This window comes from Actinomadura sp. NPDC000600 (assembly GCF_040492135.1).
In the GTDB taxonomy this organism is placed as follows: domain Bacteria; phylum Actinomycetota; class Actinomycetes; order Streptosporangiales; family Streptosporangiaceae; genus Spirillospora.
On the sequence record NZ_JBEUPD010000023.1, the window covers coordinates 57,672 to 139,413 of the forward strand.

The 81,742-nt window shown below is 71.2% G+C and carries 79 protein-coding genes, 1 tRNA gene and 3 pseudogenes (1 of these 83 running past the window's edge); 38 read left to right on the top strand and 45 right to left on the bottom strand.

Annotated features, from left to right (window positions below; all coding sequences use genetic code 11):
* Window positions 1–1,133: the 5' portion of a non-reducing end alpha-L-arabinofuranosidase family hydrolase gene (locus tag ABWI07_RS28860; protein WP_353820389.1), read on the bottom strand. Its footprint begins 292 nt before the window's first position; the window shows 1,133 of its 1,425 coding nt (coding positions 1–1,133); its start codon is at window positions 1,131–1,133; the stop codon falls past the left edge of the window.
* Between the two features lie 381 nt (window positions 1,134–1,514).
* Between ABWI07_RS28860 and ABWI07_RS28865 the strand changes: the two genes are divergently transcribed.
* From ABWI07_RS28865 to ABWI07_RS28875, 3 genes are read left to right on the top strand one after another with little or no spacing between them, the layout of a single operon-like run.
* On the top strand, window positions 1,515–2,936 hold the full coding sequence (locus ABWI07_RS28865; RefSeq protein WP_353820390.1) for an endo-1,4-beta-xylanase: 1,422 nt from the start codon (window positions 1,515–1,517) through the stop codon (window positions 2,934–2,936).
* A gap of 26 nt (window positions 2,937–2,962) precedes the next feature.
* Entirely contained in the window at window positions 2,963–4,321 is a 1,359-nt protein-coding gene (locus ABWI07_RS28870; protein WP_353820391.1) for an RICIN domain-containing protein, read from the top strand.
* Complete coding sequence (locus ABWI07_RS28875) at window positions 4,318–4,671, top strand: hypothetical protein (RefSeq protein WP_353820392.1); 354 nt, start codon at window positions 4,318–4,320, stop codon at window positions 4,669–4,671. Before ABWI07_RS28870 ends, ABWI07_RS28875 begins: the two co-directional genes overlap by 4 nt.
* Before the next feature lie 84 nt (window positions 4,672–4,755).
* Here ABWI07_RS28875 and ABWI07_RS28880 read toward each other — a convergent pair whose 3' ends face one another.
* From ABWI07_RS28880 to ABWI07_RS28890, 3 genes are all read right to left on the bottom strand, one after another.
* On the bottom strand, window positions 4,756–5,520 hold the full coding sequence (locus ABWI07_RS28880; RefSeq protein WP_149260577.1) for an alpha/beta fold hydrolase: 765 nt from the start codon (window positions 5,518–5,520) through the stop codon (window positions 4,756–4,758).
* Window positions 5,521–5,523: 3 nt separating this feature from the next.
* On the bottom strand, window positions 5,524–6,462 hold the full coding sequence (locus ABWI07_RS28885) for a sigma-70 family RNA polymerase sigma factor (RefSeq protein ID WP_149260578.1): 939 nt from the start codon (window positions 6,460–6,462) through the stop codon (window positions 5,524–5,526).
* A gap of 132 nt (window positions 6,463–6,594) precedes the next feature.
* Window positions 6,595–8,112, bottom strand: a complete 1,518-nt coding sequence (locus tag ABWI07_RS28890; RefSeq protein ID WP_149260579.1) for a DUF4419 domain-containing protein — start codon at window positions 8,110–8,112, stop codon at window positions 6,595–6,597.
* Between the two features lie 303 nt (window positions 8,113–8,415).
* Between ABWI07_RS28890 and ABWI07_RS28895 the strand changes: the two genes are divergently transcribed.
* Entirely contained in the window at window positions 8,416–8,658 is a 243-nt protein-coding gene (locus tag ABWI07_RS28895; RefSeq protein ID WP_149260580.1) for a hypothetical protein, read from the top strand.
* Between the two features lie 88 nt (window positions 8,659–8,746).
* Entirely contained in the window at window positions 8,747–9,025 is a 279-nt protein-coding gene (locus ABWI07_RS28900) for a hypothetical protein (RefSeq protein ID WP_353820393.1), read from the top strand.
* A 300-nt stretch (window positions 9,026–9,325) separates the two neighbouring features.
* On the opposite strand, the gene ABWI07_RS28905 is transcribed toward ABWI07_RS28900, so the two are convergent.
* A complete protein-coding gene (locus ABWI07_RS28905) occupies window positions 9,326–10,201 on the bottom strand; it encodes an NAD-dependent epimerase/dehydratase family protein (RefSeq protein WP_149260582.1) in 876 nt (291 codons plus the stop codon).
* A 121-nt stretch (window positions 10,202–10,322) separates the two neighbouring features.
* Between ABWI07_RS28905 and ABWI07_RS28910 the strand changes: the two genes are divergently transcribed.
* Window positions 10,323–10,850: a MarR family winged helix-turn-helix transcriptional regulator gene (locus ABWI07_RS28910; RefSeq protein WP_235036940.1), complete on the top strand. Its 528-nt coding sequence runs from the start codon at window positions 10,323–10,325 to the stop codon at window positions 10,848–10,850.
* Between the two features lie 61 nt (window positions 10,851–10,911).
* On the opposite strand, the gene ABWI07_RS28915 is transcribed toward ABWI07_RS28910, so the two are convergent.
* The 3 genes from ABWI07_RS28915 to ABWI07_RS28925 form a co-directional block, all read right to left on the bottom strand.
* The gene (locus ABWI07_RS28915; RefSeq protein ID WP_235036941.1) at window positions 10,912–12,642 is read right to left on the bottom strand and encodes an ABC transporter ATP-binding protein; all 1,731 of its coding nucleotides are present in this window, start codon (window positions 12,640–12,642) and stop codon (window positions 10,912–10,914) included.
* A gap of 260 nt (window positions 12,643–12,902) precedes the next feature.
* The gene (locus ABWI07_RS28920; RefSeq protein ID WP_353820394.1) at window positions 12,903–13,403 is read right to left on the bottom strand and encodes a GNAT family N-acetyltransferase; all 501 of its coding nucleotides are present in this window, start codon (window positions 13,401–13,403) and stop codon (window positions 12,903–12,905) included.
* A complete protein-coding gene (locus ABWI07_RS28925; protein ID WP_353820395.1) occupies window positions 13,391–14,383 on the bottom strand; it encodes an LLM class flavin-dependent oxidoreductase in 993 nt (330 codons plus the stop codon). The genes ABWI07_RS28920 and ABWI07_RS28925 overlap by 13 nt, the downstream gene beginning before the upstream one ends.
* A 371-nt stretch (window positions 14,384–14,754) precedes the next feature.
* Between ABWI07_RS28925 and ABWI07_RS28930 the strand changes: the two genes are divergently transcribed.
* A complete protein-coding gene (locus ABWI07_RS28930) occupies window positions 14,755–15,396 on the top strand; it encodes an SIMPL domain-containing protein (RefSeq protein WP_149260586.1) in 642 nt (213 codons plus the stop codon).
* A gap of 336 nt (window positions 15,397–15,732) precedes the next feature.
* On the opposite strand, the gene ABWI07_RS28935 is transcribed toward ABWI07_RS28930, so the two are convergent.
* From ABWI07_RS28935 to ABWI07_RS28950, 3 genes and pseudogenes are all read right to left on the bottom strand, one after another.
* Window positions 15,733–17,160, bottom strand: a complete 1,428-nt coding sequence (locus tag ABWI07_RS28935) for a serine hydrolase domain-containing protein (protein ID WP_353820396.1) — start codon at window positions 17,158–17,160, stop codon at window positions 15,733–15,735.
* Window positions 17,161–17,202: 42 nt separating this feature from the next.
* Window positions 17,203–17,801, bottom strand: a pseudogene (locus ABWI07_RS44520) (transposase family protein); the annotation flags it as partial.
* A gap of 2,232 nt (window positions 17,802–20,033) precedes the next feature.
* Window positions 20,034–20,435 carry a hypothetical protein gene (locus ABWI07_RS28950; RefSeq protein WP_353820450.1) on the bottom strand — a complete coding sequence of 134 codons (402 nt, stop codon included), beginning with the start codon at window positions 20,433–20,435 and terminating at the stop codon, window positions 20,034–20,036.
* Here ABWI07_RS28950 and ABWI07_RS28955 point away from each other — a divergent pair.
* The 4 genes and pseudogenes from ABWI07_RS28955 to ABWI07_RS28970 all read left to right on the top strand — a co-directional run bounded on the left by ABWI07_RS28955 (window position 20,347) and on the right by ABWI07_RS28970 (window position 24,386).
* Window positions 20,347–20,918: pseudogene (locus ABWI07_RS28955) on the top strand (DUF5753 domain-containing protein). The gene ABWI07_RS28950 and the pseudogene ABWI07_RS28955 overlap by 89 nt on opposite strands.
* On the top strand, window positions 20,909–21,223 hold the full coding sequence (locus tag ABWI07_RS28960) for a DUF397 domain-containing protein (protein WP_353820399.1): 315 nt from the start codon (window positions 20,909–20,911) through the stop codon (window positions 21,221–21,223). Before ABWI07_RS28955 ends, ABWI07_RS28960 begins: the two are co-directional and overlap by 10 nt.
* Window positions 21,224–21,532: 309 nt before the next feature.
* Window positions 21,533–22,090: a dihydrofolate reductase family protein gene (locus ABWI07_RS28965; RefSeq protein WP_353820401.1), complete on the top strand. Its 558-nt coding sequence runs from the start codon at window positions 21,533–21,535 to the stop codon at window positions 22,088–22,090.
* Window positions 22,091–22,226: 136 nt separating this feature from the next.
* Entirely contained in the window at window positions 22,227–24,386 is a 2,160-nt protein-coding gene (locus ABWI07_RS28970) for a hypothetical protein (RefSeq protein WP_353820402.1), read from the top strand.
* 47 nt (window positions 24,387–24,433) lie between these two features.
* On the opposite strand, the gene ABWI07_RS28975 is transcribed toward ABWI07_RS28970, so the two are convergent.
* Genes ABWI07_RS28975 through ABWI07_RS28990 form a run of 4 tightly spaced genes read right to left on the bottom strand, consistent with a single transcriptional unit; the run spans window position 24,434 to window position 29,310 of the window.
* Window positions 24,434–26,050, bottom strand: coding sequence for an AMP-binding protein (locus ABWI07_RS28975; RefSeq protein WP_353820403.1), 1,617 nt, complete (start codon window positions 26,048–26,050; stop codon window positions 24,434–24,436).
* On the bottom strand, window positions 26,047–27,018 hold the full coding sequence (locus ABWI07_RS28980; protein WP_353820404.1) for a phosphotriesterase family protein: 972 nt from the start codon (window positions 27,016–27,018) through the stop codon (window positions 26,047–26,049). Before ABWI07_RS28980 ends, ABWI07_RS28975 begins: the two co-directional genes overlap by 4 nt.
* Before the next feature lie 19 nt (window positions 27,019–27,037).
* Window positions 27,038–28,522: an aldehyde dehydrogenase family protein gene (locus tag ABWI07_RS28985; RefSeq protein ID WP_353820405.1), complete on the bottom strand. Its 1,485-nt coding sequence runs from the start codon at window positions 28,520–28,522 to the stop codon at window positions 27,038–27,040.
* Window positions 28,523–28,542: 20 nt separating this feature from the next.
* Window positions 28,543–29,310, bottom strand: a complete 768-nt coding sequence (locus ABWI07_RS28990; RefSeq protein ID WP_353820406.1) for an alpha/beta fold hydrolase — start codon at window positions 29,308–29,310, stop codon at window positions 28,543–28,545.
* 156 nt (window positions 29,311–29,466) lie between these two features.
* Here ABWI07_RS28990 and ABWI07_RS28995 point away from each other — a divergent pair, with 156 nt between their 5' ends.
* Window positions 29,467–31,203, top strand: coding sequence for an acetolactate synthase catalytic subunit (locus ABWI07_RS28995; protein WP_353820407.1), 1,737 nt, complete (start codon window positions 29,467–29,469; stop codon window positions 31,201–31,203).
* Between the two features lie 12 nt (window positions 31,204–31,215).
* Complete coding sequence (locus ABWI07_RS29000) at window positions 31,216–31,992, top strand: IclR family transcriptional regulator (protein ID WP_353820409.1); 777 nt, start codon at window positions 31,216–31,218, stop codon at window positions 31,990–31,992.
* A 55-nt stretch (window positions 31,993–32,047) separates the two neighbouring features.
* On the opposite strand, the gene ABWI07_RS29005 is transcribed toward ABWI07_RS29000, so the two are convergent.
* On the bottom strand, window positions 32,048–32,878 hold the full coding sequence (locus ABWI07_RS29005; RefSeq protein WP_353820410.1) for a maleylpyruvate isomerase family mycothiol-dependent enzyme: 831 nt from the start codon (window positions 32,876–32,878) through the stop codon (window positions 32,048–32,050).
* Between the two features lie 144 nt (window positions 32,879–33,022).
* Between ABWI07_RS29005 and ABWI07_RS29010 the strand changes: the two genes are divergently transcribed.
* From ABWI07_RS29010 to ABWI07_RS29025, 4 genes are all read left to right on the top strand, one after another.
* Window positions 33,023–33,190, top strand: a complete 168-nt coding sequence (locus ABWI07_RS29010) for a DUF8730 family Cys-rich protein (RefSeq protein ID WP_200841989.1) — start codon at window positions 33,023–33,025, stop codon at window positions 33,188–33,190.
* Between the two features lie 142 nt (window positions 33,191–33,332).
* A complete protein-coding gene (locus ABWI07_RS29015) occupies window positions 33,333–34,166 on the top strand; it encodes a CPBP family intramembrane glutamic endopeptidase (RefSeq protein WP_353820411.1) in 834 nt (277 codons plus the stop codon).
* On the top strand, window positions 34,163–35,317 hold the full coding sequence (locus tag ABWI07_RS29020; RefSeq protein ID WP_353820412.1) for a sensor histidine kinase: 1,155 nt from the start codon (window positions 34,163–34,165) through the stop codon (window positions 35,315–35,317). Before ABWI07_RS29015 ends, ABWI07_RS29020 begins: the two co-directional genes overlap by 4 nt.
* The gene (locus ABWI07_RS29025) at window positions 35,314–35,973 is read left to right on the top strand and encodes a response regulator (protein WP_353820413.1); all 660 of its coding nucleotides are present in this window, start codon (window positions 35,314–35,316) and stop codon (window positions 35,971–35,973) included. The genes ABWI07_RS29020 and ABWI07_RS29025 overlap by 4 nt, the downstream gene beginning before the upstream one ends.
* A 33-nt stretch (window positions 35,974–36,006) precedes the next feature.
* Here the strand turns inward: ABWI07_RS29025 and vanR-Sc are convergent, their stop codons facing one another.
* The gene (vanR-Sc, locus tag ABWI07_RS29030; protein ID WP_353820414.1) at window positions 36,007–36,693 is read right to left on the bottom strand and encodes a VanSc-type vancomycin resistance response regulator transcription factor VanR; all 687 of its coding nucleotides are present in this window, start codon (window positions 36,691–36,693) and stop codon (window positions 36,007–36,009) included.
* A gap of 259 nt (window positions 36,694–36,952) precedes the next feature.
* Here vanR-Sc and ABWI07_RS29035 point away from each other — a divergent pair, with 259 nt between their 5' ends.
* Together ABWI07_RS29035 and ABWI07_RS29040 are read left to right on the top strand one after the other, a co-directional pair.
* Entirely contained in the window at window positions 36,953–37,465 is a 513-nt protein-coding gene (locus ABWI07_RS29035; RefSeq protein ID WP_353820415.1) for a M15 family metallopeptidase, read from the top strand.
* Between the two features lie 23 nt (window positions 37,466–37,488).
* Entirely contained in the window at window positions 37,489–38,568 is a 1,080-nt protein-coding gene (locus ABWI07_RS29040; protein WP_353820416.1) for an endonuclease/exonuclease/phosphatase family protein, read from the top strand.
* Between the two features lie 6 nt (window positions 38,569–38,574).
* On the opposite strand, the gene sigJ is transcribed toward ABWI07_RS29040, so the two are convergent.
* Window positions 38,575–39,513 carry an RNA polymerase sigma factor SigJ gene (gene sigJ / locus ABWI07_RS29045; RefSeq protein WP_353820417.1) on the bottom strand — a complete coding sequence of 313 codons (939 nt, stop codon included), beginning with the start codon at window positions 39,511–39,513 and terminating at the stop codon, window positions 38,575–38,577.
* A 158-nt stretch (window positions 39,514–39,671) separates the two neighbouring features.
* Here sigJ and ABWI07_RS29050 point away from each other — a divergent pair, with 158 nt between their 5' ends.
* A complete protein-coding gene (locus tag ABWI07_RS29050) occupies window positions 39,672–40,301 on the top strand; it encodes an LUD domain-containing protein (protein WP_149260609.1) in 630 nt (209 codons plus the stop codon).
* Window positions 40,302–40,341: 40 nt separating this feature from the next.
* Here ABWI07_RS29050 and ABWI07_RS29055 read toward each other — a convergent pair whose 3' ends face one another.
* Both ABWI07_RS29055 and ABWI07_RS29060 read right to left on the bottom strand, forming a co-directional pair.
* The gene (locus ABWI07_RS29055) at window positions 40,342–40,701 is read right to left on the bottom strand and encodes a hypothetical protein (protein ID WP_353820418.1); all 360 of its coding nucleotides are present in this window, start codon (window positions 40,699–40,701) and stop codon (window positions 40,342–40,344) included.
* Window positions 40,702–40,704: 3 nt separating this feature from the next.
* On the bottom strand, window positions 40,705–41,532 hold the full coding sequence (locus ABWI07_RS29060; protein WP_353820419.1) for a TNT domain-containing protein: 828 nt from the start codon (window positions 41,530–41,532) through the stop codon (window positions 40,705–40,707).
* A 676-nt stretch (window positions 41,533–42,208) separates the two neighbouring features.
* On the opposite strand from ABWI07_RS29060, the gene ABWI07_RS29065 reads away from it, so the two are divergent.
* The 3 genes from ABWI07_RS29065 (at window position 42,209) to ABWI07_RS29075 (ending at window position 44,667) form a co-directional block, all read left to right on the top strand.
* The gene (locus ABWI07_RS29065) at window positions 42,209–42,913 is read left to right on the top strand and encodes a DUF998 domain-containing protein (protein ID WP_235036945.1); all 705 of its coding nucleotides are present in this window, start codon (window positions 42,209–42,211) and stop codon (window positions 42,911–42,913) included.
* Window positions 42,914–42,970: 57 nt separating this feature from the next.
* On the top strand, window positions 42,971–43,345 hold the full coding sequence (locus ABWI07_RS29070; RefSeq protein WP_149260612.1) for a YciI family protein: 375 nt from the start codon (window positions 42,971–42,973) through the stop codon (window positions 43,343–43,345).
* 71 nt (window positions 43,346–43,416) lie between these two features.
* Entirely contained in the window at window positions 43,417–44,667 is a 1,251-nt protein-coding gene (locus ABWI07_RS29075) for an RNA polymerase sigma factor (protein WP_353820421.1), read from the top strand.
* 48 nt (window positions 44,668–44,715) lie between these two features.
* Here ABWI07_RS29075 and ABWI07_RS29080 read toward each other — a convergent pair whose 3' ends face one another.
* Window positions 44,716–45,759 carry a hypothetical protein gene (locus ABWI07_RS29080; RefSeq protein WP_353820422.1) on the bottom strand — a complete coding sequence of 348 codons (1,044 nt, stop codon included), beginning with the start codon at window positions 45,757–45,759 and terminating at the stop codon, window positions 44,716–44,718.
* Window positions 45,760–45,833: 74 nt separating this feature from the next.
* Between ABWI07_RS29080 and ABWI07_RS29085 the strand changes: the two genes are divergently transcribed.
* Window positions 45,834–46,424: a TetR/AcrR family transcriptional regulator gene (locus ABWI07_RS29085; protein WP_353820423.1), complete on the top strand. Its 591-nt coding sequence runs from the start codon at window positions 45,834–45,836 to the stop codon at window positions 46,422–46,424.
* 131 nt (window positions 46,425–46,555) lie between these two features.
* On the opposite strand, the gene ABWI07_RS29090 is transcribed toward ABWI07_RS29085, so the two are convergent.
* Window positions 46,556–47,722 carry a DUF4185 domain-containing protein gene (locus tag ABWI07_RS29090; protein WP_149260615.1) on the bottom strand — a complete coding sequence of 389 codons (1,167 nt, stop codon included), beginning with the start codon at window positions 47,720–47,722 and terminating at the stop codon, window positions 46,556–46,558.
* Between the two features lie 230 nt (window positions 47,723–47,952).
* Between ABWI07_RS29090 and ABWI07_RS29095 the strand changes: the two genes are divergently transcribed.
* Window positions 47,953–48,423 carry a YfbM family protein gene (locus tag ABWI07_RS29095; protein ID WP_160160971.1) on the top strand — a complete coding sequence of 157 codons (471 nt, stop codon included), beginning with the start codon at window positions 47,953–47,955 and terminating at the stop codon, window positions 48,421–48,423.
* A gap of 58 nt (window positions 48,424–48,481) precedes the next feature.
* Here the strand turns inward: ABWI07_RS29095 and ABWI07_RS29100 are convergent, their stop codons facing one another.
* Window positions 48,482–49,489, bottom strand: a complete 1,008-nt coding sequence (locus ABWI07_RS29100) for an ATP-dependent DNA ligase (protein WP_235036946.1) — start codon at window positions 49,487–49,489, stop codon at window positions 48,482–48,484.
* A gap of 224 nt (window positions 49,490–49,713) precedes the next feature.
* Here ABWI07_RS29100 and ABWI07_RS29105 point away from each other — a divergent pair, with 224 nt between their 5' ends.
* From ABWI07_RS29105 to ABWI07_RS29125, 5 genes and pseudogenes are all read left to right on the top strand, one after another.
* Window positions 49,714–51,795, top strand: coding sequence for a peptidoglycan recognition protein family protein (locus ABWI07_RS29105; protein ID WP_353820424.1), 2,082 nt, complete (start codon window positions 49,714–49,716; stop codon window positions 51,793–51,795).
* 49 nt (window positions 51,796–51,844) lie between these two features.
* Window positions 51,845–52,210 (top strand): MmcQ/YjbR family DNA-binding protein, encoded by a 366-nt coding sequence (locus tag ABWI07_RS29110; protein WP_353820425.1) that lies wholly within the window; start codon window positions 51,845–51,847, stop codon window positions 52,208–52,210.
* An 89-nt stretch (window positions 52,211–52,299) separates the two neighbouring features.
* Window positions 52,300–52,683, top strand: a complete 384-nt coding sequence (locus tag ABWI07_RS29115) for an SgcJ/EcaC family oxidoreductase (RefSeq protein ID WP_353820426.1) — start codon at window positions 52,300–52,302, stop codon at window positions 52,681–52,683.
* Window positions 52,684–52,693: 10 nt separating this feature from the next.
* A pseudogene (locus tag ABWI07_RS29120) lies at window positions 52,694–53,632 on the top strand (sigma-70 family RNA polymerase sigma factor); the annotation flags it as partial.
* Between the two features lie 58 nt (window positions 53,633–53,690).
* Window positions 53,691–54,122 carry a DUF6069 family protein gene (locus ABWI07_RS29125; RefSeq protein ID WP_149260621.1) on the top strand — a complete coding sequence of 144 codons (432 nt, stop codon included), beginning with the start codon at window positions 53,691–53,693 and terminating at the stop codon, window positions 54,120–54,122.
* 3 nt (window positions 54,123–54,125) lie between these two features.
* Here ABWI07_RS29125 and ABWI07_RS29130 read toward each other — a convergent pair whose 3' ends face one another.
* The 8 genes from ABWI07_RS29130 to ABWI07_RS29165 form a co-directional block, all read right to left on the bottom strand.
* The gene (locus tag ABWI07_RS29130) at window positions 54,126–54,419 is read right to left on the bottom strand and encodes a hypothetical protein (protein WP_353820427.1); all 294 of its coding nucleotides are present in this window, start codon (window positions 54,417–54,419) and stop codon (window positions 54,126–54,128) included.
* The gene (locus tag ABWI07_RS29135) at window positions 54,420–54,803 is read right to left on the bottom strand and encodes a RidA family protein (RefSeq protein WP_353820429.1); all 384 of its coding nucleotides are present in this window, start codon (window positions 54,801–54,803) and stop codon (window positions 54,420–54,422) included.
* A 28-nt stretch (window positions 54,804–54,831) separates the two neighbouring features.
* Entirely contained in the window at window positions 54,832–55,782 is a 951-nt protein-coding gene (locus ABWI07_RS29140) for a sugar kinase (protein WP_353820431.1), read from the bottom strand.
* Window positions 55,779–56,036 (bottom strand): hypothetical protein, encoded by a 258-nt coding sequence (locus ABWI07_RS29145; protein WP_149260624.1) that lies wholly within the window; start codon window positions 56,034–56,036, stop codon window positions 55,779–55,781. The genes ABWI07_RS29140 and ABWI07_RS29145 overlap by 4 nt, the downstream gene beginning before the upstream one ends.
* A gap of 12 nt (window positions 56,037–56,048) precedes the next feature.
* Entirely contained in the window at window positions 56,049–57,263 is a 1,215-nt protein-coding gene (locus tag ABWI07_RS29150; protein WP_353820432.1) for an alanine racemase, read from the bottom strand.
* Window positions 57,260–58,018, bottom strand: a complete 759-nt coding sequence (locus tag ABWI07_RS29155) for an IclR family transcriptional regulator (protein ID WP_353820433.1) — start codon at window positions 58,016–58,018, stop codon at window positions 57,260–57,262. The genes ABWI07_RS29150 and ABWI07_RS29155 overlap by 4 nt, the downstream gene beginning before the upstream one ends.
* A gap of 118 nt (window positions 58,019–58,136) precedes the next feature.
* Window positions 58,137–59,699: an N-acyl-D-amino-acid deacylase family protein gene (locus tag ABWI07_RS29160; RefSeq protein WP_353820435.1), complete on the bottom strand. Its 1,563-nt coding sequence runs from the start codon at window positions 59,697–59,699 to the stop codon at window positions 58,137–58,139.
* A gap of 187 nt (window positions 59,700–59,886) precedes the next feature.
* A complete protein-coding gene (locus tag ABWI07_RS29165) occupies window positions 59,887–60,867 on the bottom strand; it encodes an adenylate/guanylate cyclase domain-containing protein (protein ID WP_353820437.1) in 981 nt (326 codons plus the stop codon).
* An 89-nt stretch (window positions 60,868–60,956) separates the two neighbouring features.
* Here ABWI07_RS29165 and ABWI07_RS29170 point away from each other — a divergent pair, with 89 nt between their 5' ends.
* Window positions 60,957–61,727 carry a MerR family transcriptional regulator gene (locus tag ABWI07_RS29170; RefSeq protein WP_149260629.1) on the top strand — a complete coding sequence of 257 codons (771 nt, stop codon included), beginning with the start codon at window positions 60,957–60,959 and terminating at the stop codon, window positions 61,725–61,727.
* A 4-nt stretch (window positions 61,728–61,731) separates the two neighbouring features.
* Here the strand turns inward: ABWI07_RS29170 and ABWI07_RS29175 are convergent, their stop codons facing one another.
* The 3 genes from ABWI07_RS29175 to ABWI07_RS29185 all read right to left on the bottom strand — a co-directional run bounded on the left by ABWI07_RS29175 (window position 61,732) and on the right by ABWI07_RS29185 (window position 66,231).
* On the bottom strand, window positions 61,732–63,336 hold the full coding sequence (locus ABWI07_RS29175; RefSeq protein ID WP_353820438.1) for an RNA polymerase sigma factor: 1,605 nt from the start codon (window positions 63,334–63,336) through the stop codon (window positions 61,732–61,734).
* Between the two features lie 203 nt (window positions 63,337–63,539).
* Window positions 63,540–65,150, bottom strand: a complete 1,611-nt coding sequence (locus ABWI07_RS29180; protein WP_353820439.1) for a long-chain fatty acid--CoA ligase — start codon at window positions 65,148–65,150, stop codon at window positions 63,540–63,542.
* Window positions 65,151–65,691: 541 nt separating this feature from the next.
* A complete protein-coding gene (locus ABWI07_RS29185) occupies window positions 65,692–66,231 on the bottom strand; it encodes a SigE family RNA polymerase sigma factor (protein WP_353820440.1) in 540 nt (179 codons plus the stop codon).
* Between the two features lie 201 nt (window positions 66,232–66,432).
* Here ABWI07_RS29185 and ABWI07_RS29190 point away from each other — a divergent pair, with 201 nt between their 5' ends.
* The gene (locus tag ABWI07_RS29190) at window positions 66,433–67,380 is read left to right on the top strand and encodes a hypothetical protein (protein WP_353820441.1); all 948 of its coding nucleotides are present in this window, start codon (window positions 66,433–66,435) and stop codon (window positions 67,378–67,380) included.
* Complete coding sequence (locus ABWI07_RS29195; protein WP_353820442.1) at window positions 67,374–68,228, top strand: MauE/DoxX family redox-associated membrane protein; 855 nt, start codon at window positions 67,374–67,376, stop codon at window positions 68,226–68,228. Before ABWI07_RS29190 ends, ABWI07_RS29195 begins: the two co-directional genes overlap by 7 nt.
* A 59-nt stretch (window positions 68,229–68,287) precedes the next feature.
* Here the strand turns inward: ABWI07_RS29195 and ABWI07_RS29200 are convergent, their stop codons facing one another.
* The 4 genes from ABWI07_RS29200 to ABWI07_RS29215 all read right to left on the bottom strand — a co-directional run bounded on the left by ABWI07_RS29200 (window position 68,288) and on the right by ABWI07_RS29215 (window position 71,737).
* Window positions 68,288–68,527 carry a hypothetical protein gene (locus ABWI07_RS29200; protein WP_149260634.1) on the bottom strand — a complete coding sequence of 80 codons (240 nt, stop codon included), beginning with the start codon at window positions 68,525–68,527 and terminating at the stop codon, window positions 68,288–68,290.
* A 126-nt stretch (window positions 68,528–68,653) separates the two neighbouring features.
* Window positions 68,654–68,956, bottom strand: coding sequence for a hypothetical protein (locus tag ABWI07_RS29205; RefSeq protein WP_353820443.1), 303 nt, complete (start codon window positions 68,954–68,956; stop codon window positions 68,654–68,656).
* Between the two features lie 283 nt (window positions 68,957–69,239).
* The gene (locus ABWI07_RS29210) at window positions 69,240–70,424 is read right to left on the bottom strand and encodes a DUF8462 domain-containing protein (protein ID WP_500203741.1); all 1,185 of its coding nucleotides are present in this window, start codon (window positions 70,422–70,424) and stop codon (window positions 69,240–69,242) included.
* A 302-nt stretch (window positions 70,425–70,726) separates the two neighbouring features.
* Complete coding sequence (locus ABWI07_RS29215; protein WP_149260637.1) at window positions 70,727–71,737, bottom strand: pirin family protein; 1,011 nt, start codon at window positions 71,735–71,737, stop codon at window positions 70,727–70,729.
* A 162-nt stretch (window positions 71,738–71,899) separates the two neighbouring features.
* Between ABWI07_RS29215 and ABWI07_RS29220 the strand changes: the two genes are divergently transcribed.
* Window positions 71,900–72,361 carry a MarR family winged helix-turn-helix transcriptional regulator gene (locus tag ABWI07_RS29220; protein ID WP_149260638.1) on the top strand — a complete coding sequence of 154 codons (462 nt, stop codon included), beginning with the start codon at window positions 71,900–71,902 and terminating at the stop codon, window positions 72,359–72,361.
* Here ABWI07_RS29220 and ABWI07_RS29225 read toward each other — a convergent pair.
* Entirely contained in the window at window positions 72,358–72,780 is a 423-nt protein-coding gene (locus ABWI07_RS29225) for an MFS transporter (RefSeq protein ID WP_149260639.1), read from the bottom strand. The genes ABWI07_RS29220 and ABWI07_RS29225 overlap by 4 nt on opposite strands.
* A gap of 165 nt (window positions 72,781–72,945) precedes the next feature.
* Here ABWI07_RS29225 and ABWI07_RS29230 point away from each other — a divergent pair, with 165 nt between their 5' ends.
* Complete coding sequence (locus ABWI07_RS29230) at window positions 72,946–73,686, top strand: M15 family metallopeptidase (protein WP_353820444.1); 741 nt, start codon at window positions 72,946–72,948, stop codon at window positions 73,684–73,686.
* Between the two features lie 51 nt (window positions 73,687–73,737).
* Window positions 73,738–74,313, top strand: coding sequence for a hypothetical protein (locus ABWI07_RS29235; RefSeq protein WP_149260641.1), 576 nt, complete (start codon window positions 73,738–73,740; stop codon window positions 74,311–74,313).
* A 58-nt stretch (window positions 74,314–74,371) separates the two neighbouring features.
* On the opposite strand, the gene ABWI07_RS29240 is transcribed toward ABWI07_RS29235, so the two are convergent.
* From ABWI07_RS29240 to ABWI07_RS29255, 4 genes are all read right to left on the bottom strand, one after another.
* The gene (locus tag ABWI07_RS29240; protein ID WP_200841992.1) at window positions 74,372–74,536 is read right to left on the bottom strand and encodes a hypothetical protein; all 165 of its coding nucleotides are present in this window, start codon (window positions 74,534–74,536) and stop codon (window positions 74,372–74,374) included.
* A gap of 108 nt (window positions 74,537–74,644) precedes the next feature.
* Window positions 74,645–74,736 (bottom strand) — tRNA-Ser (locus tag ABWI07_RS29245).
* 80 nt (window positions 74,737–74,816) lie between these two features.
* Complete coding sequence (locus ABWI07_RS29250) at window positions 74,817–75,185, bottom strand: cupin domain-containing protein (RefSeq protein ID WP_149260642.1); 369 nt, start codon at window positions 75,183–75,185, stop codon at window positions 74,817–74,819.
* A gap of 21 nt (window positions 75,186–75,206) precedes the next feature.
* Window positions 75,207–77,600 carry a MinD/ParA family ATP-binding protein gene (locus tag ABWI07_RS29255; protein ID WP_353820445.1) on the bottom strand — a complete coding sequence of 798 codons (2,394 nt, stop codon included), beginning with the start codon at window positions 77,598–77,600 and terminating at the stop codon, window positions 75,207–75,209.
* Between the two features lie 167 nt (window positions 77,601–77,767).
* Between ABWI07_RS29255 and ABWI07_RS29260 the strand changes: the two genes are divergently transcribed.
* Entirely contained in the window at window positions 77,768–78,724 is a 957-nt protein-coding gene (locus tag ABWI07_RS29260; RefSeq protein WP_353820446.1) for an NAD(P)H-quinone oxidoreductase, read from the top strand.
* A gap of 13 nt (window positions 78,725–78,737) precedes the next feature.
* Entirely contained in the window at window positions 78,738–79,280 is a 543-nt protein-coding gene (locus tag ABWI07_RS29265) for a bacterial proteasome activator family protein (RefSeq protein WP_149260644.1), read from the top strand.
* Between the two features lie 63 nt (window positions 79,281–79,343).
* On the opposite strand, the gene ABWI07_RS29270 is transcribed toward ABWI07_RS29265, so the two are convergent.
* Entirely contained in the window at window positions 79,344–80,147 is an 804-nt protein-coding gene (locus ABWI07_RS29270) for a Cof-type HAD-IIB family hydrolase (RefSeq protein WP_149260645.1), read from the bottom strand.
* A gap of 126 nt (window positions 80,148–80,273) precedes the next feature.
* Complete coding sequence (gene serS, locus ABWI07_RS29275; RefSeq protein ID WP_149260646.1) at window positions 80,274–81,533, bottom strand: serine--tRNA ligase; 1,260 nt, start codon at window positions 81,531–81,533, stop codon at window positions 80,274–80,276.
* Window positions 81,534–81,742: the final 209 nt, after the last annotated feature.

Below are 81,742 nucleotides of genomic sequence, written 5' to 3' on the forward strand. Positions count from 1 at the left end.
TCGACGAGCATGAGGTAGCGGTTCTGGCCCTGGAGTTTGTAGACCTGGACGGCCTCGAACAGGTTGTTGGTCGAATCGCTCATGACCACTGTCGAGGACGCGCCGAAACTGCCGGGGAAGTTCCCGATCGGCATACTGGCTCGATAGATCTTGCCATTGTCACCGGCGAAGAAGAGATACATGTTCGTGCCGTCGCCGATGAGCGTCTGGTCGATGGGGCCCGTTCCGGAGCCGGTGATGCTTCCGGAGAAGAGCACCTGCTGTGATGACCAGCCATTCGGGTTGGTCGGGTCGGTGGACGTGCGGTAGGAGAAGGCGGTCCCGCCCCACTGGTAGGCGAGCACCCAGATGTTCTTCGGGGCGAAGTAGAAGAGTGTGGGCGCGACGGTGGCATTCGACATCGTGTTCTGGCTGGCCGAGGCCATCTCCGACCAGTTGCCGAACAGGCCGAAGTTCATCGAGCCCCACCTGGTCCCCGTGTCGTGCGTCGTCGCATAGACGAGGTGCTTGCCGTTGTAGGGGGCGACGGTGAAGTCCTTGAGCGAGACCCATCCTGACTTGGGCTGTGCGAGCGCTCCCGTTGATGTCCAGTGGTATGTCGACGGGAGATCGCATCCCGGAGTGGTGTCGCCGCCGACGGGGACGAGCTGCCATTGCTGGTTGGCGCCGCCCCAGTCGTCGTACTGGACGATGTTCGCGTTGTCGGCGGTGGAGCCGCCCTGCACTTCGAGGGCCTTGTTGCTGTGGCGCGAGACGAACCGCACGTAGCCGCCGGAGCTGTCAGCCAGCCGCCACTGCTGGTTGGTGCCGTTCAGGTCGGCCCACTGGACGATCGGGCCGCCGTTGGCGGTGGAGAAGTTGTAAACGTCCAGCACCTTCCCGGAGTGGCGGGACTTGATGCGGTAGTAGCCGCCTCCGGAGTCGACGAACTGCCACTGCTGCTGGTTCTGATCGTTCCTGGTCCACTGGGTGATGCGGGCGCCGTCGTCGGTCGCGAGGTTGTAGACGTCCAGGGCCTTGCCGCTGTTGCGGTTGACCAGGACGTACCACTTGTTCACATCCACCGTCGCGGCCTGGGCGGGCTGGATGTACGTCACGGACAGGAGCACCGAGAGCAGGAGCGATGCCAGCACCGCACCGGTCCTTAACATGACCTTCTTCCTTTCGTTCGGCGTGGATGTTAGCGCTAACATTTCCTGCCGGGCGGAACCTTCTCTCCATAGGCGATCGGGGGGAGGTGGCGGTGGCCGGAGTAAATAACAGGCCAATGGCATCGTCAAGAGCCGCGAACCTTCGAAAAATTTCGAGCGCAGAGCTGCTGCTACTGGGCGCGTGCACACCGGCCCCTGGGCATGCGCCATGAAAGATTTTGAAACTATTGACGGGATCTTCGAAGGCTCACACACTGGGTCCGCGACGCCTGGTGGTGTGTGCGTTCCCGCGATGGAGCGCGGCGTCTTTCTCACGGCTGTGTTCCGTGCTCCCACCCTTCGTTCATTCATGGAGGAACAGACGTGCGTACGAAAGCCATGCCAAGGTCCGGGATCCGCAAGCGGGCCATTCTCGCCGGCGCCATCGGGGCGCTCACCACGGCCGCCGCTCTGGTGGCACCGTCCCCGGCCGTCGCCGCGGAGAGCACGCTGGGCGCCGCGGCGGCGCAGAGCGGCCGCTACTTCGGCACCGCCATCGCCTCGGGCAGGCTCAACGACTCGGCCTACACCACGATCGCGTCCCGCGAGTTCAACATGGTGACCGCCGAGAACGAGATGAAGATCGACGCCACCGAACCCCAGCAGGGCCAGTTCAACTTCAGCTCCGGCGACCGCGTCTACAACTGGGCGGTCCAGAACGGCAAGCGGGTGCGCGGCCACACCCTGGCCTGGCACTCCCAGCAGCCCGGCTGGATGCAGAACCTCAGCGGCAGCAGCCTGCGCCAGGCGATGATCAACCACATCAACGGCGTCATGGCCCACTACAAGGGCAAGATCGCCCAGTGGGACGTCGTGAACGAGGCCTTCGCCGACGGCAACTCGGGAGGTCGCCGCGACTCCAACCTCCAGCGCACCGGGAACGACTGGATCGAGGTCGCCTTCCGCACCGCGCGCGCCGCCGACCCCTCCGCCAAGCTCTGCTACAACGACTACAACATCGAGAACTGGACCTGGGCCAAGACCCAGGGCGTGTACTCGATGGTCCGCGACTTCAAGCAGCGCGGCGTGCCCATCGACTGCGTCGGCTTCCAGTCCCACTTCAACAGCGGTAGCCCCTACAACAGCAACTTCCGCACCACCCTGCAGAACTTCGCCGCCCTCGGCGTCGACGTGGCCATCACCGAACTGGACATCCAGGGCGCCTCACCCACGACCTACGCCAACGTGACCAACGACTGCCTGGCCGTCTCGCGCTGCCTCGGCATCACCGTCTGGGGTGTGCGCGACACCGACTCCTGGCGCTCGCAGGACACTCCCCTGCTGTTCGACGGCAACGGCAGCAAGAAGGCCGCCTACACCTCGGTGCTCAACGCCCTCAACGGCGGCACCTCGGAGCCTCCGCCCACCGGCGGTTCGGGGACGATCAAGGGCGTCGGTTCGGGCCGCTGCCTGGACGTGCCCAACGCCAGCACCACCGACGGCACCCAGCTCCAGCTGTGGGACTGCCACGGCGGCACCAACCAGCAGTGGACCTCCACCGACGCGGGAGAGCTCAGGGTCTACGGCAACAAGTGCCTGGACGCCGCCGGGACGGGCAACGGCGCGAAAGTCCAGATCTACAGCTGCTGGGGCGGCGACAACCAGAAGTGGCGCGTCAACTCCGACGGATCCATCGTGGGCGTCCAGTCCGGCCTCTGCCTGGACGCCGCCGGCTCCGGCAACGGCGCCGCGATCCAGCTCTACAGCTGCTGGGGCGGCGACAACCAGCGCTGGACCCGCACCTGACCTGCCGCCACGGGAAGGGTGAATCGATGAAGACCTACGGTGCGGCTTCGCGCAGGCATCGCAGGCGGTCCCTGTTCGCCGCCGCGGTGGCGGTGGCCCTCGCGATCGGCATGCTCGTCGCGGTGGACCCGGCGCCGGCCAAGGCGGCGACGGTGGACACCGATGCCTGGTACGTCCTGGTCAACCGCAACAGCGGCAAGGCGCTGGACGTGTACGGCGCGTCCACCGGCGACGGCGCGCGGGTCACCCAGTGGACGCGCAACGACGGCGCCAACCAGCAGTGGCAGTTCTTGGACTCCGGCGACGGCTTCTACAGGTTGAAGGCCCGGCATTCCGGCAAGGTGCTCGACGTGGCCGGCGCCTCGACGGCCGACGGTGCGGCGATCCAGCAGTGGTCCGACCACGGCGGGACCAACCAGCAGTTCCGCCTGGCCGACTCCGACGCGGGCCACGTCCGGCTGATCAGCCGCAGCAGCGGCAAGGCCGTGGAGGTCCAAGGCGCCTCCACTGCCGACGGCGGCAACGTCGTCCAGTACGCCGACTGGGGCGGCGCCAACCAGCAGTGGCAGTTGGTCAAGCTGTCGTCCGGTGGCGGCAGCGGATGCGGCAGCGCCCCGGCGCTCACGAGCGGTACGTACACGATCCAGAGCGGCGGCAAGAGCCGCAGCTTCATCCTCAGGGTTCCCTCCAACTACGACAGCGCCCACCCCTACCGGCTGATCTTCGCGTTCCACTGGCGGGGCGGGACCGCGGGCGACGTCGCCTCGGGCGGCACGAGCGGGAGCGCCTGGTCCTACTACGGCCAGCAGGAGCAGTCGAACGACAGCGCGATCCTCGTCGCCCCCCAGGGCCTCGGCAACGGCTGGGCCAATTCGGGCGGTGAGGACGTCACCTTCGTCGACGACATGGTCCGGCAGATCGAGAACGGCCTCTGCGTCAACACGGCACAGCTCTTCGCGACGGGCTTCAGCTGGGGCGGCGGCATGAGCTACGCACTGGCATGCGCCCGGGCGAACGTCTTCAGGGCCGTCGCGGTCCTCTCCGGCGCCCAGATCAGCGGGTGCAGCGGCGGCACCCAGCCCATCGCCTACTTCGGTATCCACGGCATCAGCGACTCCGTCCTCAACATCGCGCAAGGACGGGCCCTGCGCGACAAGTTCGTCGCCAACAACGGCTGCACTCCCCAGAGCCCGCGCGAGCCCGCTCCAGGCAGCCGGACGCATATCACCACCGTCTACTCGGGCTGCCGCGCCGGGTACCCGGTCCAATGGGCCGCGTTCGACGGAGACCACATCCCCGGCCCGGTCGACGGCTCTCCCAACGAGAGCGGCGTCGCCACCTGGACCAAGGGAGAGATCTGGAGGTTCTTCGCACAGTTCCAGTGACACGTCCACGCGAAGGAGTGGAGCCGGGAACGCCCTGGCTCCACTCCGCCGTCTGCGGCTCGGGCTATTCGGTCGTCGACCACAAGGCGCTGACCGGCTCGACCGTCTACCTGCTCTGGAACAGCTCGTCCGGCCGCAACTGCGTGGTGACGGTGAAGACCACGTCGGTGGGCACCAAGACGCGCACGGGCGCCTACCTGTACGTCCAGGGCAGCAGCCCGATCGATGACACCGACAGCTACGCCTACTACGCCGGTCCCGTCTCCGCTCCCGCCGTCGGCAAGTGCGTCCAGTGGGGCGGCGGCACCAACAACCAGTGGTGGTACAGCGGCTGGTCGCACTGCAGCTGATCTCCCAACACCACCGAGGCCCGGACCGAGCGATCGGTCCGGGCCTTCATGCCCGAGGCCGGCAGAGCTCGCGGTCTCCTGCGGCTACCCCGCTGCGGGGGTGCCTTCGCGGGCGCGTGCGATGGGCATGTACGTCGGGGCCGCGTCAGTGGTCAGGAACGCCAGGACCATGGCGCGCACCGCTTCGGCGTGCTCCATCAGCAGCAGGTGGCTGGCGTTGGGCAGCACGGCCAGTTCGGCGGTGGGCAGTGCCCGGTAGAGCGCCACCGTGTGGTCGAGCGTGACCAGGTCGTCGTCGCCGGCCAGGACGAGGGTCCGGGGTGTCACCGCGCGCAGTTCGGCCGGGTCCTGGCTCGGCTCGGTCGCGGCCGCGTGCGCGATCTTCCCGATGACGACCGGGAAGTGGTCGCGTCCGTCGGGCGACACCTCGGCGTAGGCGTCGACGAGTTCTGCGGGCATCTCGCCGTCCGCCGACGGCTTGAAGATCAGTCCGTCCAGGTCGTAGGCCGTGCTGATGAGGACGAGGCGCTCGACGAGGTCGGGGCGGCGCATCGCCGCCCGCAGCGCCACCGTCCCGCCGGCGCTGTAGCCCACCAGCCGGGCGGGGCCGCCGACCACCTGCTCCAGGAACGCGATCGTGTCCTGCGCCATGAGCTCGATGGTGATCGGGCCGGGTGCGTCGGGCGTGCGGCCGTGGCCGCGGCGGTCGGGCAGGTAGGTCGTGAACGTGCCGGCGAGTCCGTCGAGGTTGCCGGTGAAGCAGCGGCTGTCGGTGAGCCCGCCGTGCAGGAGCACCACGGGGTCGCCCTCGCCGCGCTGGTCATGCCACATGTGAACGATGTCGGTCATGCACTACATACGGGACGGCGGGTCCGGAGTCATCGGCAGTCCGAACAGCGCGAACAGGGACGGGTCGAGGTAGGTCGTCGTGTTCGCGATCAGTCCGTCGCGGAGGTCGAGGACGACCAGGCCGAACGCCTTCCCGTCCCGGTACTGCGCGAACGCGGGCGATCCGTTGGCCGCTGTGCGGACCAGCCGGTCGTCGGCACAGGCCCCGCCCGCCCCCAGCAGGGCGGCCCGGATCGCCTCCCGGCCGCCGAGCCACCAGGCGAACGGCGGCATCGACATGGCGGCGTCCTGGTGGAGCAGCGACACCAGGCCCTCGACGTCGTAGGACGTGAACGCCTTGACGTACCGCTCGACCAGCTCCTCGTCGACCTCGCCGCTCCCGCCCGGCGTGCGACGTGCGGACATGGTGGCACGTGCTCGTTGCAGGGCGCTGTTGACCGCGGCCGGGCTGCTGTCGAGCAGCCCGGCCACCTCGTCCGCCGACCAGCAGAGCACCTCACGCAGGATGAGGACGGCCCGCTGGCGCGGCGGCAGGGCTTGCAGGGCGGCGACGAACGCCAACCGGATCGTTTCGCGCGCGGCGGCCAGCTCGGCCGGATCGCCGTCAACGGGCAGCACGAGCCGGTCGGGGATGGGTTGCACGAAGGCGGCGGCATCCAACGGCGCGCCGAGGAAGGCCCCGGCGGGCGAGGACGGGCCGAGATCCATCGCGAGCGCGCGCCGCTGGACGCTGCGGGTCATGTCCAGGCAGACGTTGGTGGCGATCCTGTGCAGCCAGGTGCGCAGACCGGCTTTGCGCTCATCGAAGCGGTCGGCGTTCTTCCAGGCGCGAAAGAAGGTCTCCTGGACGGCGTCCTCGGCCTCGGCGGCGCAGGCGAGCATGCGGTAGCAATGGCCGGTCAGGTCGGCCCGATGCTCTTCCAACCGCTCCTCGAACGCCACGCGTCCACACTATTCGCGGTCTGGATCCCGTCTCCGCGGGCGGCGGCACCAGGGCGGGACATCACGCCGCGCCCGCTCCTCCGAGAGCAGCCGGCTCAGCCGTTCCTCGAGACTGAACCGCTCGCGCGCTCTTCAGAAGGCTGATGCGTCGAGCTGGACGAGTCGGCCGGTTTCCAGGTGGGAGATGTCACCGCCGGAGTCCAGGGCGGCATCGAGTATCAGTGCCAGCGAGGTGCCGTAGACCGGGACGTCGGCGGGCTCGTCGACCAGCCGGAACTTGCCGTCCCACGGAGCTTGGGTCGAATCGTCGGCCTCCTCGATGCGGCAGACGATCCAGTGGAAGCTCTCCGTATCGTCGTCGAAGGCCGCGCCGATGCACCGGCCGTCCGCCAGATCGATGACCGTCCTGATCTGGCAGCGGCCTTCTCCGCGCCATACCCAGCGGTGGTCGCCGGCCGGGCGCAGCCGCCAGGCGCCGTCGAACATCGTGGCCGAGCCGATGCGGCGGTAGAGCGCCGCAAGGTCGGCAGAGGCCCAGAACCAGCGGTAAGGCCGCGGCGGATCGGCCGCATGGTCGCGGACGATCCGGTCGATCACATCGTCGATCTCGACCGTCGCCGGTGCCAGGTACCAGCCGCCGAGGGGGCGTAGCGCGCCGTCCGGGTCCTGGGCGACGCCGATCAGACCGGCATGCAGGGCCACGGCCCGGTTGGCGCGCCCGACCCGGTCGTTGACGTCGATCCTCACCCGCGACAACGTGGCCGGCACCCCGGCGCTGCCGATGCCCGGACCGCCATAGAGATCACCAGGGCGGGTCGTCAGGTCGCGGGGCTCGTCGATCGGCAGCTCCAGCAGCGGATTGGGCTCGGTGAGCTCGCCGTCGCCGGTCAGGTACGGGTAGAACCGCGCGGCCCAGCCGGTGATCACCTCGCCGCCGTAAGCGTCGATGGGGCTGTAGATGCGCCGCCAGAAGGCGGTGTCCGCATCGCCTTCCGCGGCCTTGACGAACTGGTCGGCGATGGCTGCGAGTGACCGGCACCAGGTCTCCAGACCGAGCGCGGCGATCGCGTCCACCCGGGTGCGGATCGTCCGCCAGTCCTCGACCGTGCCGGTCAGCGTGATGGACGGGATGCCGCAGACGAAGATCATCCAGAGTGCGAAGTAGGGCGAGTACACGTCCAGCAGAACGACCCGTCCGGCCATACGGTCAACGTCGGTGCTGGTGGAGAAGTCGCAGTCGAACTCGCCGGCACCGATGGCCTCGGCGAGGAGCAGCTCGCTGAACGACTCGACGGCGTGCTGCCACGAGCCGGGATCCTGGGGCATCGGCCCGTCCACCGTCACCGTGAGCCGCTTGCGGCCGACGTGGCCCACCAGCAGGGGGCGCAACTCCTCGGCGTGCATGCGCACATGCTGGGCCAAGCCCTGCATGATGGTCAGCCACACCCCGTCCGGGGAGAGCACGAGCGGGCGATGCTCGGCGAACGCGCGCCCGACTGCGCTGAGCAGCGGGTGGACACCATTGCTTTTGATGACCGGCAGGGTCGGGTCGCCACCGACCACCAGCGCTTCGGCGAACTGGTCGCCAAGCGGCAGCGTGGGCAGGCGCTCGGCGGCGGGCTCGACGTCATCGACCTTGAAGGTCACCACTCACCGGACTTTAGCCCTGGTTTCGCCCGGCCGGCTCGCCGCCCGCTCACGGCCGACTGCCCGTTCGGTGAGGTGGTGGGCGGTGCCGCGGCGCGCCGGTGGCGTCCCTCCCCTGGTGACGGGCTCAGCCGGGCACATATGCGCCGATCGGGGCTAGTGTTGCCGAATGGCGGAAGTGCCTCATCCGGTTCATGTAGCGAGGTGACGCGACGTACGACCGACCGCCGACGCCCAGCCCGATGCGCTTTGCCGGAAACGGCCAACGGCGCACAATGGGCCCGGTATCGCAGAGAGGATCGGACAATGGCTCGACGGTGGCCGGACGACCCGATGGTGCGGGCGCGGCGGGTGCCGCCGACGCTCGGCGCGGTCGCCGCCGCCCCGGCGGTCCCGTTGATCGGGGACGTCACGACCAGGTTCGCCGCCGGAATGGCGGCCGGGTTCGGCGCGCTCATCCGGGGCGCGAGCGAACCCATTATCGTGAGCACCCGATCGCGGCCCGAGATCCGCTTGGCGGCCGCGCGGCAAGGCTCCATCGAGCGCTGAAGGCCGGTGCGGCCCCGGTTGCGCGGTGGGACCCCTGGCCGCGTGAGATGGTAACGAGCACAGGAGCCGGGCAGGGAGCAGAGACGACATGTTGCAAGGTGTGAAGGTGGCCGTGGTGCTGGCCGCGCCGAAGGACGATCCGAACACCCAGCAGTTGGCCGAGTGGCTGCGCAATATCTTCGGGCCGCTGTTCCTGGTGATCGTCGGGATCGTGGCCCTGTTCTTCCTGTTCACCCGGGAGATCACACGGTTCGTTCAGTTCATCGTGCTCAGCATCGTGATCGCGATCGTCTTCTACTACCCCGGGATCATCACGATGATCGCCGGCGGCATCGTGCGAGCGCTCGGCGTTCAGGACTCCGGCTAAGAGGTCATCTCATCAAGGGCTCGGCCCGAAACGGGGCCGAGCCCGGTCGACCGCGGCCGACCGGGCTCTGGGCACCACGGGCTGACCGGCAGGCACGGCACCCTGCTCACCCTGGCGCTGACCGCGGCAACCGCAACGACGTCATCCATCCGAGATCGCGTCGGACGCCCCCCGCCGGCCCGAGCGCCTGCTGGCCGACCACGGCCACGACCCGACGAATACCGCCGACTCGTCTGGGCCAAGGGCATCAAACCCGTCAACGCTCGCCGCGTCAGGAGTCGATGTCCGGTACGGGCCGGACTATCGGTAGGAGCCGTTTCCCAGGTCGGTGACGGGGTCGGGGTGCTGGGGCCGCCAGCCCAGCCGGTTGCGCGCCTGCTCGCCACTGACGGCCTGGTCGAGTGCCAGGGCGTCGGCGAACAGCGTGCCGAACTCCTCTCGCGCCCGGTCCAGCGGCAAGATCTGTGGCTCTCCGGAGTGCCCGGCGGCCTGGCCGGCGGCGATGGCCAGTTCCCGGACCGGAACCGCCGGTTGGGTCACGCCATGCCACAGCGTTCCGGCGGGCGCGTGCTCCACCACTCCGGCGAAAAGGTCGGCCAGGTCGTCGACGTGGACCATCGGCCAGCGCACCGCCGGGTCCGCGACGATCACGGGCGCCCCGTGCTTGCGGGCCAGGTCGACCAGCAGGGCGGGGATGCCGCCGCCGCGGCCGTGCACGATGCCCGGGCGGATCACGGCGGCGCGGACGCCCTCCTCGGCGGTGGCGAGCACTTGGCGTTCGATGCCGGGACGGTAGCCCACGATCGGGATCGGGGCGGTGGGTGTGTCTTCGTCGGCGGTCGACGCCCCGGTGGCGCCCAGGACCCAGACGCCGCTCGTGTAGACGAACGCGCGTCCCGTGCCCTGCAGCGGGCCGGTCAGCGCCGCGACGGCCGCCGCGTCGACGGCGGCGTCCCCCGTGGGGGTGGCCAGATTGATCACCGCGCCGATGTCGGCGGTGACCGCCTCAGTGAGCGAGTCCGGGTCACGCAGGTCGCCGATGCGCCGCTCGTATCCGGCTTCGTTCCGGTCGCTGCCCGGGCGGGCGAGTTCCACCACCTGGTGCCCCGCGCCTGACAGCCTTTCGGCGACGGCCGACCCCAGGTACCCGCGAGCTCCAACGATCAGGATCCGCATGTCATCCCTCCATCGAAAATTTCGATGTCGAAACTTTAAGCTTCCTCTATCCTGGATGTCAAACTTTTCGATGTCGAAGAGTTAGATTGCAGGCGAAGCCACCCCTCCGGAAGGAACGCCCGTGACCGACACGCCCCGGCAGGACGGAGTCGACGTGATCATTCAGGAGTGGCGGGAGGTGCGGCCAGACCTCGACTGCTCCCCCATGGCGGTCATCGGCCGCCTCTCCAGGGCGTCGCGGCTGCTCGAACGTGCCATCAAGGACGAGTTCGGCCGGCACGGATTGGAGCCCTGGGAGTTCGACGTGCTGGCCACGCTGCTGCGCTCCGGCCCGCCCCACGTCCTCAGCGCCGGAGAGTTGAGCAGCGCGGCCATGGTGAGCTCGGCGGCACTGACCAACCGGATCGATCGGCTGGTGGACAAAGGGCTGGTCGAGCGCCAGGTGGATCCGTCGCACCGACGACGGGTCCTGATATCCCTCTCCGAAGAGGGACTGCGCCTGGTCAACCGAGGCGTCGAACACCACGTGGCCAACGAGCACCGGCTCCTTGAAGGCCTGTCCGCCCCCGAACGCGACCGGCTCGCCTCGCTGCTCCGCTGTCTGCTCATCTCCCTCGGAGACAGCACACGGCCACCGGCGGACGCTTGAGACCTGGCCGCCGCCGCCCGCAACTGGACCCTGCAAGATCGAGTTACACCGCGGCAGCCGGTTACTGGCTGGGACTTCCGGTCGGGCTTGGGGTGCGTGCGGTGTCCGGGGTGGCCTCGTCGGTGAGGAAGCCGCCGGACTGGTGGCGCCAGAGACGGGAGTAAGGGCCTTCGGACTGGAGGAGTTCCAGGTGGGAGCCCTCCTCAAGGACGCGGCCGCGGTCGAGGACGACCAGGCGGTCCATGCTGACGACCGTGCTCAGACGGTGCGCGACGACCAGTGCGGTGCGGTCGCGCATCAGGTGCCACAGCGCCTCCTGGACGAGAAGCTCGCTTTCGGAGTCGAGCGCGCTGGTCGCCTCGTCCAGCAGAAGGATCGGGGCGTCTCGCAGGATGGCGCGGGCGAGGGCGACGCGCTGCCGCTGACCGCCGGAGAGCTTGACGCCCCGCTCGCCGACCAGCGTCTCGAACCCGTCCGGAAGGCTCTCGACGAACTCGGTGACGTGCGCCGCCTGCGCGGCTCGGAGGATCTCGGTCTCGGTGGCGCCCGGCCGGGCGAAGGCGATGTTGTCGCGCACCGACCGGTGGAACATCGCGGGCTCCTGCGGGACGTACGCGATGAGGTTGCGCAGGTCGCTCTGGCGGAGCCGCGCGATGTCCTGGCCGCCGATGAGGATCCGGCCGCCGTCGACGTCCATGAGCCGCAGGAGCAGCCGGGAGAGGGTGGTCTTGCCGCCACCTGACCGGCCCACCAAGCCGATCTTGGCGCCGCTGGGGATGTCCAGGTCGAGGCCCTCGAACAGGGGCGGGCCGTCGCCGTGCGCGAAGAGGACCCGCTCGAAGCGGACCGAGGCGTCGACCGGACGGAGCGGCTGCGGGTCGGGCGGGTCCACGACGGTCGGCGGCTGCATGAGCAGCTCGGTGAACTGCGCGCTCTCGGTGAGCGTGCTCTCCATGCGCCGGTAGATCTGGTTGAACTCGAACATGATCCGCGTCGCGTTGGTGTAGTAGGAGAACGTCACGACGATGGCCTCGACGCCGAGGCCGCCGCGGAGTGCCACCGCGACGAGCAGGCCCAGGGCGCTGGTCAGGATCGACATCGGAGCGACGATCGTGTCGACCCGGAGGTTGCCGTAATCCCAGGAGGCCAGCGCCAGGCGGTGCTGCTCGACGACCCCGCCGCGGAACTCGGCGGCCTCCCGCTCCTCGGCGGCGAACGCGCGGACCGTCTCCATGTTGGTCAGCACGTCGGCGATGTGGCCCGACACCCGCACCTTGGCGGCCTCGCGCTTGTCCACCAGCACCTGGCGGCGGCGGATGAACGGGATGACGATGAAGCCGGTGAAGACGATCAGCCCTACGAGGACGACGACCAGGAGCGGGTGGAACCGCCACAGGATCACCGACGCGAAGGACAGCGGGATCACGTTGGCCACGACCGAGAAAGTGAGGGTGTCGGCGAAGCTTTCGAAGCCGCCGCAGAAGCTCAGTATCCGTTTGGTCAGCGAACCGGCGAAGTTGTCGTGAAAAAACGCGGTGTCTTTGGCGAGCAGCTCGTCCATGCCGGTGATGGCGAGCCATTCGATTCCTCGGCCGTCCGTCCGGTTGAGGAAGTGCAAACCCACTCGCCACAGGACCTCGCCCGCCAACATGATGCCGGCGAATCCGAGGACGTAGGGCAGGAGAGCGGCGAGGTCGCTTTCCCCGCCTTCGGCCAGGTGCCCCACCAGGGCGGCGACCACCAGCGGGGTCAGGTAGTACAGGCAGGTGTTCCCGAGCGCCGGCAAGGTCATCGCCGGAAGCGAGATGCGCCACTGACGGCGCAGAAAGCCACAGTAATAGCGCAAAGCCAGCAGAACAGCCCGCTGCCTGACCGACTGCTCGCCCTTGGACCCACCCGGTAATTTCGGCACAGCCACCCGCCCCTCGACGCATCCGCCTCTCATGCTGCCTCAGACCGTCCAGGCGAAGCGACCGCATTTTGCAGGCGCCCAGACGATCAGCGGGCATCTCAGAAAAGCGTCCTCTGCGGGGAAAGCACGCTTAGCGCTCACTACGGCTGGAGCAGCAGGTCGTGCTGATACCAGATGCCTGGCTTACCGCCGAGGTCGGCCGGGTCGGCCGGTCCGACCGGGACGAACCCGGCCTTGATCAGCACTCGCTGGGACGCGGCATTGTTACGGGAGGTGGCGGCCCGCAGCGTGTGCAGCCCGTGCCGCGCCACCGCCAGCCGGCACACGTCCCGGACGGCCGCGGTCGCCACGCCGCGGCCGGCGACGTGCTGCGCGACCCGGTAACCGAGGTCAGCAGTGCCGTCCCCAAGGCGGTACAGGTTGAACCGGCCCAGAACCGAGCCGTCCTCGGCAACGAGCAGGTAGAAGGCACTGATGCCTGCCTCTTGTTCAGCCAACAAGGCGCGGTACCGGTCGGCGAACTCATCGAAGAACTCGTCACCGCGGTCGGAGACCGAGGCAGCGAAGTAGGCGCGGTTCGCCAACTCGAAGGCCAGGACCGCCGGGGCGTGGCCGGCATGAAGCCGCTTCAGCTCGGGCACCGCCCGACTCTAACCGGATGACGCGCTGAGGCCACCTGAGTTTCCGGCGGCGCAGACGGCCTCCAAGACCAAGGCACCTCGCCCCCGGGGCCGTAGGCCGCGCGCGACTGCCCGCCGTGGCCCCGTTCGGGGGCTCGCCGGGTTAGCGTCCCGCCAGCTCGGCTACGACCGGAGCGAGCGTGTCGGCGGAGACGGCGCCGAAGACGAAGTAGGAGAAGCCGAGCTCCTCCCGTCGCCGCTGGATCTCCCTCGGCGGCCGCCGCGGGGTCGTCCGGAAGCACCGCCAGCGAGTCCGCCGCATGAAGCGCGGCAGGGTCGGTGTCGGGGGACGCCATGAACGGCGCGAGAGTGTCGCCGACCACCGCCACGTGCTGCGCAAGCTCGACATCTCGGGTGGCGCGGGAGCGGAAGTCGCGTACCACCCGGGTGATTTCGTCGCGCTCGTCCCCCGGCATCAGTGCGATGGCGACCGTGTCGGCGAGGTCGGCCGCCATTGCCCGGGCCTTCGTCCCGCGCACGGCCATCACCACCGGCGTGTGCAGGTCTGAGCCGTCGAGATCTCGCAGCGCCGTCACGGTCTCACGCACCTGGGCCAGCCGCTCGCCCGGTGGGACGACGGGCAGGCCCAGGTCGCGGAGTTCGTCTTCGATGCCGGGCCTGCCGGTGCCGACGCCCATCTCGAAGCGACCGTCGGTGAGCACCGACAGCGAGTGCGCCTCCCACGCGGTGCTCCAGGCCGGACGCAGCGGGGAGGCGTACACCCAAGTCCCGACCCGCAGGTCGGTACGGGTGGCCGCGACGGCCAGCGTCGGCGCAGGCGCCGGCTGCCATTGCGGGACGTCGGGCATCAGCAGCGTGGAGTAGCCGCTGTCGGCGATGCGGCTCAACTGGTCTCGCCACGTCGGCAGGTCTGTTGTGAGCGGGGCGACGACCCCGAATCGGAAGGGCTTGTCTCCGCCAGTCGCCGTCAGATCGGTCATCGTTCCTCACCTGTCAGTAGAAGGGATGGGCTTCCGGCCCCGGCCATGGATCGGCGCCTCACCCCAGCTACGAACGCCGCCGCCCCGATTCGACACCGCCCCCGGAAATCCCGCCGAGAATCTTCCAGCGGCGGGTTGCTCCCCCGGCTTGCCCCGGCCGGGCCCGCGTCGGTCTTCTCGGTCCGTCTGTGCTGGGAATCACCGATCACGGTCGGAACCTCGACCTGCCCGGCGCCCTGGTCCGGGTGGAGCCGCGAGGAGGATCGCGGGCGATCGCAGTCGGTGTGCGGAGGGCCTGTGAACGTGTCCGTTCGTGGACAACGATCTTCGTCGGGCCGCGGCGCGAATGGTGCGCTGCTTAGATCATCGGCATGCAGATGATCGAACGTCCGTGGGGCGTGACCGCATACGGGGCATCGAGCGTGAAGGCGATGCCGGACCTCGTGCGGGCCAGGTTCAAGGTCATCCGGGTAGAGCCGACGCCGTCCGAGGCGTTCGCCGCGGCCAGCGAGGCCGTGCAAGCAGTGCGGCAGACGCTGCGGCAGCATGGGATATCGGACGCGGCCGTCGAGCGGTCACGGCTCGGCCTGAAGAGTTCGTGGAGCTACGGCGGGTCGGAGCGCAAGTTCGTCGGGTACGAGTGCCAGGCCTCGTTCGCCGTTGAGTCCGGTGCTCTCGACGATGTCCAGCCGTTGCTCGTCGATCTGGTCGCGGCAGGCGCCAATGAGATAGACGCGGTCGACTTTGATGTGTCCGGCAAGGGCGAGTTGCGCGCGGAAGCCCGTCGGCAGGCGGTCGGTGCTGCCCGGCGCAAGGCCGAGTTGTTCGCCGAGGCCGCAGGAGTGCGGCTGGGGGCCGTCCTGCACATCGACGACGTCGATCCGGAGCAGATCGGGTCAGGGCGGTATCACGGGCACGGCTCGGGCGGCGAGGCGTCCCCCGAGGACCTCGCGCCCGGACATGTCGTGGTGTCCGCCGCGGTCATCCTGGGATTCTCCATCAACCACGACTGACCAGCCCGCGCCCGCGCGCCCGGAGGGAAGGTGGCGAGTATCGCGGACCTGGCTGACAGGCCGGGCACTGGCAGACGCGCAGCGGAAGTGTCCGGTCGGAAGCTCCTCGGGCTTCGGAGTGAGGGGCTCCGCGTTAACGGGGCTCCTCTCAGCTCCGGGGCAGGGCTCGGTGCGTGGCGCCGCGGTTGATCGGAAATGTGGGGACATGCTTCGGCGGGTGGGTCGTGGGGATTTGGACCCGGCCCGCGCTCGGACCGCGCTCGAAGCGGGCGGGGCGGGCAGGGCACCCGAGGTGGCGGCCGGTGGAGCGGTGGGCGAGCCGGCCTCCGGGTGCCCTCAGCGGGTAATCGAGTTGTCGGGCCGTTGACTGATGTGGCGACTGAGCGACTCGGTGAGTCCCGCGCCCGGACGGGGTTCCGATGGCCTTCCGTGGTCCGCGCTGGTGGGCGGCAGGACCCTGGGCGGATGCGCCGGGGACTCCGGTGGTCGGCCTGAACCGCCGCCGGGCGGGCAGAACACCGCCTGGTTGGTTTCCCCGATGGGGCTGGACGTGTAATCGTCGTTGTAGTTGTACGCGACCGAACGCCGGCCGCCCAATGTGCCCCCGACCCAGGTCGTCGAGCCGTAGACCTCTCCTGCGTGGCCGTAGACGGTGACTCCGCACAGCGTCGGCGCGATCTCGATTCCCAGCCCGTACCCGACGGTGCGACCGGCGACGACGGTGGGCTTCAGCATCATGCGCAGGATGCGAGCCGGCAGCAGGCGCCCCGCGAGCTCGGCGGAGATGAACCGGTTGAGTTCTCCCATGGTGGAGATGATCTCGCCGTCGGCGCCGTAGTCGTCGAAACGCGTTCTGTCCTCGATCTGGTAGGGCGGGTTCGGCGAGCGTATGTATCCGTGCATGTGCGGGGCGCGGATGTTCGGATCATGACCGGCCAGGTAGGTCTCGCGCAGCCCGAGCGGTTTGATGATCCGCCGCGTGATCTCCGCGGCGTAGGGCCGGCCCGCCACCCGGTCGATCACCATTCCGAGCAGGATGTAGTTGGTGTTCGAATACTCCCACTTCGTACCGGGGGCGAAATCGGGCGAATGGCTGGTCGCAATCCGCACGAGATCGTTGGCCGTGAAGTACAGGAAGGGATTCTGGTAGAAGAGGTCCGTGAAGTTCGGGTCGGAGGTGTAGTCGTACAGCCCACTGGTGTGGTTGAGGAGCATGCGCACCGTGATGGCGCTCCCGTCGTTGCCGTTCCCGGTGACGACCCCTGGCAACAGCTGCTCGACGGTGTCCGACAGGTGCAGTCGCCCCTCGGCCACCAGTTGCAGGATCACCGTCGCCACGAAGACCTTGGTGACGCTGCCGATCCGTACGTGCACGTCCGGCCGCGGCGGCCTGCGGGTGACGAGGTCGGCGACGCCGCTGGTGAAGTTCCGGGTCACGGCACCGGAGCGCACCTGGGCCACGGCTCCTGGCGCCCCCGCCTGGACCAGGTCGTCCAGGACCGCCTGCATCGCTTGGAACGGCCGCGAACCGGCCGCGTCCGCAGGGCCCACGTTCGCAGGGCCCGCACCCGCAAGGCCCGCGGCGCGGGCTTCGGACAACGCGCCCGAGCCCGGAACCAGCGCCACCAGCCCCGCCGTGATCATCGCGGCGCCGGCCAGCAGCGCCGGTCGCATCGGCCTGCGACGTGCTCGGCGCCGGAAGGCCATCCTGCCGTCCAGGGCACCGGCCGCCTCGCCACGGTCATCGGTGTTGATCTCACGCATGATCGCTCATAGTTCTCTGTAGATGATGATCTTCTTTGATCGTCATCTCCCATGAGTGATCACCTCAACACCAAGAGTAAGATCCTTTTTCGGCATGATGCGGTCTCCCGGAGTCACAGGGGTGCGGACGGCTTTGGCGATGCGGCCGGCGCGGCGGGGCAGCAGCCCAGCTTCCGCAGGATTCGCCATGACTTGAGCTGGGCGTTCGCGCGTTCACCGGGTCCGCGGAGCTTGGCGTGTATACGGTTCGGACTTGTCGCTTCCCTTGTAGGGCGTGAGGATGTGCGTCCCGGCGCCCTGTTATGCCTTGTCGACCAGCACGAGCTGGCGGCCAGTGCCCGGATGACACCCCAGACCCGGGCCGCTGTCAGGTCGTGTACCGAGCCGCGCAGCGGTCCCGACACCCACTGCAGGTTTCCGTCCGGTGCGGCGTTGACCTGAAGGTTCATGCCGTGGCGGCGGTGCTTTCACGAGTAACAGGGGCGGTCAGCCGCGACCCGGTCGATCGAGACCAGGGTGCCGTCCAGCACCAGGTAGGGCAGCCCGACCTTGACCGCTTTGGCCAGGGCGGAGCCGAGTCTGGGCCATCGGGCGGCGAGCAGGTCGACGGTCTCGTTGGCATAGCGCCACGCGGCGGTGGTCAACACACCGAGCCCGTGAGGGCAGGCACCGGCCCTTGCTGCCGAGGACCGGCCAGTGGAGGCATTTTCCCAACCGTGGCCGGGCGTCAGCGCTGGCCGCATGCCCGTCGGAACATGCTGTGATTCCGCGAGTGGGAGAACTACCACAACTACGATCGACCCCACGGCGGCCTCGGCAGCCACCGCCTACGAACGCCTCAAGCAGAAGACCCAGGCCCAGGCGTAAACGATTATCGTCGGCAGCACATTGGTCACAGCCTCGGCGACGTCGGTGGCGACGGTCTTTCGATGGATCCCTTTTCTCCGTTTTCGGGCAGCTTTTCGTCCGGAAACAGGCGGTCAAGGGCATGTGCACCAACCCGGGAACCGCGGTGAGCATTGCTAGACTCGCCCACGCTGCACCGGTTCATGAACGTCGTCACGTCTGCAACGGTTCTCGCTCGGACTCGTCCGACCGCGAGCTCGCCGGATGATCCCGGCGAGGGCCCTTCCGGCCAGCCCATCTAGGCCGGGGACGTGAGGTTCGGGATGAATCGGTCGGACTGGGATCGGCTGTATGGACGGGCGCGCAAGCACGCGTGGCTGTTCGAGGTCGTCATCCGAGTGATCACCTTGGTGATCACTACGGTGCACGGCCGCTAGCCAATTTAGGACGAGCGCAGCAACGGCCTCCAACCAAGGTTCTCGCCAGGACCCAACCGGTTGGAGGCCGTTTCACGTTCCGGGTGCGCAAGTAACTTGCGCACCTTCGTCGTGGTCCCGAGAGTACACCAACCAGGTATCACATCCGCAGGTGAGGGCCGGTTTCAGGATGATCGCGCCGGGCGTGTCCGGTACTTGACCAGCCCGTATGCCCCGCGGCTGACTGTGACCCACGTCACATGGCTTTCGCATCATAGGAGGTTTTCGGCCCCCCACGAAGATGGTTTTGGACAGGGGCCGGAAGGCATCAAAACCGATAAAGAGAAATGTCGTGAGCGCATGATCCTGCCCTTCGCCGGGCTCGACCACAGCGGAACGAGCTCCCAGTTGGAGCCGCGCCGGCGACATGCTCGCTCAGCGCGACCGCGACGCAAGCGCCCTCCTGCGGTCCGAGTCAATGTAGGCGCTCGGCGCCACCGAGTAACGCGCCAACTTGAGAAGGGCGGAGCCTCGGAACGCTGGACGGAGCGTGTAGATCGCGCTGCCCCATCGGACGCCCGGCGGCCCTCACGCGGAGGCTTCCTCATCGCCGTCCAGCCAGGGGGCCGCCTGCTGATCAACAAGTCCTTGGGCGCTCCTCGCCAAGTCGACGCCTGCTAGATGCGGGCGTTGACGCGCCGGCTTCGGCTCGGTCTCCCAGTGGTCCCGAGTATGCACTTCCCGGGCCGACCGTAAGCAGTTGTTGCAGTCTGCCTGCTACCGTCGCATGTGGTGCGACTAGCACTGGCGCAGGCGTGATGGGGGCATCAGCTGACGCGCTGATCAGCTAGAGCATGCAGAAGGGCCCTCGCGGCTGTGTCCCTGGTGTAAGACATTGCGCCGCGAAGGCCCTCATCCGGAGAGGGCCCCGGCCGGCCTCCTCATCAGAGGCGCGGCCCGGGGCCTTCGTCGTTCAGCAACTCCCGCACGAACCGCGTGATCGCCACCGCACACCGCACTACGGCGGCGACAGCCGCGATCTTCTGCCAATCCTGCGTGTGGAGACGACGAAGCCTGCCCATCCGGATCACCTCCTCCCTCCCGCCTGCGGGCGGGGCCCCTTGCCAACAGGCCCAAAAGGTGCGGAGATGCTCGCGGCGAGCGTATCGTCCGCCTCGGCCGCGACGCCGCAGAAACTCATGGGCTCCTTGGTACGCGAAGAACAACCGCGAACGCACACAAGACACCGTTTTGAGCATCGTGGCTGCTAGTACCAGGTTTCGCCCTTCGGGAAGCGATCGCTGCTGCGTGCGCCAACGTCTGGTAAGTCCGCCTTTGATGACCAGAATCCTTTCGGCCGAAGTGGCGGCACTACGCGGGCCGGAGCCAGCATTCGCTGGAGGTGTCTTCGGGTTCACCAAGGGTGCAGGCTCTGAGGCTCACCGGAGCACCCTGCTGGCCGGCCGTCACGTGGACGGCTTGTGCCACATGCGAGCGCGTTCGGTGACGATGCGGTCGCCTGAACAGTGGCCGGGGGACAAGCTGCCGTGTAGACGAGTAGAGACTGTGCCGGTTCCGGATCTAGAGCTGCTGGCTGCGGCGGCGGGATACCTAGTACGTAAAGCGCGTCGGGGTGGCGGGCCAGGCGACGCCGAGGTGGAACGGGTGGTGGACGAAGGCATGAGCGCCGTGCACGACATGGTCTCGCAAGTCCTGGATGAGGATCCGGCGGTGGCACGCCTGGAACTGCAGGCCGTGCGGTGGGAGGTGGCCGGGCGGTCGGCGCAGCGCGCCGAGCTCGCTGTGCTGGACGCGCTGGAGGACCAGCCGGAGTTCGCGCGAGCGTTGACCAAGTTGGTCGACCGTCTCCAGCAGCACGAGGCCGGGCTCGGCCAGAGCGTCGTGGACCAGCAGGGCCAAGGCGGTGTCCGCGCCGGCGGGGACGTCACCGCACCCGGTACCGATCTGGTTCGACTGGCCCCAGACCGAGTCGGACGCCGCAGAACTCGTCACCTGGGAGCACACGATCGTCCCCGGGCTGCTCCAGACTCCGGCCTACGCCCGGGGCTTTCTCAACTCGGACGAGGCGGTGGAGGCGCGCATGGCGCGTCAGGCCATCCTCACCCGCGAGGACACACCCCCTGTATCGCTGGTCGCGCTTTTGAGTGAACACGTCCTCGACTATTTGGTGACCTCGCCGGAGGTAATGCGCAGCAGATAGAGCACCTGATTGCTATGAGCGAGCTTCCCAACGTCACCATCCAGATCGTCCGGAACAACGGGCGTCCAGCAGGCACGGGCGGCGCTTTCGTCGTAGCTACGATGGAGGACCGGAGCGAGATCGCCTACCTGGAGACGACGGTGCGAGGCATCACGACCGACAACCCCTCCGACCTGGCCAAACTCTCCGAATCGCTCAGAGAGCTGCGTGCGAGAGCGCTCCCGGAAGACATGTCCCGGGACAAGATGAAAGAGGCGCTGGAGAAATGGACCTGACGAACGTCACCTGGCGCAAGGCGAGCCGCAGCGGTGAGAACGGCGGCAACTGCGTCGAGGTGGCGGGGCTCCCATGGCGCAAAAGCAGCCGCAGCGGCGAGAACGGCGGTGACTGCATCGAGGTGGCCCCGCTCCCCTGGCGCAAGAGCACACACAGCGGCTCCAACGGCGGTGACTGCGTCGAGATGGCGGACGCGGCCGGGGTGGTGGCGGTTCGGGACAGCAAGGATCCGGACGGGCCTGTCCTGCTGGTGAGCCGCGCGGCGCTGCGCACTGCCGTCAAGTCCGCCACGGGCACGCACTGAGCGTCCCGCATCGATCACCAGTGGCTCGGCTGCCGGTGGCTGCTGGTCCGCCGCAACCACCGCGCCGGTGAGCTGGCGTTCTACCGCTGCTACGCCCCCGCGCCCTGGCCATGCGCTAGACCAGCACCTGCGGAATTCCTACGCCACCGTCGTGGATGCGACCGTCAGAGGTGTCGAGGCCTGGCGTGCGATGAGTTTTGGCGGGACCGGCGGTCTGAGTGCGGGAGTGGTCAGCCACTGAGCACGAGCGGATCGGGCGGTGGACGCCTGGGCCGTCCCGGCGCGGGAAGAAGCACATGGAGGCACCGGATGCGGAAGTTGATTCTGGCTTTCTACGTCTCACTCGACGGTAAGAGCGCTGACGGGGACAACGGAATAAGGGACGTCATGATGAGCATCGACGATCCCGAGCAGGAGAAGTACTTCGTCAGCCGGTTGTGGGAGGCCGGGGCCTTCCTCATGGGCCGCAACACCTACGAGATCATGGCCGGATACTGGCCCGGCTCCGACCACCCCTCCGCCCGGGCCATGAACGAAATTCCCAAGGTCGTGTTCTCCCGCACCTTGAAGTCCGCCGACGACTGGCCCGAGACCCGGATCGCCAGCGGTGACACGGCGGAAGAGATCGCCAAGCTCAAGGCCGAGCCCGGCAAGGACCTCGTCGCCGCCGGCGGCACCACGTTCATGCACTCCCTGATCAGACTCGGTGTGGTCGACGAGTACCGGCTGTGGGTGCTGCCCGCCGCCACCGGCAAGGGCGCACCGCTGTTCCCCGAGTTGGATCGGCCCGCGAACCTGCGCTTGCTGAAGAGCACGGCCTTCCCGTCCGGCGTCCTCGAACTGGTGTATGCGGCAGCCGACAAGTAGAGCTTGTGAGGACAACCGGCGATTGTGTGGTGCGGATCGTCCGGGCGCTCGATCTTCCTGGCCCGCCGTGTGATCCTGGATTCGCGGATGTGCCGTCCGGCTCGGGGCCCCGGCGGCGGTCTGGACGGGAGCGGGGATGAGCGGAGAACGCGAGGTCGATTGGGCCGCGAAAAGGTACAGCGTCGAAAACCTCGGGTGTCTCGCCCTCATCCGCCTGCTGATCGGCGTCTGCCTGCTGATGATCTCGACCTTCGCCCTCGTCGGCGCGGTCGAGGAAGGCGCGGCCACCTGGCGCGCGAAGAAGGGCGAGGGGGTTCCGGGCCTGTTCACCGCGCTATCGCAGAGGTGCGGACGAGGTGAATGTTCCTGGAGCGGCACGTTCATGAGCGGCAGCCTCCCTGGGTACGGCATCGAGGACGTTGAGCTGAGAGGGCTCGGCGACCGCCCCATTTACGCCGGGGCCACGTTTCCCGCCCGCGACGTCGGTTCAACGTGGTTCGTCCAACTGGAGGGCGGGCCGCCGGAGTGGGGGGTACCCGGCGGCCTCGGGATCCTCGCCGGTGCCACCGGAGTCTTCGGTGTGGGGTTCATCGCCGTGGTGCTGTGGGGCGTTCACGGGACACGGGCTTCTCCCGCGGCGCGCAGACGGCATGCGAGGGAACGCAGGGGCTCCGCGCTGCGCGACCTCGTCGACCGGGACCGGTGGGGCTGGTCGGCACGGCCCGACTCCTCCAGGGTCAAGGTGAAGATGGCCAGGTCCAGGGGCCGGACCCTGGCCGGGGTGGGCGGCCTGCTCGCGCTGGTGGTGTCGCTGCTGCCGTTCGGCCTGGTCTGGGTGATGTTCAACAGGGAGATCACCTGGGCCGAGAGGGCCGCGGCCTCGTGGGCGCTGCTGTTCGCGGTCGCCCTCGTGGGCGTCGCGATCCAGACGCTCCGGCTGATGCTGGTCAGGCCCCGGATGTGGGTGACCGACGATGAGATCGTCATCTGGGACGCGGTGCTGCTGTGGAAGGTGCTGCGGATCCCGCGCACCGCGATCGCGGCGGTCCGCTACGGCGGCGAGCCGCGGCGGCGGCAGGTCAAGGGGGGCGTGGCCCAACTGACGCCGTTCCGGGAAGAACTCAACCTCGTCCTGCGGATGCGGGACGACATCTCTCTTCCCGCGCGCCGGCTGCGGTGGGGGAACTGGTTCTGGATCGTGTTGATCCTGAAGGATCTGGACCCGCGGAGGGGCATGCCTCAGCGGGGGCGTCCGGTCCGCCGGTTGTGCCTCCGGGTGAAGGAGCCGCGCAGGGTGGCCACCGACCTCGACCGCTGGCTGGGGCATGGTGAGACGCTCCCGCCGTCGGAGTTCGCGTCGGTCGACCACGCCCATTACGGCACGGTCCGCACGCACCGCGGCGCCGGCGATGCACGCGTCAAGGTCAGGGGCCCGCTTCCCGAGCCTGTGCTGGCCGAGTTCGTGAACGAGGGAGCGGGAACGCTGCGGGCCTGGCTTCGACGTACCGAGTTCGGCCGGGGGACCCCGGTCATGGCGTGCGGTCCCGGCTCCCCGCCCGCCATGACCGTCCTGGACGACCGGCTGGTATCCGACAAGGCGCTCACGAAGAGGGTCCTGTACGTGGAGTCCGAGGGGCGGTGGACCGTCACGATCAGCGGACCGGAACGCGCTCGCGGGTTCACCGCCTCTGTCACGGGCAGCGGGCCCGACGTGCTCAGCTACCAGGGGCCGGCTGGAATCGCCGTCGTGTCATGCCCAGACGGGCAGTTCCACCAGGTCCACCTGCACGGGCCGAACCTGGACGCGCTCCACGGCAGCGATCCCATCGTATCCGCCGCCGCGTTCAACCCGGTGCCGGAGGACGACCCCCCGCCCAGTTGGAGTACGTTCGCTGTCCCAACGCAGGCAGTACTACGAGTGAGAACCGCCGGGGCGCACTGGCGGATCGACGTGACGCCCCTGGAGCAGGCAGACGTGGACGCCCCCGCCCAAGCCGCGGAACAGGACGCCACCACCGTGCCGCCCACCGGCCACGTCCGACCGTTCGAGCACTCGACAGCGGGTGACCGGACCGCAGTGGTGCGCTACCTGGGACCTCCGGGACCTGTGCTGTTCCGCAGCGGAGACGCCTTCGGCCTCCTGCAACTCGACGCCACGCTGACCCCGATCCGGACACTCGCCTCCCCGGACGGCGACACGGAGATCCGGCTCCGCTCCCGCACACTCCTCCAGGTCACCGGAGGTCACGGCACCTGGTCCATGCAAGAGGCGCACAACCTCCACCCGTCGCACTGACTCGCCGAGAACGGCGCCTCAGGCGGTCCGGGCGGTGCGACATCGCCCTAGGCGTGGCCGGTGGGGAGGCCTGCCAGGTGTTCCTCGCGGAGGGCTACTTTCTGGATTTTTCCGGAGGCGGTCTGCGGGAGTTCGCTTCGGAAGTGCCAGCTGCGCGGGACCTTGTAGGAGGCCAGCCGGGCGCGACAGAAGGCGTCCAGTTCGGTCTCGGTGAGGCGCGCCCCGTCCGCCGCCACCACGAAGGCGGCGACGGTTTCGCCCCATTCGGCGTCCGGTAGTCCGATCACCGTGACCAGGCTGATTCCGGGGTGGGTGTAGAGGACGTCTTCGATCTCGCGCGGGAAGATGTTCTCCCCGCCACGGATGATCATGTCCTTGAGGCGGCCCTGGATCGTGACGAGGCCCGACGCGTCCATGGTCCCCAGGTCACCGGTGTGCAGCCACCCGTCGGCGTCGATGGCCTCGGCGGTCGCGGCGGGGTTGTCGAAGTACTCGGTCATCACGCAGATGCCGCGGGTGCAGATCTCACCGATCTCCCCGACCCCTGCCACCTCGCCGGAGCCGGTCCTGACGATCTTGACCTCGGTTCCCGGCAGCGGCCGTCCCACGGTGGAGAGGGTCTCCGCGTCCTGGTCCTCGGCGGCGGTGTGGGTGATGTACGGCGACGCCTCCGTCTGGCCGTACCCGATGCCGACCTCGACGCCGAGGTCACGCTGGGCGCGCAGGACCAGATCGATCGGGACGGGCGCGCCTCCGAGCGTGGTCAGCCGCCAGCTCGACAGGTCGCGCGGCCTGTCGGCCTGGCGTTCGAGCATGCGGATCAGCATGGTCGGCACGCTCAGCATGACGGTCCCCCGCTCGGCCTCGAACAGGTCCAGCATGAGGTCGGCGTCGAACCCGGCGGGGAGCACGTGGCGGCCACCGGTCTGGAGGGCGCCGAGCGTCACCAGCCCGCAGCCCGCGGTGTGGAAAAGGGGCATCGGGTTGACCCAGACATCGGTCGGACGCGCGCCGATGACGGTCGCGTACCGTCGGCCGTTGGCGACGAGCCCGCGGTGGCTGAGCAGCGCTCCCTTCGGACGTCCGGTGGTCCCCGAGGTGTACTGGATCTGGGCGGGGTCCTCTGGCACGACGTGCGGCAGGCCGTCGCGTGCGCTGGTCTCGGCGGCCCGGAGCTCGTCCCAGTCCCCGAGGGAGATCACCTCACGGACCGGTGTGCCGTCCCGCACGGCCTCGGCCATCGGCAGCAGTTCGGCGGATCGGTACCGCGGCTGGACGACGATGCCCGCCGCGCGGGGCTGCTCCAGCACGTACGACAGTTCCGCCTCCCGGAAGGCGGGGTTCACCGTGACCAGGGTCAGTCCCGCGAGCGCGGCGCCGAATTCGAGTTGGATCCACTCCGGGCAGTTCCCGGCCCACACCGCCAGCCGTTCGCCGGGCTCGAACCGCCGGAGCAGGGCATGGGCGACGCGGACGGAATCGTCCAGCAGTTCTCCGAAGGTCCAGTGGCGTGCGTGCTCTCCCACGACGCCCTCGACGAGCGCCGTCCGATCCGTCCATCGTGAGGCGGCGCTGGTCAGGGCGTCGCCGATGGTGCCGTCCGCGTGGCCCTGGTCCGGGTCCGCGTGCCAGTGGGCGGCGGACAGTCCTTCCGCCGTGGTCATGCCTTCGTCCCCTCGAAGTACCGGCGCGGGTTGTCCACGAGGATGGTCTCGATGGTGCGGTCGTCGACTCCCGCCTCACGCAGTGCGGGAATGACTTCCGTGGAGATGAGGCGGTAGTTCCACTTCTCCCCCAACTGAGGACGCTCCTCGACCGTGACGAAGTCGATGAAGCAGGACGCGTCGTGCGAGACGACGATGCTCTCCGCGTAGCCGCGCCGCACGAGGCCCACGAGGGTGTCGATCCGCTGCTGGAGCGGCAGGAACGCGTCCAGCCCGAAACGGTCGAGGCCCAGCAGCGAACCGGCGTCCGCCAGCCGGGACAGGTAGTCCAGATCGGTGCTGTCGCCCGCATGGCCGATCACCACCCGGCTCAGGTCTGCGCCCTCTTCGGCGAGGACGCGCTGCGCGACCAGTCCGGATTCGGAACCGGCATGCGTGTGCACGGTGATCGGCGCACCGGTCTCGACGGCGGCCCGCGCGACCGCCCTCATCGTGCGCTCCACGCCGGGTGTGAGGCCCTGGGCGTCGATGGCGCACTTGAGGGTCGCGGCGCGCACCCCCGTGTCGCCGATGCCCTCCGTCAGGTCCTTGACGAACAGCTCGGTCAGCGGTTCCTCGGTGTCGATGAGCAGGCCCGGCCCGCGGCTGAGGAACTGGTGCGGAAGGTCGTTGAAGGTGTAGAGCCCGGTCGCGACGACGATGTTCAGGGTCGTCCGCTCGGCGATGCGCTGGATGCGCGGGATGTACCGGCCGAGCCCCAGGACCGTGGGGTCGATGATGGTGTCGATGCCGAGGGACTTGAGTTCGTTCAGGTCGCTTACCGCCTGCTCGACCTTCTCGTCCTCGTCCCAGTCGGCCTGGTAGTTCTGCCGGTACTCCTCACCGAGCACGAAGACGTGCTCGTGGACGAGCGTCCGGCCGAGCGCGCCGGAGTCGACGGGCCCCGCGACTGTCTGGATGTCGGTCATGTTCGTCAGCCCTCGGATCTCACAGCGCCACGACGACGGACTTGGTTTCGAGGTACTGCTCCAGGACGGCGTCGCCCTTCTCCCGGCCCCAGCCGCTCTGCTTGTAACCGCCGAAGGGAAGCTCGGAGCCGAAGACGTGGTACGTGTTCACGTGCACGGTTCCGGCCTTCAGCCGCTTGGCCAGCCGGTGCGCCTTCGACAGGTCGCGCGTCCACACCCCGGCCGCGAGACCGTAGACGGTGTCGTTGGCCTGGGCCGCCAGATCATCGATGTCGCTGAACGGCAGCGCCGTGACGACCGGGCCGAAGATCTCCTCCCGGACGATCGGGTGGTCGCGGTCGGGCCGCGCGATCACACTCGGCTGGACGTAGTACCCGTCGCGGTCCAGCGCACTGCCGCCGGTCAGCGTCCGGCCTCCCGAGTCCTTGCTCAGGTCGAGGTACCGGCGGACCCGGTCGAAATGCTCCGCGGACACCAGGGGACCCATGTCGGTGTCCGGATCGAGGCCGTAGCCCACCCGGATGCCGCTCGCGTGTTCGGCGAGGCCTTCCACGACCCGGTCGAACTGGGACTCGTGGACGTAGAGGCGGCTGCCGGCCGAGCACACCTCGCCCTGGTTGTAGAAGATCGCCAGCGCGGCTCCCGCGATGGCGGCGTCGGCGTCCGCGTCGTCCAGGACGATGTTCGGCGACTTGCCGCCCAGCTCCAGCGACACCCGCTTGAGGTTGCCCGCCGCGGCGCGCACGATGCTCCGGCCGACCTCCGTCGAACCGGTGAAGGCGATCTTGTCGACGCCGTCGTGGGCGGCCAGGTGCGCCCCGGCCCGTTCGCCGAATCCCGGCACGATGTTGACCACGCCCGGCGGGACGCCCGCCTCGTTGAGGAGTTCACCGATCCGCAGGGCGGTCAGCGGCGTCTGCTCGGCGGGTTTCAGGACGACCGTGTTGCCGGTGGCCAGCGCCGGGGCGAGCTTCCACGCGGCCATGAGGATCGGAACGTTCCAGGGGATGATCTGCCCGGCGACGCCCAGCGGTTCGCGGGTCGTGTAGGCGTGGAACTCCTGGCCCGGCATGTAGGGGACGGACGGCGTGACCGTCGTCCCGGTGATCCGGCGGGCCGCGCCGGCCATGTACCAGAACATGTCGGCGGCGAGGGGGATCTCGACGCCGAGGGCCGCGGAGGCCGGCTTCCCGCTGTCGAGCGACTCCAGTTCCGCGAGTTCCTCGGCGTGCTCGGCGATCAGGTCGCCGACGCGGTGCACGATGCGGCCCCGCTCGCTCGGCGACATGGCCGCCCACGGGCCTTCCGCGGCGCGGCGGGCGGCGGCCACCGCGCGGTCGACGTCCCGCTCGGACGCCTCCGCCACCTCGCCGAGGACCTTTCCGGTGCCCGGATCGATCGTCTCGAAGGTCCGCCCGTCGAGGGCGCCGACGAACTCGCCGTCGATGAACAGCCCGTGCCGCCGGGCGAGGAAGTCCGCCGTGAGCGTGGGGGGAGTGGTCATGTGTCCTTCTCCGTTCCGCACTAGGCGAGGAAGTCGAGGATGCGGGGGATGACGGCGTCCGGGTCCTCGATGCAAGGGCTGTGGCCGGCGGTCTTGATTCGCCAGAGTTCGGCGTCCGGGATCGCGTCGAACATCTCGTCGGACCAGGCCGGCGGGCGCGCCTGGTCCTGGGTGCCGGAGATGATGAGCGTCCGCGCGGTGATCCGAGGCAGCAGGTCGAGCGCGCTCTCGCGTTCGACGACGCCCCGCGCGGCGTGGGCGAGCCTGGGAGAGAGCTCGCCGAGGCGTTCGGTCCACGTCTGGTGGATGTCAGAGCGCGCCGGGTCGTTGAGGACGGTCTGCGCGAACAGGATGCCCTTGACGAACTCGACGAGTTCGGGGGTGAACCCCTCCTGCCCGAACCTGTCGACGAACGCGCCGAAGATCTCGCGGTTCTCGTCGGTCTCGGCTCCTGCTGACGAGCCCATCAGCACCAGCCTGTCAACCAGTTCGGGGCGGCGGGCCGCCATGCGGACCGCGACGTCGCCGCCCATCGACTGCCCGACGATCGACAGCGAGTCCAGGCCGAGCCGGTCGACGAGGGCGAGCATGTCGTCGGTGCACTGATCCATGGTCACGGTCGCGTCGGCCTCGTCCACGCGGCCCGCCTGGCCGGGGAACTCGGGCGCGACGAACCGGAAGCGCCCGGCCCCGGCGGCGACGAGGCCGTCGAAGGCGCGCGGGTCGAGGAAGAGCGAGTGCAGGCAGAGCACGGGGCTCAGCTGCGGTTCACCAGTGTCGATGGTCATGTGGACCTCCAGATCTTTCCTGCTCAGAGAGCCGAGGCGCGCTCACGGTCCCGAGAGTATGAGCCACCTCACAGGTGCGTCAATATGTGAAGAGGATTGCAAATAGTGAAAAATTCAGTATTTGACGTCTGATTCAGAGTTTGCAACCGTACGGGCATGACCACAGTCGCTGACGTCATCGCAGGTGCACTGGCCCGTCACGGGGTCGAGACGATCCTGGGCCAGAGCAATCCGACCGAGCTGATGCTCGCGGCCGAACGCATCGGGATCCGCCAGATCCTGTACCGGACGGAGAACGCCGGCGGCGCGATGGCCGACGGGTTCGCCAGGATCTCCGGCCGCGTCGGGGTGGTGGCGGCCCAGAACGGCCCCGCCGCGACCTTGCTCGTCGCCCCGATGGGGGAAGCCCTCAAGGCCTCGGTGCCGATGCTCGTGCTGGTGCAGGAGGTGCCGTCAGGCAGTCGCGACCGCAACGCGTTCCAGGAGATGGACCACTTCGCGCTGTTCGCGAGCGTCTCGAAGTGGACGCGGCGCATCGACGACCCCGCACGCGTGGAGGACGCCGTCGACCAGGCGTTCACCATGGCCAACAGCGGACGGCCCGGGCCGGTCGTCCTGCTCGTCCCCAAGGACGTCCTCGGGAAGCCCGCCGTGCCCGGACGGTTCCCGCGCACCGCCGATCTCGGGGCGTTCCCGCTCGACCGTCCCCGGCCGGACGCCGCCGCGGTGGCGAGGGCGGCCCAGCTGATCGCCGAGGCGCGGTCTCCCCTGGTCGTCGCGGGCGGCGGCGTGCACGGCTCGGGCGCGGTGGCCGAACTGCGCGCGCTCCAGGAGACCGCCCACCTGCCCGTGGTCACGACGAACATGGGCAAGGGCGCCGTGGACGAGTCGGGTCCGCTGTCGCTCGGGGTCGCCGCCAACGTCACCGGCGAGCGCGGGCCCGCGCACTTCCACCTCGACCTGATCGGCGGAGCCGACGTCGTCCTGCTGGTCGGCACCCGGACGAACGAGAACGGCACCGAGGGCTGGACGCTGACCTCCCCCGACGCCACCTACGTCCACATCGATGTCGACCCGCTCGAAGTGGGGCGCAACTACGAGTCCGTACGCCTGCTCGGTGATGCCCGGGCCGCGCTCCAGGACCTCACGGCCGCCCTGGCGGAAACCGATCTCACCCTGCGCGCCTCGCGTTCGGAAGAGCTCAAGGCCACCATCGCCGCCGGGCGCCGGCAGCACTTCGAGGTCGTCACTCCGCTGCTGGAATCCGACGCGACCCCCATCGCACCGGAGCGCCTCTTCGCCGAGATCGACCGGCTCCTGGACCCCGACGACATCGTGGTCACCGACGCCAGCTACTCCTCGTTCTGGGTCGCCAGTTACCTCCTGGCCAAACGGCCCGGGCAGCGCTTCCTCATGCCGCGCGGGCTGGCCGGGCTCGGCTGGGGGCTGCCCCTGGCCCTGGGAGCGAAGATCGCGGCGCCCGCTCAGCGTGTCATCACCGTCGTCGGCGACGGCGGATTCGCACACGTCTGGTCCGAGCTGGAGACCGCGCTGCGGGAGCGCCTTCCGGTGGCCGTGGTGGTGCTCAACAACTCGGTGCTGGGAGCCCAGCGGCATGCCGAGAACGCCGTGTTCGGCGAGACGACCACCGGCGTGGAGTTCGAGCCCGTCGACCACGCCGCCGTCGCGACCGCCGCGGGGGCCACGGGGATCACGGTCGACGGTCCGGACGGCATCGCTCCCGCGCTGCGGAAGGCGATGGAGTCCGACCGCGTCACGGTCCTGGACGTGATCGTCGACCCCGACGCCTACCCGCCCGTCCGGTCGTTCGACGCGTTCGCCGACCGTCTCAACGCCCCGCTGCACCGGGCCCGCACCCACCGGGCGAGCTGATAGTTTCAAATAGTGAACAGCGCTTCGGACAAGCCGGGCCAGACCCTGCAGACGGTCGAGCGGGCCCTGAGCTTCCTCGAGTACGTCGCCGCCGCCGACACCGCGCCGACGGTGCAGCAGGTCTCCGCCGGCCTCGGCTTGAACATCACGACCTGCTACCACCTGATGAGGACCCTGCTCGCACGCGGCTACCTGGAGCGGCGGGCCGACGCCACGCTCCGCCTCGGAGCGGGCGTGGGCGCGCTGTTCCGGTCCTACCAGCTCAACTTCAACACCAGTGACAAGCTCGCGGGCATCGTCGCCGAACTCGCCGCCGCCACCGCCGAGACCTCGTTCCTGTCGACGCTCGACGACCGGAACGTGATCTTGAAGGTGCTGGTCGAGGGGTCGCAGCCGCTGCGGGTCAGCGGCCTCTACGTCGGCCTGACGGGCAACGAGCCGCACCGCGCGTCGGGCAAGGCCGTCCTCGCCCATGCCGACGCCGACCTGCGGGACGAGATCATCGAGCGCAACCTGACCGGCATGTCCCCGACCGCCCAGCGGCGTTCCCGCGCGGCCCTGCTCCAGGAGCTCAAGGAGGTCCAGGAGCGGGGTTGGGCCGTCGACATCGACTCCAGCCCCGGCATCACGGCGCTCGGCGCCCCGTTCTTCAAGCACGACGGCTCCATAGCCGGCGCCGTCGGGATCGTCGCACCGACATCCCGGTTCGGCGAAGCCCGGGAAACGCTGGTCGGCACGGTGCTCGACTCGGCGGGCAAGGCCACGGCGGTCCTCCGCCTCGCGCCATAGCCGACGAGGTCCGGACCGCGCCCGCCATCGGCAGTCGGGCGCGCGGCAGAGGGCTTCAGGCGACCACCGCGAGCAGGGCTGTGATCGCGGTGGTGAGGTCCGCGTCGCCGGTCGCCGTCGATCGCCGGCGGGCCTGCTCCTCGGTGATGCCTCTGGTCGCCAGACGCCAGAAGGTGTCCTGGTCCATCGAGACGCGTGCCGTCGGCTCCCCTTGGGGCTGGGTCATCCGCCATCGCGCGTCCTGCCGGACCACGCCCCATCGTCCTCCGGCCGGGCCGAGTACGTCCAGGTGAGCCGTGGTGCCTTCGGGGCGTTCGTGCATCCGCAAGGCGTGCGGCAGGCCGCGCGCGAAGACGTCCAACACCGGAGCCATCAGATCGGGTTCATCCGCGCCCGGGACGGAGACGGCGTCGCGCACCTGCTGCTGGTGGACCCAGAACTCGGTGTAGTCGCGGCCGATGTCGAGCCATGCGGGGCTGTCGATGTCGGTGGCGGCCCAGGAGACGTTCAGGTCGGCGGCGGCGTGGAGGTCCTGGGCGGCCCATACGGCGTCGAGCCGGGGTCCCAGGTGCTCCAGCAGTTCGATCATCAGTTGCGGGCTGAGCTGGCGGGACGCCCGGACGAACTCGTCGTTGGTCCGGGCCAGGTAGGCGGGGAGCGTCTCGTCGTCGGCGAAGATCGCGCCGCCGTGCCCGTCGCGGCTGCCCGACAGGCGCCGCATGTAGTCGTTGAGCACATGAGCGACCACGTCGTGCACGTCCCAGCCGGGACACACCGTGGGCATGGCCCACTCGGCCGGGCTCAGGGCCCTCAGCAGGTCGAGCATGGCCTGCCGTTCGCGCGGGAACAGCGGACGGACGTCGGCGGCCGGGCCAAAGATCATCATCAGCTGACCGTACCGGCCGCCCCGGCCCGCGGCCGCATCGTCCGGCCTGCGATTCCATATACCCCCTGGGGTATCATTCGGACAGAGAAGCATCACCATGTAGTAAGGGCCACCGGCCCGGGACCCGAACAGAAGGAGAAGCCCATGTGCCAGCGCGCCGTTTGCCGGAAGTGCCAGCGCGCCACCTACCGGGGGTGCGGCCAGCACGTCGAGCAGGTGCTCGCCGGAGTCCCCCGGTCCCAGCGCTGCAACTGCGACGAGAAGGAGGCCCCCGCCGGAAACGCCTGGACGCGCCTGTTCCGCCGCAGCTGACATCCGGCGCGCGGAGGCTTGTCCCCCGTGCGAGCTACAGGCGGATGTCCACCGTGCGGTGAAGATCCGGGAGGGGGTGGATCCATAGCGTTTCGGGCGAAGCCGCGGCACTCCGGCCGCGGAACCCCCCGAAGGAGTCAGCATGCGACTGCTGAAGCAGCTCGTGGTCGTGGTGGTGGTCGCCGCCGCCGGCGGCGCGGGCGTCAACGGCGCCGACTGGAACCCCGGCCTCACGCTCGTCCTCGGCGCGGCGGCGGCGCTGGTCAGCCTGTACACGTACCGCTGGGTGGTGCGCCGGACCGAGCACCGCGAGCCGGCGGAGCTGGCGCTGAAGGGCTCCGCCGGCGCCCTCATCCGCGGGATGCTCATCGGCTTCGCGATGTTCGGCGCCGTCATCGTGAACATCGCCTTCCTCGGCCACTACCGGATCGACGGGTTCGGCTCCGCCGGCGGCGCGGTCGCGCTGCTCGGCTTCATGGCCGCCGCCGCGGTGACGGAGGAGGTGATGTTCCGCGGCGTCCTGTTCCGGGTCATCGAGGAGCGCACCGGCACCTTGGTGGCGCTGACGCTGACCGGCCTGGTGTTCGGCCTGATGCACCTGCCCAACCCGAACGCCACCCTGTGGAGCTCGCTCGCCATCGCCATCGAGGCCGGCGGCATGCTCGCCGCCGCCTACGTCGCCACCCGCAACCTCTGGGTGCCGATCGGCCTGCACTTCGCCTGGAACTTCGCCGGGGGCGGGATCTTCGGGACCGAGGTCTCCGGCAAGGACGCCCCGGACGGCCTGCTCAACGGCGTGACCTCGGGCCCGCCCCTGCTCAGCGGCGGCGAGTTCGGCCCGGAGGCGAGCCTGTACTCGGTCGGCGCCGGTGCGGTCCTGACGATCGTGTTCGTGTGGCTGGCACGCCGGCGCGGCACCATCGTCCCCCTGCGCCGGACCACCCGGGCCGCCGCCACCGCTACGCTCGCCCAGTGATCGACGTCCGGCGGGGCCGGGAGCGGTGGCGACGGCTGGACGTCACGGTGCGGGACCTGCCGTTTCCGCTGCTGCTGGTCGCCGGGGCGTTCGTCCCGGCGCTCCAGGCCCACGGGACGCAGGTCGGCGATCTGCCCGCCCGCCCGTTCGACGCGCTGGCCGTCCCGGTCATCCTCCTCACCTGCCTCCCGCTCGCCGTGCGCCGACGCTGGCCGGCCGTCTGCGTCGTCCTCGTGTCGCTCGGCTTCGCCGCCGAACAGCTCCGCGCCTACCACTCGTTCACGGGCAGCGCCCTGGCGTTCGCGCTGGTGAGCGCGGGCGCCCACATGGAGCGCCGCCGGTACGCCGTCGCGGCCGGCCTCTCCGCCGGCTACGTGGCGCTGGCGTTCGCGCTCGACCGGATCGGCTCCCCCGAGCGCCTGGACGGCTTCGCCACGTTCTACCTGGCGGCCGCCTTCGCGTGGGGCGTCGGGGCGTGGCTGCGCTCCACCCGGGCCGTCGAGGCGGAACGCCGCCGCCGCGTCGCCGAGGCCACCCGCGCGGCCGAGCGCACCCGCATCGCCCGCGAGCTCCACGACGTCGTCACCCACCACGTCACGGCGATGGTCGTCCAGGTGGAGGCGGCGCGGTACCTGACCGCCGCCCCCGACCGCCTCGACGCGACCCTGGGCGCCGTCGGCGACACCGGGCGCCGGGCCATCACCGACCTGCGGCACCTGCTCGAACTGCTCAACCCCGATCATGGAACCGATCCCCGGATGCCGTCCGTCGGCGAGCTCCCCGCGCTCGTGGAGCAGACGCGCCAGGCCGGGCAGCCGATCGAGTTCAGCACCGCGGGCGAGCCGGCGGAGTCCGCCGGAAGCGCCGAGTTCGTGGCCTACCGGGTCGTGCAGGAGTCTCTGACGAACGCCCTCAAGTACGCCCACGGCAGCCGTACCGTGGTGCGGGTGCACTACCGCGACAAAGAGATCAGCGTGGAGGTCGGCACCGACGCCTCCGGGTCGCCGGCCGCGTCCCCCGGCGGGAGCGGCCGGGGCCTCGCCGGGCTCCGCGACCGGGTAGGCGCCCTCGGCGGCGACTTCAGCGCGGACCCGCGGCCGGACGGCGGCTTCGTCGTGCGGGCCCGCATCCCGTCGGGGAGTCCTTCGTGAGCACGCCGGTCCGGGTCCTGGTCGCCGACGACCAGGCGCTGATCCGCACCGGATGCTCGACGATCATCGACGCGCAGCCCGACCTGGAGGTGGTGGGCGAGTGCGGTGACGGCCGCGCCGCCGTCGACCTCGCCCGCCGGCTCGTCCCGGACATGGTGGTGATGGACGTCCGGATGCCGGTCCTCGACGGCATCGCGGCGACCCGCCTGCTGGCCGGCGCCGGGGTCGCCGACCCCGTCAAGGTGCTCGTGGTGACCACGTTCAACCTGGACGAGTACGTGTACGAGGCGCTGCGCGCGGGAGCGAGCGGCTTCCTGCTCAAGGACGCCCCGCCGGCGCAGCTCCTGCACGGCATCCGGACCGTCGCGGCCGGCGCCGCGCTGCTGGCCCCCGAGGTGACGCGGCAGCTCGTCGGCAGGTACGCGGCGCGGATCCGTCCCGCCGAGGAGACACCGGCCGTCGACGTGCTGTCGCCGCGTGAGATGGAGGTGCTGCGCCTCATCGCCGACGGCCTGTCCAACAGTGAGATCGCCGCGACCCTGGTGCTCAGCCAGGAGACCGTCAAGACGTACGTCTCCCGCATCCTCACCAAACTCGACCTGCGCGACCGCGTCCAGGCGGTGGTCTACGCCTACCGCCGAGGCCTGGTGAACTGAACCGGGCACCGCACCCCCCGGTGCGCAGCGCCTCTATCCGCGCTCGTCTCCGGCGTCGGCTCCTGTGTCGATGCGGTAGCCGACGCCTGGGACGGTGGCGATGATCCAGGGTTCGCCGAGGCGTTTGCGCAGGGCCGAGACGGTGATGCGCACCGCGTTGGTGAACGGGTCGGCGTTCTCGTCCCACGCGCGTTCCAGGAGTTCCTCGGCACTGACGACACCGCCTTCGGCGCCGATGAGGACTTCGAGGACGGCGAACTGCTTCCTGGTCAGCGCGACGTATCGGCCCTCCCGGTAGACCTCCCTGCGGAACGGGTCCACCCGCAGGCCCGCGATCTCCCGCACGGGGGGCCTGCTGTGGGCGCGGCGGCGGTCGAGTGCCCTGAGCCTGAGCGCGAGTTCCTGCAGCTCGAAGGGCTTCGTGAGGTAGTCGTCGGCGCCGAGCCCGAACCCGGAGGCCTTGTCGTCGAGACGGTCGGCCGCGGTCAGCATGAGGATCGGCATGCCGCTGCCGGAGGCGACGATGCGCCTGGCGATCTCGTCACCGGAGGGTCCGGGGACGTCGCGGTCGAGGACGGCGATGTCGTAGGCGTGGACGCCCAGCATCTCCAGAGCGGTGTCGCCGTCGCCCGCGATGTCGGCCGCGATCGCTTCGAGGCGCAGGCCGTCGCGGATGGCCTCCGCCAGGAAGGGCTCGTCCTCGACGATCAGCACGCGCATGCCTTCGATGCTAGAAGCCGGTGCATATCGTCGGCGTATCGAAAACCGCATACGCGCCTGCAACGCCACACTGCCTTGACTGGCTGGTATGTCTGGAACACCACCATCAGCGCGAAGTACGACCCGCCGGGTCCGCTGGTTCCTCGTCGCCGGGCTGATAGTGGTCGCAGCGGCGATCGCTTCGACCTTCGGCTACCGGTCGCAGAACGACTCGTCTTCCCCCGCACCGCCGTTGACGTCCTCATCGGTCGTATCGCCCTTGGCACCCTCGACCGCACCGCCCCCGAAGGCTCCTCGCAGGGAGCAGCGCGGAGCGGTCGGCAAGGCCGACGGGGTCGTCCCCGACGGCGTGACGGTCTTCGACGACGCGTTTCCGGCCGTGGCCAACCTCGATCCAGGCCTGCTGAAGGCCCTCCGCCGGGCCGCGGCGGACGCCGCGGACGACGGGATCGAGTTCTACGTCAACAGCGGCTGGCGCTCCCCGGCCTACCAGAACCGGCTTCTTCGCGACGCGGTCTCCAAGTACGGGTCCGAGGCCGAAGCCGCCCGATGGGTGGCCACCCCGGCGACGTCGCTTCACGTGTCGGGCGACGCGGTCGACATCGGCCACTCCGATGCGGCGGCGTGGCTGTCCCGGCACGGCGCCGCGTTCGGGCTGTGCCAGGTCTACCGGAACGAACCGTGGCACTACGAGCTGCGCACCGACGCGGCCGATCGGGGTTGCCCGCACATGTACGCCGACCCCGCCCAAGACCCGAGGATGCACCAGTGAGCGGCAGTGAACGAGGACAGACGATGGCACGGGTGGACTCGGCGGAGACCGGACAGGACGACGCCGACGGCCGTGACACCGGCTCCGGCACCTGGCGCGCGGCCGTCCGGCGGGCGGTCCGCGCCGCCTCCCGGCCGGGGCCCTGGAAGCGCGGGCCGGTCCTCGCGGCACTGGCGCTGCTGCTGGGCCTGTTCATGCTGCTGCACGCGGAGATCCCGAACCGGATCGGGAACCTCGGCAGCCTGGCGGAGACCTTCCTGCCGTGGTTCGGCCTGTTCGTCCCGGTGCTGCTGGCCGGGGCGCTGTGGCGCCGCTCCGCCTCCGCGACGGTCGCGCTGCTGGTGCCGGTCCTGGTGTGGCTGAACCTCTTCGGCGGCCTGCTCGGCGACAAGTCCCGTCCGGGCGGCGGCTTCGTCGTGGCCAGCCACAACGTCGGCGCCGGCAACCCCGACCCCGTCCGCACCGCTCGCGACCTGGCCGCCTCCGGGGCGAACGTGCTGGCGCTGGAGGAACTGCCCCAGGAGGCCACGGCCACCTACGAGAAGGAGCTGGCGAGGGCGTACCCGCACCACACGGTGCAGGGCACGGTCGGGCTGTGGAGCAAGCTGCCGCTGTCGGACACCCGGCCGGTCGACATCCAGACGGACGCTGGACCGCTGGGGGCCGCCAAGTCGGCCGAGGCCAAGATGCCCGGCAACCGGGCGCTGCGCACCACGGTGGCCACCGACCACGGTCCGCTGGCGGTCTATGTGGCCCACCTGGGGTCCGCACGCGTGAATCCCAGGGCGGGCTTCTGGACGGCCCACCGCGACAGGAACGCGAAGGCGCTGGGCCAAGCCATCGCCACCGAGCGGAGTGAACGGGTCGTGCTGCTCGGCGACCTGAACGGCACCATGGACGACCGCGCGTTCGACGGCATCACCTCCCGGATGCGCTCGGCCCAGGAGGAGGCCGGGGACGGCTTCGGCTTCACCTGGCCGGCGGCGTTCCCGATGGTGCGGATCGACCAGATCCTGGTCAGAGGCGTGCAGCCGCGGGCCGCATGGATCCTGCCGGCCACCGGCAGCGACCACCTCCCGGTGGCGGCCGAGATCACCTGGTGACGTCCGTCAGGTCGTCGGCCAGTGGCGGAGTTTTTCGGGGTTGCGTATCACCCAGATGTGCTTGATCCGGTCGTCCACGACGTCGAACGCGAAGACCGTCACGGTGGCGCCGTCCTGCTGGGCCACCAGTCCGGGCCTGCCGTTGACCGTGCGTTCCAGGAACGCCATGTCGTCGGGCCTTCGGCGGGCGATCTCGGCCCAGGCGTGTGCGATCCGCTCGCCGCCTTCGATGGGGTTCAGGAAGGTGAGGGCGAGGCCGCCGCCGTCGGCGGTCGCCGTGGCGTCGGGGTCGAGCAGGCCGATCAGGGCACCGATGTCCTTGGCCTCCCATGCCCGCTTGAAGTCCTTGACGATGCCGGCCTGCCGGGCCGTCGGGCTCGCGGGGCCCCGCGACTCCCGGACGCGGCGGCGGGCCGAGGAGGCCAGCTGGCGGCAGGCCGCCGGCGAACGGCCGACGATCTCGGCCACCTCGGCGAAGGGGTGGCAGAAGACGTCGTGCAGCACGAACGCGACGCGCTCGGCCGGGGTCATCGAATCGAGGACGACCAGGAACGCCATGCTGACCGACTCGTCCAGGGTGACCCGGTCGGCGGGGTCGGGGGTCGCGCCGCCCGGCCGTCCGCTGATCCACTCCGTACGGTCCGGCAGCGGCTCGGGGATCCATTCGCCGACGTAGGTCTCCCGCCGGGCCCGCGCCGAGCCGAGCATGTTGAGGCAGATGCGGCCGGCGACCGTCGTCAGCCAGGCGCCGGGGCACTCGATGGCGTCCTGCTGCTCCCGCGACATGGCGTACCAGCGGGTGTACGTCTCCTGCACGGCGTCCTCGGCCTCGGCCAAGGAGCCCAGGAGCCGGTACGCGAGATTGGTCAGATGACGCCGCTCCCGCATCAGGGCGTCCAGGCCGGGATCGGGCCCATCCTGGCCTGGCCCGTTTCGGGTGGTCATGGTGCTGACGGCTCCCTCGGTCGGCTCTGCCTTCACCGGTTCGACCGGACAGGGCACCGGAATGTGAGGCCGATGCGTCGCCTCACATTCGGAGGAGCCATGTTGTCGGACTGCTGAGACGAACACATTGTTCAGCGGACAGGAAGCTCAGAGACACCATGACTACCCCGATCCCGGCGGCGCCCTTCACCGACCCCGCCCCGGAGCAGCGCCTGGAGCGGGCGGCCGCCGCGCTGGCCGCCCACGGTTTCACCGTCGAAGTCCTCGAAGACGCCGCCGCCGCGCGTACCCGCATAAAAGCACTGATACCCGAGGGCGCCGGCGTCTTCACCGGGGCCAGCGAGACCCTTCGCCTGTCCGGCATCGACGAGGACATCAACGGCAGCGGACGGTACGACGCCATCAAGCCGCGCGCCCTGGCCATGGACCGCGCCACCCAGGCGGACGACATCCGGCGGCTGCTCGCCGACCCCGACGTCATCGTGGGCAGCGTAAACGCGGTCACCGAGACCGGCTCCCTCGTGATCGCGTCGGGCAGCGGCAGCCAGCTGCCCGGCTACGCCGGCGGCGCCGACCGGGCGATCTGGGTCGTCGGGGCGCAGAAGGTGGTACCCGACCTGGACACCGCGCTGCGGCGCGTCGAAGAGCACTGCCTCCCGTTGGAAAGCGCCCGCACCCAGGAGGCCTACGGGTGGCCCAGCGCCATCAACCGCCTTCTCATTCTCAACGCGGAACACCGTCCCGGGCGTGGCACCGTCCTTCTGCTCCGCGAGGCCATCGGATTCTGAACCACTGATCGGGCGGCGCTCCTCGGAATGGCAAAGGCCGTCAATTCTCGTCCGGTGGACGCTCGCCGCTTCCTTGGGCGTCGCGGGCGCGGCGGTATTCCTCCCATGCGATGCGCTGCGATTCCACGATCTCCTCGACGCTCGGCAGTTCGCCCGGCGGTGGAGGCGGTGCCGAGGAAGTGACGAGGTCGTAGAAGAAACGGCACGCGTCGTCCTCTTCGGCGAAGCCGCGCATCTGCACGTACTCGCCGCGCTCGCAGAGCCCGACGGCCCAGCGGCCCTCCCGCCATCGCAGGTAGAGGTACTCGCTGGGCCGCCAGGCCGGCTCATGGACGCCCTCGATCTCGTACTCCCGAAAACCGGCGCCGGTCAGCGCCGCTTCGAGATCGTGGCGGTCCAACGGTCAGTAGACCCGCCGCAGGTACTTCTTGTGCACGAGCCACTTCACCGAGAGCATGCTCGGCGCGCCGCGGACGTAAGCCCCCATGAGGACGTACTGGAGCCCCCGACCCGGCTGCTGGAACGCGGGTTCGGCCGGGCCCCCGTCCACCGAGAAGGACCGCGCGACGCGGTACACGTGGTAGTTGCACAGGTGCTTCGGGTCGTCGGCGCGCGTGTTGAGGCTGTCCGGCGGCAGCGCGCGCGACGCGAAGGACGCCCCGGCCGGCGACAGGAACCGGCCGGTCTCCGCGCCGAACCGGTCGATGAACTGGCCGGCGCGCAGCCTCACCCTGAACCGCGCCGGGCGGCTGTTGACGTCCCGGAGCTGGTGGGCGAAGCCGTCGTCCGGCGGGTAGCGCCAGCCGGGCGGGACCTTGGTCTCGTCCCAGTACTGGTACAGGAACTGCGAGGGCGACAGGGGGCCGTAGCGGTCGTAACCGCGCAGCAGAAACCCGAAGTATCCGTGGCGCGGGAGCCGCACGGGCCCCAGGCGCGGGTCCCGCTTCACATAGGGCGGCCCGCAGATCTTCCCCTTGCCGTGGCCGGCCTCCTCCGCGGCCTTCGCGAAGCCTTCCGCGGTCGTCGGCACCGCCTGCGGCTGCTCCGACTGCCGGGCGCAGTCGTCGGCCTGCCTGATGATCTCCCTTGCGCCGACCGCCAGCGGGGCGGTGCACGCGTCCGCCCGGGGTGAGGGCACGCTCTCGGAATGGGCGGCCTCCGCGGTTCCCGTCAGCGTGACGGTGAGGCCGAGGATCGCGGCCGAGATGGCGCCGCCTCTGAATACCCGCATTCGCTCTCCTGTTGCGTCGGTGGTTCCCGCTCCCCCGAAGGGGACCTCAGACGAGCGGGCCGCCGATGAGCGCGTACTGCCGGTTTCTGGAAAAACTGCGGTCGAGGTCCGTTCGCCGACTTGACGGTTCCCCGGCCCCGCCCACGTGATCAGCCGCCCCGGCAAACACCCGACAAAAAATCGCCGGACAAAAAAGGCAACCCACCGGAGTCACCAAAAACGCCCGCTGCCCTTAGCCATTTCCGCCGGGTTCACCGCAGTGGGCGGCAAGGAAGGGCTGCGGCGCCGCCCACCCGGCGGCACGGCCGGGTCCCGGGCGAGCGCAGGCGTGATCGGCGCCTTCTTCTTCAGACAGGTGGGCCGCACCGGCACCCGCCAAGCGCCGACCGCGGGGGCGGCAGGGCGCAGGGTGCCTCGTTGCGGCTGAGCGTCGTGCTGGCGGCGGTCGTCTTCCCCTTCCGCGCATGCCGGGGGGCGTGGAGGCAGTCGGTTCCGGGGCGGGATCTTTTGCGGTTCACGTGGGCTGACCAGGGAGAACTCGCTCGGTCGTCAGTCGTCGAAGAAATCTCTGAGAAAAATCCGGGTGGGCTGTCGAATCGGTGTCGTCTCGTTCGAAGAGTGCTCAGAGGGCCGAGAGGCAGCAGGAGCCGGGCCCGGGGCATGTGAGGAGAGCACCGTGATCGAGCAGCGGACGAGGAGCACGTCGAAGGCCACGCACCGGGCCGCCTGCGACCGGGAGACCAGCGTCACCAGGTCGCTCCTGGGGTACGGCGTCATCGCCGGGCCGCTGTTCGTCGCGGTGGTGCTCGCCCAGGCGCTGACCCGCGACGGCTTCGACCTCAGCCGGCACGCCTGGAGCCTGCTGGCCAACGGCGACCTCGGCTGGATCCAGGTCACCGACTTCGCGGTGGCCGCGGCGACGACCCTCGCCTGCGCGGTCGGCCTGCGCCGTGCCCTGGGCCGGGGGCGGGGCGCCGTCTGGGCTCCTCGCCTGATCGGCGGTTACAGCGCCGGGCTGCTCGCCTCGGGCGTCTTCCGCGCGGATCCGGCGATGGGCTTCCCCGCGGGGACGCCGGAGGGGCCGGGGACGGTCAGCTGGCATGGAATGCTCCACTTCGCCTGCAGCGGCGTCGGCTTCCTCTGCCTGGTCGCCGCCTGCTTGGTCATCGGCAGCCGGTTCGCCGCCGAAGGCCGCAGGGGGTGGGCCGCCTACTCCCGGCTCAGCGGTGCGCTGTTCCTGGTGTCGTTCGCCGCGATCGCCACTGGCGGAGGCGCCGCATGGGCCACAGTGACCTTCATCGGCGGCGTCCTGATCAGCTGGGGCTGGATCTCGGCCCTGTCGGTCCACCTGTACCGCCGCACCGCGCCCGGCCGCGCCTGAGAAAGAACCCTCCCCCGACCATTCGTTCGTCCTGAATCACCATCGAAGGAGAGCACCATGCGATACATGATCACCCTGCGGGTCATCGACCAGCCCGACACCCCGCCGCCGGCCGACCTGATGGAGGCCATCGCCAAGCTCGGGGAGGAGGCGACCCGGTCCGGCGCCCTGCTCGACACCGCCGGGCTGGCCCCCAGCTCGGAGGGCACGCGGATCACCCTGACCGGCGGTGATCTCAGCATGGTGGACGGGCCGTTCACCGAGGCCAAGGAGCTGATCAGCTACGCCATGTTCGAGGTCCGCTCGAAGGAGGAGGCCGTGGAGTGGGCCTCCCGCTTCCTGAAGGTCCACCGCGACCACTGGAAGGGCTGGGAGGGCGAGGCCGACCTGCTGCGCGTGATGGGCCCCGAGGACTTCGCCGCCCCCGCCTGACCGGCTCACCTAACCGACGCCCCCGGCCGGAATCCGGCCCGGGGCGTCGGCCCGCGTGCTTTGATCGGTCCATGACGGGCGGCGACTCACACCGGACGGTCGAGGCGGTCTGGCGGATCGAGTCCGCCCGGGTGGTCGCGAGCCTGGCCAGGCTCGTCAACGACGTCGGCCTGGCCGAGGAGCTGGCTCAGGACGCCCTGGTCATCGCACTGGAGCAGTGGCCGCGGGACGGCGTGCCCGACAACCCGGGCGGGTGGCTCATGCTCACCGCCAAGCACCGGGCGATCGACCTGATCCGCCGCAACGCCCGCTACGCCGACAAGCTCGCGGAGGTCGGCCGGGACGTGGAGCTCCGCCAGGAGTCGGCCGAGGCCGAACTCGTCGACGCCCTCGACGACCACATCGGCGACGACCTGCTGCGCCTGCTGTTCACCGCCTGCCATCCCGTGCTGCGGCCCGAGGGGCGCGTGGCGCTGACCCTGCGCCTGCTGGGCGGCCTGACGACGCAGGAGATCGCCCGGGCCTTCCTCGTCCCGGAGCCGACCGTGGGGCAGCGCATCTTCCGGGCCAAGCGCAACCTCGCCGACAAGCAGGTGCGGATCGAGCTGCCCGCGCCGGACGAGCTGCCCGCCCGGCTCGCGTCCGTCCTGGAGGTCATCTATCTGATCTTCAACGAGGGCTACTCGGCGACCGCCGGGGACGGCTGGACGCGCCCGGCGCTGTGCGAGGAGGCGCTGCGCCTGGGCCGCGTCCTGGCCGGCCTCATGCCGGACGAGGCCGAGGTGCACGGCCTGGTCGCCCTGATGGAGATCCAGGCGTCCAGGCTCCGTGCCAGGACGGGCCCGGAAGGGGAGCCCGTCCTGCTCCTCGACCAGGACCGGAGCCTGTGGGACCGCCTGCTCGTCCGCCGGGGGCTGGCGGCCCTCGCCCGCGCCGAAGCGCTCGGCACGCTGGGCCCGTACGGGCTCCAGGCCGCGATCGCCGCCTGCCACGCCCGCGCGGCGGCGGCCGAGGACACCGACTGGGAGCGGATGGCCGCCCTGTACCGGGTGCTCGCCCACCTCGCGCCCTCCCCCGTGGTGGAGCTGAACCGCGCGGTCGCGGTGGGCATGGCGTACGGCCCGGCACGGGGTCTGGAGATCGTGGACGCCCTGCTGGAAGAGCGCTCGCTCAGGAACTATCCGCAGCTGCCCGCCGTACGCGGCGACCTGCTGGAGAAGCTGGGACGCCTGGACGAGGCCCGCGAGGAATTCCGGCGGGCGGCCGAGCTCACCCGGAACGAGCGCGAGCAGGCCCTGTACCTCGCCCGCACGGAGCGGTGACTCCCGGCCGCCGCGGCTCGCGGCGGCCGTTCGCGGCCATCCGCGACGTCAGCGGTGGATGCCGAAGATGTGCGCGGTGTGCGGGGTGTCGACCAGGGTGTGGGGGGCCAGGGCGTGGTACGCCCAGACGTGCACCCATGCGTTGCCCGTGCGGACGGTGAGCCAGGCCTTCACCATGCCGGGGCCGAAGTAGGTGAGCAGCAGGAAGGCGATCGAGATCGCCGCCTCCCGGGGAGAGCCGTACTCCGCCCACGAGTCCCACACGTGCAGCGCCGCGTAGGTCAGGCCGCCGAGGATCACCGTCGTCGCGATGGAGCCGGTCAGCTTCACGAAGCGCGGTATCAGGATCGCGTAGATGAACACCATCGTCGGCAGGACCGTGCCCGCCATGTAGAGGAGGAAGGTGAGCGGTACGCCCAGCAGCAGCTGCCTGCCGGTGAGGTCGAAGATCTCCGGATGCAGCGCGGCGATCTGCACGGCACCCTCGACCACCAGCACGACGACGATCAGGCGGAGGTCGCCGCGCCGGTCGGCGGAGACGAGGTTGAGCGCCCTGGCCGGGTAGCGGCGCCAGAAGTACGCCAGCGGCGCGAGCGCGAACACCACCAGGTTGTAGCCGGCCCAGGCGATCGCTTCCGACCGCGCGACGTGGTCGTCCGTCTCGTTCACCGAGCCCGCCAGGTGCAGGCCGAACGGGTGCCAGCCGAACGCCCGCCCCACCGCGAAGCCGAGGGCGAGGCCGCCGGCTCCGTAGGCGAGGAGCAGCAGGGTCTCGCGGAGCGCCGTGGCGCGCTCGGGGGCGCGGGCCGCCAGGTCGGGTCCGGGCCGGCGGCGGGTGAGGAAGAAGACCAGGGCGATGATGAGGAAGACCTCGGCGAGGCGGACGTTGAAGTCCAGCAGGTAGGCGGACGTGGAGCGTTCCGCGGCGTCGTGCAGGTGGAGCGGGAGCCTCCGGCCGGCCAGGGCCAGGATCAGCGCGTTCGCCGACACCCACCCCAGCACGGCCAGCCGCACGGCGCGGTTGCGGAACAGCGATCGGGCCGTGCCGCCGCCCGCTGAGGGATCGGTTCGCGAGGGGGATTCGAGGCGCATCGGAGGACTCCGTTCGATCTAGCACAACTGTGCTACTTTCCCGGATGGTAGCACGACTGTGCTACTAATGGGCGATGCCTCGAATGGTGGACGGCGAGCAGCGGCGCCGGGACGTGGTGGCCGCGGTGTGGCGGGTGATCCTGCGCGACGGGCTGGACCGGGCCTCGGTGCGCAACGTGGCGAGCGAGGCCGGGCTGTCGATGGGGTCGCTGCGGCACTACTTCGCCACCCAGTCCGAGCTGCTGGCGTTCACCCTGCGCGCGATCATCGAACGGATCCAGCGGCGGATAGCGGCGCTTCCCCCCGAGTCCGACCCGCGCCGCCGCGCCGCGCTGGTGCTGGCCGAGCTGCTGCCGATGGACGAGGAGCGCGCCGTCGAGAACCGGGTCTGGCTGGCCTTCACCGCGCGGGCGATGGTCGATCCGGACCTGGGGGCCTTGCAGAGCGAGGGTTATGCCCTGCTTCGCGAGGGCTGCCGCACCGTCGCGCGCTCCCTGGACGTCCCCGAACCCGCCGTGGAGTACGAGACCGACCGGCTGCACGCCCTCGTCGACGGCCTGGCCGTCCATGCCGCGACCCATCCCGAGGTGACGACCCCGGCGCGGATGCGCGAGATCATCGCCGGCCACCTCGCCGAACTCGCCCGCCGCGCCGAGTCCGGCTGACCGGCCCGTTCCGCGCCGGGGGAGCGGCACGGCCTGCGGCGTCGGCCGATCGGTTACTTCGAACAGCCGCACGCCGGGTGCCGCTCGCCGGTCGAGCCGGGCGCCGTCCGGGGACGGCGCCCGGCTCCGGCTCAGGAGAGCATGTTGACCTTGTACTGCATGATCCGGTAGTTCGTCGGGTCGTACCACTGGCTGACGATGATGTGGAAGTTGCCGAACGTCGAGCCGGGGACGACGAAGCCGCCGTAGGGGTTGGCCACGAGGTTCGCCGCCTCCGCCCCGGGAGCGGACGGCAGGATCATCGTCTGCTCCAGCGTCCTGGTCAGGTCCGAGGTCGGGAGCGGGAAGACCATCGCCCGGATCGACAGCGGGTTCATGTTCAGCCAGGTGAGGACGTACTTGCCGTCCATGGCGCGGAAGCAGATCTCGCCCCACCTGCGGACGCCGAAGACCGTGGTCGGGGGCGCGCCCCAGCGCCAGCCGCCGTCCGCGTACCCCCAGGGCTCGTACGCGCCCGGGTCGCCGAGCCGCTCCTTGCGCACCCGGTGCAGCAGCATCCCCGAGTCCCGCTCGCGGTTGAAGACGGTCGACAGGACGTAGCAGTACCCGTCGTCCGCGACCGCGTAGGTCTTCTGCTGGAACTGGCCGCCGTGCAGGTCACCGGGCCACTGGCACAGGTACTCCCAGGTCTCGCCGTTGTCGGTGGAGCGCCAGAAGTCGGTGTGGTGGGTGTCGTAGATGACGCCGCGCATGAGGTGCATGTACATGACGCCGTCCACGACGAACGCGTCGGACGGGATCGCCGTGGTGGCCTTGTCGCCGACCGGGTTGTGCGGCTCGTCCACGAGGGCCCTGGCGTGGCCTCCGCCGACGCTTCCGTCGATGCGCAGGTTGTTCACGTCGCCGTTGCCGGAGCGCAGGCCCACCGGGGCGCGCCAGTCGACGGCGGGCTCGCCCGGGTTCGGCACGTGGTCGCCGCCGAAGGTGTCGCCGCAGACGAACAGCATGGTGCCGTCCGGGCACCGCACGGGGATGCCGAGGTCGGTCCACGGCGAGGCGAACGGACCGGTCTCGGCCGGGCCGCTCAGGTTCCGCACCTTGGTCGCGAGGGTCGGGCTGGACGGGTCGCCCGGCCCTCCGGCCGTCCGCACCGCCACCCGCCGCTCGTCCCGGCTGAACCCGGCCCACCCCGCACCGACCGCTCCCGCGCCGAGGGCGACCCCGGCGCCCGTCCTCAGCAGCCTGCGGCGGGAGAAACCGCTGGCGGCCGGGTCCTTGCCGTCCGTGGGACGTGTCATCTGCCGATGCCTTTCAGGTCGACTCTCGTGCACTGGAGATGCCCTTGGCGCCGCGGCCCTTGGCGAGGATCGAAGGATCCCGGTCGTCGGCGAGAGGCTCAGAAGAACATCAATGTCTGTTTTACCGCAGGACGGGGAGAGTCGCCAGGGAATCACGGTCAGTGATCCGGTCCGTCCGGCCGCGAGCCGGTCATCCCGGCCGTCGGTCCCGGTGCGTACGATCGCCGGTCATGCTGGGAGTGCACTTCGCGATCACCGACGAGCAGGAGCGCGCCCTGCTCGCGGGCGACGAGGACGCGGTGGCCGAACTCCTCGAAGACCTCGAGGAGAACTGGGAGGACGACCACCTCAAGGTCGACACCGACAAGGCATGGGAGGCCGTCCACCGATGCCTCGGCGACGGGACGCTCGACTACGAGGGCTATCCGCTCTCCCATGCCGTGCTCGGCGGCCGTCACCTGCACCAGGAGTTCTACGTCGTCCATGTGTCCGCGGCCGAGGTGAGGGACGTCGCGGAGGCGCTCCGGCCTCTCGACAAGGGCCGGCTGCGGCAGCGGTACGACACGCTGCCCCCAGACGACCATGCCGGCCCGCGCGGCGACCAGGACTTCGAGTACACCTGGACGAACTTCGCCGACGTCCGGGCCTTCTACCAGCGAGCCGCCAAGGCCGGCCGCGCGGTCATCTTCACCGCCACCTGAAGCCGGAGGCGCCGCCACGCGGCTTCAGTCCCCGATAAGGGCTCGGACCGGCTGCCGGTCACTCCAGGTCGAGGTCGTGGGGGACGTCTTCGGGGGTCAGGTCGGGTCTAAGGCGGAGGAAGCGGACGGAGTGGCGCCACCGGCCGTGTTCTACGGCGGCGTCCACGCTGATCTCTGCGACGGCGGTCGGGGTCACGCGGGTGTAGTGGATCGGGTCCCTGGTGCTTGGGAGGCCGCCCGCCCAGCCTGCCGGGAGGGGCTCCGGCCAGGGGTGCTCGTCGCCGGCCGGAGTCAGGGTGCCGGTGAGGGCGGTGCGTGCTCTGGGGTTCAGGGGTGTGGTGCGGGCGACCACTCGGAGCGTCCCGGCGGTCGTGTGCCTGCCGAGGAGGAGGGTCTGCGGCCGGTCGAGGGGGCCGGTCACCCCGCCGATGATCGCCTCGGTCGTCGTGCGGTGCTTCACCTTCCACCAGCCGCGCCGACCCTCCTTGTAGGGGTCGGCCGCGGCCTTCACGACCAGGCCCTCGACGCCCTGCGCGACGAGGATCTCGAACCACAGGCGGGCCTCGCCGACGTCGCGGAGCTGCGGGCAGAGGACGACTCGGGACGTGCCGGGCAGGTCGCTCAGGAGGCGCTCCAGCTCGGTGCGGCGGGAGGAGAGCGGCGCGGGGCGATGGTCCACGCCGCCGGTCTCCAGGACGTCGAACACCACGTAGTGGCACGGCTCGGTGACGGCGCGGCCGGCGCGGCCGCGGCGCGTGACATGGCGGCGTTGCAGGGCGGAGAAGTCGAGGCGGCCGTCGGGCCCCCAGCGGACGATCTCCCCGTCCACGACGGTGCCGGGTGGCAGCGCGCCGGAGACGGCCGAGACCACCTCGGGGAAGGCCTCGTCCAGGCGTTTGAGGCGGCGTGACCAGAGTTGGACACCGCCGTCGTCGTCCACGCGGGCGACGCAGCGGAACCCGTCGAACTTGGGCTCGTAGCGGCACCCGCCCGAGCAGGCCCTTTCCTCCGGGATGCGGTCGACGGCCGTCGCGGCCATGGGGGCGACGGGTCCTCGGATGTGCACCTGCCCTCACCCCCGATCCGACTCCTGTGCTGGTACCCGCCGGCCGCGCCGCCAGCCGACCTTGGCGCGCGTTTGGGCAGGTGATTGCCCACGTCCGCGCTCCCTTACAGGGGGTGCCGGTACCGCCGACGGGACGGGCCTGGCAAGCTGTGACGTTCTGGACGGCCGTGACGCTGAATGATCACTGGCTCGGTCTTGGACGGGGAAGAATGCTCAAGCGCACAATGATCGTGACTTCGGCCGCCACCCTGGCGGTGGCGGGGACGGTGGTCTGGACGGTCTCGTCGTCGTCGACGGCGACGACGGCGTCAGCGACCAAGGCGGGGCCCGGGAAGGTGCACGCCCGCGCCCTTGGCAACATCGCCACCGCGGCGGCCGCGGGCCAGAAGGTCAAGGGCCTGCCCGCCGCCGCGACCGACCCGTTCAGCCTCGTCGGCGTCACGTGGAACAAGCCGCGCGAGGAGCTCAAAGGGACGGTCCGGCTCCGCACGCGGGACGCGAAGACCGGCCGCTGGTCGGGGTGGCGCGCCCTGGAGCCGGAGCTGGCCGACGCGCCCGACCAGGGTGGACGCGGCGGGACGAACGGCCTGTGGGTCGGCCCGTCCAACGGCGTCGACGTGCGCGTGACCGGGCAGAAGGGCCGCACGCTGCCGGACGGCCTGCGCGTCGACCTGGTCGACCCGGGCGCGTCGGCGGCGGCGCCGACGCCGACGCCGCGGGCCGCGGGCGAGGGCCGCACCGGGATGAAGCTGGTGGCGGCGACCACGCCCCTCGCCGGGACCGTCACCGCGCCGAAGCCCGCCATCGTGCCGCGGTCCGGGTGGGGCGCGGACGAGTCCCTCGTCAAGGCGCCGCCGGACTACGACACCTCGGTCAAGGCCGCGTTCGTCCACCACACCGACACGGGCAACGGGTACTCCTGCACCGAGTCGCCGTCGGTGATCCGGTCGGTGTTCCTGTACCACGTGCAGAGCCAGGGCTGGAACGACATCGGCTACAACTTCCTCGTCGACAAGTGCGGCACGATCTTCGAGGGGCGGGCCGGGGGCACCGACCGCCCCGTCCACGGCGCCCACACCTACGGGTTCAACACCGACACCACCGGCATCGCCGTCCTCGGCACCTACACCGCCGCGGACGACCCCAGCACTCCGGGCGTCGCGCCCACCAAGGCCGCCCTGGACGGCACCGCGAAGATCGCGGCGTGGAAGCTGGGGCTGACCGGCGTCGACCCCACGGCGAAGACGACCCTGACCTCGGCCGCGCCCAACGGGACGGGCGGCAAGTACCCCTACGGGCAGCAGGTCGAGTTCAACACGATCTCCGGGCACCGCGACGGGTTCGCGACCGCGTGCCCCGGTGCGCAGCTCTACTCCGCTCTCCCCACCGTCCGGACGGCCGCCAAGCAGCTCACCGTCCCGGCGCTGGAAGCCACCGTGACCGGCGCGACGGCCGCCGGGGGCCGCTACTACACCAAGAGCACGGCGACCCTGAACTGGACGCCTGCCGAAGGCGCGACCTACACGGTCAGCGTGGACGGCGCCACGGCGGCGACGCCGGCGGCCGGGGCCACCTCGGCCACGGTGACCCTCGCGCCGGGCACGCACTCGGTCCAGCTCCACGCGGCCTTCAGCGACGGGACGACCTCGGCGTCCCCCGTCTTCACGGTCGTCGCGGACACGACGCGCCCGGTCATCTCCTCGCAGGCGCTCTCGCTGCGCAAGGGGACGGTCAACAGCGGCGCGTGGCCCGTCACGCTCAGCTGGAAGGCCAGTGACAACGGGCTTCTCAGCTCGCTGAAGGCCACCTCCCCCGCCGCGAAGACGTTCTCCACCACCACGACGTCGTGGGCCGCGGTCTCCAAGCCGGGCACGACCCAGACCTGGACGCTGGCCGCCGCGGACGCCGCGGGCAACACCGGCACCTCCAGCCTGAGCCGCTACACCGGCGGCCAGACCGAGGGCGCCGCGCGCCGCACCGGCACCTGGGGCCTCAGCACCACCAAGTACTACCTGGGCGGACGCGGCCTCTACAGCAAGTACCGGGGTGCGAGCGCGAGCTGGACGTTCACCGGGCGCACCGCGGGCCTGATCTTCAAGCGGGCCTCGTACCTCGGCGCGGTGTACGTCTACGTGGACGGCGTCAAGATCGGCACGCTGGACACCCGGGCGTCGACCACGGCCTACCGCCAGCTGCTGTGGACGCGCACCTGGAGCAGCAGCGGCACGCACACCATCAAGATCGTCGTCGCGGGCACCTCGGGCCGTCCCATGGTCGGCATCGACGGCCTCGTCTACCTCCGCTGAGATCCGGAGGCACCGGGCCCGGGCTCAGCCCGGGCCTAGAGTGGCTCGGGTGGACGACGGTTCGTGGCGCGATCGGGTGATCGCGGAGTGCCTGGGGAAACCGGGCGCGGTGGAGGAGTATCCGTTCGGCGACGAGGTGGCCGTGTTCAAGGTCGCCGGACGGATGTTCGCCCTGGTGCCGCTGGGCGCGTCGCCGCCGAGCGTCAGCCTCAAGTGCGATCCCGACCTGGCCGAGGAGCTCCGCGCCCGGCACGCCGCGGTCACGCCCGGCTACCACCTCAACAAGCGGCACTGGAACACGGTCGTCCTCGACGGCTCGGTGCCGGACGAGGAGGTGTGGGAGCTGGTCGACCACTCCTACGACCTCGTGGTCGCCAAGCTCACCCGCGCCCAGCGCGACGCCCTCAAACCCTGACCGCCGGATTTCTCGCGCCGGAGCGATGAATCGGCGAGGTCCCCGCGGTACACACCTCGACCGATCCGGTTCGAGAAGGGACTCACCCGATGAACAGCAGCGAGACGGCCGTCCGCGAGGTGCTCGGGCGGCTGTACGAGGCGTGGGGCGACGGCGACGCGGACGCCTTCGCCGACCTCTACGTCGACGACGCGACCGTGGTGATGCCCGGCGTGTTCCACCAGGGCCGCGCGGCGGTGCGCGACTACATGGCCGCCGCGTTCGACGGGCCGCTCAAGGGCTCCCGGGCCGTGGACGAGCCGCAGGACGTCCGCGTGCACGGCGACACCGCCGTCATCGTCAGCAGGGCGGGCATCGTCATGGCGGGGGAGCAGGAGTACCCGCCCGAGCGCGAGCGGCTCGCCACCTGGGTGCTGTCGCGGCGGGACGGGCGGTGGCTCGTCTCCGCCTACGCCAACGCGCCCGCCCGCTGACCGGAGGTCCGTCATGGACGAGGAACTCGACTCCTACCGGCGCGAGCTTCTGGTGCACTGCTACCGGATGGTGGGCTCGGTCCATGAGGCGGAGGACCTCGTCCAGGAGACGATGCTGCGCGCGTGGCGGGCCCGGGACCGCTACGAGCCGCGCCTGGCGTCCGTCCGCACCTGGCTCTACAGCATCGCGACGAACGTGTGCCTGACGGCGCTGCGGGGGCGGGCCCGGCGCCCGCTCCCGTCCGGGCTCGGCGGGCCGAGCGACGACCCGGACGCGCCGCTGGCCCCGGCGCTGGAAGTGCCCTGGCTGCAGCCGTTCCCGGACGCGCTGCTGGACGACCCGGCGGCGCGCGTCGTGCGGCGCGGCAGCCTGCGGCTCGCGCTGGTGGCGGCGATGCAGGCGCTGCCGCCCCGCCAGCGGGCCGTGCTCATCCTGCGGGACGTCCTGGAGTTCAGCGCGGCCGAGGCGGCGGAGCTGCTGGAGACGTCCCCGGCGGCGGTGAACAGCGCCTTGCAGCGGGCCCGGGCGGGGCTGTCGGGCGTCGCGGTGGAGGAGGAGATCGCCGAGCCGGACGACGCGGCGGTCGGCGCCGTCCTGGACCGGTACGTGAGGTCGTTCGAGGCGGCCGACGTCGACGGCCTGGTGGCGCTGCTGACCGACGACGCCGTCATGGAGATGCCGCCCGTGCCGCTCTGGTACCGGGGACGGCGCGACTACGGACGGTTCATGGCGCGGGTGTTCGCGATGGCCGGCACCGACTGGCGGATGGCGCGGACGTCCGCCAACGGTCAGCCGGCCCTTGTCGCGTACCGGCGGTCCGAGGGCGCGTACCGGCTGCACACGCTGCAGGTCTTCACCGTGACCCGGGAGGGCGTCGCGCGCAACGTCGTCTTCCAGGACGCCCGGGTGTTCGCCGCCTTCGGTCTGCCGGAGATTTTCGGCGGCTGATGTCGATCCCGGCGGCGCCGGTTCGACCTCCTTTCAGAAGCCCTGAAAGGAGCACACCATGGACATCACCCAGACGATCACCAGCGGCCACCGCCCGATCTGGCTGACCGGGGCCGCCGCGGCGCTGGCGGGATCCGCCGCCACCGAGCTGTTCGGCCTGGTCGCCCGCGCGGCGGGGATCCCGATGGAGGCCGGGAGCATCGGCGCGGCCACCCCCGATCCGGTCACGGTGGGCATGTTCGCGATGGGGACGGTCATCTGCACCTTCTGGGGGACGATCCTCGCGATGCTCCTCGCGCGGTTCGCCAAGAACCCGTCCCGGACGTTCGTGCGGGCGGCCGTCGCGCTGACGGTCCTGTCGTTCACGACGCCCGTCGCCGCGGGCGCCACGGCCGCCTCGACGAAGGTGATGCTGTGCGCCGCGCACGTCCTGGCCGCGGCGATCATCATCCCGGTGCTCGCCCGCCGCCTCTCCGCCGCGGACCGCTGACCGTCACGGTCCGGGCGGCGGGATGCGGTCGAGGACGGGCAGCGGGGCCAGGCCGTAGGCGTAGTAGTCGACCGTGTCGGCCCCGGAGGCGCGGGCGGCGGCGGCCTTGGCGGACAGGTGCTCCGCCGAGGCCGTGTCGGGCGGGCCGGGGCGCAGGACGGCGCGGAGCGCGGTGCCCGGTCCGAGTGCGGCGCGGTAGGCGGCGCCGATCGTGATGGACGAGACGCCGTGGGAGAGGATCCGCGCGGCGTCGGCGCCGCGCAGATCCTCCACCATGGCGAAGAGGGACGAGTCCATTCAGCTCTTCTTGTAGGCGACGAAGTCGATCTCGACGAGGATGTTCATCAGGTCGGAGCCCACAGTGGTGCGCACCGGGTAGGGCTTGGTGAAGTGCTCCCGGTAGACCTCGTCGTAGGCGGCGAAGTCGCGGTGGAGGTCCTGGAGGTGGACGGTCGACTTCACCACGTCGTCCAGGCCGAGCCCGTGCTCGCGCAGGATCGCGGCCAGGTTGGCGAGGACCTGCCGGGTCTGCGCGGCGACGTCCGAGCCGACGACCTCGCCGGTCTTCGGGTCGAGCGGCCCCATCCCGGACGTGTACACGAAGTCGCCGACCACGAGGCCCTGCGAGTAGGTGCCGACTGGCGGGGCGGAGTCCGCACTGCGAAGTTCGCGCTTGCTCATTCCTGTCTCCTTATCGGGTGACGCCGCTTCAGCGGGTGACGTCGTCTTCTGCGGCCTTCAACAGTTCCAGGTCGGCGCGGCTGGGCAGGCCCTCCCAGTCGCCGCGGACGGTGACCGCGTACGCGCCCGCGGCCGTGGCGGTGGCCAGGCGGGCGGCGGCGGGCAGGCCGCGGACGAACTCGGCCAGGTAGCCGGCGGCGAACGCGTCCCCGGCCCCCACCGGGTCCACGACCGGCACCCGGTGGGCGGGCTGGACGTGCAGCCGCCCCTCGCAGAACGCGACCACGCCCGCGGCGCCCCGCTTGACGAGGACGTCGCGGGGGCCCAGCGCGGCCAGGGCGGTGGCGAGCGCGGCCGGGTCGTCGCCGGGCACGACGAGGCGGGCCTCCTGCTCGGTCGCGAACACCAGGTCGGCGCGCTTGACCAGCGTGTGCAGGCATTCGCCGGCCTCGGCGGGCGTCCACAGCGCCGCCCGGTAGTTGAGGTCGAGGGACACGGGGACGCCGGCGTCCCGCGCGGTCTCGACGGCCTCGTCCAGCGCCTGGCGCGCGGTGTCGCTGATCGCGGCGGTGATGCCGGTGACGTGCAGGACGCGCGCGCTCCGGATCAGGTCGTGCGGGACGTCGGACGGGCGCAGCCGGGAGCCCGCGCTGCCCGTCCGGTAGTACTGGACGCGGGTGAGCGTGCCCGAGCGGCGCTCCTTGAACAGCAGCGCGGTCGGCGCGGTGCCGTCCACCACCGTGTGGCCGAGCCGGACGCCCTCACCGGCGAGCGCGGTGGTGATGAGCCGGCCGAACTCGTCGTCGCCGACGCGGCCGAACCAGGCCGCGCTGCCGCCGAGCCGGGACAGCCCGATCGCCGTGTTCGACTCGGCGCCGCCGATGCCGAGGTCGAGCGAGCGGGCGTGCCGCATCGGCCCGACCACGGGGTTCTCCAGCCGCGCCATGGTCTCGCCGAACGTGACGAGGTCGACGCTCATCGGGCCGCCCCGTCCGGGGCGTGCTCGGGCCGGGCCGCCGCGGCGAGCAGGGCCCGCGCCCGGTCGGCCAGGGCGGGGAGGGAGCCGCCGTCGAGGGCGTCGCCGATGAGGGACCCGCCGGCGCCGACCGCGACGGCCCCGGCCGCGATGTAGCCGGCGGCGGTGTCCGGGACGTCGGCGACGCGGCGGCCGCGCACGACGGCGACCACGCCGGTCGCGGTCAGCGCGGCTCCCGGCGCCAGGCGGGGGATCATGGGGTTCCCCTCTCAGAAGTACGTGCGGATCAGGTCGACCACCGTGTGGTCGTCGTCCACGACGGGGATGACCTGCCATTTGTCGAAGGCCGTGCACGGGTGGGAGATGCCGAAGCAGATCAGGTCCCCGGGACGCGGGGAGGCGTCCCCGGTCGCGACGTAGGCGTGGTGGTCGTTGGTGTCGGTGACGCGCATGCCGTGCGCGGGGGCCGTCGTCCCGTCCGCCTTGCGGATCCGGAGCGGAACGGGCAGGCCCGCGTCGTAGGGGGCCTCCCGCTTGCCCATCCCGACGATCGCGAGGCCCGGCTCCGGGACGGACGTGACCTGCGCCCAGATCTCCAGCGCGGCGTCCAGCGAGCCGGGGACGCGGTTGAACGGCGTCCGCTCGGTGTAGATGCCGTCGTCGTGGGAGACGTAGGCGCCGCTGCGCAGGACCACGGTGAGGTCGTGGCCGGGCAGCCAGTCGCCCGCGAGCTTCTCGGCGACCTGGTCGAAGTAGGCGCTGCCTCCGGCGGTGACGACGACGTCGCGGGGGAGCAGCGGCGACAGCTCGACGGTCGCCTCGCGCAGCGCCCCGAGGTAGGCGCCGGCGGACGCGACGTCCGGCAGCCCGCCCTCGTACCCGGCGACACCGGCGAGCTCGGTGCCGGGCGCGTCGGCGACGGCGCGGGCGACGGCGGCCAGCTCCTCAACGGTGCGGCAGCCGGTGCGGCCGTTGCCGTGGCCGAGTTCGACGAGCACCCGGAACGGGCGCTCCCCCGCCGCCGCTGAGATCGCGGCGACGCCCTCGGCGGAGTCGGCGTACAGCAGGAACTCCATGCCGCGGTCGACCTCGCCGCCGAGCCAGCGCAGCGCGGTCGGGTCGAGCAGCTCGTTGGCCAGCAGGATGCGGGGGACCCCGAACGTCCGGTAGGCGAGCACCTGGTTGGCGGTCGCTGCGGTGATGCCCCAGGCGCCCGCGTCGAGCTGGGCCTGGAAGAGCGACGGAGCCATGGACGTCTTGCCGTGCGGCGCGAACGCGAGCCCGTGCTCCCGGCAGAACGCGGCGAGCGCGTCGATGTTGTGCTCCAGCGCCGACTGCCGCGCCACCATGACCGGCCAGGTGAACGGTCCGCCGAACAGCGGGTGCCGGGCGGCGGCGAACTCCTCCAGGGGGACGGGCGGACCGGGCACCCAGAGGCCCTTGGTCCGCCAGTCGACGTGCTCGCCGGGAATGGTGAGGCTCACGGCTGGTTCCCTTCCTGCCTGTCGTGCGGGGACGTGTCGGGGCGAGGTCGGTCGGGACGGCGGCGGGACGGCCGGGACGAGCCGAGCACCCGGGAGATCTCCAGCCCCGTCCGCTCGACCATCGGTCCGACCTCCCTCACCCGCGCCGGCGTCATCCGGGAGGTCAGCCCGGACACGCTGAGCGCCCCCACCGCCCGGTCGGTGTGATCGAAGATCGGCGCGGCGACGCAGCGGACCTCGGGCTCGTTCTCCCGGTCGTCGACGGCGTACCCGGACAGGCGTACCCGCTCCAGCTCGGCGGCCAGCCGCGCCGGGTCGGTGATCGTCCGCTCGGTGCGCGCCGGCATCCCGGCCGCGACGACCGCCTGAAAGTCGTCGTCGCCGAGCCAGGCGAGGATGGCCTTCCCGACGGCCGTCCGGTAGGCGGGCATCCGCATCCCGACGCGGGACGCCATCCGGACGTTGTGCTCGTTCTCCACCTTGTCGATGTAGACGACGTCGGGCGCCTCGTAGACGACGAGGTGGCACGTCTCCCCCACGACGTGCTGGAGGCGGCGCAGCGGATCGGCGGCGACCGACCGCATGTCCAGCGTCGACAGGTACGCCTGGCCGAGCCGCAGCGCGCCGTGCCCGAGCCGGAACCAGCCGGTCTCGCGGTCGCGGGTGAGCAGGTCGCCGTCGATGAGCGGCTGCGCGAGCCGCAGCACGGTGCTCTTGCTGATGCCGAGGTCGTCGGCGATGCGGGTCAGCGACACCCCGCGCGCGTCGGCGTGGTCGCGGACGTGGTCGAGAACGGCCAGCGCGCGCCGCAGCGACGACGACTGGTTCCGCGGTTTCGCCTGGTCGTCATGTGGTGCTCCCCGGCAGATGAGGTCAGGCGGGCGTGAGGGCCCGTCCCGGCGGTGTCCCGGTGTCGGCGAGGACGCCTCCGGACAGGACGGGGACGCCGTTGACGACGACGTGCTCGACGCCTTCGGCGGGCACCCGGGGTCTTTCGTAGGTGGCGCGGTCGGTGACGGCGGCCGGGTCGACGACGGCGAGGTCCGCGGCGCGCCCGGTCTCCACGCGGCCCCGGTCGGCGAGCCGGAACCGGTCGGCGGCGCGCCCGGCCAGGTGGACGGCGGCCTGCTCCCACGTCCAGTCGCCGAGTTCGCGGACGTGCCGCCCGAGCATCCGGGCGAACGCGCCCCAGCCGCGCGGATGCGGATGCCCGCCCTGGTAGATGGCATCGGAGCCGGTCGTCTGGGCGGGGTGCCGCAGCAGCGCCCGCACCGACTCCTCGCTGTTGGTCGGCGGCTGCCCGAACACGCAGCCGGCCTCCAGCCGCGTCGCGACGAGCAGGTCGCAGCAGAACGCTCCGGGCGCCGACCCGGCCCGCTCCGCCGCGTCCGGCAGGCTCATGCCCTCCGCCCACCGGTACTCGTCGGCGGGGACGTGCGAGAGCGTGATGCGGGGCCACACCTCGGGGCGGTGCGCGAACCAGTCGCGCTCCAGCCGCTCCCGGACGGCCGGGTCGGCGAGCGCCTCCAGCGTGGCGTCCAGATCGGCGATGGGGAGCCAGCCCGGCAGCGTGACGAGCGTCAGCGTGCTGGATCCCCGCAGGTAGGGGTAGTTGTCGAAGGTCAGGTCGATGCCCTCGGCGCGCGCGCCGTCCACGAGCGCGACCAGCTCGTCGCCGGGGCCGTGGTAGTGCGAGACGTGCGGGGCGACGCCCCCCGCCCGCGCGATCTCCAGGACCTCCGCCATCGCCGCCGCGGCGGCGGACTCGTACCCGCGCATGTGCGTGACGTAGGGGAGCCCGGCCGCGCCGACCGGCGCGCACAGCGCCGCGATCTCGGCGGCCTCGGCGTGGGCGCCGGGCACGTACTCCAGCCCGGTGGACAGCCCGGCCGCCCCCTCGGAGAGCCCGCGCTCGACGAGCGCCCGCATCGCCGCCAGCTCCCCCGGCTCCGGGGCCCGCCGCGCGGTCCCCATGCCGCCGTGCCGGATCGTCCCGTGCGGCAGCAGGTAGACGGTGTTGAGCGGGGTGCGCCGGTCGTAGGCGGCGAGCAGTTCCGCGACGGTGACCGGCCCGTCGCCCAGCCCGGGGTGCGTGCCGTTGACCGGCGCGAAGTAGCGGGTCACGTAGCGGAGCGTCTCGGCGCCGGCGGGCGCGTAGGAGACCCCGTCCTGGCCGAGGACGAACGTGGTGACGCCCTGCCGCAGCGCGGCGAGTTGGACGTCGGGGTCGAACACGGCCGCGTCGCCGTGGACGTGGGTGTCGATGAAGCCCGGCATGACGTACCGGCCGGTCGCGTCGATCTCGGCGGACGCCCGCGCGCCGGGAAGGGCGCCGACCGCGGCGATCCGTCCGGCGGTGACGGCGACGTCCGCGCGGCGCCCGGGGGCCCCGGTGCCGTCCAGCACCGTCCCCCCGCGAACCAGCAGATCGTACATTGGACCTCATTCACCCCAACAAGCCTGTAACCGGACTTCCGTGCCGGTAGTCGTGGAGGTTATGGGGCGCACCAAGCGCGGCACCAGATTTGCAACACATGATTTTGCATTGCACAACCATCGCTTGACCTGCGACGTTGCCGGCGCCGGAGGGATCGGCGGCGGTGCGGGGGAGGTACGGGGGCGTCTAGGCCTTGGGGCGGCGCAGCAGATACGGCCTGACGCGGCCCAGGCCCTGGAGCGGGCGGGGACGCAGGCCGGAGGCGTCGAACGGACCGGACGGCAGCCCCGAGACCAGGCCCGCGTCGGCCAGGACCGTCCCCGGGTAGGCGGTGGACGTCAGGCGCGCGGCCATGTTGACGGGCGTGCCGAACACGTCGCCCAACCGCTGGATCACCTCGCCGTAGGCCAGGCCGACGCGGACCTTCGGGAAGTCGGGTTCCTCGTTGAACCGCTCCGCGACGCGCAGCCCGATCTCCGCGGCGGCGTCGGCGGCGGGCGCGACGAACAGGACCTCGTCGCCGAGCGTCTTCACCACGCGGCCCCCGCACTCGGCGACGATGTGCGTGACCGACCACTCGAAGCGCTCGACGAACCCGGCCAGGGCCTCGCCGTCGAGGCGGCGGCTCAGCCGGGTGAACGACACGACGTCGGCGAACCCGACCGCGAGGAGCGCGACACCGGCGGCGGGGTCGGCCTGCGCCGTGGCGGTGGACGCGGCGGCGCGCATCCCGGCGGCGGCGAGCTGGCGGCGCCAGCCGTGCAGCAGCAGCCGCTCGAACGAGGGCCGCAGCTCCTCGGTCGCGGCCAGGGCGGCGGTGACCAGGTCGGACGTCACCGGCTCGTCGGACGGCAGGGCGCTCAGGCGCTGGAGCCACACGTCGCCGAGCCAGCTCGCGAGCCGCCCCATCGTCTGGCCGACGGCGCGGACGAGCTGGAGCACCGTCTCCTCGTCCACCAGCTCGTGGGACAGGACCTCGCGGATCTCGTGGAGCGCCGTCACGTCGCCGTCGGTGAAGGCGACCTCGTCGTCCGGCGGGACGGGGAAGCCGAGCGCCTGCCAGATGCGGCGCGCGAAGTCGTCCGAGACCCCGGCCCGGGCCTCGACCTCCCTGCGCGTGTAGCGCAGGGGGCCGCCGAGGAGCGTCTCCTCGATGTCGTCCGCCATGCGGCCACCCTATGTGCCATCGATCGGTGTAACAATGGAACGGGAGTAAGATCACGGCGGTCACCACGAGACGAGCCGGCGGACGGGGCATGGCCGAGTACCGAATCGACGAGCTGGCGCGGCTGGCGGGCAGCACGGTGCGCAACATCCGCGCCTACCAGGACCGCGGCCTGCTGCCGCCGCCCCGCCTCGAGGGCCGCGTCGGCATGTACGACGACTCGCACGTGGCGCGGCTCCGGCTGATCGGCAAGCTGCTCGCCCGCGGCTACACCTTCGCGATCATCAAGGACCTGCTGGGCGCCTGGGAGACCGGCAAGGACGTCGCCGAGGTGCTCGGGTTGGAGAAGGTCCTCACCGACCCGTGGTCGGACGAGATCCCCGGCACCGCGACCTACGAGGAGCTGGTCGAGAGGTTCGGCAGGGGCCTGGACGACGAGCGGCTCGCGGAGACCATGCGGCGGACGATCGAACTCGGCCTCATCGAGCCGGAGGGCGACAAGTACCGGGTGCCGAGCCCGCGGCTGCTGCACGTCGGCGCCGAACTCGTCGCCGCAGGCATCCCGCTGGAGTCCGTCCTCGACATCGCCGGGCAGATCCGCGCCGACTGCGACGTGATCGCCGGGCGGTTCGTGAACCTCGTCGAGGAGCACGTGTTCGCGCGGCTGGAGCGCCAGCCCGTCCCGGACGGCGACGAGGTGGGCGAGATCGCCGAGGTGGTCCGCCGGATGCGGCCGCTGGTGAAGATGGTCGTCGACCCGTTCATCGCGCGGGCCATGGAGGCCCGCGTCCAGGCGGCGCTCGGCGACCACCTCGAAATGATCAGGAACCACCTCGGGGAGCGGCCCGCCGACGGCGACTGAGCCGCTAGAGGAGCGTCGCGCCCCAGACGACCTTCACCTCGTGCGGCGAGCCCTCGGAGTCGGTGAAGGTGATCGTGCCCTGCCCCGGCAGGCCGATGAGCGCCGTGCGCAGCGTCACCGTCAGGCGCATCGTGCCGTCCTCGGGCATGCCGCCCTGCATCTGCGACAGGATCAGCTGGTTCGACGACGTCATCGCCGTCCAGGACACGGGACCGCTCTGCGCCTTCAGGCTGACCTGCGCGGTCTTCGTCCCGTACATCTCGACCTTGGCGGGGTTCACCACGAGGATGCCGGGGGGCTTCGGCGACTCGGACGCCGGGGGCCGCGGCGTCTGGGACGGGTCCTCCGGCTTCTCCTGGTTCTTCTCATGGGTCTGCGGCTGGGGCGGCGGCTGGCCGGGACGGGCCTGCGCGCCCCCGTCCGGCCCTTCCGGGCCTCCCTTGCCCTTCCCCTGGCCCCCCGGCCTCTCCTGCGTGATCGACGGCTGCGGATGCGTGCGGAACGGCGGCCACGACAGCGTGCCGCCGCCGATGCCGGGCCCCATCACGAACGCGACGACGAGGGCCGCCGCCAGCGCGCCCGCCATGCCGCCCCCGGTGAACAGCCACCGGCGCGTGAACGGCGACGGCACGTCCGGCTGGCTCGGCAGGCCGGACGGGGTCAGCGTCCCGCCGCGGGCCGCGATGTCGGCGCGGTAACCCGCCAGCTCCGGGTCGGTCGCGGTGTGCATGACGCGGTGCCGCAGCGCCGCGGGCAGCACCGGCGCGGGCGCCTGCCGCAGCAGCGCGGCCGCGGTCACCCCGGCCCGGGCGCGGCAGTCGCCGCAGCCGGCGGCGTGCAGTTCGGTCGCGGGGTCGACCGGGGAGTCGTCGCCTCCGCGGCGGAAGAACCGCCGCAGACCCCGGGCGCTCGACTCCTCCGGGGGCGCCTCCTCCTCGGGGGCCGGGATGCGAGCCGCGGCCAGGACCGGGATCGCCGCGGACCGGGACTCCTCAGCGGCGTCCGCCGCGGCGGCGCACTCCCGCCTCGCCCGGTCGATCTCCCTCCGCAGCGCGGCGTCGAGCTGGGCGCGCGCCCTGCGCACCCGCACCGCGGCCCGCCGTCCCGACAGGCCGAGCGCCGCGCCGAGCCGGACGGGACGCAGGCCGTGCCGGTACGCCAGGAGCATGACCTCCTGGTCGACGGGCTCCAGCCGGGACAGGGACGCGCGGAGCAGGTCGTGCAGCTCGTCCGAGGGCGGCCGGTCGGGTGCCGGATCGGCGGTTTCGGCACGCTCCAGGAAAGGGGCGTCCGAGAACTCGCCGTCCAGGTCCCAGAACAGCACCTTCGGGCGGCCCCGGCGGATGCAGCGGCGCCGCGCCGCACCGTAGAGCCAGGAGCTCAGAAACAGGGGGTCGCGCATCCGCGGGGCGCGGCGGCAGGCGTCGATGAACGCGTCGTGGACGATGTCGGCGGCCGCCTTCTCGTCGCCGGACATCGACAGCGCGTAGTCGTAGAGGCGCTCGCCGTACTCGTCGTAGAGCGCGGCCAGGGCCGCCTCGTCACCCTCGTTCAGCCCCTTGACCAACTGGCGGTCGGCTGCGTGGGGGGAGGTGGACAACCTGGGCATTCACGCTCCCGGCAGCGGCGGGTGGGAGTTGCCCCCATGGGGGCCATCCGGACATTCAGCCCACCTTGCATACACCCCCGGGCCCCGGTCGCACCACTTGATCCGGCGAAATGGGCGGTACCGTGACACCGGGTGAGTAAGCGCGCCTCTGCGTGAGCAGCCGTTCGCTCAGCCGGTTCCGGAACCGTGTGAGCGGAGCGGAATCAATCGGCGCGCCGCACCTCCAGATCGCCGTCCGCGTAGCGCCGCCGGAGCACCTTTTTATCGAATTTGCCGACGCTGGTCTTCGGCACTTCGGTGATGAAAGTCCAGCGCTCCGGAACCTGCCACTTCGCCACCCGTCCGGCGAGGAACTCCCGCAGTTCCGCCGCCGTGGTCTCCGCGCCCTCGCGCAGGACGACCGACGCCAGCGGACGCTCCTGCCAGCGGTCGTCGGGCACCCCGACCACGGCCGCCTCCACGACGTCCGGATGCGCCATGAGGTGGTTCTCCAGCTCCACCGACGAGATCCACTCGCCGCCCGACTTGATGACGTCCTTCGCCCGGTCGGTCAGGACGAGGTACCCGTCCGGGGACAGCGTCCCCACATCGCCCGTGCGCAGCCAGCCGTCGTGGAACTTCCCGGGATCCTCGTCCAGGTGGTAGGCGCCGGTGATCCACGGCCCGCGGATCTCGACCTCGCCGACGGCCTCCCCGTCGTTCGGCAGCACCACGTCGCCGTCCCCCACGATCCGCATCTCCAGCCCGGCGAGGACGCGGCCCTGGCTGACGCGCGACCGCCACGCGTCCTCGTCCGCGGCCCCGGGCGGCGGATGCGCGACCGACGCGACCGGCGAGGTCTCCGTCATCCCCCACGCCTGCACGATCCGGACGCCGATCTCCTCGAACCCGCGCATCAGCGACTCGGGCACCGCCGAACCGCCGCACGGGACGAGCCGCAGCGAGGTCAGGTCCGAGCCGTGCTCCTTCGCGTACCGCAGGACGTCCGACCAGATCGTCGGCACCGCGCCCGCGATCGTCGGACGCTCGGCCTCGATGAGCCTGACCAGCGGCTCCGCCTGCAGGAACCGGTCCGGCATGACCAGCGGCGCGCCCGCCATGACCGCCGCGTAGGGCAGCCCCCAGGCGTTCGCGTGGAACATCGGCACCACCGGCAGGACGACGTCGGACGCGCTCAGCCCCATCGCGTTCCCCGTGCACGTCGCCATCGAGTGCAGGTACGCGGACCGGTGCGAGTACACGACCCCCTTGGGGTTGCCGGTCGTCCCGCTCGTGTAGCACATCGCGGCGGCGGACCGCTCGTCGATCTCCGGCCAGTCGAACTCCGCCGGCGCCGCCGCGAGCAGCTCCTCGTAGCCGTGCAATTCCTTGCCCGCGCCCTCCAGCGGCGCGGTGTCGCCCTCCCCGACGACGACCACGTGCCGGACGGTCTCGAGCCGCGCCAGCACCGGCGCGAGCAGCGGGATCAGCGACCCGTCCGCGATGACGACCCGGTCCTCGGCGTGGTTGGCGATGTAGACGAGCTGGTCGGGGAACAGCCGCAGGTTGAGCGTGTGCAGGACCGCGCCCATCGACGGCACCGCCAGGTACGCCTCCAGGTGCTCGGTGTTGTTCCACATGAACGTGGCGACGCGCTGGTCCCCGTCCACCCCGAGCCCCCGCAGCGCCCCCGCCAGCCGCGCGGCGCGCTCACCCACCTCGGCATACGTGCGGCGGCGCGTCCCGCCCCCCGTCCACGTGGACACCTCGGCGTCCCCGAAGACCTGGGCCCCGTAGCGCATGATCGTCGTGATGGTCAGCGGAAAGTCCTGCATCGTGCTCCACACGGCATACGCCCTTTCTCCCAGGGGGGCGACCCCCTGGAACCCCCGTTACGAGCCGGGCGATCCTCACGCTGCGCCGCCCAGGGGGAGCGACCCCCCTGGAACCCCCCGTTGCGAGCCGGGCGATCCTCACGCCACGGTGCTGGTGGGTTGTGCCCGTGCGGGTTGTTGTCGTGTCGCTGCGGTCACCCGGCTCGGCGGGTCGTGCGGCCTCCAGGCGCCAGAGCGCCTTACGGCCGCCCGACCCGCGCCCGGGGCTCGGCTTCCCCTCCAAGAGTGGGTCGTTTTGTCCCCATCCAAGAGCGCCGAACGGGCACAAGCAACCCTCTTGGACTAAAGCCCAACCGGGCCGCGGGCAGGCGCGTGGAGCGAGCGCAGCGAGCGCAACGCGCATGCCCGCCGAGCCGGGCGACCGGAGCGACACGACGCCGACCCCCACGGGCACGGCGACCTCAGCCGTGTCGTGAGGATCGCCCGGCTCGTAACGGGGGTTCCAGGGGGTCGCCCCCCTGGGAAGACACAGCCCCCTGGGCTAATAGAGCTCGCGGAGGCGGGTCATGGCTCGGGAGACGGTGGACTTGACGGTGCCCACGCTGACGCCCAGGACCTCGGCGATCTCCCGTTCGGACATGTCCTCGTAGTAGCGGAGCATCACGGCGAGGCGCTGGCGTTCGGGGAGGCGGCGGAGGGCGCGGCCCAGGGCGTCGCGCATCTCGCTGCGGTCGGTGTGGTCCGCGACGGGGCGGTCGGGGAGCTGGTCGGTGGGGTAGACCTCCAGCTTGCGGCGGCGCCACCAGGAGATCTGGGTGTTGACCATGGCTCGGCGGACGTAGCCGTCCACGGCGGAGCGGTCCTCGATGCGGTCCCAGGCGAGGTAGGTCTTGGCGAGGGCGGCCTGGAGGAGGTCCTCGGCCTCGGTGCGGTCGCTGGTGAGCTGCTTCGCCTGCCTGAGCAGGACGGGGCCGCGTTCCGCCACGTACGCGCGGAACTCCTCGTGCCGCGTCGCGTTCACACCACCACCGGACCAGGGGCTGGGGAGCCGCGCCGACTCCCGGTACAACGACGATCGCATGCCCGCCGTCATTACGGGCCTACTACAACCACATATCCGGGTCAACCAGTTCACATTCTTTAGCCGAGGTAGATCAAACGTCCTCCACCAGCTGACTTATCGCGACAAATCCGTCGACAGCCGGGGTCACGGCACGTGACCCTTGACTCACTGTCCCAACCCGTCGCCCTGCGTGACGATCATCGACCCCGGAGCGCCGCGATGCCGACGACCCACCTCCGCCGGGCTGCGCACCGCCGGGCGCTGTTCGGGGAAACCGAACGTCCGGAGACGGGTGGTCTCGCGCGGGGGGTGAGCGGGGTCGTGCTGGACGCGAGCCCGCACCTGCTCGTGCTGGGCGAGGGCGGCGCGGAGGGCGCCGAGACCCGCATCGCGATGAGCGGCGACACCGCGATCTGGCACGGCGGGCGCGGGGGCCCCGCCGCGCTGCGGCCGGGCAGGTCCGTCGTCGTGCGGCGGACGGACGGCGGCCGCGCCGACCGGATCTGGGTGGGCATCGGCCGGGTCAGCGGGACGATCCTCGCGAGCGGGCGGGACGGCGTGGAGGTGGACATGGGGCCGCACCGCGGGCGCGCCCGCGTGGAGATCGCGCCGTCCGCCCTCGGCCTGGTGCTGGTCCGGCATCCGCGGCTGGAGCCCGGCTACCTCATCGACGTGATCTGCGTGCGGTCGCCCGGCGGCCCTCGGGCGGTGCGTCCGGGCACGTCGCAGCCCGGCTACCGGGCCGCCGACCTCGCCGCGCCCGAGGCGGCCGCGCCGGTGCCGGAGGTGCTGCGCGGGACGGCGACCTGGTTCGGGGGCGTGGAGGGGGAGTGGCGGGACGGGGCGTCCTACCCGGCGGTCGACGCGGAGGGGGACGCCGGGGGTTGTGCGGACGCCCCGTCCGGCTGCGTGCCGATGCCGTACCTGTCGCTCGGCAGCGAGGTCGTCGTGCGTAACGAGTGCGGGGGGCGGTCGGCGCGGGTGCCGGTGATCGAGTGCGGCTGCACGGCGGCCCTGTTCTGCGACCGGTGCGTGGACTGCGAGGCGTCGCCGCGGGGGCGGATCGTCGAGCTGACCCCGGCCGCCTTCGCCGGGCTCGGCGGCGACCTGGCGGCGGGCTGCTTCAACGCGGCCGTCCGGCCGGGGGTGAGGGAGGGGCCATGGTGACGGCGATCCAGAACACGCAGGTCCTGCTGCTGGCGGCGGTGCTGCTGGCGGCGTGCCTGGCGAAGCTGACGGTCCGGGAGCGGGCGGCGGAGGCGCCCGACCACGTGCACGGCGTGCCGGTGCCGGCCGGGCACGCGCGGCTGTCGGCGCTGCGGCGCAGCCGCGGGATGACGGTCGGGCTCGGCATCGGGGAGGGCGCGCTCGGCCTCGCGCTGCTGGTGACCTCGCACCTGTCGGTCCGGCTGGCGACGACGGTGGCGTTCGCCGCCGCGACCTGGGTGGTCGGCGAACTGCGGGTGCGCAGGCCGGACGCCGGCTGCGGCTGCTTCGGCGCGCTGAGCAGCAAGAAGGTGGACCGGCGCAGCGTGCTGCGGGCGATGCTGTTCACCTGCGCGGCCGTCGTCTCGCTCGGCGCGCCGCACGCGGGCGTGGAGGTGCTGCGGGACGTTCCCGCGCAGGTGGGCCTGCTGTTCGCGGTGGAGCTCGTGCTGTTCTTGGCGCTGTCCCCGGAGCTGGCGGTGCTGGCCGGGCGGCCCGGGCTGCCCCGTAAGGGCGTTCCCTGCGATCGGCGCCGCAGCCCGGTGCGGGAGACGTACGCGAGGCTGTACGCGAGCCCGGCGTGGGCCGAGCACGAGAACGCGATCGGGAGCGCCGTGCCGCTGGACGTGTGGCGGGAGGGCTGCTGGCGGTTCGTGGCCTTCCCCGGCCGGGTGGGCGAGCGGGACGTGGAGATCGTGTTCGCGGTGTCGACCTCGGAGCGGAGCCGGGCCGTCCGATCGGCGGTGGTCGCGGCGTCGTCGCCCGAGGTCTCTGCGTCCGTCCAGCCGATTCTTGGACGCGTCCAATAGTCGGTTAGAGATCCATCGGCCGGGCCGGTACGGCGCTGCCCTTCAGCCCGTCGCGGCCGTCAGAACTGCTGTGCGGCGCCGCCGCGGGCACGGCGGAAGAGGAGCCGCCTGGTCCGGGCGTGCAGCACTTCCCGCAGTTTGATCATGTACTGGTTCTCCGAGCCGGACTCCGGCGGGCGGCCGCCCTGGTCCTGCCGCATCGCGGACTCGTCGTAGCCGAGGATCGAGGCGGCCAACTCGTCCTCGCGCAGGAGTTCGTCGTCGGTCTCGGGATCGCGGGGCCGGTGTCGCACTGGCATGGGTTCCCCTGGCATCGTCCAGATGCCCGTCGCGGGTCGCCAGAGGACTCCTACCCACCTGGTCGAGCCCGGCAACACGCGATGCGCCGCCGACGGCTCACGATCGGGCCCGCGGGTCAGGCGTTCTCACCATGTGCTTTCGGACTCGTCCTCGTCCAAGTCGGAGGGAAAGTCGTCTTCCAGTTCGGAGGAGAAGTCGTCGGCCGAGAGGTCGTCGCCGTCCGCGCGCGGGGGCAAGCCCCCCTGCTCCTGCTGCATCGCCTCCTCGTCGTGCATGGACATGTCGTCGTGGCCGCCGTGCTGATGGACGCCGCCGTACTCTTCCTCTCCGCCGTACGTCTCCTCGGAGGCGTACTCGTCTTCGGCGATGAGGTCGTCGAGGCCGCCGTACTCGTTGTCGTGGTCCTGGGCGCGGAATCGATCTGCCATGGTCTCTCCCCGACTTCGGCTTCGCGCGCCCGGTCCATGGGCCCGCGACGGGGCTCCTACCCATGTCGCCCCGACGACACCTGCCCTCCTCTTCTGCCGTTCTCTAGCGATCTCTAGAAATAATTCTAGAAACGCATAGACAAGCCCAGAGGATGGGCGAGCGAAATCTATGGCTCTCTACGCTCATCACTAGAGAGCCGGATATTCACCGGACGACGCGGTCTCGATGTAGCCGTCTACCGCTCTCTAGCGTTTCCGCTAGAGAGCGCGATAGGTGGACAGATCAGCCGGGCTGGGAGCGGAGGAACTTGCCGAAGTGCGGGACGGTGAACGCGACCATGCCGCGTTCGGCGCTGTAGATGAGGCCCTTCTTGATCAGCCCGTCGCGGGCCGGCGACAGGCTGGACGGCTTGCGGCCCAGCTCGTCGGCGACGGCCGCCGTGGGCACCGGGTCGTCGCCGAGCATGGCCATGGCGCGCATGTAGTCGCGCTCGGCGGGGGTGGCGCGCTCGTAGCGGCTGCCGAAGAAGCCGACGGCGAGCTCGCTCTCCGCCTCCGGCGCGGCGACCTTGATGTCGTCGGCGGTGATGGGGCTGTCGGGGGCGACGTCCCAGACGACCTTGGCGTACGCCTGGACGAAGTAGGGGTAGCCGTCGGCCGCGCCGTACAGCGCGTCGAGGGCGTCCTTGGTGAAGGTGACGTCCTCGCGCTCGGCGGGGGCCAGCAGCGCGACGTCGGCCGACTCGCGGTCGAGCCGGTCGATGCGGGCGTACCGGAAGAGCCGCTCCGAGTAGGACTTGCTCGCCGACAGGACGGCCGGCAGGTGGGGCAGGCCCGCACCCACCACGATCAGCGGGCCGCCGACCTGCGACAGCTCGTGGCAGGCGGCGCACAGCGCGGACACGTCGTCGGCGGGGATGTCCTGCATCTCGTCGACGAACAGGGCGATGCCCACGCCGACATCGGTCGCGACGGACGCGGCGTCGACGAACAGCTCGGTGAGGTCGATCTCCAGGTCGCCGGAGTCGGCGCGCCCCCGCGCGGCGGGCACGTCGATGCCGGGCTGCCAGCGGTGCGCCCGCGCCTTGGCCTTGCCGGACGGCTCGGGGCCCGCCTGCGCGAACGCCTTGAGCACGCCGAGGAACTCCTCGATGCGGTCGGGCGCGCGGTGCCGGGGCGCCAGCTCACGGACGGCCCGGTGCAGCGCCGAGGCCACCGGGCGGCGGATCGACTGGTCGGGACGGGCCTCGATCTTCCCCGTCCCCCACAGCCGCTGGATCGCCTGCGAGCGGAACGCGTTGAGCAGCACGGTCTTGCCCACCCCGCGCAACCCGGTGACGATCATGCTGCGCTCGGGACGGCCGCGGGCCACTCGTTCGAGCACCACCTCGAACTGCCGGAGCTCGCGGTCGCGGCCGGCCAGCTCGGGCGGGCGCTGCCCGGCGCCCGGGGCATAGGGGTTCCGCACGGGGTCCACGCTCTCGGACTCTATGAGGCGATATAGCTGCGGCCGTAGATTTGCGTAGAAAACACTGCGGCGTGTCGCGTGGTCACGCCGCCGCCCGCAGCGCGCGGAGCCGTCGGGCCCCCGTGTGGCCATGGTCGCCACCATGTCGCCTCCCGGGCGAGCGCGGTCGAACAGGGTGGTCGAACTTCTGTTCGACCGTTCGAACACAGTAGCGCATGGCCTCTCCCCCGTCACGCGAACGCGCGAGACGGCCCCGGCCGCGGGCACCACCCCCGCGGCCGGGTGTCGGGCATCCGGGACGGTCAGGCCAGGGGCTCGTCCGCCTCGGACAGGTGGGGGACCTTCTCGGCGGGCACGGTGCCCATGCGACCGGCCTGGAAGTCCTCGAACGCCTGGACGATCTCGTCGCGGGTGTTCATCACGAACGGGCCGTACCGGGCGATCGGCTCCCGGATCGGGAGGCCGCCGAGGATGAGGATCTCCCAGCCCGCGGCGCTGGCCGTCGGCTGGCTGTCGGCGGCGCGGACGACGAGGCCGTCCCCGTCCCCCTTGTGGTGCGAACCGGCGAACACGGCGAGCTGGCCCTCGTCCAGCGCGACCTCTTCGACGCCGGCCGTGCCGCGGCCGGACAGCACGTACACCAGCGCGTTGAAGTCGCGCGGCCAGGGCAGCGCCAGGCGCGCGCCGGGCGCGACGGTCGCGTGCAGGTAGTTGATCGGCGTGTAGGTCACGCCGGGGCCGTCGTAGCCGGCGACCGAACCGGCGATGACGCGCACGAGGGACGAGCCGTCGTCCGCGGCGAGCAGCTTGACGTCGCGGGCCTCGATGTCCTGGTAGCGCGGCGGGACCCACTTCTGTGCGCGCGGCAGGTTGACCCAGAGCTGGATGCCGTGGAACAGACCGCCCTTGGCGACCAGCTCGGGCGGCGGCTGCTCGATGTGCTGGATGCCGGACGCCGCCGTCATCCACTGGGTGCCGCCGTCGGCGATGAGGCCGCCGCCACCGGTGGTGTCCTGGTGCTGGAACGCTCCGTCGATGATGTAGGTGACGGTCTCGAAGCCCCGGTGCGGGTGCCAGGGGGTGCCCTTCGCCTCGCCCGGCGCGTACTCGACGGCGCCCATGTGGTCGAGGAGGAGGAACGGGTCGGCCAGGGACAGGTCGATGCCCGGGAACGGGCGCCTGACCTGGAAGCCCTCGCCCTCGAGGTGGCGCTGGGCGGTCACGACCTTGGCGACGCGGCGCCAGTCGGTGCCGTCCTGCGGGAGCAGCGGCAGGCGGGGCAGGGTCAGCGGGTCGGCCATCACGGCAGGCATGGGGTTCTCCCCTCGTCCGGGTGCCCGTCCGTGGTCGGGCGGAGCATGTCCCCTGCAACGCAGTTGATGCTTCAACTATTTCCTCGACGGGCGGGCCCGTCCTGGTAGCCTGGACATAGCGGTTATTAGTTGAATCTTCAACAGATGCACTATACTCGGACCATGAGCGAACCTCGCTGGCTCGATGCCACCCAGCAGCGCGATTGGCGGGCATACGTGGACGGCAGCGTCCGGCTGGCCGAGATGATGGACCGCGACCTCAAGACCAAGCACGGCCTGTCGAACTCCGAGTACGAGATTCTCGTCCGGCTGTCGGAGGCGCCCGAGCGGCGGCTGCGGATGGCCGAACTGGCCGAGAACGCCAGCCAGTCGCGCAGCCGGCTCTCCCACACCTGCTCCCGCCTGGAGGCCAAGGGCCTCGTCAAGCGCGACAGCTGCCCCAACGACAAGCGCGGCGTCTACGCGCACCTGACCGACGAGGGCTTCGCGACGCTCGACCGCGCCGCCCGCGACCACGTCGAGGTAGTACGCACGTATTTCATCGACGTGATCGAGCCCCAGGACCTGGAGGCCATCGGGCGCGCGTTCGGCATCGTCCTCAAGCGGCTCGGCGGCCCGTCCTAGAGCGGGGCGGTCACGCCGGTCAGGAACCCGACGGACAGCAGGGTCAGCAGGCCCCAGGCGAGCATCATCCCGTGGCCGAACGTGCGCCACCGCCCGCCGACCTTCCACACGAGCAGGCCGCCGAGCCCGAACGCCAGCACCAGCAGCGTCACGAACTGCGGCAGCAGGCTGGGCCGGCGGCTCATCATCAGCGGCGGGTACATCATCACGGCGTCGACGAACACGAACGCCGCCGCGCCGGCCGCCAGCGCCTTGACGTCCCTGCCGAGGAACTCCCGCGCACGCTCCGCGGCGAGCTGCGCACGCTCCGTCTGCAGACGCGGCCGCACATGCGCCGCCTGCTCGACCTCCACGCTGTGCGCGACCGCGAAGATCTCGTCTTCGAGGCTTGGGAGGTCCCTCTCCTGAGGTTCCGCCATCCCGGCTCCCTGGGACCGGACGCCGACCGGGCGACCTGCCCGGCGACTCTCTTGAGGATCACGGCCCGTCCGTCCCGGCCCTTTTCCGGCGGGCGCGCCTTCAAACGCACCGTAGCGAACACCCGGCCCGGCACGCACACCGTGTGACCTGCGTATGCTGCAAAGATGCCAGGTAGAGGGGCTATAGGGACCGCGACTTTCCTCGCCGCGCTGGCGGCCGTGCCGTTCGCCGCGGCCGGATGTGGCCGCGGCGACGACGACCGGGGCGCGTCGGCGCCGCCGGCGACACCGCCGACCGCGTCCGCTCCGAACACCCCGTCGCCGTTCCCGAGCAAGCAGGGCTTCCAGGCCGAGATCAAGAAGGTGAAGGCCGGGGACCTCAAGTACTCGTGGCGGCGCGGCTGCCCGGTCTCCCCGTCCGGTCTCCGGATGATCGAGATGACCTACTGGGGGATGGACGACAAGCCGCACACCGGCGGACGGCTCGTCGTCAACGCGAAAGAGGCCGGGGACCTGGTCAAGGTCTTCAAGAAGCTGTACGCCATGCGCTACCCGATCGAGCGCATGGAGCCGGTCGACAAGTACAAGGGCAGCGACTTCGACTCGATCGAGGCGAACAACACCTCGGCGTTCAACTGCCGCCAGGCGACCGGGTCGACCTCGTTCTCCAACCACGCCTACGGTCTCGCGGTCGACATCAACCCGTGCCAGAACCCGTACGTCTACGCGGACGGGCGCGTCGCGCACAAGGACTGCGTCAAGTACAAGAACCGCGAGAACGACGACCCGGGCGTCATCCACGCCGGCGACAAGGTCGTCAAGGCGTTCGCCTCGATCGGCTGGAGCTGGGGCGGCACCTGGTCAGGCGCCAAGGACTACCAGCACTTCTCCAGCTCCGGCCGCTAGTCCGAGAGGCCGGGCACCGGCCGCTGTCGGGGGCGGAGCTATCGTCCCGCCATGGGCGATCACTTCCAGATCATCGTCGACCTCGATGCCACGGCGACCGGAGCCGCCGACGCCGGCGCCCGGGCACTCGACTGGCTCGTCCGCGAGGAGATCGTTCGCGCCGAGCGCACGGACTGCGTGCTCGGAGCGCCGACGGGCCACCCGCCAGGTGAGAGATGGGCGAAGGCCGTCCTGGAGCCGGATTGGAAGCCGACGGACGGTCTCGACGTCAAGACGGGCCGGAGGGTCTTCCTGGGCGGACAGGGCGACGCGCGGTACGCGATCTGCCCGCGGTGCGCCGTCCGGACATGGTTCTACACCGAGACGTGGGAGCCGATAGAGGAGGCGAGCACGGCCTTCGGCGAAGCCATCAGGGCGTGGGACGCGACCGGAGAGGCGAAGGCCAGGTGCCCGTCATGCGAGCAGAGCTCCGACCTCACCGCATGGCGTTGGGACGGCGACTACTACGCCTTCGGATACCTCGGCTTCCAGTTCTGGAACTGGCCCGAGTTCGCCCCCCGCTTCCTGGCCGATCTCGCTCGGGTACTCGGCGATCACCGGGTGGTCGTGGTCGGAGGCAAACTCTGAGGGGCCCGGCACCGGCCCCGCGTGGCGGCCGGTGCCGGGCCCCTCGGCCGTTCGGGCGTCACATCATCATGAGGGCGACCACGAGGATCGCCACGACGGCCACCACCGCGACGATGCCGACGATCAGGCCGATGTTCGGCCCGGACTTCTCCGGCTGCGCCTGGCTGGCGAAGTTCTGGAACTGGTGCGTCGTGCCTGCAGGGTCCTGCGGTGTCTGCGACATGCCGAAGAGGGTAACGGAACCCTTCCCCCCGAGTCGGGCCGTTTCCCCACGAGAGCCAATCCATGCCCGACTCCGGACGAGCGTTCCAGGGGTCGCCCCTGCGCGATATGGCGGAGAGTGTGGGATTCGAACCCACGAGGACTGTCCCCAGCCCTGGGCGCTTTCAAGGCGCCTGCACTAGTCCACTATGCGAACTCTCCAGGTGACCGCCTCGCGGCGGGTCATCGCCAACGATAGCGGGCGGGGACGGCTGGGTTCGACCGCATATGGCGACCCCGGTCTACGGGACGCGGTAGCCGGGGATGGACGGCCAGCGGACGGTCAGCACCACGGACTCCTCCTCGGCCTCCCACGAGTGGTCGACGCCGCGTCCCCACACCACGTAGTCGCCCTGCTCGGCGAGGACGACGTCGCGGCCGGGGAACTCCAGCCGGAAGCGGCCGCTGATCAGCACGAGCAGGGCGGTGCGCTTCTCGCCGTCGGTCCAGGCGGCGCGGCGCTCGCCCTTCGGGTGGACGCCCCACTTGATCTCGACCTCGGCGCTGTGCCGCAGGTCGCCGGGCGGCTTGAAGTGCCCGAGCAGCCAGCCGCGGTCGGTGGCCGCGTCGGGCGCCGCCTTCCCGACGTACAAACCGTCGTCGTCCGTCACAGATGGCAACGGTAGTGCAGGTCAGGTCTGCGGGCGCTGGAAGGCGAAGCCGTCGCCCACCACGGCGGCGAGCGTCAGATACGCCTCGCGGGTCGCGGGGGCGAGCTGCTCCAGCTCGACCTCGGCACCCTCCTCCAGGTGGTCGTCGTAGGGGATGCGGACGACGGCGCGGCAGCGGCTCTCGAAGTGCGCCTGGAGCTTGTCCAGGTCGACCTGGCTGCGGGTGCGGTTGCGGACCATCGACAGGACGACGACGCCGTTGCGCACCAGGTGCCCGTGGTCGTGCGCCTCCAGCCAGTCGAGGGTCGCGCTCGCGGACCGGGCGCCGTCCACCGACGGGGAGCTGACCAGGACGAGCTGGTCGGCCAGGCTCAGCACGCCCGCCATCGCCGAGTGCAGCAGCCCGGTGCCGCAGTCGGTGATGCAGACCGAGTAGTACTGCTCCAAGACGACGGCGACGGCGGCGTAGTCCTCGGCGCTGAACGCCTCGCTGACCGCCGGGTCGCGGTCGGACGCGAGGATCTCCAGGCGCGCCTCGTTCTGCGAGGTGAACGCGCGGACGTCGGCGTACCGGTGGATCTGCTCGCGGTTGTTGAGCAGGTCCCGGACGGTCGCGGCGGTCTCCAGCCGGACCTTGTCCGAGAGCGTCCCGCGGTCGGGGTTGGCGTCCACCGCGATGACGCGGTCGCCGCGCAGCGAGCCCAGCATCGAGCCGAGGCCGGTGGTCGTGGTCGTCTTGCCGACGCCGCCCTTCAGGGACATGACGGCCACCCGGTGGTGCCCGCCCGCCACGGCGGTGCGCGCCCGCGCGATCAGGTCCTTGCGGCGCAGGTCGCCCTGCGACTCGCCCGGGTGGATGCTGCCCGCGGTCGCCTTGTACACCGCGCGCCGCCAGCCGGACGACGGCGCGATGCGGCGCTCGCCGAGCAGGTTCTCCGAGCTGAGGGAGTCGCCGCTCTGCGGCTCCTGCTGCTGGGGCTGGCCCTGCTGCATCATCTGGCCGAGCGCCTGCGGGTACTGCCCCTGCCCCTGCGGCGGCGCAGCCGGATACCCGTAGCCCTGCGGCGGGTACGGGTGGCCGGTGTTGGGGTCGACCGGGGGCGCGTAGGGCTGCCCGGTGTTCGGGTCGACCGGCGGGTAAGGCTGGCCGCCCGCGTTGGGGTCCTGCGCGTAGGGCTGGCCGGTGGCCGGATCGACCGGGGGGTACGGCTGGCCGGGCGCGTTCGGGCCCGGCTGGAAGGGCTGCCCGGTCGCCGGATCGACCGGCGGGAAGGGCTGACCTGCGGCGTTGGGGTCGGGCGCGTAGGGCTGGCCGGTGCTCGGGTCGACCGGTGGGAAGGGCTGACCGCCCGCGTTCGGGCCGGGCTGGAGCGGCTGGCCGGTGGCGGGGTCGACCGGCGGGAACGCTTGCCCCTCCGGGTTCGGGCCCGGCTGGAACGGCTGCCCGGTGGCGGGGTCGACCGGCGGGTACGGCTGACCGCCCGCGTTCGGGTCCTGCGCGTAGGGCTGGCCGGTGACCGGATCGACCGGCGGGAACGGCTGGCCCTCCGCGTGTGGGCCCGGTTGGAACGGCTGCCCGGTGGCAGGGTCGACCGGCGGGTAAGGCTGACCGCCCGCGTTCGGGTCCGGGGCGAACGGCTGACCCGTGGCCGGGTCGACCGGCGGGAACGGCTGGCCGGTGGCAGGGTCGACCGGCGGGAAGGGCTGGCCGGGCGCGTTCGGTCCCGGCTGGAGGGGCTGGCCCGTGGCCGGGTCCACCGGGGGGAACAGCTGGCCGCCCGCGTTCGGGCCGGGCTGGAGCGGCTGGCCCGTGGCGGGGTCGACCGGCGGGTACTGCTGGTCGGGTGGGATGGGGCGGCCCGTGGCCGGGTCGAAGGGGACGTAGGGGCGGCCCGAGTCGTCCGTGTCCTGCGGGTAGGGCCGGCCCGTCGCGGGGTCGATGGGCTGGTAGCCCTGGCCGGGCGCGTCCGCCCGGCCGAACTGGTCGGCCGGGTAGGGCGGAAGCTGGTCGAGGGGCGGGGCCGCGTTGCCGTTGGCGTCGTACGGGGACGGCTGGTACCCGCCCGCGGCGTACGGCGGCGGGAGCATGCCGCCGTCGAACGGCTGCGGCATCGGCCCGCCCTCGTAAGGCGGCGGCTGCGGCGGGCCGAAGTTCTCCGGGGCTCCCTGGTAGGGGGGCGGTGCGGCGAGCCAGGGGTTGGCGTTCGGGTCGGTCTGCTCGGCCTGCGGCCCGGCGGCGGGCGGCTCGGCGGCGGGCTCCTCGGCAGCGGGCGGCGCGCTCTCCTGCTCTTCCTCACCCTGCGGCGGCTGTGCGCCCTCGGGGGCGGGGGACGGTCCCGTCTTGTCTCCGCTCATCGCGTCCAGAGAGGCCAGCCGCTCCTCCAAAGAGCGCCCGTCGTGCTCGTTCCTCGCCACCGTTCTTCCCCCTAGGGCACGCCTCTGATGATTTACACGGTGCAGGCGGGCAAAAAGGCCCCCACGCAGGATACCGGTGCGTCAACAGCGGGCATCCCGCGCGCAGATCGACATTGGCGCGGCGGCGGTCCGGGGCGGGGTTGGACGCGCCCGGTAGCGTGACCGGTATGCATGCCATCGTGATTCGCGAACCGGGCGAACCCGACGTCCTGGAATGGACGCGGGTACCGGATCCGGCACCGAAGCCGGGCGAGGTCCTGATCGACGTGGTGGCCGGCGCCGTCAACCGGGCGGACGTCATGCAGCGCAAGGGCTTCTACCCGCCGCCCTCGGACGCTCCCCCGTACCCGGGCCTCGAGGTGTCCGGCCGGATCGCCGAGCTGGGCGAGGGCGTGGCCGGGCCGTCCGTCGGCGACGAGGTGTGCGCGCTGCTCGGCGGCGGAGGCTACGCCGAACGCGTCGCGGTCCCGGCCTCGCAGGTGCTCCCGGTGCCGCGCGGCGTGGACGTCGTGGAGGCGGCCGGGCTCCCCGAGGTGGCGTGCACGGTGTGGTCGAACGTGTTCATGCTGGCCGCGCTGCGCGAGGGAGAGACCCTGCTCGTCCACGGCGGCGGCAGCGGCATCGGGACGTTCGCCATCCAGCTCGCCAAGGCGCGCGGGGCGCGGGTGGTGACGACGGTGGGCAGCCCGGAGAAGGCCGAGAGGTGCCGGGAGCTGGGCGCGGACGCCGCGGTGAACTACCGCGAGGACGACTTCGTCGAGAGCGGCCCCTACGACGTGATCCTCGACCTCATCGGCGCCAAGTACCTGAAGCGGAACGTCGACGCCCTCGCCACCGGTGGACGGCTGATGGTGATCGGGCTGCAGGGCGGCGCGAAGGCCGAGCTGGACATCGGCATGCTGCTGCGCAAGCGGGCGCTCGTGCACGCCACGACTCTGCGGGCCCGTCCGTTGGAGGAGAAGGCGGAGATCGTGGCGGAGGTCCGGGAGCACGTGTGGCCGCTGCTGGAGTCGGGACGGATCCGGACGGTCGTCGACCGGCGGATCCCCATGGCCGAGGCGGCGCGCGCGCACCGGCTGATGGAAGAGAGCGGTCACGTCGGCAAGATCCTGCTGACCGTGTGAGGATGTGGAGTTTATGAGCGAGCCTTCGAAGAAGCAGTCGGAACACGAGCCCCAGGTGCTCGTCGTCGGCCCGAACGGTATCGCCGTCGAGGGCGCCGGCGACGGCGAGTCCGAGGGCAGGTCGGTGACCGAGATGGTCGAGCAGCCGGCGAAGGTCATGCGGATCGGCGGGATGATCCGGCAGCTGCTGGAGGAGGTCAAGGCCGCCCCGCTGGACGAGGCGAGCCGGGCCCGGCTGCGGGAGATCCACCAGTCGTCCATCAAGGAGCTGGAGGACGGCCTCGCCCCCGAGCTGGTCGCGGAGCTGGAGCGGCTGTCGCTGCCGTTCGCCGAGGGCTCCGTGCCGAGCGAGGCTGAGCTGCGGATCGCGCAGGCGCAGCTCGTCGGCTGGCTGGAGGGCCTGTTCCACGGCATCCAGACGACGCTGTTCGCCCAGCAGATGGCGGCGCGGGCCCAGCTGGAGCAGATGCGGCGCGCCCTGCCCGCGGGGATGATGCCCCCCGGCGTCGAGGAAGACCCCAAGCCCGGGCAGCGCTCGTCCGGCCCCTACCTGTAACCTCCCGAACCTCCCGGCGAGACTCGGGCTCCGGCCGCACTCCGCAACGGGGTGCGGCCGTTCCTATGGGAAGAGGCGTTCCAGGACCTCGGCCACGCCGTCGTCGTCGTTGCGGGACGTCTTGTGCGACACGGCGGCGAGCACGAGCGGGTGCGCGTTCGCGACCCCGTAGGACGTGCCCGCCCAGGTGAGCATCGGCAGGTCGTTGGGCATGTCGCCGAACGCGGTGACGTCCCCCGCCGTGATGCCGCGCTCGGTGCAGAGGGCCGCCAGGGCGCTGGCCTTGGTGACGCCCAGCGCGCTCATCTCCAGCAGCCCGCGCCCGGAGGAGTGCGTCACGGTCACGAGGTCGCCGACGGCCTCGACCGCCTTCTCCGAGAGCGCGTCGGGGTCGGCGGCCGGGTGGAACGCGAGCAGCTTGGTGCCGCCCCGGCTGACCAGCTCCGCGTCGTCGACGGGACGGCCGCCGAGCGCCGCCGCGTCCCAGCGGCCGAGGTTGTAGCTGGCCTCGAACACGAACCCGGTCGGGTACTCCACCGCGAACCGCAGCTCGGGCGAGACGCCGCGCAGCCGCCCGATCGCCTCGGCGAGCACGTCCGGCGGGATCTCGTTGGCCCGCAGGACGGTCTCGGTGTGCAGGTCGTAGAGGACGGCCCCGTTGGCGCAGATCGCGACGCCGCGGTGGTCGACGGCCGCGGCGATCTCCGTCATCCAGCGCGGCGGCCGCCCGGTGACCATGACGAGCATCGCCCCGGCCCGCTCGACCCGGGCGAGGGCTGCGACGGTCCGGGCGGAGATCGTGCCGTCGGAGCGCACGATCGTGCCGTCGAGGTCGGTGGCGATCACGCGCGGCGAAGACTCAGTCATGTCACCTTCCTGGGCAGATGGGACACACCCTAGGCCAGGGGCATGACAGGCCCGGCCGCCGCCTCTGGCCCCGGGAGAAGCGAACGGGGCCCGTCCCAGCCAGGACGGGCCCCGTTCAACGAGCGTTCAGCGCTTGACCGGCTCCAGGACCTCCAGGCCCAGGAACTTCTGCAGCGCCTTCGGGACGCGCACCGAACCGTCGGCCTGCTGGTGGTTCTCCAGGATCGCGACCATCCAGCGCGTCGTCGCGAGCGTCCCGTTCAGCGTCGCCACCGGCTGGTTCTTGCCGTCGGCGTCGCGGTACCGCACCGCCAGGCGCCGCGCCTGGAACTCGGTGCAGTTGGACGTCGAGGTGACCTCGCGGTAGGTGTTCTGCGTCGGCACCCAGGCCTCGCAGTCGTACTTGCGGGCCGCACTGGACCCGAGGTCGCCCGCCGCCACGTCGATCACCCGGTACGGGATCTCGACCTTGGCGAGCATCTCCTTCTCCCACTCCAGCAGCCGCAGGTGCTCGGCGTGGGAGTCGGCCGGGTCGCAGTAGGAGAACATCTCCACCTTGTCGAACTGGTGGACGCGGATGATGCCGCGCGTGTCCTTGCCGTAGGAGCCGGCCTCGCGGCGGAAGCAGGACGACCACGCGACGTACCGCCGCGGCAGCTCGTCGAGGATCTCGTTCATGTGGTACGCGGCGAGCGGCACCTCCGACGTCCCGACGAGGTACAGCTCGTCCTGCGGGAGCTGGTACACCTCGGCGGCGTGCGCGCCGAGGAACCCGGTGCCCTCCATCGCCTCCGGCTTCACCAGGACCGGCGGGTACATCGGCGTGAACCCGCTCGCGACGGCCTGCTCCATGGCGAGGTTGAGCAGCGCGTACTGGAGCCGCGCGCCCACGCCCGTCAGGTAGTAGAACCGCGCGCCCGACACCTTCGCGCCGCGCTCCATGTCGATGGCGCCGAGGCTCTCGCCCAGTTCCAGGTGGTCCTTCGGCTCGAAGTCGAACTTCGTCGGCTCGCCCACGTGCTCCAGGACGACGTAGTCCTGCTCGCCGCCGGGCGGGGCGCCCTCCTCGATGAGGTTGGGGACGCCCTTGAGCAGCGCGTCGAGCTCCTCGCCGAGCCGGTCGGCCTCCGCCTCGCGCTCCTTCACCTGCTGCGCCAGCTCCTTGGCGCGGGCGAGCAGCGCCTGCCGCTCGTCGCCCTGCGCCTTGGACACCGACTTGCCGAAACTCTTCTGCTCCGCCCTGAGCTGCTCGAACGAGGTCAGCGCCGAGCGGCGCCTCCCGTCCAGGTCGATCAGCCGGTCGACGACGGCGTCATCCTCACCTCGGGCGCGCTGCGAGGCGCGCAGCCGCTCGGGATCCTCTCGAAGAGCTCGCAGGTCAATCACAGACCCGAGGCTACCGGCCCGGCACCCCCGAGCGCGCGCGAGTATCGGCGGTTCGCGCCCCTTGATGGACGCCGCCGGTGAACACCGCTGGTCGCCGCCGCCGGCGGGCGCCGCTAGGCCGTGTTTAGAAAGTGGTGTTGGCAAGGGCTCGTAGCCAGATGTTGATGGCAGCGAGCTGGATGGTGGCTTCGTAGCGGACGGCGAGCTTG

Coding starts and splice junctions, on each gene's coding strand:
- ABWI07_RS28870 (WP_353820391.1), top strand. CDS start 2,963: ATGAAGACCTACGGTGCGGCTTCGCGCAGGCATCGCAGGCGGTCCCTG.
- ABWI07_RS28880 (WP_149260577.1), bottom strand. CDS start 5,520: ATGACCGACATCGTTCACATGTGGCATGACCAGCGCGGCGAGGGCGAC.
- ABWI07_RS28895 (WP_149260580.1), top strand. CDS start 8,416: ATGGCTCGACGGTGGCCGGACGACCCGATGGTGCGGGCGCGGCGGGTG.
- ABWI07_RS28900 (WP_353820393.1), top strand. CDS start 8,747: ATGTTGCAAGGTGTGAAGGTGGCCGTGGTGCTGGCCGCGCCGAAGGAC.
- ABWI07_RS28905 (WP_149260582.1), bottom strand. CDS start 10,201: ATGCGGATCCTGATCGTTGGAGCTCGCGGGTACCTGGGGTCGGCCGTC.
- ABWI07_RS28915 (WP_235036941.1), bottom strand. CDS start 12,642: ATGACCTTGCCGGCGCTCGGGAACACCTGCCTGTACTACCTGACCCCG.
- ABWI07_RS28925 (WP_353820395.1), bottom strand. CDS start 14,383: ATGACCGATCTGACGGCGACTGGCGGAGACAAGCCCTTCCGATTCGGG.
- ABWI07_RS28930 (WP_149260586.1), top strand. CDS start 14,755: ATGCAGATGATCGAACGTCCGTGGGGCGTGACCGCATACGGGGCATCG.
- ABWI07_RS28935 (WP_353820396.1), bottom strand. CDS start 17,160: ATGCGTGAGATCAACACCGATGACCGTGGCGAGGCGGCCGGTGCCCTG.
- ABWI07_RS28960 (WP_353820399.1), top strand. CDS start 20,909: ATGGACCTGACGAACGTCACCTGGCGCAAGGCGAGCCGCAGCGGTGAG.
- ABWI07_RS28965 (WP_353820401.1), top strand. CDS start 21,533: ATGCGGAAGTTGATTCTGGCTTTCTACGTCTCACTCGACGGTAAGAGC.
- ABWI07_RS28970 (WP_353820402.1), top strand. CDS start 22,227: ATGAGCGGAGAACGCGAGGTCGATTGGGCCGCGAAAAGGTACAGCGTC.
- ABWI07_RS28975 (WP_353820403.1), bottom strand. CDS start 26,050: ATGACCACGGCGGAAGGACTGTCCGCCGCCCACTGGCACGCGGACCCG.
- ABWI07_RS28980 (WP_353820404.1), bottom strand. CDS start 27,018: ATGACCGACATCCAGACAGTCGCGGGGCCCGTCGACTCCGGCGCGCTC.
- ABWI07_RS28985 (WP_353820405.1), bottom strand. CDS start 28,522: ATGACCACTCCCCCCACGCTCACGGCGGACTTCCTCGCCCGGCGGCAC.
- ABWI07_RS28990 (WP_353820406.1), bottom strand. CDS start 29,310: ATGACCATCGACACTGGTGAACCGCAGCTGAGCCCCGTGCTCTGCCTG.
- ABWI07_RS28995 (WP_353820407.1), top strand. CDS start 29,467: ATGACCACAGTCGCTGACGTCATCGCAGGTGCACTGGCCCGTCACGGG.
- ABWI07_RS29005 (WP_353820410.1), bottom strand. CDS start 32,878: ATGATGATCTTTGGCCCGGCCGCCGACGTCCGTCCGCTGTTCCCGCGC.
- ABWI07_RS29010 (WP_200841989.1), top strand. CDS start 33,023: ATGTGCCAGCGCGCCGTTTGCCGGAAGTGCCAGCGCGCCACCTACCGG.
- ABWI07_RS29015 (WP_353820411.1), top strand. CDS start 33,333: ATGCGACTGCTGAAGCAGCTCGTGGTCGTGGTGGTGGTCGCCGCCGCC.
- vanR-Sc (WP_353820414.1), bottom strand. CDS start 36,693: ATGCGCGTGCTGATCGTCGAGGACGAGCCCTTCCTGGCGGAGGCCATC.
- ABWI07_RS29040 (WP_353820416.1), top strand. CDS start 37,489: ATGGCACGGGTGGACTCGGCGGAGACCGGACAGGACGACGCCGACGGC.
- sigJ (WP_353820417.1), bottom strand. CDS start 39,513: ATGACCACCCGAAACGGGCCAGGCCAGGATGGGCCCGATCCCGGCCTG.
- ABWI07_RS29050 (WP_149260609.1), top strand. CDS start 39,672: ATGACTACCCCGATCCCGGCGGCGCCCTTCACCGACCCCGCCCCGGAG.
- ABWI07_RS29060 (WP_353820419.1), bottom strand. CDS start 41,532: ATGCGGGTATTCAGAGGCGGCGCCATCTCGGCCGCGATCCTCGGCCTC.
- ABWI07_RS29070 (WP_149260612.1), top strand. CDS start 42,971: ATGCGATACATGATCACCCTGCGGGTCATCGACCAGCCCGACACCCCG.
- ABWI07_RS29075 (WP_353820421.1), top strand. CDS start 43,417: ATGACGGGCGGCGACTCACACCGGACGGTCGAGGCGGTCTGGCGGATC.
- ABWI07_RS29080 (WP_353820422.1), bottom strand. CDS start 45,759: ATGCGCCTCGAATCCCCCTCGCGAACCGATCCCTCAGCGGGCGGCGGC.
- ABWI07_RS29085 (WP_353820423.1), top strand. CDS start 45,834: ATGCCTCGAATGGTGGACGGCGAGCAGCGGCGCCGGGACGTGGTGGCC.
- ABWI07_RS29090 (WP_149260615.1), bottom strand. CDS start 47,722: ATGACACGTCCCACGGACGGCAAGGACCCGGCCGCCAGCGGTTTCTCC.
- ABWI07_RS29095 (WP_160160971.1), top strand. CDS start 47,953: ATGCTGGGAGTGCACTTCGCGATCACCGACGAGCAGGAGCGCGCCCTG.
- ABWI07_RS29105 (WP_353820424.1), top strand. CDS start 49,714: ATGATCGTGACTTCGGCCGCCACCCTGGCGGTGGCGGGGACGGTGGTC.
- ABWI07_RS29115 (WP_353820426.1), top strand. CDS start 52,300: ATGAACAGCAGCGAGACGGCCGTCCGCGAGGTGCTCGGGCGGCTGTAC.
- ABWI07_RS29125 (WP_149260621.1), top strand. CDS start 53,691: ATGGACATCACCCAGACGATCACCAGCGGCCACCGCCCGATCTGGCTG.
- ABWI07_RS29130 (WP_353820427.1), bottom strand. CDS start 54,419: ATGGACTCGTCCCTCTTCGCCATGGTGGAGGATCTGCGCGGCGCCGAC.
- ABWI07_RS29135 (WP_353820429.1), bottom strand. CDS start 54,803: ATGAGCAAGCGCGAACTTCGCAGTGCGGACTCCGCCCCGCCAGTCGGC.
- ABWI07_RS29140 (WP_353820431.1), bottom strand. CDS start 55,782: ATGAGCGTCGACCTCGTCACGTTCGGCGAGACCATGGCGCGGCTGGAG.
- ABWI07_RS29145 (WP_149260624.1), bottom strand. CDS start 56,036: ATGATCCCCCGCCTGGCGCCGGGAGCCGCGCTGACCGCGACCGGCGTG.
- ABWI07_RS29160 (WP_353820435.1), bottom strand. CDS start 59,699: ATGTACGATCTGCTGGTTCGCGGGGGGACGGTGCTGGACGGCACCGGG.
- ABWI07_RS29165 (WP_353820437.1), bottom strand. CDS start 60,867: ATGGCGGACGACATCGAGGAGACGCTCCTCGGCGGCCCCCTGCGCTAC.
- ABWI07_RS29170 (WP_149260629.1), top strand. CDS start 60,957: ATGGCCGAGTACCGAATCGACGAGCTGGCGCGGCTGGCGGGCAGCACG.
- ABWI07_RS29175 (WP_353820438.1), bottom strand. CDS start 63,336: ATGCCCAGGTTGTCCACCTCCCCCCACGCAGCCGACCGCCAGTTGGTC.
- ABWI07_RS29180 (WP_353820439.1), bottom strand. CDS start 65,150: ATGCAGGACTTTCCGCTGACCATCACGACGATCATGCGCTACGGGGCC.
- ABWI07_RS29185 (WP_353820440.1), bottom strand. CDS start 66,231: ATGCGATCGTCGTTGTACCGGGAGTCGGCGCGGCTCCCCAGCCCCTGG.
- ABWI07_RS29190 (WP_353820441.1), top strand. CDS start 66,433: ATGCCGACGACCCACCTCCGCCGGGCTGCGCACCGCCGGGCGCTGTTC.
- ABWI07_RS29195 (WP_353820442.1), top strand. CDS start 67,374: ATGGTGACGGCGATCCAGAACACGCAGGTCCTGCTGCTGGCGGCGGTG.
- ABWI07_RS29200 (WP_149260634.1), bottom strand. CDS start 68,527: ATGCCAGTGCGACACCGGCCCCGCGATCCCGAGACCGACGACGAACTC.
- ABWI07_RS29205 (WP_353820443.1), bottom strand. CDS start 68,956: ATGGCAGATCGATTCCGCGCCCAGGACCACGACAACGAGTACGGCGGC.
- ABWI07_RS29215 (WP_149260637.1), bottom strand. CDS start 71,737: ATGCCTGCCGTGATGGCCGACCCGCTGACCCTGCCCCGCCTGCCGCTG.
- ABWI07_RS29220 (WP_149260638.1), top strand. CDS start 71,900: ATGAGCGAACCTCGCTGGCTCGATGCCACCCAGCAGCGCGATTGGCGG.
- ABWI07_RS29225 (WP_149260639.1), bottom strand. CDS start 72,780: ATGGCGGAACCTCAGGAGAGGGACCTCCCAAGCCTCGAAGACGAGATC.
- ABWI07_RS29230 (WP_353820444.1), top strand. CDS start 72,946: ATGCCAGGTAGAGGGGCTATAGGGACCGCGACTTTCCTCGCCGCGCTG.
- ABWI07_RS29235 (WP_149260641.1), top strand. CDS start 73,738: ATGGGCGATCACTTCCAGATCATCGTCGACCTCGATGCCACGGCGACC.
- ABWI07_RS29240 (WP_200841992.1), bottom strand. CDS start 74,536: ATGTCGCAGACACCGCAGGACCCTGCAGGCACGACGCACCAGTTCCAG.
- ABWI07_RS29260 (WP_353820446.1), top strand. CDS start 77,768: ATGCATGCCATCGTGATTCGCGAACCGGGCGAACCCGACGTCCTGGAA.
- ABWI07_RS29265 (WP_149260644.1), top strand. CDS start 78,738: ATGAGCGAGCCTTCGAAGAAGCAGTCGGAACACGAGCCCCAGGTGCTC.
- ABWI07_RS29270 (WP_149260645.1), bottom strand. CDS start 80,147: ATGACTGAGTCTTCGCCGCGCGTGATCGCCACCGACCTCGACGGCACG.